Source organism: Streptomyces sp. NPDC028928, from assembly GCF_055564915.1.
The window spans coordinates 347,291-462,633 of the sequence record NZ_JBVHVI010000006.1; the positions used below are offsets into that span (position 1 = coordinate 347,291).

87 protein-coding genes and 4 pseudogenes are annotated in these 115,343 nt (G+C 74.0%); 42 read left to right on the forward strand and 49 right to left on the reverse strand.

The features are described 5' to 3' along the window. Positions 1-96: 96 nt before the first annotated feature. From hypA to ACZ4U1_RS17395, 9 genes and pseudogenes are all read right to left on the reverse strand, one after another. Positions 97-441, reverse strand: a pseudogene (gene hypA / locus ACZ4U1_RS17355) (hydrogenase maturation nickel metallochaperone HypA); the annotation flags it as partial. Between the two features lie 7 nt (positions 442-448). Further along, entirely contained in the window at positions 449-658 is a 210-nt protein-coding gene (locus ACZ4U1_RS17360; RefSeq protein WP_467904036.1) for a hypothetical protein, read from the reverse strand. A 64-nt stretch (positions 659-722) separates the two neighbouring features. After that, positions 723-929, reverse strand: a complete 207-nt coding sequence (locus ACZ4U1_RS17365) for a hypothetical protein (protein ID WP_467904038.1) — start codon at positions 927-929, stop codon at positions 723-725. Between the two features lie 54 nt (positions 930-983). Further along, the gene (locus ACZ4U1_RS17370; RefSeq protein ID WP_467904040.1) at positions 984-1,574 is read right to left on the reverse strand and encodes a DUF5947 family protein; all 591 of its coding nucleotides are present in this window, start codon (positions 1,572-1,574) and stop codon (positions 984-986) included. After that, the gene (locus ACZ4U1_RS17375) at positions 1,571-2,113 is read right to left on the reverse strand and encodes a NifU family protein (protein WP_467904042.1); all 543 of its coding nucleotides are present in this window, start codon (positions 2,111-2,113) and stop codon (positions 1,571-1,573) included. The genes ACZ4U1_RS17370 and ACZ4U1_RS17375 overlap by 4 nt, the downstream gene beginning before the upstream one ends. After that, positions 2,106-3,905 (reverse strand): nickel-dependent hydrogenase large subunit, encoded by a 1,800-nt coding sequence (locus ACZ4U1_RS17380; RefSeq protein ID WP_467904044.1) that lies wholly within the window; start codon positions 3,903-3,905, stop codon positions 2,106-2,108. The genes ACZ4U1_RS17375 and ACZ4U1_RS17380 overlap by 8 nt, the downstream gene beginning before the upstream one ends. Before the next feature lie 51 nt (positions 3,906-3,956). Then, the gene (locus ACZ4U1_RS17385) at positions 3,957-5,048 is read right to left on the reverse strand and encodes an NADH-quinone oxidoreductase subunit B family protein (RefSeq protein ID WP_467904045.1); all 1,092 of its coding nucleotides are present in this window, start codon (positions 5,046-5,048) and stop codon (positions 3,957-3,959) included. Further along, entirely contained in the window at positions 5,045-5,590 is a 546-nt protein-coding gene (locus ACZ4U1_RS17390) for a hemerythrin domain-containing protein (RefSeq protein WP_467904047.1), read from the reverse strand. Before ACZ4U1_RS17390 ends, ACZ4U1_RS17385 begins: the two co-directional genes overlap by 4 nt. Continuing rightward, positions 5,577-7,097 carry a hypothetical protein gene (locus tag ACZ4U1_RS17395; RefSeq protein WP_467904049.1) on the reverse strand — a complete coding sequence of 507 codons (1,521 nt, stop codon included), beginning with the start codon at positions 7,095-7,097 and terminating at the stop codon, positions 5,577-5,579. The genes ACZ4U1_RS17390 and ACZ4U1_RS17395 overlap by 14 nt, the downstream gene beginning before the upstream one ends. A 324-nt stretch (positions 7,098-7,421) precedes the next feature. Here ACZ4U1_RS17395 and ACZ4U1_RS17400 point away from each other — a divergent pair. Next, a pseudogene (locus tag ACZ4U1_RS17400) lies at positions 7,422-8,120 on the forward strand (polysaccharide deacetylase family protein); the annotation flags it as partial. A gap of 27 nt (positions 8,121-8,147) precedes the next feature. Here the strand turns inward: ACZ4U1_RS17400 and ACZ4U1_RS17405 are convergent. After that, positions 8,148-8,972 carry a LysR family transcriptional regulator gene (locus ACZ4U1_RS17405; protein WP_467904211.1) on the reverse strand — a complete coding sequence of 275 codons (825 nt, stop codon included), beginning with the start codon at positions 8,970-8,972 and terminating at the stop codon, positions 8,148-8,150. Positions 8,973-9,029: 57 nt separating this feature from the next. Between ACZ4U1_RS17405 and ACZ4U1_RS17410 the strand changes: the two are divergent. Further along, positions 9,030-9,232, forward strand: a pseudogene (locus ACZ4U1_RS17410) (DoxX family protein); the annotation flags it as partial. On the opposite strand, the gene ACZ4U1_RS17415 reads toward ACZ4U1_RS17410, so the two are convergent. The 3 genes from ACZ4U1_RS17415 to ACZ4U1_RS17425 form a co-directional block, all read right to left on the reverse strand. After that, positions 9,214-9,792: a hypothetical protein gene (locus ACZ4U1_RS17415; RefSeq protein WP_467904051.1), complete on the reverse strand. Its 579-nt coding sequence runs from the start codon at positions 9,790-9,792 to the stop codon at positions 9,214-9,216. The pseudogene ACZ4U1_RS17410 and the gene ACZ4U1_RS17415 sit on opposite strands and share 19 nt — an antisense overlap. 99 nt (positions 9,793-9,891) lie before the next feature. Next, positions 9,892-11,130 carry a PP2C family protein-serine/threonine phosphatase gene (locus ACZ4U1_RS17420; RefSeq protein WP_467904053.1) on the reverse strand — a complete coding sequence of 413 codons (1,239 nt, stop codon included), beginning with the start codon at positions 11,128-11,130 and terminating at the stop codon, positions 9,892-9,894. After that, positions 11,127-12,266: an FUSC family protein gene (locus ACZ4U1_RS17425; protein WP_467904054.1), complete on the reverse strand. Its 1,140-nt coding sequence runs from the start codon at positions 12,264-12,266 to the stop codon at positions 11,127-11,129. Before ACZ4U1_RS17425 ends, ACZ4U1_RS17420 begins: the two co-directional genes overlap by 4 nt. 264 nt (positions 12,267-12,530) lie before the next feature. Between ACZ4U1_RS17425 and ACZ4U1_RS17430 the strand changes: the two genes are divergently transcribed. After that, the gene (locus ACZ4U1_RS17430) at positions 12,531-14,069 is read left to right on the forward strand and encodes a hypothetical protein (RefSeq protein WP_467904213.1); all 1,539 of its coding nucleotides are present in this window, start codon (positions 12,531-12,533) and stop codon (positions 14,067-14,069) included. A 63-nt stretch (positions 14,070-14,132) separates the two neighbouring features. Here the strand turns inward: ACZ4U1_RS17430 and ACZ4U1_RS17435 are convergent, their stop codons facing one another. The 4 genes from ACZ4U1_RS17435 to ACZ4U1_RS17450 all read right to left on the reverse strand — a co-directional run bounded on the left by ACZ4U1_RS17435 (position 14,133) and on the right by ACZ4U1_RS17450 (position 17,042). Further along, entirely contained in the window at positions 14,133-15,254 is a 1,122-nt protein-coding gene (locus ACZ4U1_RS17435) for a class I mannose-6-phosphate isomerase (RefSeq protein ID WP_467904056.1), read from the reverse strand. A gap of 1 nt (position 15,255) precedes the next feature. Continuing rightward, positions 15,256-15,669 (reverse strand): SRPBCC family protein, encoded by a 414-nt coding sequence (locus ACZ4U1_RS17440; protein ID WP_467904057.1) that lies wholly within the window; start codon positions 15,667-15,669, stop codon positions 15,256-15,258. Between the two features lie 130 nt (positions 15,670-15,799). Then, positions 15,800-16,030 (reverse strand): response regulator transcription factor, encoded by a 231-nt coding sequence (locus ACZ4U1_RS17445; RefSeq protein WP_467904059.1) that lies wholly within the window; start codon positions 16,028-16,030, stop codon positions 15,800-15,802. Between the two features lie 196 nt (positions 16,031-16,226). Beyond that, positions 16,227-17,042 (reverse strand): serine hydrolase, encoded by an 816-nt coding sequence (locus ACZ4U1_RS17450; RefSeq protein WP_467904061.1) that lies wholly within the window; start codon positions 17,040-17,042, stop codon positions 16,227-16,229. A gap of 215 nt (positions 17,043-17,257) precedes the next feature. Between ACZ4U1_RS17450 and ACZ4U1_RS17455 the strand changes: the two genes are divergently transcribed. The 4 genes from ACZ4U1_RS17455 to ACZ4U1_RS17470 all read left to right on the forward strand — a co-directional run bounded on the left by ACZ4U1_RS17455 (position 17,258) and on the right by ACZ4U1_RS17470 (position 20,472). After that, complete coding sequence (locus tag ACZ4U1_RS17455; RefSeq protein ID WP_467904063.1) at positions 17,258-18,295, forward strand: permease; 1,038 nt, start codon at positions 17,258-17,260, stop codon at positions 18,293-18,295. Then, positions 18,292-19,047, forward strand: a complete 756-nt coding sequence (locus ACZ4U1_RS17460; protein ID WP_467904065.1) for a TIGR03943 family putative permease subunit — start codon at positions 18,292-18,294, stop codon at positions 19,045-19,047. The genes ACZ4U1_RS17455 and ACZ4U1_RS17460 overlap by 4 nt, the downstream gene beginning before the upstream one ends. 196 nt (positions 19,048-19,243) lie before the next feature. Continuing rightward, positions 19,244-19,846 (forward strand): Rv1733c family protein, encoded by a 603-nt coding sequence (locus tag ACZ4U1_RS17465; protein ID WP_467904066.1) that lies wholly within the window; start codon positions 19,244-19,246, stop codon positions 19,844-19,846. Positions 19,847-20,022: 176 nt separating this feature from the next. Further along, entirely contained in the window at positions 20,023-20,472 is a 450-nt protein-coding gene (locus ACZ4U1_RS17470; protein ID WP_467904068.1) for a peptidoglycan-binding domain-containing protein, read from the forward strand. Between the two features lie 123 nt (positions 20,473-20,595). On the opposite strand, the gene ACZ4U1_RS17475 is transcribed toward ACZ4U1_RS17470, so the two are convergent. Continuing rightward, entirely contained in the window at positions 20,596-20,742 is a 147-nt protein-coding gene (locus ACZ4U1_RS17475) for a hypothetical protein (protein WP_467904070.1), read from the reverse strand. A 229-nt stretch (positions 20,743-20,971) separates the two neighbouring features. On the opposite strand from ACZ4U1_RS17475, the gene ACZ4U1_RS17480 reads away from it, so the two are divergent. Further along, positions 20,972-22,036, forward strand: coding sequence for a YihY/virulence factor BrkB family protein (locus ACZ4U1_RS17480; protein ID WP_467904214.1), 1,065 nt, complete (start codon positions 20,972-20,974; stop codon positions 22,034-22,036). Between the two features lie 22 nt (positions 22,037-22,058). Here the strand turns inward: ACZ4U1_RS17480 and ACZ4U1_RS17485 are convergent, their stop codons facing one another. From ACZ4U1_RS17485 to ACZ4U1_RS17495, 3 genes are all read right to left on the reverse strand, one after another. Further along, positions 22,059-22,808, reverse strand: a complete 750-nt coding sequence (locus tag ACZ4U1_RS17485) for an SDR family oxidoreductase (RefSeq protein ID WP_467904071.1) — start codon at positions 22,806-22,808, stop codon at positions 22,059-22,061. An 84-nt stretch (positions 22,809-22,892) separates the two neighbouring features. After that, entirely contained in the window at positions 22,893-23,552 is a 660-nt protein-coding gene (locus tag ACZ4U1_RS17490) for a response regulator (RefSeq protein ID WP_467904073.1), read from the reverse strand. Then, positions 23,549-25,906, reverse strand: a complete 2,358-nt coding sequence (locus ACZ4U1_RS17495) for a histidine kinase (RefSeq protein ID WP_467904074.1) — start codon at positions 25,904-25,906, stop codon at positions 23,549-23,551. The genes ACZ4U1_RS17490 and ACZ4U1_RS17495 overlap by 4 nt, the downstream gene beginning before the upstream one ends. Before the next feature lie 608 nt (positions 25,907-26,514). Between ACZ4U1_RS17495 and ACZ4U1_RS17500 the strand changes: the two are divergent. Then, positions 26,515-26,718 (forward strand): annotated as a pseudogene (locus ACZ4U1_RS17500) (CPBP family glutamic-type intramembrane protease); the annotation flags it as partial. A 625-nt stretch (positions 26,719-27,343) separates the two neighbouring features. Here the strand turns inward: ACZ4U1_RS17500 and cpt are convergent. Continuing rightward, entirely contained in the window at positions 27,344-27,877 is a 534-nt protein-coding gene (gene cpt / locus ACZ4U1_RS17505) for a chloramphenicol phosphotransferase CPT (RefSeq protein ID WP_467904075.1), read from the reverse strand. A gap of 143 nt (positions 27,878-28,020) precedes the next feature. Between cpt and ACZ4U1_RS17510 the strand changes: the two genes are divergently transcribed. Next, positions 28,021-28,917, forward strand: a complete 897-nt coding sequence (locus tag ACZ4U1_RS17510; RefSeq protein ID WP_467904076.1) for an NAD(P)-dependent oxidoreductase — start codon at positions 28,021-28,023, stop codon at positions 28,915-28,917. Between the two features lie 16 nt (positions 28,918-28,933). Here the strand turns inward: ACZ4U1_RS17510 and ACZ4U1_RS17515 are convergent, their stop codons facing one another. Beyond that, on the reverse strand, positions 28,934-29,599 hold the full coding sequence (locus tag ACZ4U1_RS17515) for a hypothetical protein (protein ID WP_467904078.1): 666 nt from the start codon (positions 29,597-29,599) through the stop codon (positions 28,934-28,936). 73 nt (positions 29,600-29,672) lie between these two features. After that, positions 29,673-29,891, reverse strand: coding sequence for a hypothetical protein (locus ACZ4U1_RS17520; protein WP_467904079.1), 219 nt, complete (start codon positions 29,889-29,891; stop codon positions 29,673-29,675). Positions 29,892-29,927: 36 nt separating this feature from the next. Here ACZ4U1_RS17520 and ACZ4U1_RS17525 point away from each other — a divergent pair, with 36 nt between their 5' ends. Then, a complete protein-coding gene (locus tag ACZ4U1_RS17525) occupies positions 29,928-30,716 on the forward strand; it encodes an FG-GAP repeat domain-containing protein (protein WP_467904081.1) in 789 nt (262 codons plus the stop codon). Between the two features lie 4 nt (positions 30,717-30,720). Here ACZ4U1_RS17525 and ACZ4U1_RS17530 read toward each other — a convergent pair whose 3' ends face one another. The 4 genes from ACZ4U1_RS17530 to ACZ4U1_RS17545 form a co-directional block, all read right to left on the reverse strand. Beyond that, the gene (locus tag ACZ4U1_RS17530; protein WP_467904083.1) at positions 30,721-31,257 is read right to left on the reverse strand and encodes a hypothetical protein; all 537 of its coding nucleotides are present in this window, start codon (positions 31,255-31,257) and stop codon (positions 30,721-30,723) included. Further along, positions 31,254-31,910, reverse strand: a complete 657-nt coding sequence (locus tag ACZ4U1_RS17535; protein WP_467904084.1) for a maleylpyruvate isomerase N-terminal domain-containing protein — start codon at positions 31,908-31,910, stop codon at positions 31,254-31,256. The genes ACZ4U1_RS17530 and ACZ4U1_RS17535 overlap by 4 nt, the downstream gene beginning before the upstream one ends. A gap of 76 nt (positions 31,911-31,986) precedes the next feature. Further along, positions 31,987-32,604, reverse strand: a complete 618-nt coding sequence (locus ACZ4U1_RS17540) for a LysE family translocator (protein WP_467904086.1) — start codon at positions 32,602-32,604, stop codon at positions 31,987-31,989. A gap of 72 nt (positions 32,605-32,676) precedes the next feature. Then, the gene (locus tag ACZ4U1_RS17545; protein ID WP_467904087.1) at positions 32,677-33,786 is read right to left on the reverse strand and encodes a pyridoxal-phosphate dependent enzyme; all 1,110 of its coding nucleotides are present in this window, start codon (positions 33,784-33,786) and stop codon (positions 32,677-32,679) included. Positions 33,787-33,892: 106 nt separating this feature from the next. Between ACZ4U1_RS17545 and ACZ4U1_RS17550 the strand changes: the two genes are divergently transcribed. From ACZ4U1_RS17550 to ACZ4U1_RS17575, 6 genes are all read left to right on the forward strand, one after another. Then, positions 33,893-34,804, forward strand: a complete 912-nt coding sequence (locus ACZ4U1_RS17550) for a LysR family transcriptional regulator (RefSeq protein WP_467904088.1) — start codon at positions 33,893-33,895, stop codon at positions 34,802-34,804. Between the two features lie 189 nt (positions 34,805-34,993). Next, positions 34,994-35,437, forward strand: a complete 444-nt coding sequence (locus tag ACZ4U1_RS17555) for an ester cyclase (RefSeq protein ID WP_467904090.1) — start codon at positions 34,994-34,996, stop codon at positions 35,435-35,437. Positions 35,438-36,067: 630 nt separating this feature from the next. Continuing rightward, on the forward strand, positions 36,068-36,499 hold the full coding sequence (locus tag ACZ4U1_RS17560; protein WP_467904091.1) for a hypothetical protein: 432 nt from the start codon (positions 36,068-36,070) through the stop codon (positions 36,497-36,499). Between the two features lie 176 nt (positions 36,500-36,675). Beyond that, positions 36,676-37,044: a hypothetical protein gene (locus ACZ4U1_RS17565; RefSeq protein ID WP_467904093.1), complete on the forward strand. Its 369-nt coding sequence runs from the start codon at positions 36,676-36,678 to the stop codon at positions 37,042-37,044. Between the two features lie 216 nt (positions 37,045-37,260). Further along, positions 37,261-41,130: an nSTAND1 domain-containing NTPase gene (locus ACZ4U1_RS17570; protein ID WP_467904095.1), complete on the forward strand. Its 3,870-nt coding sequence runs from the start codon at positions 37,261-37,263 to the stop codon at positions 41,128-41,130. 142 nt (positions 41,131-41,272) lie between these two features. Continuing rightward, positions 41,273-42,133, forward strand: coding sequence for a C40 family peptidase (locus ACZ4U1_RS17575; RefSeq protein ID WP_467904097.1), 861 nt, complete (start codon positions 41,273-41,275; stop codon positions 42,131-42,133). Positions 42,134-42,156: 23 nt separating this feature from the next. On the opposite strand, the gene helR is transcribed toward ACZ4U1_RS17575, so the two are convergent. Then, positions 42,157-44,340, reverse strand: a complete 2,184-nt coding sequence (gene helR, locus ACZ4U1_RS17580; RefSeq protein WP_467904099.1) for an RNA polymerase recycling motor ATPase HelR — start codon at positions 44,338-44,340, stop codon at positions 42,157-42,159. A gap of 80 nt (positions 44,341-44,420) precedes the next feature. Continuing rightward, a complete protein-coding gene (locus tag ACZ4U1_RS17585; RefSeq protein WP_467904100.1) occupies positions 44,421-45,584 on the reverse strand; it encodes a glycosyltransferase in 1,164 nt (387 codons plus the stop codon). Positions 45,585-45,816: 232 nt separating this feature from the next. Here ACZ4U1_RS17585 and ACZ4U1_RS17590 point away from each other — a divergent pair, with 232 nt between their 5' ends. Continuing rightward, on the forward strand, positions 45,817-47,964 hold the full coding sequence (locus ACZ4U1_RS17590) for an FUSC family protein (protein WP_467904102.1): 2,148 nt from the start codon (positions 45,817-45,819) through the stop codon (positions 47,962-47,964). 210 nt (positions 47,965-48,174) lie between these two features. Here ACZ4U1_RS17590 and ACZ4U1_RS17595 read toward each other — a convergent pair whose 3' ends face one another. After that, positions 48,175-48,468 (reverse strand): phosphopantetheine-binding protein, encoded by a 294-nt coding sequence (locus ACZ4U1_RS17595; RefSeq protein ID WP_467904105.1) that lies wholly within the window; start codon positions 48,466-48,468, stop codon positions 48,175-48,177. Then, positions 48,465-49,826 carry a condensation domain-containing protein gene (locus ACZ4U1_RS17600; RefSeq protein WP_467904107.1) on the reverse strand — a complete coding sequence of 454 codons (1,362 nt, stop codon included), beginning with the start codon at positions 49,824-49,826 and terminating at the stop codon, positions 48,465-48,467. The genes ACZ4U1_RS17595 and ACZ4U1_RS17600 overlap by 4 nt, the downstream gene beginning before the upstream one ends. A 194-nt stretch (positions 49,827-50,020) precedes the next feature. Here ACZ4U1_RS17600 and ACZ4U1_RS17605 point away from each other — a divergent pair, with 194 nt between their 5' ends. After that, the gene (locus tag ACZ4U1_RS17605) at positions 50,021-52,606 is read left to right on the forward strand and encodes an amino acid adenylation domain-containing protein (RefSeq protein ID WP_467904109.1); all 2,586 of its coding nucleotides are present in this window, start codon (positions 50,021-50,023) and stop codon (positions 52,604-52,606) included. A 29-nt stretch (positions 52,607-52,635) separates the two neighbouring features. On the opposite strand, the gene ACZ4U1_RS17610 is transcribed toward ACZ4U1_RS17605, so the two are convergent. The 4 genes from ACZ4U1_RS17610 to ACZ4U1_RS17625 all read right to left on the reverse strand — a co-directional run bounded on the left by ACZ4U1_RS17610 (position 52,636) and on the right by ACZ4U1_RS17625 (position 59,501). Then, positions 52,636-54,102: a condensation domain-containing protein gene (locus ACZ4U1_RS17610; RefSeq protein ID WP_467904112.1), complete on the reverse strand. Its 1,467-nt coding sequence runs from the start codon at positions 54,100-54,102 to the stop codon at positions 52,636-52,638. Positions 54,103-54,148: 46 nt separating this feature from the next. Then, entirely contained in the window at positions 54,149-55,225 is a 1,077-nt protein-coding gene (gntD, locus tag ACZ4U1_RS17615; RefSeq protein WP_467904114.1) for a guanitoxin biosynthesis L-enduracididine beta-hydroxylase GntD, read from the reverse strand. Positions 55,226-55,278: 53 nt separating this feature from the next. After that, the gene (locus ACZ4U1_RS17620; protein WP_467904116.1) at positions 55,279-56,169 is read right to left on the reverse strand and encodes a GNAT family N-acetyltransferase; all 891 of its coding nucleotides are present in this window, start codon (positions 56,167-56,169) and stop codon (positions 55,279-55,281) included. Positions 56,170-56,261: 92 nt separating this feature from the next. Further along, complete coding sequence (locus ACZ4U1_RS17625; RefSeq protein ID WP_467904118.1) at positions 56,262-59,501, reverse strand: non-ribosomal peptide synthetase; 3,240 nt, start codon at positions 59,499-59,501, stop codon at positions 56,262-56,264. 450 nt (positions 59,502-59,951) lie between these two features. Between ACZ4U1_RS17625 and ACZ4U1_RS17630 the strand changes: the two genes are divergently transcribed. The 11 genes from ACZ4U1_RS17630 to ACZ4U1_RS17680 all read left to right on the forward strand — a co-directional run bounded on the left by ACZ4U1_RS17630 (position 59,952) and on the right by ACZ4U1_RS17680 (position 81,729). Further along, positions 59,952-60,728: a thioesterase II family protein gene (locus tag ACZ4U1_RS17630; protein ID WP_467904120.1), complete on the forward strand. Its 777-nt coding sequence runs from the start codon at positions 59,952-59,954 to the stop codon at positions 60,726-60,728. Continuing rightward, positions 60,721-64,128 (forward strand): amino acid adenylation domain-containing protein, encoded by a 3,408-nt coding sequence (locus tag ACZ4U1_RS17635; protein WP_467904122.1) that lies wholly within the window; start codon positions 60,721-60,723, stop codon positions 64,126-64,128. Before ACZ4U1_RS17630 ends, ACZ4U1_RS17635 begins: the two co-directional genes overlap by 8 nt. Next, positions 64,125-68,702, forward strand: coding sequence for a non-ribosomal peptide synthetase (locus ACZ4U1_RS17640; protein ID WP_467904124.1), 4,578 nt, complete (start codon positions 64,125-64,127; stop codon positions 68,700-68,702). Before ACZ4U1_RS17635 ends, ACZ4U1_RS17640 begins: the two co-directional genes overlap by 4 nt. Continuing rightward, the gene (locus ACZ4U1_RS17645; protein WP_467904126.1) at positions 68,699-73,984 is read left to right on the forward strand and encodes an amino acid adenylation domain-containing protein; all 5,286 of its coding nucleotides are present in this window, start codon (positions 68,699-68,701) and stop codon (positions 73,982-73,984) included. The genes ACZ4U1_RS17640 and ACZ4U1_RS17645 overlap by 4 nt, the downstream gene beginning before the upstream one ends. A 145-nt stretch (positions 73,985-74,129) precedes the next feature. Further along, a complete protein-coding gene (locus tag ACZ4U1_RS17650; RefSeq protein ID WP_467904128.1) occupies positions 74,130-74,330 on the forward strand; it encodes an MbtH family protein in 201 nt (66 codons plus the stop codon). A 78-nt stretch (positions 74,331-74,408) separates the two neighbouring features. Further along, positions 74,409-76,265, forward strand: coding sequence for an amino acid adenylation domain-containing protein (locus ACZ4U1_RS17655; RefSeq protein ID WP_467904130.1), 1,857 nt, complete (start codon positions 74,409-74,411; stop codon positions 76,263-76,265). After that, positions 76,262-77,221, forward strand: coding sequence for a chlorinating enzyme (locus tag ACZ4U1_RS17660; RefSeq protein ID WP_467904132.1), 960 nt, complete (start codon positions 76,262-76,264; stop codon positions 77,219-77,221). The genes ACZ4U1_RS17655 and ACZ4U1_RS17660 overlap by 4 nt, the downstream gene beginning before the upstream one ends. Further along, positions 77,221-78,387, forward strand: coding sequence for an alpha/beta fold hydrolase (locus tag ACZ4U1_RS17665; RefSeq protein WP_467904133.1), 1,167 nt, complete (start codon positions 77,221-77,223; stop codon positions 78,385-78,387). The genes ACZ4U1_RS17660 and ACZ4U1_RS17665 overlap by 1 nt, the downstream gene beginning before the upstream one ends. Beyond that, complete coding sequence (locus tag ACZ4U1_RS17670) at positions 78,384-79,823, forward strand: FkbM family methyltransferase (protein ID WP_467904134.1); 1,440 nt, start codon at positions 78,384-78,386, stop codon at positions 79,821-79,823. The genes ACZ4U1_RS17665 and ACZ4U1_RS17670 overlap by 4 nt, the downstream gene beginning before the upstream one ends. Beyond that, positions 79,820-80,560, forward strand: a complete 741-nt coding sequence (locus ACZ4U1_RS17675; protein ID WP_467904136.1) for a thioesterase II family protein — start codon at positions 79,820-79,822, stop codon at positions 80,558-80,560. The genes ACZ4U1_RS17670 and ACZ4U1_RS17675 overlap by 4 nt, the downstream gene beginning before the upstream one ends. Then, positions 80,557-81,729: an acyl-CoA dehydrogenase family protein gene (locus tag ACZ4U1_RS17680; protein WP_467904138.1), complete on the forward strand. Its 1,173-nt coding sequence runs from the start codon at positions 80,557-80,559 to the stop codon at positions 81,727-81,729. Before ACZ4U1_RS17675 ends, ACZ4U1_RS17680 begins: the two co-directional genes overlap by 4 nt. 49 nt (positions 81,730-81,778) lie before the next feature. Here the strand turns inward: ACZ4U1_RS17680 and ACZ4U1_RS17685 are convergent, their stop codons facing one another. Further along, a complete protein-coding gene (locus ACZ4U1_RS17685; protein WP_467904139.1) occupies positions 81,779-84,199 on the reverse strand; it encodes a helix-turn-helix transcriptional regulator in 2,421 nt (806 codons plus the stop codon). Between the two features lie 517 nt (positions 84,200-84,716). Here ACZ4U1_RS17685 and ACZ4U1_RS17690 point away from each other — a divergent pair. The 6 genes from ACZ4U1_RS17690 to vioD all read left to right on the forward strand — a co-directional run bounded on the left by ACZ4U1_RS17690 (position 84,717) and on the right by vioD (position 91,721). Beyond that, positions 84,717-85,739 (forward strand): C-terminal binding protein, encoded by a 1,023-nt coding sequence (locus ACZ4U1_RS17690; RefSeq protein WP_467904141.1) that lies wholly within the window; start codon positions 84,717-84,719, stop codon positions 85,737-85,739. Positions 85,740-85,792: 53 nt separating this feature from the next. Next, a complete protein-coding gene (locus ACZ4U1_RS17695) occupies positions 85,793-86,974 on the forward strand; it encodes a KamA family radical SAM protein (RefSeq protein ID WP_467904143.1) in 1,182 nt (393 codons plus the stop codon). Between the two features lie 67 nt (positions 86,975-87,041). Next, positions 87,042-88,163, forward strand: a complete 1,122-nt coding sequence (locus ACZ4U1_RS17700) for an iron-containing redox enzyme family protein (RefSeq protein WP_467904145.1) — start codon at positions 87,042-87,044, stop codon at positions 88,161-88,163. Beyond that, positions 88,160-89,221, forward strand: a complete 1,062-nt coding sequence (locus ACZ4U1_RS17705; protein WP_467904147.1) for an aminotransferase class I/II-fold pyridoxal phosphate-dependent enzyme — start codon at positions 88,160-88,162, stop codon at positions 89,219-89,221. The genes ACZ4U1_RS17700 and ACZ4U1_RS17705 overlap by 4 nt, the downstream gene beginning before the upstream one ends. Before the next feature lie 84 nt (positions 89,222-89,305). After that, positions 89,306-90,469, forward strand: coding sequence for a methionine adenosyltransferase (gene metK, locus ACZ4U1_RS17710; protein ID WP_467904149.1), 1,164 nt, complete (start codon positions 89,306-89,308; stop codon positions 90,467-90,469). A 70-nt stretch (positions 90,470-90,539) separates the two neighbouring features. After that, a complete protein-coding gene (gene vioD, locus ACZ4U1_RS17715; RefSeq protein WP_467904151.1) occupies positions 90,540-91,721 on the forward strand; it encodes a capreomycidine synthase in 1,182 nt (393 codons plus the stop codon). Here vioD and ACZ4U1_RS17720 read toward each other — a convergent pair. Then, positions 91,709-93,613, reverse strand: a complete 1,905-nt coding sequence (locus ACZ4U1_RS17720; protein ID WP_467904152.1) for a rhamnogalacturonan lyase — start codon at positions 93,611-93,613, stop codon at positions 91,709-91,711. The genes vioD and ACZ4U1_RS17720 overlap by 13 nt on opposite strands. 228 nt (positions 93,614-93,841) lie before the next feature. On the opposite strand from ACZ4U1_RS17720, the gene ACZ4U1_RS17725 reads away from it, so the two are divergent. After that, entirely contained in the window at positions 93,842-94,651 is an 810-nt protein-coding gene (locus ACZ4U1_RS17725; RefSeq protein ID WP_467904154.1) for an SGNH/GDSL hydrolase family protein, read from the forward strand. A 40-nt stretch (positions 94,652-94,691) separates the two neighbouring features. Here the strand turns inward: ACZ4U1_RS17725 and ACZ4U1_RS17730 are convergent, their stop codons facing one another. Then, positions 94,692-95,267 carry a PadR family transcriptional regulator gene (locus tag ACZ4U1_RS17730; protein WP_467904155.1) on the reverse strand — a complete coding sequence of 192 codons (576 nt, stop codon included), beginning with the start codon at positions 95,265-95,267 and terminating at the stop codon, positions 94,692-94,694. A 143-nt stretch (positions 95,268-95,410) separates the two neighbouring features. On the opposite strand from ACZ4U1_RS17730, the gene ACZ4U1_RS17735 reads away from it, so the two are divergent. Continuing rightward, entirely contained in the window at positions 95,411-95,803 is a 393-nt protein-coding gene (locus ACZ4U1_RS17735; RefSeq protein WP_467904157.1) for a nuclear transport factor 2 family protein, read from the forward strand. A gap of 6 nt (positions 95,804-95,809) precedes the next feature. Here ACZ4U1_RS17735 and ACZ4U1_RS17740 read toward each other — a convergent pair whose 3' ends face one another. After that, on the reverse strand, positions 95,810-96,850 hold the full coding sequence (locus tag ACZ4U1_RS17740) for an esterase/lipase family protein (RefSeq protein ID WP_467904158.1): 1,041 nt from the start codon (positions 96,848-96,850) through the stop codon (positions 95,810-95,812). Between the two features lie 223 nt (positions 96,851-97,073). Between ACZ4U1_RS17740 and ACZ4U1_RS17745 the strand changes: the two genes are divergently transcribed. Then, positions 97,074-98,315: a PucR-like N-terminal domain-containing protein gene (locus tag ACZ4U1_RS17745; protein ID WP_467904160.1), complete on the forward strand. Its 1,242-nt coding sequence runs from the start codon at positions 97,074-97,076 to the stop codon at positions 98,313-98,315. Between the two features lie 29 nt (positions 98,316-98,344). Further along, the gene (locus ACZ4U1_RS17750) at positions 98,345-98,782 is read left to right on the forward strand and encodes a PPOX class F420-dependent oxidoreductase (protein WP_467904162.1); all 438 of its coding nucleotides are present in this window, start codon (positions 98,345-98,347) and stop codon (positions 98,780-98,782) included. Positions 98,783-98,834: 52 nt separating this feature from the next. Here ACZ4U1_RS17750 and ACZ4U1_RS17755 read toward each other — a convergent pair whose 3' ends face one another. The 6 genes from ACZ4U1_RS17755 to ACZ4U1_RS17780 all read right to left on the reverse strand — a co-directional run bounded on the left by ACZ4U1_RS17755 (position 98,835) and on the right by ACZ4U1_RS17780 (position 109,650). Next, positions 98,835-99,920 (reverse strand): lytic polysaccharide monooxygenase, encoded by a 1,086-nt coding sequence (locus ACZ4U1_RS17755; protein ID WP_467904163.1) that lies wholly within the window; start codon positions 99,918-99,920, stop codon positions 98,835-98,837. Positions 99,921-99,942: 22 nt separating this feature from the next. Beyond that, on the reverse strand, positions 99,943-102,156 hold the full coding sequence (locus tag ACZ4U1_RS17760; RefSeq protein WP_467904165.1) for a glycoside hydrolase family 6 protein: 2,214 nt from the start codon (positions 102,154-102,156) through the stop codon (positions 99,943-99,945). Positions 102,157-102,210: 54 nt separating this feature from the next. Beyond that, positions 102,211-104,400, reverse strand: a complete 2,190-nt coding sequence (locus tag ACZ4U1_RS17765; protein ID WP_467904167.1) for a glycoside hydrolase family 3 N-terminal domain-containing protein — start codon at positions 104,398-104,400, stop codon at positions 102,211-102,213. Positions 104,401-104,560: 160 nt separating this feature from the next. Then, positions 104,561-105,679, reverse strand: coding sequence for a glycoside hydrolase family 12 protein (locus ACZ4U1_RS17770; protein WP_467904168.1), 1,119 nt, complete (start codon positions 105,677-105,679; stop codon positions 104,561-104,563). A gap of 218 nt (positions 105,680-105,897) precedes the next feature. Further along, complete coding sequence (locus ACZ4U1_RS17775; RefSeq protein ID WP_467904169.1) at positions 105,898-106,920, reverse strand: LacI family DNA-binding transcriptional regulator; 1,023 nt, start codon at positions 106,918-106,920, stop codon at positions 105,898-105,900. A gap of 114 nt (positions 106,921-107,034) precedes the next feature. Further along, entirely contained in the window at positions 107,035-109,650 is a 2,616-nt protein-coding gene (locus tag ACZ4U1_RS17780) for a SpoIIE family protein phosphatase (protein WP_467904171.1), read from the reverse strand. A gap of 443 nt (positions 109,651-110,093) precedes the next feature. Between ACZ4U1_RS17780 and ACZ4U1_RS17785 the strand changes: the two genes are divergently transcribed. After that, complete coding sequence (locus ACZ4U1_RS17785; RefSeq protein ID WP_467904216.1) at positions 110,094-111,194, forward strand: PP2C family protein-serine/threonine phosphatase; 1,101 nt, start codon at positions 110,094-110,096, stop codon at positions 111,192-111,194. A 13-nt stretch (positions 111,195-111,207) separates the two neighbouring features. Here the strand turns inward: ACZ4U1_RS17785 and ACZ4U1_RS17790 are convergent, their stop codons facing one another. Together ACZ4U1_RS17790 and ACZ4U1_RS17795 are read right to left on the reverse strand one after the other, a co-directional pair. Beyond that, a complete protein-coding gene (locus tag ACZ4U1_RS17790; RefSeq protein ID WP_467904172.1) occupies positions 111,208-112,047 on the reverse strand; it encodes a maleylpyruvate isomerase family mycothiol-dependent enzyme in 840 nt (279 codons plus the stop codon). A 66-nt stretch (positions 112,048-112,113) separates the two neighbouring features. Then, on the reverse strand, positions 112,114-112,893 hold the full coding sequence (locus ACZ4U1_RS17795) for an AraC family transcriptional regulator (RefSeq protein ID WP_467904173.1): 780 nt from the start codon (positions 112,891-112,893) through the stop codon (positions 112,114-112,116). Between the two features lie 101 nt (positions 112,894-112,994). On the opposite strand from ACZ4U1_RS17795, the gene ACZ4U1_RS17800 reads away from it, so the two are divergent. After that, the gene (locus tag ACZ4U1_RS17800) at positions 112,995-113,801 is read left to right on the forward strand and encodes a sulfite exporter TauE/SafE family protein (protein WP_467904174.1); all 807 of its coding nucleotides are present in this window, start codon (positions 112,995-112,997) and stop codon (positions 113,799-113,801) included. A 45-nt stretch (positions 113,802-113,846) separates the two neighbouring features. On the opposite strand, the gene ACZ4U1_RS17805 is transcribed toward ACZ4U1_RS17800, so the two are convergent. Beyond that, positions 113,847-114,995, reverse strand: coding sequence for a carboxylate-amine ligase (locus ACZ4U1_RS17805; RefSeq protein WP_467904175.1), 1,149 nt, complete (start codon positions 114,993-114,995; stop codon positions 113,847-113,849). Positions 114,996-115,343: the final 348 nt, after the last annotated feature.

The following is a 115,343-nucleotide window of genomic DNA, read 5'->3' on the forward strand; positions in this document are numbered from 1 at the left end:
ATGGGCTGCCGCCATCCCCCCCCCTCCCCCCTTCCCCCCCCCCCCCCCCCCCCCCCCCCCCCCCCCCCCCCCCCCCCCCCCCCCCCCCCCCCCCCCCGGGACCGGCTCGACGCCCGTGATCTCCAACTCCCGTCCGCCGCGCAGCTCCTGCGACGGCCTGTCGCAGCGCGGGCACCAGAAGAACGGCGGCATGCCGACCGCGAACTCCTCGGCACACCCCCCGCACCAGGCCCGCGCCGGCACCTCCTCCACGACCAGCCTGGCCGCGGCCAGGGCCGTGCCGTCGCGGGCCACCTCGAACGCGAAGTGCAGCGCGTCCGGGACGACACCGGCCAGCTCACCGACCCGGACCGTCACCGACGACACGCCGTCCGCGCCGTCCGCGCGGGCGATCTCCGCCGCCTGCTCCACGATCGCGGTCGCGATCGACAGCTCGTGCACGGCCGGTCTAGCGCGGGCGCTGGGCGCCGGAGCGCACGTTGATCATGCGCCAGATGCGCACCTCGCGCCGGATCCCCGGGATCTCCCGGACGAACAGCGCGAGCGCCAGGCCGCCCACCACGGCGGCCTCGGCGACCAGCACCCGGCGAGCCGTCCTCCCGGCGCGCATCCGAGCCGCCGCGGCAGCGCCTCTCGCTCCTGCTCGGTACAGCTTCATCCCGGTACCTCTCCGTTTCCGCATCCCGCTCACCCGCTCATCCCGCTCGACACGCTCGACCCGCTCATCCCGGTGAGATGTTCGGCATGGTCTTCATGAGGGCGTTGTGCCGCTTCCAGTGGATCCCGGTGGAACGGCGCGCGTCGGACGTGCCGTCCTTGTGGTGCCCGGTCTGGTGCTTGCCCGGGCCCTTGTTGCCCTGGTGCAGTCCGGGCACATGGCGGGGCGTGTCGGGTTTCACGTGGGGGCGGCCCACTCGGATGGTGCCCATCTCGTTCTCCTCTCAGGTCCGTACGACTCTCAGGTCCGCACGACTGTCAGGTCCTCACGACCGCTCGGTCAGCTCCGCGAAGAACTGTTCGACGGCCGGCCAGACCCGGCCGCCGCCGGCGAGGCCGCGCCACTCCCGGCGGACCAGTGCGACCATGCGGAAGCAGTCGTCCACCGGCACGATCCAGTGGTGGGACAGGCCGCGCACGGTGTTCACCAACAGAGCCTCCACCTCGGGTGCCATGGTCGCCAGCGGTGGACACACGGCGCACATCCGGGCCCAGCGGGCCGCGTCGACCTCCCAGCGCATCGCCCCGGCGGGGCTGGGCCCCTGCGCCGTGACCGTGCCGTCGGCGCGCGGCACGAAGAAGACCAGGCCCACCGGCACCCCGAGCGGCTCGGTGTCCACCGGCTCCAGGCGTACCCGCCGCCGCGGCACCGGCAGATACCGTCCGCCGCCCGCGCCGTCCCCGGTGAACAGCACCGCGCACGCGCCGCACGCGCACAGCAGCTCCTCGCGCTCGGCGGCGTACAGATGGCGGTGTTCCTCCGGCACGGGCTCCGCGCACAGGTCGCACCGCTCGCCGCCGTCCCGGTCGGCGGTGGTCGAGCGGATGACCCGGGCCAGCGCCCCGTCCACGCTCACCGCGCCTCCCGCACCAGCAGGGAGTCGAGCGGTACGAAGGCCGGTGGCGTCGGCGTGGGGAGCTGTTCGACCTCGGTCAGCTCCGGTGCGGCGGCGAGTACCGCCTCCCGCACCGCGTCCGCGACCGTGGGCCCGCCGCCGCAGCCGGCCCCGCAGCCACCGGCCTCGCTCACCCGCACCCGGGCCACCTGTCCCTCGACACCGACCAGCTCCACATCGCCGCCCCGGTCGCGCACCGCCGGGCGGAGCCGGTCGACCGCGCGGGCGGCCCGCCGCTGCGCCGGCTCCGGGTGGAGCTGGTGCAGCACCAGCAGGTGGTCCAGCAGCTCGTCCTCGGCCAGCCGGGCGGCCAGCTGCGGTCCGGCGAGGTCCAGCACCCGGGCCAGCGCCTCGCCGTAGACCTCGGTCAGCACCCGTACCGTCTCGACGGCCGTGGCGCCCATCGGCCCGGGAGCGGTCTCCAGGCGGCCCAGCAGCTCGTCCAGCCGCGCCAGCCGCCCCTCCACGTCAGGGTCCGTGAGCCGCCCGAGGTCAGCCATGGTTCGCCCCGTACGTCGGCGAGTGCACCGTTGTCAGTGTCTTCCCCTTGCCCATGTACATGTGCACCCCGCACGGCAGACAGGGGTCGAAGCTGCGTACGGTCCGCATGATGTCGACGCCCTTGAAGTCGTCGGGCCCGTTCTCCTCGAAGATCGGCTGGCCCTGGACGGCGTCCTCGTACGGGCCGGGGGTGCCGTAGATGTCGCGGGGACTGGCGTTCCACGGGGTGGGCGGGTAGGGGTGGTAGTTGGCGATCTTCTTGTCCCGGATCACCAGGTGGTGGGAGAGGACGCCGCGCACCGCCTCGTGGAAGCCGCAGCCGATCGCCTCCTCCGGTACCTCGAAGTTCTCGAAGACCTTGGTCTCACCCGCGCGCAGCATCCCCATCGCCTCGTCCAGGAACTGCAGCGCCATGGCGGCGGCGTAGGCGACGAAGTACGGGCGGGCGCGGTCCCGTTCGATGGTGTTGCTCCACTTCGGGATGTGCCATTCCAGGGTCGTCTCCGGCAGCGTCTCGCCCCTCGGCAGGGAGATGCGCACGCTGCTGCCGGTGGCCTTGACGTACGGCGTGTCGACCAGGCCGCTCAGCGCGGTCGACCACAGCCGCGCCAGCGGCCCGCCGCCGGTGTCCAGGGCGAGGTGCTGCCCGGTCTCCGGGTGGTACCAGCGCGGGCTCATCACCCAGCTGTAGTTGCCGTCGAAGTTCCGTTTCTGCGGCACCGGGACGGTCGTCTGGTTCCACGGGTGGCGCATGTCGACGGGGTTGCCGAGCGGGTCGTGGGTGACGAACGGCTCCTCGTTGACCCAGTCCTCGTAGTAGGAGCTGCCCAGCATGATGCGCAGACCGAGGTTGATGTCGACCAGGTCGTTGGTGACCAGCTTGCCGTCGACCACGATGCCGGGGGTCACGTACATCGCCCGGCCCCACTCGTTCATCGTCGCGTACCGGTAGTCCACGACGTCCGGGTTCTGGAAGGCGCCCCAGCAGCCGAGCATGATCCGGCGCCTGCCGACCTCCTCGTAGCCGGGCAGCGCCTCGTAGAAGAAGTCGAAGACGTCGTCGTTCATCGCCACCGCCTTCTTGATGAAGTCGATGACGTGGATCAGGCGGCTGAGGTAGTCGGTGAAGGTGTTCGGCTGCGGCATCGTGCCGACACCGCCCGGGTAGAGCGTGGAGGGGTGCACGTGCCGCCCCTCCATCAGGCAGAACATCTCCCGGGTGACCCGGGAGACCTTCAGCGCCTCCTTGTAGACCTCGCCCTCGAAGGGGTTGAAGGCCTTCATGATGTCGGCGATGGTGCGGTAGCCGTGGATGTCGCCGCGGGGCGCGTCCGTGCGCTCGGCGCGGGCCAGCACACCCGGGTTGGTGGCCTTGACCATCGCCTCGCAGAAGTCCACGAACACCAGGTTGTCCTGGAAGATCGTGTGGTCGAACATGTACTCGGCGGCCTCGCCGAGGTTGGTGATGTGCTCGGCCAGCTTCGGCGGTTTGACGCCGTAGGCCATCTGCTGGGCGTAGTTGGAGCACGTGGTGTGGTTGTCGCCGCAGATGCCGCAGATCCGGGACGTGATGAACCCGGCGTCACGCGGGTCCTTGCCCTTCATGAAGACCGAGTAGCCGCGGAAGAGCGAGGAGGTGCTGCGGCAGTCCACCACCTCCTGGTTGGCGAAGTCGATCTTCGTGTAGATGCCGAGGTTGCCGATGATCCGGGTGATCGGGTCCCAGGACATGTCCACGATCTGCGCGGGCTTGCGCCCCGGGGGCCGGCGCCGGTCCTCGGTTGTCGTCATGTTGTTTCCTGCCCCTCGTTCCTTGTACGCACGGGTCTCCGGCGATGCCGTTCAGGCACGCCAGTACGGGTCGTAACCGGTGGTCAGTTCCGGGCCGTTGTGGTGCCACTTGGGTTCGCGGTTGACGGCGACGCTGGTCAGCCCGCGCAGCCGGCGGATGACGGCGCCGTACGGCTTGATCAGCATCGAGGACAGGGCGCCGCCGGTCGGTTCGTCCATGAACGGCATGAACGCGTCCGGGAAGCCGGGCATGGTGCAGCCGATGCAGATGCCGCCGACGTTCGGGCAGCCGCCGATCCCGGCCATCCAGCCCCGCTTGGGGACGTTGCAGTTGACCACCGGCCCCCAGCACCCCGACTTCACCAGGCACTTGGGGGAGTTGTAGTCCTTGGCGAAGTCGGCCTGCTCGTAGTACGCGGCCCGGTCGCAGCCCTCGTGCACGGTCTTGCCGAACAGCCACTGCGGACGCAGCATGTGGTCCAGCGGGGGCGGCGGCGCGGCTCCGGCCGCGTGGTAGAGCACCCAGACCAGGGTCTCCATGAAGTTCTCCGGCTGGATGGGGCAGCCGGGCACGTTCACCACCGGCAGGGCGCCCTGCGACTTGAAGTCCCAGCCGAGGTAGTCGGCGAGGCCCATGCAGCCGGTCGGGTTGCCGGCCATCGCGTGGATGCCGCCGTACGCCGCACAGGTACCGGCGGCCACCACCGCCCAGGCCTTCGGCGCGAGCTGGTCGATCCACCAGTTCAGGGTCTGCGGCTCCCCGGTCTCCGGGTCGTTGCCGAACGACGTCCAGTAGCCGTCGCCCTCGATGATGTTCTGGTTCGGGATGGAGCCCTCGATGACGAGGATGAACGGGGACAACTCGCCGCGCGCGGCCGCCCGGTAGGGGGCCAGGAAGTCCTCGCCGCCCAGGCTCGGGGAGAGCACCTTGTTGACGAGGTTCACCTTCGGCAGGCCCGGGATGAGGCCGAGCACCACGTCCTCGATGGAGGGCTGGCCGGCGGCGGTCAGCGAGACGGTGTCCCCGTCGCAGCTCATGCCTTCCGAGATCCAGAGGATGTAGATCTCCTCCAGCCCCTCTCCGCGCGCCTCCGCACGGCCGGGTTCACGGCTCACCTCGGTGGTACCGCTCTGTGTGGTCATGTCGTGGGCCTCCGCTGCAGTCGGTCTCGGAGTCGGTCGTAGGCCGCGGCCAGCGGGGCCGCCAGCGTCAGGGCGGGGGGCTTCTCGGGGGCGTTCGGGTGCGGACGGGTCGGCGCGCCCTGCTTGGCCCGGGCGATCGTCCGGCCCAGCTCGTCCAGTTCCTGCTGGGAGACGGCCTCGCGCAACCGGGGCATCATGACGCCCTCCTCCTCGCGGATGTGCTCCTCGACCTCCCGGCGCAGCTGGTCCACCAGCTCGTCGGCGCGCGGGTCGCCCTCACCGAGCCGGTCCAGTTCGAGGAGCGTCCTCTTCACCGCCAGGTGCTCGCTCAGATGCTCGTCCACCTCCCGTTCGCCGTCCGGGAGCGCCTTCCTGGCGAGCGGATAGACGAGCATCTCCTCCAGCGCGGCGTGCTTGGACAGCTCACGGACCAGCAGCTCGGCCACGCCGCGGCGCTGCCGGTCGGAGGCCGCCGCGTGATAGTCGCGGAACAGCTGCTCGACCATGCGGTGGTCGTGCGCCAGCACCTCAAGGGCATCCATCGAACCGTCCCTCCTCCGGCCGGTCGGCCGGACGCGCGGGCCGCGGGGACTGCGGCCGGGGTGGTTGGGCCGGACCCGGTGTGCCGGCCCCGCCGAGCGGTGCGACCTCGTCGGGCCGGAAGTAGTGGAACCGGCCGTACCAGCCGTGGAGTTCGGCGGCGGGATCGTCGTCCACGGTGACGGCCAGGTGGACGCCGCCGTCCACGTCGGGGAAGACCGCGGCCACCCGCGCGGTCCGCCCGTCGAGGAACATGTCCTGGGCGTCGGCACCCCGGCCGCGCGGACACAGCCGCACGCGGCTGCCGCCGCCCACGGGCACCCCGTCCACCAGCACGGTGTCCGTCGACGGGGACAGCCCGTCGTCCCCGCCCTCCCGCCACCAGGCGGGCCGCCCGGCGGGGCCCTGGGCCGGGGTCGGGGCTGTGGGGACCGGTGCGGGAGTCAGGGAGCGGATGGCGCCGTGCAGCCGGGCGAAAACCTCCCGGGGCATGGTCTCCACGCGGTCGAGGATCCGCGCGGCCCGTGGATCGGTGGCCCGGGCCTCCGCCTTCTCCTCGTCGGTCAGCAGCATCGTGCGCAGCGTGAGAATCTCGTCGATCTCCGCCGCGTCGTGCAGGTCGCCCGGGCTCTCCGGCGCCACCTGCGGATGGTCCGGGAGGATGATCGGTGCCGAGAGCAGCAGTGGGCCGGTCGCCCCGTCGCCGCTCGCCGGCTCCGGCGGTGCCCCGCCGAGCACGGGGAACGTGAACGCGTTGCGGCACCCGCGCGCCTGCCGCGCGAGCCCGGCGGGCGGATCGATCAGCGACACGAACTCCACTCCGCCGCCTTCGAGGAGCGTGTGCGTGGCGAGCAGCGCCTGCCCCAGCACCGCACTGCGCGGCGCCCCCGGGTCGGCCGCGTCGGCGGTGTTCTCGGTGCGCACCCGCAGCCGGTACAGCTCCGGGCCGAGCGGCTCGGCCACGACCGCGGTCCGCGCCCGCACCTCCCGGCGCCGGCGCACGGTGCGTCCCGCCCCCGAAGGCAGCGGCTCGTACTCCGCGCCGGCCGGCGCCCCCACGGCGGCGGTCCGCCCGCCGCGCAGCAGCTCCTCCAGCGGGACCACCAGCTCGGTCTCGCGGGGCACCGCCTCCTCGAACGACAGCTGGGTGACCCCGTCCGGCGTCCGCAGCGACTCGACCGGGCGATGCCCCCCGTCGGCGTCGGCCGCCTCCACCTGCTTGTGCTGAAGCTGCAGATACCGCACCCGTACCCGTACCGCCGCGTCGGCGCTTGGGGCCCGCACCAGGCACTCGGTCTGCTGGTACCAGGAGTCGGCGGAGCCCGAGACACCGGGCGTGACCGGTCCGTCCCGCTCCACCCAGTTCCGCGGCAGCAACACGCCGAACTGCCAGCGGACCCGGTTCTTCGCCGAGGACCGGCGATAGGGATAGAGCAGATAGCCCTCGTACAGCACGGCGTCCGCCACGGCACTCAGCTGCGCACAGCCCTCGCCGACTCCGTTCGCCATGCCTGCTCCTCGCCACTCGGGAACCCGCGGACCTCTCCCCACGGTCACACCCCTCACGCCGGCGCGCTCCCCCGGCGCACCGTCATTGGGCCGGACAGGTGAGGAGACCTCGCAGGGTTCGAAACATTCGAATGGATCGATCGGGACACTGACTTCGCCGGTCCGAAAGAGGCGCTGGATGCGCGTAAAGGCCATGCACATCCGCACCGAAGGTTTCGAAACATCGACCGAAACTGTTGACAGCACCGGTTCCCGCTTCAACACTCATCGGCGTCAGCGGGCTCTTCAGCGGGTCTCCACCGGCCTCTTCAGAGGGAGGAACCAATGCAGCGGTTCGGACGCAGGCGCACGCCGTTACGTTCGCTCGCCGTCACGGCGGCCGTCGCCGGCCTGGCCATGGCGAGCACACTCACCCTCGGCGCACCCGAGTCCCGCGCCGCCGCCTGCGGCGGGTACGTCGGGCTCACCTTCGACGACGGACCCTCGGGCGACCACACGCCGGCTCTGCTCAACGCCCTGAAGCAGAACGGCCTGCGGGCCACGATGTTCAACGAGGGGCAGTACGCGGCCGCCTACCCCGCCCAGGTACGGGCCGAGGTGAACGCCGGTATGTGGGTCGGCAACCACAGCTACACCCATCCGCACCTCACCCAGTTGGGCCAGGCGCAGATCGACTCCGAGCTGCTGCGCACCCAGCAGGCGATCGCCGCGGCCGGCGGCGGTACGCCGAAGCTGTTCCGGCCGCCGTACGGCGAGACCAGCACCACCGTCCGGACGGTGGCGGCCAAGTACGGCCTGACCCAGATCATCTGGGACGTGGACTCGCAGGACTGGAACGGCGCGAGCACCGACGCGATCGTGCAGGCCGTGTCCCGGCTGACCAACGGCCAGATCATCCTCATGCACGAGTGGCCGGCCAACACCCTCGCCGCCGTTCCGGGCATCGCCCGGACACTGGCGGCCAAGGGCCTGTGCGCGGGCATGATCTCCCCGCAGACCGGCCGTGCCGTCGCGCCCACCGGCTAGCGGGAACCCGCCGTACGACCCGGGTCACGGGGTGCGGGCCAGGTCCACGCGACAGTGGACGAAGTCCCGTACCGGACGGTAGACCACGCCGGGGCGGGCGTAGAACCGCGCGGCGGACGCGGGCGCGAGGGCGATGCCGTACCCGCTGGCGATGGCGCTCAGCCAGTCGTCGGGCTGCTCGGTGACCGCGCCGACACGGACCGGACGGCCCTCGCGCTCATCGGCGGCCAGCCAGTGGTCGCGCCAGGCACCGGTCTCCGGCGGCGCGGCCACGAACGGCTCGTCCCACAGCTCCCGGAAGGCGATCTCCGTGCGCTCCGCGAGCCGGTGCGTACGCGGCAGCGCCACGCATCGCTCCTCGCCGGACAACACGTCGATGCGCAGTGCCCCCTGGCCCGGGAACGGCAGCCGCAGCAGCGCCACGTCCACCTCGCCGTCGGCGAGGCCCGCGCTCGGGTTCGCCCAGGACGCCTGCCGCAGTTCGGCACGCCACCCGGGCCGCCGCCGGGCGAACTCGGCGACGATCTCCGGCGTCGCCTCGTCGGCCGCGCTCGCCACGAACCCCACGCGCAGCACCCGGGCCGTGCGCCGGCCGGCGGCCCGCGCGGCGCGCAGGGCGTCGTCCCAGGCGGCGAGCACGTCCGGGGCGCGGCGGGCGAGTTCCCGGCCGGCGTCCGCCAGCGCCATCCCGGTGCGTGAGCGCTCGAAGCGCCCTACCTCGAGCCGGTGTTCGAGCTGCCGGATCTGCTTGGTCAACGCCGGCTGGGACACGAACCCCCGCTCGGCGGCCCGGACCAGGCTGCCCTCCTCGGCGACCGCCAGGAAGGAACGGAGGAGACGGAAGTCCAGAAGGTCATAGATGCAGGTATTGGACGGCACGGCGACGTCGGTGCGGACCCCCGCCGGCTGCCCCTGCTGGCCCTGCTGAAGGCCGCCGGGGCGGCGGGTCTGCTGCTCGGGCTGCTGGGCGTACGCCCGCTGGGCCTCGCCGCCGGCACCGGACTGGTGCTGTTCTACGCCGGGGCGGTGGCCGCCATGTGCGGGCTCGGGTGTTCCGCACGATCGGCTTCCCGGCGCTGTTCCTCGCAGCTCAGCGCGACAGCAGGTAGCGGGTGACGAGGGACCGGGCCCGGTCGGCGTCGACGCCGAGGGCGCGGCCGAGATTTTCCCACCGCTGCTCGCCGTCCTCCTCGATCAGGCAGGCCGCTTCCCGGCCAGCCCGCCGGGCCAGCCGGTCCAGCGCGGCGACGGCCCGCAGCGCGGCGGCCGGCGCGTCCTCGGCCAGCGCGCACAACTTGTCCTCCAGGGCCTCCAGCAACTGGGCCAGCTCGTCCGGCAGCGGCACCGTCCGCCGCTCGACGGTCCGGATGTGCTCGCTCCAGTCCCGGCGCGGCCCCGAGACGTCCAGCTCCTCCAGACCGTCCCCGCCCAGTTCGTCCCAGGGGACGGGGGTGCTCGGCCCGCGCCAGCCGCAGCTGCACGAGGCCCGCAGCGCCGCCGCCCGCGGCCGGCTCATCCTGCCGTCGTACGCCCACCACTCGCAGGTCCGGTACATCTCGGCGCCGCTGCCGATGTCGAAGTACACGGGCTTCGGCTCACTGCCGTCGGCCAGGACGGCTCCCACGATGCCCTCGTGGGCCTCCCCGAACTCCTCGGTCGTCCATCCCACGGCCGTCTCCCTCCCCTCGCCGGCTGCGTCCCGCCCATCATCGGCGACCCGGTGCCCGGCCGGACGGAGGACGGGAAGAACGGTCCGAAAGGGGACCGTTCAGGGACCGGGGCGCCGGTGGCCGGGGCCCGGTGACCCAGGGGGTTCGGGCAGCCGCTCCAGCGCCACCAGCGCCGCGTCGTCACCGAGGTCGCCGTGCACATGGCGGACGAGGTCCCGGCGCAGACCGGCCACCATCACCTCCAGGGGCCGGCCGGCGTGCGCCTCGACGTGGGCGGTCAGGTCGAGGAACCGGCCCCGCCGGTCCCGGGCCTCGATGAACCCGTCGGTGTACATCAGCAGCCGGTCACCCGCGACGAACGGCACGGTCTGCACGGACGGTTCCGTCTCCAGCAGGTCGCCGAGGCCGAGCGGGGCACCGGGCCGGTCGGGGAGCAGACCGTGCACCTGCCCGGCACGCACCAGGAACGGCTCGGGGTGCCCGCAGTGCACGAGGCGGGCCACGGGCTCGCCGGCCGGGAACTCCACCAGGAGCGCGGTCGCGAACCGCTCGGTGAACAGCGCACCGGACGCGTCCGGCCGTTCCTCGCCGACGAGGGCGTCCACGGCGGCGATCTGCCGCCGGGCCCGCTCGTCCAGCCGCTCGGCGACCCGGATCAACGAGCGCTCCTGGTAGGCGAGTTCGCGGAACGCGCCGAGCAGGGCGGCGGAGGCCCCGACGGCCGGCAGCCCCTTGCCCCGGACGTCGCCGATCAGGATCCGGTTGCCGTACGGCGTCTGCAGGGCCTCGTAGAAGTCGCCGCCGATCCTCGCCTCCGACTCGGCCGGCAGATACACCCCGCGCAACGCCAGCGGGCCGAGCCGGTGGGGGAGGGGGTGCATCAGCGCCCGCTGGGCCGTCTCCGCGACGGAGCGGACCTGCTGCAACTGGCGCTCCCGGCGCCCGCGCAGGGAACAGGCGGCCATCGAGGTCAGTCCGACCACGAACAGGCTGAACAGCACGACGTCGGAGTCCGGATGCCCGCACTGGCCCGCGTCCGCCTGGAGCAGGGTGGTCACGGCCAGCGCGGCGCAGGCGAGGGACGCGGTGGCCCACAGCGGGAGCAGCACCGAGGCCAGCACGGGCACGGCGGCCATCACCGGTGAGACGTGCAGCCAGTCCGGGGTGAGCAGATCGGTCAGGGCGACGACGGCCATCAGCAGCACGGGGGCCGCCGCCGGCAGCGGACGGGCTCCGGCGAGGCGGCCGCGCAGGATCCGGGCCGGGCTCCGGGAGCCGGTGCTCGTGAGGGTGCGGGGCTGAGGGGCGGGGTGCTCGGACGTGGTGTGCTGGGTCATCGTCGCCGTGTGGATCGTCGCCGTGTGGATCGTCGCGGTGCGGGCCGTAGCGGGCTGAATGCCCGGTGGCGGGTGTTGCGGGCGGGCGGGGCGGGGGCCGGGGTCGACAGGCACGACAGGGCCGACTCCAGGTGCCGGAGCAGGCGGCCGGCCTCGGCGCCGGTGACCGGGGGATCGCAGCCGGCGGAGCCGAGCCGGTGCAGGGCCTGCCGGGTGGCAGGGAGGGCGGGGTGCGGCCGGCCGCCCCGGCAGGAGTAGGCGCACAGAGCGGTCGTGCGCAGCAGCCGCGCGTACGGCTGGGCGAACCGGGTTTCGGGAGCGGCGGCGGCGCCGGGGCGCGCGTCGAGGAGCCGGCCCGTGGCGGCCAGCTCGCGCGCCACCTCGGACAGGGTCCGCAGCACCCGGCGGTCCAGGTGCCAGCGGCGGCGCCGGGCGACCGGCCGTACGTTCCACCGCATGCTCTCGTGGGCCTCGTCCACGGCGGTGCGGGCGCGCTCCAGCGCCGTGTCCAGGTCCCGTTCCCAGGCGGGCCCGAGCACGTCCCGGGGGCGTTCCCGGGCCACGACCGTGTCGGCCAGCCCGTCGAGATACCGGGCGACCAGCGCCCGAAGCTCCTCCAGCGCCCGCTCGGCGGACCGTACCCGCACCGCGGGAAACAGCAGCGCGCTGCACGCCAGCCCGAAGGCGATGCCCAGCACGATCTCCGCCAGGTGGGAGAACAGCTCGCCGGAGTGGTGGCCGCGCACCAGGGCGAACGTGATCAGCGCGGTCGTCGGCACATGGATGCCGTGGTGCCCGAGGAACCCGCGCCGGGCCGGCAGCACGGACGCGAAGACGACCAGGGCCAGACCCGCCATGCCGGGCCGGGCGTAGAGGGCGCCGGGTACGGCGATGAGGACGCCGAGCAGACAGCCCGCTCCGTACCGCAGGGCCGCCGAGACCGTGCGCACCACCGTCGTCTCGACGATGAGCAGCGCCGCCACGGCCCCCGCGTACGGGTCGGGCGTGTGCAGCAGCGCCGTACAGGTCTGCCAGGTCAGCCCGGCGGCCACGGTCGCCCGGGCGGCCTCGGCCCAGTCGGTACGGGCGACCCGTCTCATCCGGGCCGGCAGAGCGGACCACCGTGCGCCGCGCATGCCGTCCTCGCCCCCTTCCTCGTCGGGATCCGCGGGCCGCTCGGTCGACCCGGCACGGCCGCCCAGGATAATCGGACAAACGGGGCATGAGGCAAATAAAGGTTGTGTAGGAAAGGGCGGGCTTGCGTACCTCTGTCGGGTCCGCGTCTCCGCCCGTACACTGCCAATCCGCAGACATGTGGGCGCAGTTGACCGGGGGGAGCCATCATGTCCGGAGGTCCGTACGGTCCGAACCAGGCATTCGGCGGGCCGTCGCTGCCGCCCATGCCGCCGAGTCCGCCGCCGAGACCGGCGGGCCCGCCGCCCGCGCCGCCGGACGCCGTGCGGGCCGCCGCGGTCGCCCTGCTCAACCTGAGCGGTCTCGGCCTCGGTTACGCGCTCCTGCGCCGCTGGGTGCTCGCCGCCGTCTGCTGGGCGGCGACCGCCGTGCTGCTGCTCGTCGCGCTCCCCGCCGACGCCGACGGCGTCCCCTCGGCCGCACTCGCCGGCTGTGCCACCTTCCTGCTGGTGACGGCCGTCCACGGTGCGTTCGCCGGACTGCGCGCCCGGTCCCTCCGGCCGGGCCGGGCGCCCCTCGCCCTGCTGCTGGGCGTGCTGCTGCTCGCCGTACCGGCCGGCGGTGCCCTCTGGTACGAGGACGCCCACGACGAGGCCGTGGAGCAGGCGCTCCTCGGCCGCCTGGAGCGCGCCGACGACCTGGTGGCCACGAGCGGCCGGCGGTCGTTCGGCTCCGCCCGAGCGGACTACGGGACCGCACTGGAGGTCTACCGCGACATCGCCGTGCACCACCCCGGTTCCCGCGCGGCACACAGCGTCCCGGCCAGCCTGCGGACCTACTACACGACCGTCGGCGCGGCCTACGGCCACCGCGACTACTGCACCGCCGTGGAGCCGCTGAAGTACCTGCGCACCGTGCCGGACACGATGCCGAAGGAGCAGCTCGGCCCGCTCGCCGGCTGGCCCGACGACCGGCTCGCGAACGCCCTGTACGAGTGCGGCGCCCAGCAGTTGGCCACCGGCCGGGCGGACTGGGTCACCCGCTTCGGCGACCTGCTGGACACCTTCCCGCGGTCCGGGGCGGCGGCCAAGGTGGTGTCCGCCGTCGACTCTGCGGTCAAGAAGGCGGAGCGGGCCGTCGACGGCGAGGAACCCTGCACCGCCGTCGAGCAGTTGCAGGGCCTCGACACCCGGATCGCCGACCTGGCCCGCTCGGCCGGTGACGCGGACGGCCGGCTGGCGAAGGCCGCGAGCAGGGCCGGCCGCAGCGGCGACTCGGGCACGTACGCCTGCGGTGTCGACCAGTACGAGGACGGCGACTTCCAGGCCGCGCAGAAGACCATGGAGCAGTTCGCCGCCGGCCACAAGCACCACAGCAACCGGGCCCGCGCCGAGAAGATCGCCATAGCCGCCGAGATCGCCCGGACCCTCCCCGCGGCCGGCAGGAAGCTGCCCACCACGGCCTCCGGCGGCAGCATCTCCGTCACGGTCAAGAACGACAGCCCGGACGACATCACGGTCCTGTACACCGGCCCGGTCACCGGGAGTCTCACCCTCGAGGGCTGCGGCCGCTGCAAGGCGTACACGCTCGCGGACACCGTCTTCTCGGGCTTCAAGCCCTGCAACGACAGCAGCAAGCACTACCCGCAACGCACCATCAGCCTGCCCGTCGGCACCACGTACTTCGTGCACAAACCGAACGGCGACAGCACGGCGACCCCGGCCTCGGACACCGCGCGGCTCAGGTCCGGTTACATCTACACGGAGTGCGCCTACGCGACCCGGAAGCTGGGGTCCGGGTACTGACCGAAGGCCCTCCGCGCCCTGCACCACGGCGCCGCAGGTGCTCACCAGCGTCCGGGCGCCGGCCTAGAGGCCCTCGCCGAGCGCGGCGAGGGCGGCCGGCCCGTGCCCGGCGGCCGTCAGCGGGGCCCGGATGTCGGCCTCCAGGTCCGGGACGTAGCCGAACAGGACATCGGCGGGCCCGGTCACCCGCACCTCACCGAGCGCCGCGGGCAGCAGCAGGGTGCGTGCCCGGTCGAGCCGGCCGGTCCAGCCGTCGCAGGCGACGGTCACCGGGGCGCCGGCGTTGCTGAGCACCTGCGCCGTGGTGAACGTCCGGGAGACGCGGGCGGCAAGGCCGGCGGTCCAGCGTTCCAGGGCGAAGTACGGCCCCGCGCACAGCACCGTACGCACCACCGAGTCCTCCACCGGGACGCTCAGTCCCGGCTGGAACTCCGGCCGGGGCTCGGGCCGCCACTCGGCCAGCAGCCGCTCGATGTTCGCCTCCCGCTCCCGCTCGTCCAGCGGCGTGCCGTCCTCCATCCGCCAGGGCATGGCGTGCTGCTGGAGGTCGGAGGTCTGCTCGATCTCGTACACCAGGGTGCCGGGCCCGAAGCTGTGCAGGGTCCCGCCGGGCACGTACACCGTCTGCCCGGCGCGTACCGGCAGGCGGCGCAGCACCGCGTCGAAGTCCTGTGCGAACAGTGCCCGGCGCAGCCGCTCCCGGTCCGTCCCGGGCCGCACCCCGACCAGCGCGGTCGCGCCCGGTACGGCGTCCAGGACGTGCCAGGCCTCGGTCTTGCCGTTCGGCTCGCCCTCCAGACGGCGGGCGGTGGCGTCGTCGGGGTGCAGGTGTACGGGCAGGGCGTGGGTGGCGTCGATGAACTTGGTGAGCAGTGGGAAGCGGGGTTCGGGTGGGTGGGGGGAGGGGAGCCCGGGTGGGTGGGGGGAGGGGAGTGCGGGCGGGCGGTCGCCGAGCAGGCCGTCGGGATCCTCCGCCAGCAGCTCCCGCAGGGTCCGCCCGGCCAGCGGGCCCTCGGTGACCGTGGCGCCCTCCCCGTCGACGTCGCTGACCTCCCAGGTCTCGGCGACCGGACCGTCAGGCAACCCCGTCCGGCCCAGCCGGCCGGCTAGGGCCCGGCCGCCGAAGACATGGCTCTTGACCGGCGTCGTCAGGCGCAGCGGGGACCAGCGCACCGGGCGCGGCACCTCAGCCGCCCGCGTTGTCGACCCGCATCCGTACCTGCTCCTCCAGCCGCTGAAGGCTGCCGTCCAGGGCGTCGTACACCGCCTGCTCGCCCGGGTCGTGGCCACCCTCGAAGAAGGACAGGTGCACGGTCACCTCGCTGGCTCCGCTGCCGATGCCCGCCACCTGGAGCCAGCCCGCGTAGCCGCCCTGCTCCCGGGTGCCCCATTCCAGGCGCATCTGGTCCGGCTCGGACCGCAGCAGAGCCGGCATGTCCTCGCCGATACGGTCCTCGTGCACGGTCACCGCCGGCGGGTCCTCGACGTCCACGTGCAGGGCCTCCGGGAGCCAGGCGTCGAGCTGGCCGACATTGGCCGCCTGGTCGAAGACCTGCTCGGGCTGTGCGGGCATCGTGCGGGAACGTTCGTACTCGGCCATCGTGGTACCGCCCCTCCGGTCGGAAGTCGTACCCCGACCGCGTGCCCCGTCCGCGGCGGCCGAAAAGCCCCGGCGGCCGACGCCGGAAACTCCGTCGCCGTGCTCGCGGGAGTCCGGTGGCGTCCTGCGGTCACAGGCCCAGGGCGATGGCCACGCGGGTCATCTCGGCGGTGTTGGTGATGTTGAACTTGGCCCGGATGCGGCGCAGGTAGGCGTCCACGGTGTGGGTGGACAGTCCCATGTGGCGGGCCGTCTGCAGGTAGGTGCGACCGGCGGCGATGTGCCGGAGCGTCTCCCGCTCGCGCGGAGCCAGCGCGGGGGCGGGGGCTTCGGTGGGCGACGGGGCGAGAGTGGCGCTCATGGTGGTTCCTCCGGCGGAACGGCTGGGGGAGTGTCCGATTAGGGCGATTTGCCCTTGTTCCTCCAGACTGCTCGCCGGACTTCATGAGGCTGTCCGCCAACTGTCACGGGCGTGTCACAGGGGCGGGAGGACGGTTTGAGTCGCTAAGAGTCGGCGCACTGACCCGCGGCGCCAGGCGGGGAGGCGCGGTGTCCCGTCACGCCACGGCGGCGCGAGCCGTCCGCTCCACCAGGGACACGCCGTCGCTCATGGACGTACTGCCGTTCGAGAGGACCGCCACGAGATACCGGTGCCCCCGGACGGTGACCTCGCCGACACTGTTGACGTCCCAGAGGCCCGTGGTGTTGCGCTGCAGCCAGCCGTTCTTCAGGGCCTGCCGGGAGCCGGCGGCGCCGGCCGCGGAGACACCCCAGCGCTGTTCCGGTACGACCTGACCCATCAGGGTGCGCACGTACGCGCGGGAGTGCGCGTCGAGCCCGCCGGAGCCCGCGCGCACCGTGCCGCCGGCACCGAAGACGGCCCGCAGCAGCCGTATCTGGTCGCTCGCGGTCGTCCGGGTCAGGCCCCACTTGGTGCCGGGCCCGCCCGTCGTCGACGTCAGACCCAGGCGCTTGTTGGCCGCCGCCAGCCCGGAGGCCCCGCCGATCTGCCGCCACAGGGCGTTGGCCGCCGCGTTGTCACTGCGCCGGATCATCGGCTCGGCCCGCTCCCGCTCACGCGCGGTGAGCTGCCGGTCCGCGTCCTGTGCCTGGAGCAGCAGCGCCGCGAGGATGTCGACCTTGACGATGCTGGCGGTGTCGTACGCCCTGTCCTCGCCGTGGATCACCGGCGTGCGGCCGGTGCCGTCCAGGTCGAGCACGGCCGCGGTGGCGTGCGCCCGGGCGTGCCCGGAGGGTGCGGTGGCGGCCGTCGCCGGGGCCGGGTGCAGCAGGCCGGCGGAGAGCAGGGCCGCGGCCGAGGCCAGCAGGGCGCCGGTCTTGGTCCGCGCGGTGCGGGAGGGGCGGAACGACATGGGTCACGAACGTAGCCACCGCGCGCTCCCGGCGACGTGGCACCGGTCACCTTCGGCCCGGAATCGCCCCGAATGTGAGAAGAGCCACCGAAGAGTCAGCGACGCGCCCCGATGGGTGCATCGTGCCGCCCGGCTCGCCTCCGCGGCGGCGTGTACGCACGGCCGGGCCGCCCTCCTCGCTTATCGTCGGCCAGACGCCGACATCCGGAGCGATGATGGAAAAAACGGATGAACTGGTTGGTGTGGCGGAGGGTGCGGCCGCCGTGGCCCTCGGTCCGCCCGTGCGCCGCGTCCGGCCCTGGCCGCTCGGCGCCGCCCTCCTGCTCACAGCCGGTGCCACGGCCGTGCTCCTCCTGGCCGGCACCCCGTGGCTGCACCATCCGGCCGTCCAGGCCTGGCGCACCGTCTGCCTGGCCATCACCGTCCAGGCGCTGCCGTTCCTGCTCCTCGGCACCGCCCTGTCCGGTGCCATCAACGCGTTCGTGCCGGCCGACCTGTTCACCAGGGTGCTGCCGAAGCGGCCGGCCCTCGCCGTCCCGGTCGCCGGCGCCGCCGGCGCGGTCCTGCCGGGCTGCGAGTGCGCCTCCGTTCCCGTCGCGAGCAGCCTGATCCGCCGGGGCGTCACCCCGGCCGCCGCCTTCGCCTTCCTGCTCTCCGCCCCGGCGATCAACCCCGTCGTCCTCACGGCCACCGCCGTCGCCTTTCCCGGCAGCCCCGCCATGGTCGCCGCCCGGCTGCTCGCCTCCCTCGCCACGGCGGCCCTGATGGGCTGGCTGTGGCTCTGGCTCGGCAAGGAGGAGTGGCTGCGGCCCCTCCTGCGCCACCGGCACACCGGCCACCGGCACGGCCACAGCCGCTGGACCGAGTTCCGGCTCGGCTTCCAGCACGACTTCCTGCACGCCGGCGGCTTCCTCGTGCTCGGAGCCATGGCCGCCGCCACCTTCAACGTCGCCGTCCCGCGCTCCGTCCTCGACACCTTCTCCGGCTCGCCGTGGCTTTCGGTGCTCTTCCTGGCCGCCCTCGCCGTGCTGCTCGCCGTCTGCTCGGAGGCGGACGCGTTCGTCGCGGCCTCCCTCACCGGCTTCTCGCCGACCGCCCGGCTCGCGTTCCTCGTGGTCGGCCCGATGGTCGACCTGAAGCTCATCGCCCTCCAGGCGGGCACCTTCGGCCGTGCCTTCGCCTGGCGCTTCTCCACCGCGACCACCGTCGTGGCGGTCGCCGTCAGCGTCCTGACCGGAGGCGCGCTGCTGTGAGACGCCCCGTCCAGACCCTGCTCCTGGCTCTGACCGGCATCGGCCTGCTGCACACGGCCCTGTTCACCGACACCTACCTGCGCTACGTCAAGGCCGGACTGCGCCCTGCGCTGATCGCGTCCGGGGTGGTCCTGCTGCTGCTCGCCCTGGCGGCGGCGGTCACCCGTCGCCCCGCCCCCGAGGACACCGGGGACGAGCACGGCCACGACCGCACCGGGCACGCCCACGGCCACGACCACACCGGCACCCCGCGCGTCGCCTGGCTGCTGTTCCTCCCCGCGCTCAGCCTGCTCCTGCACGCCCCGCCGGCGCTCGGCGCGTACACCGCGGCCCGTTCGAACGACAAGCCCGTCGCCGTGCAGAAAGGGTTCGCGCCGCTGCCCGCGACCTCGCCCCTGCCGCTGACCCTCACCGACTTCACCAAGCGGGTCCAGCAGGACCGCAGCCGGGCCGTCGAGCACCGCACCATCCGGCTGACGGGCTTCGTCACCCCGGCCGGCGCGGACGGCGGCTGGTACCTGACCCGCATCATCTTCTCCTGCTGCGCGGCGGACTCGCAGACGGTCAAGGTGCGCGTGTACGGCTCCGAGGCACCGCCCGCCGACACCTGGCTGGCGGTGACCGGCACCTGGCACCCGCGAGGCACCCTCGGCACCAGGACCGCGGAGGCGGCACTCGACGTCCGGGACGCCCGGCCCGTCGCCCCGCCGGTGAACGCCTACACCGACGACCTGCCGCTCACGCCCTCCTAGGACCGTCACCCACGCCCTCCCGGGCCTCGCGGACACTCCTTCCGGGACCTTCCGTACAACGGTCACGCCCGGCAGCGGACGTCCGGCGGGGAGAGGTGCAGGATGGTGTCATGCCCCTCGCCCGGGCGACCGGTCCGGGAGACCGCGGGGGCCGCCCCGGCTTCGGGCCGCCGGTGTGCGAGAGGAGGCGGTGACGATGACACGGACACCTCCCACGACGGTCACCCGGGTGCGGCTGTGGCGGTGGCGGCGCAACCCGCTCCGGCGGCACAGCGATGTCGTCGAGGCCTGGATCGTCCTCGCCGGCTGGGTGCTGGCCCTGGTCGCCGGGGTGTTCGCGGGCATGGTGGCGGCCCGGACCTCCGAGGCGGCGTTCGCGGCGCGGCAGGCCCAGCTGCGTCCCGTGTCCGCCGTACTCACCGACGACGCGGCGCGGACCCCGGCCGCGGGCACCGGATACGACGACGGGCGGGTGTGGGCCGTCGTGCGCTGGACGGACACGGACGGCTCGGTGCACAACGACCGGGCGAAGGTCCACCCGGGCGCCCCCGCCGGAACCCACGTCACCGTGTGGACGAACCAGGCGGACCGCGTCGTGCCCGCCCCCGTCACCGGAGCGGCGGCCGATCTGCAGTCGGCGCTCACCGGTGCCCTCGTCGCCCCGGCGGCCGGCGCGCTGGTCTGGGGCGCGGGATGGCTGGTCCGCGGCCGGCTCATCCGGCGGCGCATGGCCGAGTGGGACGAGGAGTGGAAGCAGATCGGACCCCGGTGGGGGAACCTCAGCGGAGGCAGGGGCTGACGGCGCACGGCGGGCGGCACGCGCCCCCCTTGGACCTACCGCGGAGGTTGTACACCGGCCCGGAGCTACCGCGGCCGGTGGAGCCGGGCGTCAACTCCCGGGTTGGCGACGTGCCGTGCCCCGGCACGTAGCTTGTGTGGCGTGCCGTGAGGCACTCGTCAACCAGGGGGAAACACATGCAGACCAACATCTTCAGCAGGACCCTGCTCGCCGCCGCGACCACCGTGGCACTGGCCGCGGGCAGCCTCGCCGCCGCGGGCACCAGCTTCGCCGCGCCCGCGGCAGCCCAGCCGGCGGCGGTCAGCGAGGCCGTCACCCCGCAGGCGGTGAACAACCTGGGCCTGAACGCCACCCAGGCGAAGAAGGTCCAGCGCTGGCTGAAGACGTACTGGAACTACCGGGGCTCCATCGACGGCAAGCTCGGCACCAACAGCTGGAAGGCCTTCCAGCGCTGCCTGAAGAAGTACTGGGGCTACACCGGCCCGATCGACGGCGTCGTCGGCAAGGGCACGGTCAAGGCGCTCCAGCGTCTCCTGAAGGACAGCTACGGCTACCGCGGTCCCATCGACGGGATCGCCGGCGCCGGCACCAAGGCCGCGTTCAAGCGGTTCGCCAACGCCCACTGAGGCGGCGGCACGGCGGCCCGCCCGGAGCACCTTCCGCCCCCGCTGCGGGGCGGAGGGGCCCGGGCGGGCCGTCCCGCACACGGCCCGTCGGCGGCGCGTCGGTCAGATGACGGTGAGCGGGCGTCAGTGGACGGTCAGCGGGGCGGGGCCGGCTCTGGCACGGGCCACGGCGGCTCGGACCAGGCGGGCGAAGAGCGAGGCGGGGCGGGCCGGCCGGGAGCGCGGTCCGGGGTGGGCCTGGGCGCCGAGCAGGCAGGGCGTGGACGTCACGGGGGTGTTCGAGGACCTGGCCCCGCACCAGCGCGCCCGCACCGCCGACGCCCTGCTGCGGGCCGGCCGGCACGCCCACGACCACGGCTGCACCGCTGTGACCGCCATCGCCGCCCTCGGCCTCGCCGGCACCGCGCCGCTCTCGGCCCTGGTGCCGCGCCCCGGCCGGACCGGAGAGTCAACCGCCGGCCGGGGGCGTGAGCCCGCCCGGCGGGGATACCCGGTCGGTATGGCGAAGCTGCACGTACCCCGGCGGCACCACCGGCAGGCCGCCGACGAGACCCCGGCGCCGCACATCCCGGCGCCCGAGGAGGCCGGTCCCGCCCCGGAAGTCGAGCGGCGGGCACCGGCCACCCCCGTGAAACTGCCCCGCCGGGCGTGGCCCGCGGTGTTCCGGGGCGCCCTGCGTGAGTTCCGGGACGACGAGCTGACCGACCGGGCCGCGGCGCTCACCTACTACGCCGTCCTGTCCCTGTTCCCCGCCCTGCTGGTGCTGGTCTCCCTGCTGGCCGTCGCCGGCCGGTCGGCCACGGACCGGGTGCTGGCCAACCTGAAGGGCCTCGCGCCCGGTCCCGCCCGGGACATCATCACCCGGGCCGTGGAACAGCTGCGGAACGGTGCCGGCGTCGGCTCGGTCGTGGCCCTCCTCGGCATCCTGCTCGCCGTCTGGTCGGCGTCCGGCTACGTGGCCGCGTTCATCCGCGCCGCCAACGCCGTCTACGACATGCCCGAGGGCCGCCCGGTGTGGAAGATCCTCCCGGTGCGGGTCGGCGTCACCGTCGTACTGATGGTCCTCGCCGTGGCGAGCGCGCTGATCGTGGTCTTCACCGGCGGCCTGGCCCGCCGCGCCGGGCAGGCCCTCGGGCTCGGCGACACAGCCCTGACCGTCTGGGCGATCGCCAAGTGGCCGGTGCTGGTCCTGCTGGTCACCGTGATGATCGCCATCCTGTACTGGGCGACCCCGAACGCCAAGGTCAAGGGCTTCCGATGGATCACCCCGGGCAGCGTCCTCGCCCTGCTGATCTGGATGGCCGCCTCCGCCGGCTTCGCGTTCTACGTCGCCAACTTCGCCTCGTACAACAAGACCTACGGCACCATGGCCGGCGTCATCGTCTTCCTGGTCTGGCTGTGGATCACCAACCTGGCCATCCTGCTGGGCCTGGAGTTCGACGCGGAGACCGTACGGCAGCGGGCCATCGCCGGCGGCCACCCGCCCCGGGCCGAGCCCTACACCCGGCCCCGCGACACCAGGAAGTGGGACGAGGAGGACGTACGCCGCCTGGAAGAGTCCTGACGCGCACGTCCTCCCCGGCCCGTCACGCTCCGTATCCGCCGTCCACCGAGAACTCCGCGCCCGTCACGTACGCCGCCTCCGGCCCCGCGAGGAACGCCACCATGGACGCCACCTCCTCGGCCGTGCCGTAGCGGCCCAGCGCGGTCATGGACGCCTGATCCGACGCGTACGGGCCGTCCGCGGGGTTCATGTCGGTGTCGGTCGGGCCCGGGTGCACGACGTTCGCCGTGATGCCGCGCCCGGCCAGCTCCCGCGCCAGGGCCTTCGTCAGCCCGACGACGGCCGACTTGCTCATCGCGTACAGCGTGGCGCCCGGCCCCGGCACCCGCGCCGTGACGCAGCTGCCGACGGTGATGATCCGTCCGCCGGATCCCATGAGCGCGGCGGCGGCCTGGGCGGCCAGGAACACGCCGCGCACGTTCACCGCGAGCAGCCGGTCGACGTCGGCGAGGGACAGGCTCTCCAGCGGCCCCATCACCCCCATGGCCGCGTTGCCCACCAGGACGTCCAGTCCGCCCAGTTCCTCCGCCGCGCGCCGTACCGCGCCGGCCGCCTCCGCCGCGTCCGCGGAGTCGGCGCGCAGGGCCACCGCCCGCCGCCCCAGCGCCTCGATGTCCCGTACGACGTCCTCGGCCGCGTCCTTGCCGTGCACATAGGTCAGGGCCACGTCCGCACCCTCGCGTGCCAGCCGCCGTGCCGTCGCCGCACCGATGCCCCGGCTGCCGCCGGTGACCAGTGCCGTCCTGCCCCGCAGATCAGTTCGTGAAGTCATGACCCCATTCCACCCGACGGCCAGGGGGGGACACCGGCGGGCAACGGACATCGACCTCGGCGGCCGGGGCCGGCCGGGACGCGGTCAGCGCCGTGGGACACCGCCGGGGCTGATCAGGCCCGTCTCGTAGGCGAGGATCGTGGCCTGGACCCGGTCCCGCAGGCCCAGTTTGGACAGCAGGGCGTTCACATGGCTCTTGACCGTGCCCGTGGTGACACCGAGTTCGGCGCCGATCTCCGCGTTCGTCAGACCGGAGGCGATCTTCAGCAGGACCTCCCGTTCCCGCTGGGTGAGCCGGCCGAGGGGACCGGCGGCCGTGGGAACGGGCGGGGCGCTGCGGGCGAAGGTGTCGATGAGGCGGCGGGTCACGGCGGGCGCCAGGATGCCGTCGCCGCCCGCGACCACCCGGATCGCGGACAGCAGCTCCTCGGGCCGGGCGTCTTTCAGTAGGAACCCGGACGCCCCGGCGCGCAGCGCCTCGTACACGTACTCGTCCAGGTCGAACGTGGTGAGCACCAGCACCCGCGGTCCGCCGGCCGGCGCGGTGATCAGCCGGGTCGCCGTGAGGCCGTCCATGCCCGGCATCCGGATGTCCATCAGGACCACGTCGGGCTGCTCCTCGGCGGCGAGCGACACCGCCGTCGCCCCGTCGCCGGCCTCTGCGACCACGGTCAGATCGGGCTCGGCGGCCACGATGGCGGCGAATCCGGCCCGGACGACGGCCTGGTCGTCCACGACGATCACACGTACGGCGACGGGGACACCTCCTGGACGGGGGCCGGAACGGCTCCGGCCGGCAACGACACCCGTAGGGTACCGGCTGGTTCGCACAGGATCCGCCCCTCGCCCGCGGCGACCTGCACCCGCAGGCGCTCGGCGACCGGGCCGGCGACCGCGAGCCGTACCCCCGTCACCGTGATCCGAAGGGTGCCGCGGCGGCGCCGCAGGGTCACCCGGGCCGGACCCGGATCGCCCGCGCCGAGCGCCGCTTCGACGATCCGGTACACCGAGACCTGCACGGACGGCGGCAGTTCCCGGGCTGCCTCCGGCAGGCCCCGCACCCGTACATCACGGCCACCCGACCGCAACGCGCCGCACAGCGCGTCCAGATCGGCGACGGTCGGCGACGGAGCGAGCCGGCCGCCGGGCCCCTCGCCCTCGCCCGCGCTGTCACCCAGGCTGTGCAGCATCTCCCGCATCGCCGCCAGCGCCGCCCTGGCCGTCTCCGCCACCTCCGCCAGCTCACCCCGCCGGGCCGCGGCGACCAGCGCCCGCGTGTGCTCCAGCACCGCGTCGCGCAACCTGGCGGCCAGCCGCTGCCGTTCGGCCTCCGCGGCCCGGTCCGCCTGCCACATCGAGGTGGCGAACGCGAAGTCGTCGTACGCCAGGGCACGCAGCCGGCGCCGCCGCACGAACAGGCCGGCGCCCCACACGGCGGTGAACACCGGGGCCAGCAGGACGGACAGCAGGAAGGCCAGCAGGACGGCTTCACCCGGGCCCATCGGCTCGCCCGCCACCGAACCGTCGGCGCGGGACATCGCCGTCACGGCACAGGCCGTCCCGAGCGTCGCCGCCGCGGGCGCCGGCCACGTGCGCCCGGGCCCCTGCCCGTACCCGGCGACCGCGTATACGGCCAGCGTCTCCACCAGCGTCCCCAGGACGAGGAACTCCGCCGCCCGGGGCGGCACGTGCCACGCGGCGACGGCCACCGGCCCCAGCCAGGCCGTGGCGAGTACGGCCCCGAGTACGGTCCACGGAGCCCGTCTGCGCCACAGCAGGGGCAGGGCGTGCAGCACCAGCAGTCCGCAGACGAGCAGCAGCGCGGGCAGCGCGGCGCGCCGGGCGGCGGCCGACCAGTCCTCCGTGAGCGCCAGCGCGAACGAGACGGGCAGGATCATCGCGGCCAGCGCCAGCGCGGGATCGGCGAGCCGCTGCTCACGCAGCACGTCACGCCGCCAGCCCTGCTCGCGCGGCCGCCGCGGCTCGGCGCCGTCGGGCAGCGTCGCGCGCACCCGCCAGCCGCCGTCCCGCGTGGGCCCGGCGGTCAGTTCACCACCGGCCGCGGCGGCCCGCTCCCGCATCCCGGCCAGGCCGCGCCCCGCGCCCAGATCCCCGGCACCCTGCGGCGCGGTGCGCGGCGGCGCGTTCTCCACGGTCAGTTCGAGCACACCGTCCGCCCGCCGGACCAGCACCCGGCAGACGGCCCCCGGGGCGTACCGCAGCGCGTTGGTGAGGGCCTCGCGGACGATGCCGTGGATCGCCTCGGCCGACGGACCGGCCAGGTCGGCGGGGATCCGTGCGGTGACCGGACGGCCCAAGCGGCCGAAACCTGCGACCAGTTCCTCGATCCGCCCGCTCATCGGCCGGTGGTCCGGCCGGTCGGTGTCCCGCAGCAGCCCCACCAGCCGTTGCAGCGCCGTGAGGGTCTCGGTGCCGGTGCGCTCCGCGAACGACAGGGCCTCGGCGGCCAGATCGGGCCTGCTGTCCTGGAGCCGGTGCGCGGCGTCGACGGTCACCACCACCGAGGTGAGGTGGTGGGCGCTCACATCGTGCAGTTCGCGGGCCAGTCGCCGGCGCTCCTGGTCGCCCGCCAGCCGGCGGGTGTGCTCCGCCCCGGCCAGCCGTCGGGCCGCTGTGAGCCGGCCGGCCAGCCACTGGCGCCGTGCCTCACCGAGTCCCGCGCACAGCAGGTACACGCCGAGTGCGATCGCCATGTCGGACAGCAGCGCGACCCGCGGCCCCTCCAGTACGGCGGCCAGCACCCACTCGACGCCCACCCCGGCGGCCACGGCCCGCACCGTCACCGGCACGGGGCAGCGGACCGCGACGGAGTACAGGGCGATCAGCGAGCCGAGGCCCAGATAGCCGTCCGGCCAGGCGAGTCCGCCGAGGACCGCGGCGCCCAGGGTGCAGGCCAGCGCCCGTACCGGGGCGGTCCGGCGCCGTCCCAGCGCGACCGTCTCCAGGGCCAGCGCGGCCGGCACGACGAGCAGGGCCGGGCCGCCGGGTGCGCCGTCGGGGCCCACCCCGGGCCAGAGCAGGGCGCCCTGCCCGGCCGCGAGCAGCAGGGGCAGCAGCCAGTTACGTATCGTCTCCATGTCGCCGACGAGCGTAGGGCCCGCCCCGTGCGGCGGGCACCGTACCCGAGGGGGAGGCCCGTCCCCAACCAGGGATAGAGATGCCGTTCGTGCCACGGGCCGATGGCGGGCCCGTGTGTCTTTGGCAGTCTTGCGGCATGACACAGCCACAGCTCGCCGAGCGGCTCCCGTACCACCGCCTCGCCCGACTCTCCCCCCACTACCGGTGGTGGCGCCCCCTGCTCGGCACCCTGGTCGTGGCGGTGGCCTATGCGATCGCGCTGATCGCCCTCATGCTCTTCTCCGCGGCCCTGGGCTCGGCCCTGGGATACCCGGAAGACGCCGACGGCTGGCCGGAGTTCGGCCCCGTCTCGGGCACCGCTCTCGACCTGCTCTCGATCGCGGTGGGCATACCCGTCCTGCTGCTGACCGTGCGCTGGATCGGCAGGCGCCCGGCCGGCACGGTCTCCTCCGTGACCGGGCGGCTGAGATGGCGCTGGCTGCTGCTGTGCGTGCTGACCGCCGTGCCGATCCTCGGCCTCGCGATGGCCGTCATGTTCCTGCTGCCCGCGGACGGCGAACCGGAGAGCCAGTGGGTGGGCTGGTCGGCCTTCGCGCGGGCCCTGGCCATGCTGGTGCTGCTCGTGCCGGTGCAGGCGGCCGCCGAGGAGTACGTGTTCCGCGGCTGGCTGACACAGACCGCCGGGGCGTTCCTGCGCTCGCCGTGGGCCGCCGTCCTGCCCCAGGCCGTCCTGTTCGCCGCCGCCCACGGCCTGGGCACCGTCTGGGGCTTCGCCGACCTGGTGATGTTCGCACTGGCCGCGGGCTGGCTCACCTGGCGGACGGGCGGACTCGAGGCGTCCATCGCCCTGCACACAGTCAACAACCTCTTCGCCTTCGGCGTCTCGGCCGCCGTCGTCGACGGGCTCGACAGCGACGAGACCGCTGCCGACGCGAGCTGGCAGCTGGTCGCGCTCGACGTGCTGGGCATCGTGCTGTACACGGCGGCCGTGGCGTGGTGGCTGCGCCGCCGCCGACTGGACCGCACGGCCCCGGCCCCGCAGCCCGTGGCGCAGCCCCGGCCTTCGTCATGGCGTACCCGTACGCCGCCGCCACGCCGTCCACGTGGCCGGGCCACCCGGCAACGCCGTCCACGTGGCCGGGCCACCCGACAGCCGGCGCCCCCGTGCCGCCGCCCTGGACCGAGCCGGCGGCCGGCGCCCCCGCGCCGCCGCCCTGGTCCGGTCAGCCGGCGGCCGGTACGGCTGGTGCCGCGCCGTGGGTGGGTCAGGCCGGCTCGGCCTCGGCTGTTCCGGCGCCGGGTACGGTCTTTCCGCCCGCGTCCCCGGCCGCCGGAGGAGACGGCGCGGACCGCAGGTGAGGGCGGCCTCGGCGGTGTGGCTGCCGTGCGGGGCGTCGAGCGTCGCGAAGTCGTGGGTGAGGCCCTGCTTCCGCCGGTCAGCCGACCCGCGCGGCGATGGTCCGCGCACACACCAGGGACTCGGTGCGGGTGGTGTCCACCTCCAGGTCGTACGACACCCCTGCGTGCACCGCGTCCGCCTGGGCCGCCGCCATGCCCCGGGCCCGGTCGCCCCGGGCGATCTCCCGTGCCGCGGCGACCTCCGCGTCACACCGGACGCCGACCCACAGCACGGCCAGCCCGGACAGGGCCTTGCGCCACCGCTCCTGGGAGGCCGTGCCGCCGAGGAAGACGTCGTCCACGACGACCCGGGCGCCCGCGCGGGCCGTCGCCGCGACACCCGCCATCCAGGCTGCCTCCAGCGCCCGGAAGCCCGCCCCGATGCGCACCCCGCCGTCCGGGGCGAACTCGATCCCGCCGTCCGCCCCGCGCAGCGCCGGCGGCAGCGCGTCCACGAACGCGTCGATCCCGAACGCCAGCCAGGGGTCGGGCAGTACGGCCTGCAGACACCGCACGATCCCGGACTTGCCCGCGCTGGAACCGCCGTTGAGAAGGATCACCTGAGTCGTCACCGGGCCACGGTAACGACGGGAACGGCGGAACCGCGACCGGCGGGACGGCACGCCGGAGGGCCGGCTCGGTGTGCCGCACGCCCGGCTGGTGGAAGATCTCCCCAGTGGCCCCCGCAGGCCCCCCACTTCAGGAAGTTGAGGTCATGACCGACAAGCTCACCGTGAGCGTCCTGGGCACCGGCATCATGGGCGCCGCGATGGCCCGCAATCTCGTGCGGGCCGGACACACCGTCCGCGCCTGGAACCGCACCCGTGCCAAGGCCGATCCGCTCGCCGCCGACGGCGCCCGCGTCGCCGGTACGCCCGCCGAGGCCGTCGAGGGCGCCGACGTCGTCCTGACCATGCTCCACGACGGCCCGGTCACCCTGGACGTCATGCGCGAGGCCGCTCCCGCCCTGCGCTCCGGCGCCGCCTGGGCGCAGGCCGGCACCGCCGGTGTCGAGGCCGTCGGTGACCTGGCCGCGTTCGCCCGCGAGCACGGCCTGGTCTTCTTCGACGCGCCGGTGCTGGGCACCCGCGAACCCGCCGAGGCCGGCCGGCTCCTCGTCCTGGCCGCGGGGCCCGGCGAGCACCGGGCCGCCGTGACGCCGGTGTTCGACGCGGTCGGCACCCGTACCGTGTGGACCGGCGAGGACGGCGCGGCCGGTACCGCGACCCGGCTGAAGCTGGTCGCCAACAGCTGGGTCCTCGCGGCCACCGCCGCGACCGGCGAGGTACTGGCCCTGGCCAAGGCGCTCGGCGTGGACCCGCAGGGTTTCTTCGACGCGATCGAGGGCGGCCCGCTGGACATGGGGTACCTGCGGGCCAAGTCGAAGCTCATCCTCGACGGCCGGCTGACCCCCGCCCAGTTCGCGGTGGCCACGGCCGTCAAGGACGCCGGGCTCATCGTCCGGGCGGGCGAGGAGCACGGCGTGCGTCTGGACGTGGCCGCCGCCAGCGCCGCACGCCTGGAGCGCGCCGCCGCACAGGGCCACGCCCAGGAGGACATGGCCGCGGCCTACTTCGCCAGCTTCGACACCGACGACCGGCCGCCGGCCTGAGGGAGGACCCGTACCCTCAGGCGGAGGTGTGCGGGCCTTCCGTCGTCTCCGCCGGCGAGTCCCCTGCCGGTTCCGCTGGCGAGGCCCCTGCCGATTCCCCCGGCACGGTGTAGAAGACGGACGAGCCCTGCTTGGTGCGCTGGGCGCCGTTCCTGGCCACGAGATTCTCCAGAGTGGTGCGTACGACCTTGGTCTGGATGCCGCGTTCGGGATGCGCCCGCACCAGCGCCTCGGTGACCTCGGCGGCGGAGCGCGGTTCCCTCTGCTCCTCCAGGTGCCGGCGGACGAGTTCGACCAGCGTGGGCTGAGCCGGCTCGGAAGTCGCCTTCCTGGCCGTCGCCTTGCCGGCCGTCGGCTTCCTGGCCGCCGCCTTCTTCACCTCTGTCTTTTTCGCCTCTGCCTTCTTCGCCGCCGGCTTCTTGGCGTCGGCGCGCCGCGTACCGCCGCTCTTCTTCCGGGGGGAGGGGACGACCACCCCACCGGCCGGTGCGGTGATGCCGAGTGCCTGCCGCATGCTGAGCAGGATGGCGTGGTCGTGCTGCAGGGTGGTCAACTGCTCCTGCAGCGCGGCGATTTCCGCCGAGATGCGCTCCTGCTCCTTGAGATTGTGTTCGAGGTCGTTGGTCACCTGGCTGACGTACTGAGAGGTCAGCTCGGTGACAGGCCCAGCGCTTTCCGGCATCTTTCCCTCCGCTCCTGACGGTGCGACACCAGGATGATACGGGCGGGTCGACCTGTTTTCACCGTTGTCGCAGTCACCGGCAGGGTGAGTGTGGCCGGCCGATGTAGGCGGCCCGGATGTGGTTGCCGAAGTTCGAGGGCTCGACGGTGACGCCGGTGTTCCGGCCCGCCTCGCGGCCGTCGACGGCGGACGCGTCCGCGGCCGTCCTGCCGGAGGTCTCGTCGAAGCGGTGCCAGGCGGCGAACTCCGGCGGCGGGGACGGGGGTTCAAGGTATCGAAAGCTGTGCGACATGCTGTGCGGAGGTCTACGGTAAAGGACTGGCTTCTGATGTCAATGGCGCAGGGGAGTACGATCCCTGCCCATGGCCGTGCCCGGAACCGGCGGACTCCCCGGTCCGGACGCCTCACCCGCACCGCCTCCCTGACGGCGGCGGGCCTGCTGCTGCTCGCCGGCGGGGAGGACTCGCTGGGCGCACCTCCGCCGCGCCCGACCGCACCGCCGGCCGTCACCGCGTGTCTGACCGGGTCCGGGGCCCTGATCGCCGACGTGAACAACGACGGCCACCCGGACCGGATCACCGACCCGTCCCACCGCGGCGCCCTGCTGGCCGTCACCTTCGGCGTCGGCTCGCCCCGCGAAGCGACCGTCTCCGCCCGGGGGCTGGCCGACCGCCCCGGGCGCCGGCAGGCGTACGTGAGCGCCGCCGTGGCGGACTTCGACCGGGACGGCTGGAGCGATCTGGTCGTCGTGGCGGGCGCGGAACAGGCCGGCGACGACCCGGTCCCGCCCCGCGTGGCCGAGCTGAGGTTCGGCCCCTTCTCCGTCACCGGCCGCAGCCGGCGGACCGTCCACCTCGGCCTGGGCGCCACGAAGGACATCGCCGTGGCCGACTACAACCACGACCGCTATCCCGACCTGGCGGCCTACACCTACTCCGGCGACGGCACCTACGAGACCCAGGCCCGCCTCGGCGCCCCCCGCACCGGCCTCGCACCCGACAACCGCGCCTACACCACGGACGCCCCGGGCACCGGATACGACCCCCCGGCCACCCTCTCCGACTCCGGCCTGACACCGTTCTACCCCGCGTGCGGGGCACGGCGGCCGACCGGATGACACCTCACGTGAGACGGCCGTATCCCGGGGCATCCACGTTCCACGTCCCGGGCAGCTCGCCGCCGCAGAAGACGCAGACGAACTCGCCCTCGCGCACGATGCCGCGCTCCTGGCAGGCGGGGCAGCGCCGGAACACCACCGCGTGGGTGAAGCCGCCCGGATGCGCCAGGCCCGCCCGCTCCAGGGCCTCCGCGACCGCGGGCCACGAGGTGACGTCCGGGCAGTAACCGGTGGAGTGGTTGCTGACGTCGGTCACCGTCCAGCGCCCGGCACAGCGGGCGAACGAGATCTCACCGGCGCTCCGCACCGGGTGTCCACCGGCACAGGCCACATGCTCGCTTCGGCGCGGAGCCAGCCGCAGCGCGCCGTCCGTCCCGACCACGTAGGTGAACGGCTCGTCGAGTTCGGCCGCCGGTCGTGCCGCGGCCCAGACCTCGAAGTCGGCTGCGGACCCGATGCGGCCGACGTCGGGGCCGGGATCCGCGCCGGGTCTCAGCTCGGCCGGTCCCAGGTACCGGTAGACCCGGTGCCGCGCGCTCACCCGAGGACGAGCGGGAGTTTCGCGGCCAGTTCGCCCAGTTCGGCCTGCTCGGTGCTGGTCGGGGACCGGCGGCCGGTGCCGATGCGCAGGGTGTCCTGGTCGGACCAGGAGGCGGGGAAGGAGGCTCCGGCGATCTCCTCCAGCAGGGCGCGGGACCGGGCGAGGCTCTCGGCGGGGGGTTCCGGCGCGCCAGGGAGGTGGGCGATCAGGTCCAGGTGGTGCAGGGTCCACTCCAGGACGTACGCGAAGAGGTAGTCGCCCACGGTGAGGACCATGTCCTGCGTGCTGACCCGCTGCTCCGGGTCGGCCAGTTCCGCCGCGCGCCCGGCGGCGGAACCGACGTCGTCCAGGTGGAACTTCAGCAGCTCCGGGTCCTCGTAGGCGGCGGCCAGCCGGACGGTGAGCGCGTCCAGCGGGTCGTCACCGGACGGCGGTGTGCCGGTGACGTTCCAGTACGTCACCGCGTTGCGCGTCGGCTCCGCCGTGGCCGGCGTCACGAGGGTGATCAGCACGTCCTGGGCGTCGATGACCAGATGGCACACCAGGTCCCGGACCAGCCAGCCGGTACAGCCCGACGGCCGCGCGAAGTCCTCGTCGGGGAGTTCGGCGACCGCCGTACGCAGGGCCGTCCACGAGCGCGAGAAGAGATCCACGGCCGCAAAGTAGCAGCGCCGGGCCGGTCCTTCGAGCGAATTCCCGCCGGCCCGGGGCGGGCCGCCGCGCTCACCGTCAGGAGGCCGCGAGGGCGACGCCGAAGCCGATGAGCACGACACCGGTGGCCCGCCCGAGGGCCCGGCGGACGCGGGGCCGCTCCAGCACCGGGCCGGCCTTGGACAGCAGGAGCACATAGCCGCTCAGCCACACGGCGGTCAGCGTGGCGTGCAGCAGCACGAGGAGCGCCATGGCCCACGCGGCGGGCAGCCGGGCGGGGGCGAGGGCGGGCAGCAGCCCGGTGTAGAAGACGGCGATCTTCGGGTTGAGGAGGTTGCTGACCAGGCCGGTCCGCCAGGGCGCGCCGCCGGCCGGACGGGTCTCGCCGCGGGCGGCCGGTCCCGGCTGGTCGCGGTGCTGCTGCCACAGCGCCTGCCCGCCCAGGAAGACCAGGTAGCCGGCCCCGAGCAGCCGGACGGTCAGGTGCGCCGCGGGCGAAGCGGCCAGTACGGCCGCCAGTCCGGCCACGGCCAGCGCGCCCCACACCAGCAGTCCGGCGGCGATCCCGCCGGCCGTCCGCAGGGCGTCACCGGCTCCGGCCGTGACGGCGCGCCGGGTCACGATCGCCATGTCCGGGCCGGGGGCGATGGTGAGCAGGCCGAGTACGGCGACGGCGGGCGCGAACTCGGTCAGCATGGCGCGGCCACGGAGGCGGGGGAGTAGGTCGGCAACGCGGGTGTCCTCCGAACTGTTCGGTGAGCAGGGTGTTCAGCGGCGTGGTGCGGGGAAGTGCGGGTTGGCGGCGTTGCCCTCGGTGCTCAGCAGGACGACCACCGAGCCGGGCCCGAGCCCCAGCAGTTCGCGGCGCTCCGCGGCGCCTTCGCCGGCGAGTGCGGCGCGGACCCCGGCGAGCGCGGCGGCACCACAGGGCCCCGAGGAGACGCCCAGCCCGGCGAGGTCCGCCGCCGCGCGGCTGCTGTCGGCGTCGGTGACGGCGACCGCCGCGTCCAGCCCGGCGCGCAGCACGGGCCAGGCCGTACGGGACAGCGTCCCGCAGTTCAGCCCGGCCATGACGGTCTCCCCGGTGGTGACACCGACCGGGACGCCCTGGGTGAGGCTCGCCAGGAGGCAGGCGGCGGAGTCCGGTTCGACCGACAGCAGGGCCGTGGCCGGTGTCGTCGTACGGCTGCGGTAGTGGGTGACGACGGCCTGCGCCAGCGACCCGACCCCCACCGGGACGGCCACCAGCCCCGGCGCCGCGGCGCCGGCGGCGGCCAACTGCTCGTCGATCTCGGCGCACAGGGTGGAGTAGCCCTGGACGATCCAGCCCGGGATCGTCTCGTACCCCTCCCACGCGGTGTCCTGGAGCAGCACCGTGTCCGGCGCGCCGGCCGCCTCCTCCGCCCGGCGCACGGCCTCCTCGTACGGGCCCGGGACCCGGGTCACCGCCGCACCCTCGGCGGCGATGGCGGCCACGGCGTCCGGATGGAGCCCGTCCGGGACGAAGACATGCGCGCGCCGGCCGTACAGCCGGGCCAGCCGGGCCACGGCCCGGCCGTGGTTGCCGTCCGTGGCGCAGACCAGGGTGACCTGCCCCCGCGCACGCGCCGCCAGCACCCGGTGCACCGCCCAGGAGGCGCCCAGCACCTTGAAGGCGGGCAGACCCAGGCGCGCCGACTCGTCCTTGACGAAGACGCGGCCCACCTCCAACTCATCGGCGAGCGCGGGAAGTTCCCTCAGCGGAGTGGGGGCGTAGGCGGGCAGGGAGGCGTGGAACCCCCGCACCTCGGCAGGGGCCGGCGCACAGCGCCAGGACCGGGCGGCCGGCCGTACGAACCACGGCGGCGCCCCGGCGGACAACGAAGTCTTCTCTCGCATCCCCTCAGCCTGCCGCTCCCCCTTTCGCTCGGTCCAGCGAATGTCTTCGACCTATATTCGTCAGGAAAGCCGATGAGTGGGGCCCGGCGAGGGGACGTGGACGGCGATGTACGACCTGCACCGACTGCGCCTGCTGCGCGAGCTCAAACACCGCGGCACCCTCGCCGCCGTGGCCGCCGCCCTGTCGTACAGCCCCTCCTCCGTCTCCCAGCAGCTCTCCCAGCTGGAGGCGGAGGTCGGCGTTCCGCTGCTGGAACCGGTCGGCCGGCGGGTACGGCTGACCGCCCAGGCCGAGATCCTCGTCGGACACGCCGAGGCCGTGCTGGAACGGCTGGAACGGGCCGAGGCGGACATCGCGACCTCCCTGACCGAACTGACCGGCACCCTGCGCATCGCCTCGTTCCAGACAGCCGCCCTCGCTCTGGTGCCGCCCGCGCTGAGTCTGCTGCGCGAGCGCCACCCCGGCCTGCGCGTCCACGTCACCCAGATGCCCCCCGAAGCCGCCCTGCCCGCGCTCCAGGCCCGCGACTTCGACCTGGTCATCGCCGAGGAGTACCCCGGCAACCCCAACCCCCGGCCGCCGGGCGTCGAGGAGGAGGACCTGCTGGACGACCCCCTCCGCCTCGCCCTGCCCGGACCGGTCCGCGCGGCGGAGACGGCCGGCCCCACGGCGTCCCTGCGCGCCCTCGCCGGCCACGCCTGGGCCATGGAGCCCGAGGGGACCGCCGCGCGGCACTGGGCCATGACCCTGTGCCGCACCGCCGGCTTCGAGCCGGACGTACGGTTCGAGACCACCGACCTGTTGCTCCAGCTCCGCTTCGTCCAACAGGGCCATGCCGCCGCCCTGTTGCCTGACCTCGTCTGGAACGGGCAGCCTCCGACGGTCGCCCTGCGACCGCTGCCCCGCGGCCGGCACACCCGCCGCGTCTTCACCGCCGTACGCCAGGGCCGCAGCCGGCACCCGGCCGTCCGGGCATGCCGCCAGGCGCTGCACCGCGCCGCGTCCGGGCCGGCCTGAACGGCCGTCATGACCGTCAGCCGTCAAGGCGATGCCATTTGAGCCGCCCGGCGCGCCCGACAGCCCTCCCGGTGTACGGCATGCCCGCAGTCGGCGGCGGCCATGTCACATCCTGGCGCCCCGTCCCGTCGTAGGAGGTGAGGCAGCGACTACGGACCCGATGCCCCACGCCGATCCGAGGAGGAACGCATGGCGACAGCGCAGGCGGAACGCAACAAGGCGACCTTCGGTCGTCTGCACGACGCCGTCAATACCGGCGACCTGGAGACCGTCTCGCAGACGATCGACGAGACGGTCGCGCCGGACGTGCGGTTCCACGCGCCGGTACCGATGGGCATGACGGGCGTGCAGGCGCTCAAACACGTGTGGGAGGTGCTGCTGCGCGCGTTCCCCGACCTGCGCGTCACGACGGAGGACACCGTGGCCGAAGGGGACAAGCTCGTCCTCCGCAACACGGTCACGGGCACCCACCGGGGGGAGTACCGGGGCCTGCCGCCCACCGGGAAGCCCGTCCGGTACGGCGAGATCTTCATCGTCCGCTTCGCTGACGACCGCGTCGCCGAGATCTGGGGTGTCGTGGACGTCCTGGCCCAGCTGCGGCAGCTGGGCGTGGCGCCGGACCTTCAGCCCTGACGCTCTGCTGAGTTCATGATGATGAACTCCGCTCACGTGGGTGTACACGGTCGGAGGAGCTGTGCGAAGCTCAGCCGACTTCTCTTGTCCGAGGCGGAGTTGTAGGGCGACCATGAGCGTTTCCCGGCGTGCGCTGGTGGCCACGGCGGCCGGTGCGGCGGCCGTAGGAGCCTCCGCGGTGCCGGCCGCGGGGGCCGCGGACCGGCAGGCATCGGGGACGACCCTGCGGACGCTCGGGGCGGCGGCGGACCACGCCGTCGAGAAGGGGACTGGGTGGGCGGGTTCTGGCCCGGAACCTCGCCCCCCGTCAGTACGACACGACCACCCACGACCTCGGATTCCTCTTCACCCCCTCGTGGGTCACCGCCTGGCGGCTGACCGGCGACGACATGTGGCGGACCGGCGCGGTACGGGCGGCCGACTCCCTGATCCGGCGGTACAACCCCCGCGGCAGGTTGAACACGCGAAGACCGCGCAGCGCGTCTTTCCCCGCCCGGACGGATCCACCGCGCACGTCTTCGACTTCGACCCGGACACCGGCGCACCCATCGGCCCGAACACGGTGCAGGGCTACAGCCCGGCCTCCTGCTGGTCGCGCGGACAGGCCTGGGGGATCTACGGCTTCACACCATGTACCGGCGCACCGGGAACACGGAGTTCCGGGACACCGCGCGCAAACTGGCCGACTTCGCCATCGGGGCGCTGGGCCCGGACCACGTCCCGGTGTGGGACTACCGCGCGCCGCAGCAGCCGTACGACATCAAGGACGCCTCCGCCGGCGCCATCATGGCCTGCGGTCTGCTCGACCTGCACGCGGCGACGGGCGGACACACCTACCGCGAGGTGGCGCTGCGCCTGCTCACCGCGCTCGCGGACACCTGCCTGACGAGGAACTCGGCCCGCGTCGACGCGGCCGTGGCCCGCTGCACCCGCAACCGCCCGGCCGAGGACGGGATCGAGATCTCGCTGCCCTACGCCGACTACTACCTGCTCGAAGGCATCCTGCGCGTGCTCCGTCCGGAGGACGTCGACCGGGCCATCGACCTGTCACAGCCGACCTGACGCCGCACACCGTTGCCCACTGCTGCCCTTCCCACTGGTCACGGGCGGTTTCCCGGGGGCGGAGGCGACGGGCGACGGGAAACCCGTCGACTCCGGGCCGCCGCGGCGGCACCGTGAAGTCGTCAACACCAGGCACGACCTGCGATGACCACGCAGGAGAACCGCAAGGGGGAACCATGCGCAAGATGATTCGCGGTGCCGCCGCGTTCGCGACCGCCACCGCGGCGGTGCTGGCGATGAGCGGCGCGGCCCACGCCGCGCCGGCGGCCGACCCCTGGGCCGGCTGCCCGGACGGCGCGGTCTGCGTGTACCCGCAGAACCAGGACCCGGCCCAGTCGCCGAGCCTGGTCTTCTACAGCTACGGCCCGCACAACCTCCGCAACCAGGTCGGCCGGCACTGGGTCCTCAACAACCAGTACGGCGGCGCCACGGCGAGCCTGTGCACGGGCTACAACGGCACCGGCTGCGGGGCGCCCATCGCCGAGGGGACGGGCGTGTACGCCGACCTGACGCCGATCAACTCCATCACCCTCAACCGGCCGTAGCCGAAAGGCCGGAGGGGTCCACAGACCCCCGGCCCGCCGTACCCCACCACGGCCGGCCGAGGGGGCATCACGGGGGAAGCTTCCGGAACCGCGACCGCGGTTCCGGAAGCTTGTTTTCGGCCACTGTGCACGCATGGCTGGGCCACCTGTCCCACCCCGGCAGTAACCTGGGCTCCCGCCGTCTCACGGCCTGGGCACGCTTGCCATGGGGGACCCTTGGGGGAGCCGCGACAGGGAGCCGGCAACGGCAACCGGAACGAGAACGACGGGGACCGGGCGGTGCCGACCACACCGTCCTTCCCCGCACACCTACGACGACTGAGGCAGCAGCGCGGTCTGTCACTCGCCGACCTGGCCCGGCAGACCCACTACAGCAAGGGGTATCTGAGCAAGATCGAGACCGGCGCGAAGCGCCCGACCGTCGACGTGGCCCGCCGCTGCGACCGGATCCTGCGCGCGGACGGCGAGTTGCTGGCCCTGGTCGCACCACCGCGCCCGGCACGGCCCGCCGACGGCAACGATGTCACCGGGTCCGCCTGTCCCTACCCGGGCCTGTCGGCGTTCACCACCGAGGACGCCGGCCGCTTCTTCGGCCGGGAGCGGGCCACGGCCGCCCTCGTGGAACGGGTCTTCGGCAGAGTCGGCAAGGGACCGCTGCTGCTCGTCGCCCCCTCCGGCGCGGGCAAGTCGTCCCTGCTCAACGCCGGTCTGGTGCCCGCCCTGCGGCGCCCCGGCGGCTTCCCGATGGCCGGTGCCGACCGCTGGCCCGTCGTCACCCTCACCCCCACCGCGCACCCGCTGGAGGAGCTGCTGGAACGCGCCGCCAAGGTGCTCGGCGGCGACCTGGACCTCACCGCCGCCCGGCTGGCCGAGCGGCCCGAGGCACTCCTGCGCGCCGTACGGACCCGCGCGGACACACCCCCGGCCGGGCGCCGGCCACCACCACCGCCCCGGCTCGTCCTGCTGGTCGACCAGTTCGAGGAACTGTTCACCCTCTGCGCCGACGACAGCGAACGGCGCACCTTCGCCCGCGTGCTGTGCGCGCTGGCCGCACCCGCACCGTCAGCGGCCCACGATCCCGCGGTGGTCGTCCTCGGCGTACGCGCCGACTTCTCCGGCCGCTGCCTCGACCTGCCCGAACTCGCCCCGGTCTTCACCGACGGCCTCCACGTCCTGCCCCCGATGACCACGGCGGAGCTGATCGAGTCCATCACCCGCCCCGCCGAACTCGCCGGCGTCACCCTCGAACCCGGCCTCGTCCCACTGCTGTTGCGGGACGCCGGACTGACCGGCGAACCCGGTGAAGCCGGTGAACCCGGCAGGCGGGGCGTGCCCTCCGGTGCGCTGCCCCTGGTCTCCCACGCGCTGCTGGCCACCTGGCGCCACCGCGAGGCGGACACGCTCACCGTCGCCGGGTACGAGACCACCGGCGGCATCCAGGGCGCCGTGGCACGCACCGCCGAGGACGCCTTCGCCCAGCTGTATCCCGCCGAGCAGCAGACCATCCGGCGCATCCTGTCCCGGCTCGTGCAGGTCTCCGACGGCGCCGGCGCCACCCGGCGCCGGGTCCGCCGTACCGACCTCATGGCCCGGCCGTCCGACGCGGCGGGCGCCGACACCGCGCTCGACGTGTTCGTCCGCGCGCGGCTCATCACCGTCGACAGCGACAGCGTGGAGATCACGCACGAGGCCCTGCTGCACAGCTGGCCCCGGCTGCGGGACTGGATCAGCGCCGACCGGGCCGGCCTGCTCGTCCGCCAGCAGCTCGGCCACGCCGCGGCAGCGTGGGAACGCGAGGGCCGCGACCCGTCGGCGCTCTACCGCGGCACCCGGCTGGACACCGTACGCTCCTGCGCGGCGGACACGGACGGACTCGGCCCGCTGGGCCCCGTGGAGGAGGCGTTCCTGCGCGCCAGCCAGGCGGAGGAGGAGGCCCGGCAGCGTCAGATCCGGCGTCAGACCCGGCTGCGGCAGGCGATGACGGCCACCCTCGTCGTCCTGCTCGGCTGCGCCCTGGCCGCCGGCGGCCTCGCGTACCGGCAGCGCGCCGACGCGCTCGCCCAGGAGCGCCTCGCCCGCTCCCAGGCCCTCGCCGTCCGCTCCACCCTGCTGGCCGGGGGCCGCCCGGAGGCCTCGATGCTGCTCGCCGCCGAGGCCTACCGCACCCAGCCCACCGCCACGACCCGCGGCGCCCTGCTGAGCACCCAGGCCGAGCCCTTCGCGGCCCGGCTCGGCGGCCACCGCGGACCGGTCAACGCGGTCGCCTTCGCCCCCGGCGGCCACCTGCTGGCCACCGCCGGCTCGGACGGCACCGTCCGGCTGCGGCGCCTGACCGACCACCGGACGACCGCGACGCTCACCGTCCCCGGCCGGATCCGTGCCCTCGCCTTCAGCCCGGACGGCCGTACCCTCGCGGTCACGTCGACCGACGGACCGGTACGGCTGTGGTCCCCGGCCCGCCCGTCCCGCACCACCCTCGTGCCGGACACCGGAGCGGCCCGCGCGGTCGCCTTCGCCCCGCGCGGGCACACCCTCGCCGTCGCCGCCGCCGACGGAACCGTCCAGCTCTGGGACACCGCCCGCGTCCCCCGGCGGGTGGCCCGCCTCAGCGGCCACTCCGGCGAGGTCGACGCGCTCGCGTTCGCCCCGGACGGCCGCACGCTCGCCTCCGCCGGCACGGACCGGACCGTACGGCTGTGGGACCCCGGCCGGGCCCGGCAACTGGCCGTCCTGCGCGGTCACACCGACGCGGTGCTCGGCCTGGCGTTCGCCCCCGACGGCCACGGCCTGGCCAGCGGGGGAGTGGACCGGACCGTACGGCTGTGGGACGTCGGCCGCCGCCGGGTCACCGCGACCCTCACCGGACACAGCGACGACGTCAACGCCGTCGCCTACACCCGCGACGGCACCACCGTGATCAGCGCGAGCGGGGACGGCACGACCCGGCTGTGGGACGTCCGCGGCGGACGGCTCGTCACCACCCTCAGCGGCCACACCGACTATGTGATGTCCGTGGCGGTCGACACCACCGGCACGCTGCTCGCCACCGGCGGGTTCGACCAGTCCGTGGTCCTGTGGGACCTGCGCGGACGGACACTCGCCGCCCGCCCGTTCACGGAGGTCTCCGCCGTCGCCTACCGGCCCGACGGACGGCAGCTGGCCACCGCGGACGCCGACCACACCGTACGGCTGTGGGACCCCGACCCGGCCCGGCGGCGCGGCACCCCCACGACCCTGGCCGGACAGCGCGGCAGCGTCACCACCGTGGCCTTCGCCCCGGACGGGCACACGCTCGCCGCGGCCGGATCCGACGGCACGGTGGTGCTCTGGGACACCGCGGCCCGCCGCCCGCGCACCGTGCTGCACGGCCACCGCGGAGCCGTGTTCGCCGTGGCGTTCGCGCCCGACGGCCGCACCCTCGCCTCCGCGGGCGCCGACCGCACCGTCCGCCTCTGGGACGTCCCCGGCCGCCGCCCGCTCGCCGTCCTCACCGGCCACACCGACTACGTCAACGGCGTCGCCTTCAGCCCCGACGGGCGGCAACTCGCCAGCGTCGGCGACGACCTGACGGTCCGCCTGTGGGACGCCCGAACCCACCGTCCGCTGGCCACGCTGACCGGCCACACCGGTGCCGTGCGGGGCGTCGCCTTCAGCCCCGACGGCCGCACCCTGGCCAGTTCGGGCAACGACGGCACCGTACGGCTGTGGGACGCGGCCCGGCACCGGCTCCTCGGCTCGCTGACCGGCCACACCGGCTCGGTGCGCGGCCTGGCGTTCTCCCCGGACGGCCGGCTGCTCGCCAGCAGCGGCAACGACCGTACGGTACGGCTGTGGGACGTGCCCGGACGGCGGCTGTGGGCCACGCTCTCCGGGCACGTCAACGCGGTGTGGGGCGTGGCCTTCGCCCCCGACGGGCGGACGGTGGCGAGCAGCAGCAACGACGGCACCGTACGGCTGTGGAACCTGGACACCGGGACCCGGCTGGCGGAGATCTGCCGCCTGGACCGGGACACGGACCCGGCGACCCGCCGAGCCCTGCTGCCCGGCGAGCCCGCCCCCGGCCCCTCCGCGTGCCCGCGGCACTGACCGACCACCCTGCTCGGACGGGGGTTTCCCGAACGTTTCCCGTTGCCCGTCGAAGAAGGCCCGCACATCGCTGTCGACCGGCCCGCCGTACGCGGGAAAGCTGTGCACCGACCACACCAGAGAAGGAAACGGGGGTCCCGGCATGCTCCGGCGGACCGGCGCCATCGGCGCGCTCATCGCCCTGCTGACAGCAGTCTTCCTCACCCGGCCGGCGCTCGCCGCCGACCGGCTCCCCGGGCCGGCGGACGACGCCTGCCGTGTCCTCGCCCCGGGCGCCACGGCCGCGGCCGAACGGGCCGTCGACACCGCCTGCGCACAGGTCGCTGCGGGCGTCTGGTACACCTGGGGCGGCGGCCACGGCGCCCAGCCCGGCCCCACCTACGGCACGGTGGACCCGACCGACCCGGCCAGCGAACACGACCCCGAACGCCGCGGTTTCGACTGCTCGGGCCTCGTCCGCTACGCCTACGCCCAGGCCACCGGCGCCGACATCCTCAACGGGGACGCGAGCGCCCAGTACTACACCCACCGCACCGCCGCCCGCTTCACCGCGGCCGAGGGCCTCGCCCCGCTGCGCCCCGGGGACCTGCTCGCCTACGGCACCTCGGCGGACCTGCACCACATCGCGCTCTACCTCGGCGCCGGCAAGATGGTGGAGGCCCGGCAGTCCGGCACCAGGCTGATGGTCAGTGACGTCCGCCTCGGCGGCGACTACTTCGGTGCCGTCCGCGTCAACACCGGCACCGTCGAGGGCCCCGTCTTCCGCACCTGGGGCACCGGTGTGTGGACCAAGGCCCAGCCCTCCACCCGGGCCGCCCGCGTCTACGCCTTCCCCGGCCCCACGACGATCCGCGTCGCCTGCCAGAAGCACGCCGAACCCGTCACCGCCGAGGGCTACACCAACGACGCCTGGTCCTACCTGCCCGACTACCGTGCCTGGGTCACCAACATCTACATCCAGGGCCCGGCCTGGCTGGACGGCGTACCGACCTGCACCACCTGAGCGGCCGGGCCCCGCGGAGGGGTTCAGGTGCTCGTGAGGACGACGAGCTGCCGGGTCGCCCGGGTCATCGCGACATAGCGGTCCACCGCTCCCTCCACGCCCTCGCCGAACCCCTGCGGATCGACCAGGACGACCAGGTCGAATTCCAGGCCCTTCGCCAGCTCCGGGGTCAGCGAGCGCACCCGGGACGTCGACCGGAACGCGGGGTCGCCGATGACACAGGCGATCCCGTCGGCGTGTGCGGCGAGCCAGGTGTCGAGGAACGGGCGCAGGTCCGACACGGGCCCGTGGACGACGGGGACGCCGCCGCTGCGGATGGACACCGGCACGTTGGCGTCCGGGAGCACCGCCCGGATGACCGGCTCGGCCTCCGCCATGATCTCCTCCGGCGTCCGGTAGTTGATGCTCAGGGAGGCCAGTTCGATCCGGTCGAAGCCGACCCGTTCGAGCCGTTCCCGCCAGGACTCGGCGAAGCCGTGCCTGGCCTGGGCGCGGTCCCCGACGATGGTGAAGCTCCGGGACGGGCAGCGCAGCAGCAGCATCTGCCACTCCGCGTCGGTCAGTTCCTGTGCCTCGTCCACGACGACGTGCGCGAACGGGCCGGCCAGCCGGTCCGGGTCTACGGCGGCCAGTTCCGACTCGTCCACCAGGCTGACCTCGGCGTCCTCACCGCGCAACATCCTCACCAGGCCCTCGCCGTCGTCACCGTCGGCACCGGAGGAGGCCACCGCCTCGATCAGGTTGTCGACCACCTGCGCCATGCGCTCGCGCTGCGCGGCGAGGACGGCCTCCTGCCGACGCCTGCGCCGGGCCGTCTCCGGATCGCCGAGCCGCTGCCGCGCCGCGTCCAGCAGGGGCAGGTCGGACACCGTCCAGGCCTGGGCGTCCGCGCGCTGCAGCCGCCGGACCTCCTCGCGGCTCAGCCAGGGAGCGCACATCCGCAGGTAGGCGGGCACCGACCACAGGTCCGCGACGAGATCGGCCGCCTCCAGCAGCGGCCACGCCCGGTCGAACGCGGTGCGCAGTTCCCGGTTCTGCCGCAGCGACCTGCGCAGCAGCTCGGGCGAGGCGCCGCCGTCGACGTCGCCGTCCTGCTTGTCCACCAGGATCGTCAGCAGCTCCTCCCAGACCTGGTCGCGGGCCTCGTTGTGCGCGGTGCCGGGCTCCGCCGCGTCGAACGCCACGGCCCAGTCGCCGGGGCTCAGCCAGACGTCGGACCAGTGGGTGCTGACCGTCATGCCCTCGGCCGGCGGCTCCTCGTAGAACCGCACGGCCTTCTCGATCGCCTTCACCATGTCCGCCGACGACTTCAGACGGGCCACCTCCGGATCGCTCTCGGCCACCGCACCCGCTCCCTCCGCGACGAGGTCCCGCAGGGTGCAGGTCTGCACGCCCTCCTCGCCGAGGCTGGGCAGGACGTCGGAGACGTAGGCCAGGTACGGCCGGTGCGGGCCGACGAACAGGACGCCGCCCCGGCGGTGACCCACCCGGGGGTCGGAGTGGAGGAGATAGGCGGAGCGGTGCAGGGCGACGACCGTCTTTCCCGTGCCCGGGCCGCCGTCGACCACGAGGGCGCCGCGGGAGCCCGCCCGGATGACGGCGTCCTGGTCGGCCTGGATGGTGCCGAGCACGTCCCGCATCCGCGGCGAGCGGGTGCCGCCCAGGCTGGCGATGAAGGCGGACTGGTCGTCCAGCGCGGCATGTCCGGCCAGCCCGTCCGGTGTGAACACCTCGTCCCAGTAGTCGCTGATCCGGCCGTCGGTCCAGCGGTACCTGCGGCGGCTCACCAGCCCCATCGGGTTGGCGTGGGTGGCCCCGAAGAACGGTTCGGCCGCGGGGGAGCGCCAGTCCACCAGGAGCCGGCGGCCCGCGCTGTCCGTGAGGCCGAGCCGTCCGACGTACACGGGTGCGGAGCCGTCCGCGCCGACCATCCGGCCGAGGCACAGGTCCAGGCCGAACCGGCGCAGGGTGCGCAGGCGGGCGGTCAGGCGGTGGATCTCCGCGTCCCGGTCCATCGCGTGCCGGCCCAGGCCACCGGGCGCCCTGCGCTCGGCGTCCAGGCGTTCGGTGAGTTCGGCGATCGTCTGCTCGAGGCACTCCGCGACGGCCGCGAAGTGCTTCTCGTCGCCGGCGATCAGGGCCGGGTCGGCCTTGGCGGCGAGGCGCTCGGGAAGGTCGAAGGCGCCGGTGGTCAGGGGCTGTGTCATATCAGGGGGCTCCGTGGTGAGGCCGCTTGCGACCATGCGCGCGGCAAGGCGTCCGGACGGCTGCGACGAACGTGGCGGTCTCAGCTGTGCGCGTCGAGCAGCAGCCGCGCCGCCACCGCCGCTCCGTCGGTGCGGACCCGGCCCGCCAGGGCGCCGGCCCGGGCGCGGGTCTCGGGGGCGAGGGCCGTTCCGAGTGCGGCGGACAGGGAGTCGAAGGCCGGCGTGGGACCGTCGTGCGCCGCGCCGATCCCCAGCTCGGCCACCCGGCCGGCCCAGTACGGCTGGTCCGCCAGCTGGGGGACCACCACCTGGGGCGCGCCGGCCCGGGCGGCCGTCGTCGTGGTGCCCGCGCCGCCGTGGTGCACGACGGCGGCCACCCGGCGGAACAGCGCCTGCTGGTTGACCTCGCCGATGACGCAGCAGTCGTCCTGGCCGTCGACCGGCGACAGGTCGGCCCAGCCGCGGGCCAGGACCACCCGCCGGCCCTGCGCGCGGACCGCCTCGACGGCGACCTGGGCGACATCCGGTGACGCGTGCAGGGGCATGCTGCCGAAACCCACGTACACCGGCGGCGCGCCGGCGTCCAGGAACGCCGACAGCTCGGCGGGCAGCGGGCGTGCGTCGGGCAGGATCCACGCGCCGGTCTGGACGACGTCGAGGTCCGGCCGCGGGTACAGCGGGTCCAGGACGGGGTCCGTCGCCACCCACGGCCGGTCGCCGACGACGTAGTCACGGACGTCGTCCACCGGCGGCAGGCCGAGCGCCGCCCGGTTCGTGTCGAGCGCCTCGCCGAACAGGGCGTTGACGTGCTGGGCGTCCAGGTCCCACAGCACCTGGTGGTCCGTCACCTCCGGCGGCAGCGGCCGGCCCGGATAGGCCAGCGGCCGGTGGTGCGGCGACGGCACGGTGAGCTGCTGGAAGGTCACGGACACGGCGCGGACGCCGAGCCTCTCGGCCACCGACAGCGCCCCGGCCGCGGCGGGCAGCGGACCGGTCGCCACCAGCACGTCGCAGCCCTCGGCCGCCGCGGGGAGCGCCTCCAGCTGACCGGCGATCAGGTGTGCCGCGCGCTGCGGCAGGGACGAGGGCGCCGGTGCGGCCTTCGTCAGAGCGCGCGCCGACGGGCCGACCGGTATCAGCGGCACACCGGCATCGGCCAGCCGCCGCGCGAAGTCCTCGTCCGGCGGCGCGCACACCCGCACCTCCGCGCCGCGTTCCCGCAACCGCGCCGCGAGTCCGGCCATCGGCTCGACGTCCCCGCGCGAACCATACGTCGACAAAAGCACACGCACTGAGTGAATCTCCCATTTCTGCAGCTTCCTGGCCTGGGCCGGCAATTCTGCGGTACGACGGGGGCCTTGCCGCAAGCCCCCCAGTGCGCTATAAGTTGAGAGTGGCAAGGAGTGGGTGACTCCTTGCCTTTGTTCTTGTCGCCTCTGAGGTGCCGGACCCTCGGTCGTCGGCGATTCTGTAAAGGTGCGGGGTGTCCCAGGGGTCAGGCTGCCGGCGGCCTACGCCGTCTCCGGCCGGCGTGCGCTGCGCGTGACGCTGGTCGCGGCGGCCGGCTTCTACGCCTTCCGCTACGGCCTCGACCGCCCCGTGGCGGCGACGTACGCCCTGTTCACCGTGGTGGCCCTGGGCGGACTGTCCAGGATCCCCGGCACCGGCCGGCAGCGCGCCGCGTTCATGGCGCGCCTGCTGCCGGTGTGCTGGGCACTGGTGGTCGTCGGCACGTGTCTGTCGGTGCGGACGTGGAGCGCCGTCCTCGGCATGCTGGTGGTCGGCTTCACACTGGCCTTCTCCGCCGTGGGCGGACCCCGTCCGGCGGGGGCGGCGCCGGGCCTGCAGCTCCTCTACATCCTGCCGTCCTTCCCGCCGTACGATCCCGGCTCGCTCGGTGACCGGCTGCTCGGTACGACCACGGGTGTGGCCCTGTTCGTCGCGGCCGAGGCGCTGCTCTTCCCCGAGCCCGCACCGCTGTCGTACCGGGAGCGGGCCGCCCGCGCGGCCCTGGTCGCCGAGGGCTGCGCGGCGCGGCTCGCCGCGACCCGCGGCGCCCTGACCGGCACGGACGTCCGGGCGGCCCAGGAGGCCGGCCAGGCGCTGCGCCCGCTCGGCGTGCCGGAGGCGGAGCGCCCCGCGGGGCCCGGGGTGCGTGAGCGCGCCCTCACCCACACCGGGCTGGCCGTCCGCACCCTGCTCGGCAGACTCGCCCAGCTGCCCGCCGCACGGGACGACGAGACGGCGTCCGAGGTGACCGCCGTCCTGCGCACGGTGGCCCGGCTCGCCGCGGCCACCGCGGCCTGTCTGCGCGCGGGGACGTTCCCCGTCGCCGTGCAGCAGGAGCTGATCACGGCACGCGCCCACCTGTCCGCCGTGTCCGCCGGCCCTCCGTCCGCCGGCGCCCGCCCCCCGCCCGACGTCCTGCGCCGCCACGCCGCCGTGCTGGAGATCGCCGACGCGGCGCTGGCGATGGGCGCGGCGGCCGATCTGGCGGTGCGCGGCCGGCACGCCTCGGTGCCGCTGCCGCCCGGCCGCTTCTGGTACGCCACGACCCCGGCACCGCTGCTGTGGTGGCACCGGGCGCGCGGCCACGCCGGACGCCGGTCGGTGTTCTTCCAGAACGCGGTGCGCATGGCCCTGGCCCTGACGGCCGTCCGGTTGGTGGCCGGGGTGGACACGCTGCCGCACGGGTTCTGGGCGATGCTGGCGACGCTCACCCTCACCCGGACCACCCTGGGCGAGACCTGGAGCACCATCCGCCTGGCGCTCGCGGGCACCCTGGCCGGGGCGCTGGTCAGCGCCGGAGTGCTGATCCTGGTGGGGTCCGACACCGCCGTGTACGCCGTCCTGCTGCCGGTGTGGATGCTGTGCGCCTTCACGGTGGGCCCGGTCCGGGGCGTCGGCTGGGCGCAGGGTCTGTTCACCGTGCTCGTCGCGCTGGTCTTCGCGCAGCTGGCGCAGCCGACGTGGCGGCTGGCGGAGGTCAGGGTGCTGGACGTGCTGGTCGGCAGCGCGATCGGCGCCGTCTTCGGGGTGCTGGCCTGGCCCCGGGGCGCCCATGACGAACTACGTCACGCGGCGGCGGAACTCCTGCGCCGGGCCGCGGAGATCGTCGTGGCGACCAGCGCCTCGGTCGCGGGCGGCGCGACACCGGCCGCGCCGTCGGGGGTGCCCGGCCACCGGTCCCTGCAGCGGGCCGTCGTCCTCGCGGAGTCCGCGTACGCGCAGGTGCAGAGCGAACCGACGCCCTTCGGGGGCGGCGGGCGCGGGGCGGACCCGCGCGCGGTGGACTGGCAGGCGACGCTCATCGCCGGTCACCACACCCTGTGGGGCTCGGCCCGGCTGCTGGAGCCGCCGCTCACCGCGCTGAGTCCGGCGGCGGCCGAGTCGGCCGGCGCGCTGGGGGAGCGGGTGGCGGGACGGATGCTGCTGGTCTCGGCGGCACTGGACCCGGCGGACGACGCCCCGGCCGCGACGACACCCCTGACCGGCCCGGTCCTCGCCGGTTTCACCGCCGAGCCGCCCGGCGCCCCGCGGCGCTACTACGCGACCGTGGCCTGGCTGAACTCGCTCATGACCGACCTGACCCGGATCGCGCACGGCGCGTCGAGGAAACCATGACACCTACGTCGGCTTCCGCGCCCACGGACGGGCGGCCACGCGAGGCGTGGCCGCCCGTCACCACAGAACACGCTCTGGACATTACAGAGAGAACGCGCGCAGGCGCAGAGCGTGACGGGGCGCGCGTCCCGGGCGCGTGAAGCCCGGTGGTGTCGCCGTTCAGCTCGTGATCGCCCTTGACAGGGAGGCCAGTTGGTCCGTCCGCCGGGTTCATGTGCCGGGGCCCTGGTCCAGGAGCTTTCTGACCAGGAGGGCCTGGGCTTCGATCGTGGTGTTCTCGAACAGGTCCGGTACGGGGATCACGATGCCGAACTCCTGCTGCAGGCGCAGGCCGAGGCGCATGAGGCCGAGCGAGTAGCCGCCCAGGGTGAAGAAGCTGACGTTGGCCGGCGGGTCCGGGACCCTGAGGAAGGCGGACCAGAGTGCGGCGATCTTCTCCTCCTCGTGGCCCCTCGGCGCCCTGGGCGGGGGGCCCGGTTCGGGGGCCTCGGCTTCGGCCGTCATGCTGTGCCTCCTCGGAAGGCCGCGACGGGCAGTTCGTCCAGCGGTACCGCACCGCCGGTGGCGGCGATGGTCAGGACGTCGGTGAAGGAGCCGGCGAGGAGGTTCACCGTGTCCGGGCGGAAGACGCCGGCCTGTCCGGCGAGGTAACCGCGCAGACCCTGACCGGGCGTCTCGGCGAGTTCGGTCAGCAGGTCCATCTCCCCTGCCGACGGCGGCGGTTCGAGCACCTCGACGGTGGCACCGCCGGGAAGCCGCTGCGGGGCGAGCAACGGGACGCGCAGGGCGAACATGGCGGGCCCGAGACGGGTGTGGTCCCGGTCGCGCCGCCACGCCGCGCCGCGCACCATCCGCTCGTAGGGCAGGTCCTGGTGGTCGTACGCCTCCAGACAGGTCAGGCGTACTCGACGGAGCAGTTCGGGCAGCGTGGGGTTGCCGGACGCGTCGACGCGGATCGGCAGCGTGTTCACGAAGAAACCGACGGTCCGGGTGAGTTCCTCACGGGAACGGCCGGCCACCGGAACCGTGAGGACGAAGTCCTGCTGCCCGGTGAAGCGGGCCAGGGTGGCGGCGTACCCGGTGAGCAACAGCATGAACAGGCTGGCGCCGTGCCGGCGGGCGGTCTCGGTGAGCGCGACGGTGGTGGCCGGGCCGAGCCGCACGGCCGCCGACGGCGCGGAGGGGACACCGGGCGGGACGGAGTCCGGGACGGGATCGGGAGGCAGCCGCAGCGGGGACGCGCCGTCCAACTGCCGGCACCAGTAGGCGAGGTGCTCCTGGGCCGGTGCGGAGGTCAGCCACTCACGGTGCCAGACGGCGAAGTCCGCGTACTGCAGAGGAGGTTCGGGCAGCTCGGGGACGCGGCCGGCGGCCAGCTGGAGGTACAGCTCGGTGAGTTCCGACGTCATCAGGCGCATCGACCAGCCGTCGCTGACGATGTGGTGGACGGCCAGACCGAGCACGTGGTCCCCCGGCCCGATCCGGGTGACGGACGCCCGCAGCAAGGGCCCCTGCGACAGGTCGAACGGGCGGGCGGCGAACCGCTGGAAGTCCGCCCGGATCCGGTCGGCCGCCGTGCCCGCGCCGCCGCCGAGGTCGTACGCGGCGAGGTCGACCGGTTCCGCCTGCCGGATCACCTGGCTCAGCTCGCCCGAGGGGTCCATGCGGAACACCGTCCGCAACGCTTCGTGCCGCTCGACCAGCAGGTCCAGGGAACGGCGGAGGGCATCGGGATCGACGTGTCCCCGGATGCGGACCATACCGGCGATGACGTACGGCGAGGCGTCCCGGAGCATGTGATGGATCAGCCACATCCACTCCTGGCCGGGCGAGGCAGGCAGGACGTACAGATCTCGGGGCATCCGGTTCCTCTGCACTGGGGTACGGCGACTCCTCCCCCATTGTGATCAGCCGACGGCGCTCTCCCAGTCGGGAACCTCCCCGACAGCCGTACGGCGATCGGTGTTCTCCCGACTCGTCGCCCCCGGCGGCCGGGCCGGATCATGCCGGTGACCGGATCCTGTCTGCCGACCCTTCGTGACGAGCAGAGGCCCGCATGCCAGACCGCCACTATGTGGAGTGGGAGTTCGACGCGTTCGACGTCGCGGCGTTCCGGCGCGCGTGGAGCGCGGTCCTGCGACGCCACCGCGTGCTCAGTGGCGCCCCCGGTGCCGACGGCGCCGCCCACCAGGGCGTGCGGGTCCTGGACCTGCGCGCCGCGCAGCCTGCCCGGGCGCGGCGGGCGGTGGAGGAGGAACGCGCGCGCATGGCCGGGCGGTTGCCGCGAGGATCCCTGCCCTGGGACGTGCTCGTCACCCTGCTGCCGGACGGTCGCAGCCGCCTTCACCTCGCCGTCGACCCGGCCGTGGTCGACCGGTGGACCCTCGCGCACGTCCTGCTGCCCGACCTGGCACGGCTCACCGCGGACAGCGACGGCGCGGCCGGGGAAGCGCCCCCCGCTCGGTCGGGCGTCCGGTCCACGGGCGAGCCCGCCCCGCCGCCCGCCCTCCCCGTCGTCACGGCCCGGAACCCGGCGAAGCCGCCCACCTGGTGCCGTGCGTACCGCCCGACAGCCCCGGGCGTGGCAGACGGACTGGCCGAGGCCGCCCGGTCGTACGGCGTCACGGCCGAAGAGGCGGTCGTGGCCGCCTTCGCCGAGGTGCTCCGCACCTGGAGCACCACGCAGCGCTTCGGCTTCACCCACGTGTCCGTCGGCGCCCGTGACGTCAGGGCCGCACAGTGCGAGAGGGACGCCGACGGCCGTGCGTTCGCCGAGCGGGCCCGGCGGTCCAGGGTGAGCGCGCCGGTACCGTCGTCCCCCGTGGTTCTCGCCACGGCGCTGCACCGCTCACCGCCGGTGGGCTTCGGCCCGCCGGCCGTGGCGCTCTCCCCGCCGCCCGAGGGACTGCTGAGCGTGGACGTCACCCGCGACGAGCGCGGTGCCGTCGCGGCGGTGTGGCAGTGGCCGGCCGACCGCTGCCCCCCGGGCATGGCCGAGGCGATGGCGGACGCGTTCCGGCTGCTGCTGGAGCGGCTGAGCGGGAACGGCCCGGAGTGGACGGCGGAGCACCTGCGGCTCGTACCGGAGGAACAACTCGCCCTGCGGGCACGGATCAACGCCACACACACCCCGCTGCCCGGCGGTCTGCTGCACACCCCCGTCATCGAGCAGGCCCGGCTGCGTCCGCACGCCCCCGCCGTGATCACCGCGCACCGCACGCTCGGCTACGGCGAGTTGCACCGCCGTATGAACCAGGTGGGGCGGCACCTGCGGGAACTGGGCGCCCGGCCCGGTCGCCTGGTGGCCGTCGTCATGGACAAGGGCTGGGAGCAGATCGTCGCCCTGCACGGCGTCCTCGCCTCCGGCGCCGCCTATGTGCCGGTCGACCCTGCCGTGCCGGCCGAGCGGCTGCGCCGGCTGCTCGACCAGGCGCAGGCCGAGCTGGTGCTGACCGAGAGCCGGACCGACGCACGCGTCACCTGGCCGGACGGCGTCCGGCGGCTGCGCGTCGACACCGACTTCGACGCGGTCGACGACAGCCCGCTGGAGCCGGTGCAGCGGCAGACCGACCTGGCCTACGTCATCCTCACCTCCGGTTCGACCGGCACCCCCAAGGGAGTCATGGTCGACCACCGGGGCGCGCTCAACGCCCTCCACGACGTCAACCGGCGCGTGGGGATGGGGCCCGACGACCGGTGCCTGGCCCTGTCGGGCATCTGGTTCGACCTGTCGGTGTACGACACGTTCGGCGTGACCGCCGTCGGCGGGGCGGTGGTGGTGCCGGATCCGTCGCCCTACCCCGACCCCGGTCACTGGGCGCGGCTGATGGACGCGACGGGTGTGACGTTCGTCCTGGCCGTGGCCGCGCTGCTGGAGATGCTGGCCGGGCACCTGGAGAGCGGGGGTGAGCGGGAGCGGATCGCCCGGCTGCGTACGGTGATCCAGGCCGGGGACATGCTCCCCGTCACGCTGCCCGGCCGGCTGCGCGCCCTGAACCCCCGGGTGCGGGTGTTCAACGGGGGCGGCCCCGCCGAGAGTTGTGTGCTGTCGGTGATCCACGCCGTCGGCCGGGTCGAGCCCGCCGCCACGAGCATCCCGCTCGGCCGGCCCATGGCCAACCAGCGCTACCACGTCCTGGACGAACGGCTCCAGCCGTGCCCCGTCTGGGTCCCGGGAGAGATCCACATCGCCTCGGAGGTGGGACTGGCCCAGGGCTACTGGCGGGACGAGGAACGGACCGCCGCGCACTTCCGTGCCGTACCCGGCCTCGGTCAACGCGTCTACGCCTCCGGGGACATTGCCCGATACCTGCCCGACGGTCACCTGGAGATCCTGGGCCGCAAGGACTTCCAGGTGAAGATCCAGGGGGTGCGCATCGAACTCGGCGAGATCGAGGCGGCGCTGGCCGAACACCCCGCGGTGGCCTCGGCCGTGGTCGTGGCCGACCGCACGGTGCCCGACCTCCCCCTGCTGCGGGCCTTCGTCGTGGCCGCGGGGCAGGAGCGGCCCGAACTGCGCGCCTTCCTCGCCCGGAAGCTTCCCTCGGCCATGCTGCCCGCCGACGTCACCTGGCTGGAGCGGCTGCCGTTGAACGCCAACGGCAAGGTCGACCGGCTCGCCCTTGCCGGCCTGGACCGGTGAGGACGTACGGATCGGCGGCCGGGCGGCGGCTAGGTGTCGAGGCGGCCGTCCGGGTCGGCGGGCAGGGTCGACAGCAGGCCCAGGTAGCGGCCGAGGAGGCCCTCGGCGGTCGCCGGGTCGAACAGGTCCGCGTCGTAGACGAGGTCGACGCGTGCCGTGTCCCCCTGGTCGACGGCGACCAGCGTGAGGTCGCGCTTGGCCCGCGCGCCGCGGTGGGCCGCGGGCGCCTGCAGCGGCGTCATGCGCAGCCCGGCGAACTCGACGGGGCGTCCCGCGCCCTCCCGCTCGAAGATCAGCATCGTCTGCAGGAGGGGGTGCCGGTTCTCCGCCCGGCCCCCGGTGACCGCGTCCACCACCTGGGCGAAGGGCACGTCCCGGTCGTCGTACGCCTCCAGGCACCCGGTGCGGACCTGCCGGAGCAGGGTACGGAAGCCGCGCGTGCCCGACAGGTCGCAGCGCACGGCGACGGTGTTGAAGAAGCAGCCGAGCATGCCGTCCAGGTCCGGATGGCCGCGGCCGGCCTCCGGCAGCGTGACGGTGATGTCGTCCTGCCCGGATTCCTGCCGCAGGAGCACCTGGAAGACGGCCAGCAGGACCATCACCTCCGTGGCCTGCTCCTGGCGGGCGAGTTCGCGCAGCCGGTGCCACGGCTCCGGGCCGACGGTCGCACCGACGGCACCGCCCCGGCCGGTCGGCCGCGGCGGCCTGGGCCGGTCGGCCGGCAGCCTGATCTCGGCGGGCATGCCGGCCAGCCGGCGCACGCAGCGTCGCAGGCCGGCCGTGGCGGTGTCGCCGGCCGGCCCGGACCGCTGCCACACGGCGTAGTCCGCGTACTGCAGGCGGGGGGCGGCGGCGGGCGGACGGCCGTTCAGGCGCCGGTCGTAGGCCTCCACGAACCGGGCGAGGAGCAGGCCGGTGGACTGTTCGTCGGTCAGGATGTGGTGCAGGACGAGGCTCAGGATGTGCACCTCGTCCGCCGTCCGCAGCAGTAGCGCCCGGAACAGCGGCCCCTCGGCCAGGTCGTACGGGCGGGCCGCCTCCGCGGCGAGGCGGGCGGCGACCTCGGCCCCGGTGTCCTCGGCGCCCCGGAGATCGGTGAACTCCACCTCCACGCCGGGATCGTCCCGCACGAGCTGGTACGGGACCCCGTCGCGCTCGCCGTAGACGGTCCGCAGGATCTCGTGCCGCGCGACGAGGTCCCGGAACGCGGCGCGCAGCACCTCGATACGCAGGTCGCCTTCGAGCCGTACCTTCAGCGGGACGGCGTAGGCGGCGCCGCTGGGATCGGCCCGGTGCCGGTGCCACATGTGTTCCTGCGACCAGGACAGCGGCAGCGGGTCCGTGCCGGCGGCACGCGGCGGGATGCGGGCGGTGTGCCCTGGCGCCGGTGTCCGCGCCCGTTCGGCGAGCCGGCGCTCCAGCTCGGCACGCTGGTCCCGCGAGAGTCCCGCCAGCCGCTGGGCGAGTGCCGTACGGCGGGTCATGTCCGCTGTCACCGCGACCTCCGAAGTCCGTCGTGTGCCGAGAGGCGGGCCGCCGGGGTCAGCCGATCGTCCGGGAGGAGGCCGAGGCCCGCCCCGGCCGGGTCCTGCGCAGGTCGCGCACGATGTTCACGCGCTTGAGCCAGCGGTCCGTGCCGTTGTAGCGCGGGTGGAAGGGCCGCCGTCCGTGGACGGCGTTGCGGTTGTCGACGAAGGCGATGTCGCCCGGCGCCAGCGGGAGTTCGCGCAGGTTCGCGTCCAGGTGGGCGATCAGCCAGTCCAGGGCGCGGGCCGCCTCGTCGTCACCGGGGGCCACCGAGGTGAAGTCCCGGTCGACGCGCACCACGGGCGCCTCCGGGGGCCCGCTGACCAGGGCGACCGGCGGCGGACTGCGCCGGGCCAGCGCCACACCGGTCAGCGCGTCGGTGACGTCCGCGATGTCCGTGCCGTCGGCGGGAACGTCGACGTGCGCGGTGTCCGGCACCACGAAGAACCGTCGCCGGCGCAGCACGTCCACCGCCCCCTCGGGTGCCGCGCCCAGATCGGGGACGGCCAGGGTCGTCGGGGTCAGCTCGGCGTTGCGCAGGCACAACAGCCCGACCCAGTCGGCCCGGTACGGGGAGAAGGCGTCCTCCGTGTGCCAGCTGAGTTCGCTGTGGCTGCTGGCACTGATCAGGCTGTGCTCCATCCCCTCGGTCGGCACGACGTCACCGACCATCCGTCCCTCCTGCTGGGTCCGCCAGGTGATCGTCTCCCCCAGCAGGGCGCTGAACAGCATGAGCAGGAACGCGTACGGCAGGCTGGACGGGGTGTCCGCCGCCTGCCACCCGGCCGGGGTGGGTCCCAGGGCCTCGGAGTCGACGTGGTTGCCGGCGATCACCGTGGCCGCCCGGTCGCTGTCCTGGCAGGCGGCGTGCAGGGCCTGCCGGGCCCGCTGGGGCAGCGTGTGGGCCAGCACGCCGGCCTCGGCGAGGAAGCGGGGATCATCCACCCGGCCGTACTCCTGGAGGCACTGATGCGCCAGGTCCAGGGCCTGCTTGGCCTCGGTGTCGGTCAGGACGCACCGGTGGACGAAGCCGTCCGCGGCCGGGTCGGTCGCCGGGGGCCCGGGGTGCGGACTGGCGTGGGGGATCGGCATCAGAGGTCTCCACAGGAGGGTGGGGCCGGCCGGGTGCGGGTGCGGCGGGCCGTTCAGCTGTCGGCGGGGGCGGCGAGCACGGTCCGGGAGGCGAAGTTGCGGTAGCCGGCGCGGTCGAACGCGGCTGCCATGGGGCGGTTGACCAGGTCGGTGTCGGCCGTGATCCGGCGGGCGCCCGCGTCGAGCAGGATGCGGGTGGTCTCCGCCAGCAGCTCGTCCACGTATCCCCGGCCGCGCAGGGACGGCACCACGCCGAGGTAACCGACCACGAAGTTCTGGTCGTTGCGGGACGGGACGAGGAGACCGGCGAGGGTTCCGTCCGGAGTGTGGGCCAGACGCCACCAGTCCCGGTCGCCGGGCATCCCCCGGTAGCCCTCCAGGTCGTCCCGGGCCGCCTTCTCCACGCCGTGCTCGGCGACCGCGCGCCGGGTCGTGGTGTCGAGGCTTCCCTCGGCCACCTCGCGGAAGGCGCCGAGGAACACCTCGTCGTCCGGTTCGGGCCGGAACACCAGCCGCTCGGGGGCGGGCGGCGGTGTCCCGTCGGCCGTCCACTCGTAGCGCAGCCTGCGCAGCACATCGGTGAGGCCGGCCGCCGCGGCGGCCCCGATCCGCCAGTCGAGCGCGGCCTCGGCCTGAGCCGGGGGCGCGTCGTTGCGGGAGAAGAGGTGGAACTCCGGCAGCCGGGTCATGCCCTGGGAGCGGAACCGCCGGTGTGCCGAGGTGATCAGGTGGGCGGCGAGCGCCTGGCGGTCGCCGACCGACTCGTGCACGTACAGGCAGTCCAGTGCCAGGGGGTGGGCGCCGTCCGGCAGTCCCCACCACACCGCGCGGGCGAGGAGCTTCCCGCCGTCCTCCGCGATCCAGGTCCACTCCGGCCGGTAGTGGCCGGTCTTCAGCCCGTCTCCGAGCTGGTCGGGGCCGACCCAGTCGATCGGTTCGCTCACGGTGCAGTCGAGAGCACGTGCCGCTTCGCTCGCGGAAAGGGCGCGTACCAGCATGCTGTTCTCCAGGGCGGTGCTAGTCGGGGCAGTACGGGTCATTCGTCGGTCAGTTCGGCCAGCAGGGAGTCGAGTTCGGCCTCGTCCAGGGCGGCGGCCTGCAGGGTGAGGATCTGCTCCGCCAGCCGGGCGACGGTGGGCGCCTCGAAGAAGGCGCGCAGCGAGACGTCCACCGCGAACTCCGTCCGCACCCGCGTGACGAGCTGCGTGGCCAGCAGGGAGTGCCCGCCGAGCGCGAAGAAGTCGTCGTCCACGGCGATGTCGTCGCGGTCCAGCAACTCGGCGCAGAGCGCGGCGAGCCGGGCCTCCATCGGGGTGCGCGGGGGCTGCGCCGGGGAAGCCGGGATGTCCCGGCCCGGCGGGGGGAGCGCGGCGCGGTCCACCTTGCCGTTGGCGGTCAGGGGCAGTGCGTCGAGGACGACGACGGCGGAGGGGACCATGTAGGCGGGCAGCCGGTCCCGGACGAGGGAGCGCAAGGCCGCCGGGTCGGCCGGGTCGCCTCCGGGGTGCGCGGCACGCGCGGCGTAGCCGACGAGCCGCCTGTCGCCCGGCCGGTCCTCGCGGACGACGGCCACGGCGGCGGACACCCCGGGGTGCTCGGCCAACGCGGCCTCCACCTCGCCGAGTTCGATGCGGAAGCCCCGCAGCTTCACCTGGTTGTCGACGCGGCCCAGGAAGTCGAGGCTGCCGTCGGGCCGGTGGCGGGCGAGGTCACCGGTGCGGTACATCCGCGCCCCGGGCACCGGGCCGAACGGGTCGGGGACGAAGCGTGCGGCGGTGCGCGCCGGCTGGCGCAGATAGCCGCGGGCGAGCCCGGCGCCGCCCAGGTACAGCTCCCCGGGCACCCCCACCGGCACAGGACGCAGATGACGGTCGAGGAGGTAGACCCGGGTGTTGTCCAGGGGCTTGCCGATCGGCAGACCGGAGCCGCCCGCCGTGTCCCCGGGGTCCCGGCCCCGCACGAGGTGCACGGTGGACGTGCAGGTCACCTCGGTCAGGCCGTAGACGTGCAGCAGGGGAACACCGAGGCCGCGCCAGGCCGCCAGCCGGTCCGCCAGCACCCGCTCGCCCCCCATGACGACCAGCCGCAGCGAGGCCGGCAGGCTCCGGCGGCGCGCGGTGAGGTCGTCCACCCATGTGTGCCAGTAGGCGGTGGTGAGTTCCAGGCAGGTGATGCCGTGGGACTCCACGTGGTCCGTCAGGTCCGTCCCGGCCGCGAGGAGGGGGTGGCCGGGCAGCACCACGGTCGCGCCCGCCGCCAGGGCCGGGAACACCTCTTCCAGCAGGACGTCGAAGCCGATCGAGGCCAGTTGCAGGAAGCGGTCGTCACGGGTCAGCTGTAACCGTTCGACCATGGCCCGAGTGTAGTTGGCCAGTGCACCGTGCGTGACGGCGACCCCTTTGGGGGTCCCGGTGCTGCCGGACGTGTAGAACACACAGGCCAGGCTCTGCGCGTGGGCCGAGTCCGGCAGAGCGCGGGGCGGCGCGGGCCGGTCGGCCGGCCACTCGCCCAGGACGCGCAGCAAGGCGCCGGGCACCACACCGTCGAGCGCGCGGGCCGAGGCGGCGTCGGCGAGGACCAGCCGGGGCCGCGCGTGACCGAGGACGCCGCGGAGCCGGGCGGGCGGATACCCGGGATCCAGGGGCAGGAAGGCCCCGCCCGCCTTCAGGACGGCCAGCATCGCGACCACCAGCTCCGCGGTGGGCGCGGTGACGAGGGCCACGACGGACTCCGGACCGACCCCCTCGGCGGCGAGCCGCAGCGCCAACTCCTCGGCCCGCGCGTCGAGTTCGGCGTAGCCGAGCCGCCGCGTCCCATCCTCGACCGCGACGAGCGCGGGAGCACGGCGGGCCCGCTCGGCGATCTGCTCGTGCACGGCGGAGGAGGGGAGCGGGCGGTCGGTGTCGTTCCACTCGGCCAGCACGCGCGCTCGCTCGGCGTCGTCCAGCAGCTCGACGCCGGACAGCGGCCGGAGCGGATCCGCGCTCACCTGCTCCAGGACCCGGCGGTAGCACCTGGCGAAGCCGGCCACGGTGGACTCCTCGAACAGGTCCGCGTCGAACTCGAAGCAGGCCGACAGCCGGTCCCCGTCCTCGGTCAGGGTGCAGACGACATCGGTGAGCGGGGCCACGCCCCGGTCGGTGACCAGCGGCGCGATCCGCAGGCCGCCCAGGTCGAGCGTGGGCACGGCTGCGTCCTGGAAGGTGAACATGGCCTGGAACACCGGCGTACGGGTCAGGTCCCGCTCGCCGGCCACCGCCTCCACCACCCGCTCGAACGGCACGTCCTGATGGCCGAGCGCGCCCAGCACCTCGGCCCGTACCGCCCCGAGCAGCTCGGCGAACGAGGGGTCACCCGACAGGTCGGCGCGGACGGCGAGCGTGTTGACGAAGCAGCCCACCAGCTCTTCCAGTTCGATCCGCGAGCGGCCGGCGACGGGCGTGCCGACGACCACGTCGTCCTGGCCGGCCAGCTTGCCCAGCGTGAGGTGGAAAGCGGCGAGGGCGACGGTGAACAGGGTGACGTCCCGTTCCGCCGCCAGCTTGCGCAGGGCCGTGGTGAGCGGGGCGTCCAGCACGGTGGTGAACCGGCCGCCCCGCGGCGGACCGCCGGCGCCGCGCGGACGGTCGGCCGGCAGGTCGAGGGTCGTCAGGTCCGCCAGACGCGCACGCCAGTAGTCCAGTTGTCCGTCGAACGCGCCCGCCTCCCACTGGGCGTGCTGCCAGGCGGCGTAGTCGGCGTACCGCAGCGGCAGGGCGGGCGGTTCGCGCAGGGCCGACGCCGGGGTGGCGTAGTACGCGGCGAGTTCGCTCAGCAGCAGGCCGACGGACCAGCCGTCGACGGCGATGTGGTGCAGCGTCGCCACCAGGGCATGGTCCTCGTCACCGAGGCGGACCAGCAGCCAGCGCGCCGGTACGTCCCGCGCCAGGTCGAAGACGCGCTCCGACTCGGTGTCCACGAGGTCCCGCAGCGCCTGTTCCCGGGCCGCTTCGCCGGGCAGCTCCGACAGGTCCGCCACGGGCAGGTCCGCCCGCGTCGTCCCGCACACCCGGGGAACCGGCCGGTCCCCGTCCGGCGGGTACACCGTCCGCAGCACCTCGTGGCGCAGCATCACCCGGGTGACGGCCCGCCGCAGGGCCTCCTGGTCGAGGGGGCCGGACAGCCGGACGGAGACGGGGACGTTGTAGACGGGCCGGTCCGGAGCCATCTGCTCGGCGAACCACATGCGCTGCTGGGCGAAGGACAGCACCGGTGCCGACCCGTTGCGGGCGGGCACGATCACCCCCGGATCGCTTTTCGCCCCCGGATCGCGTTTCGCCCCTGGATCGCGTTTCGCCCCTGCAAGGTGGGACTCCGGCCGGTGCGTCATGACGCGGACCCGCCCGTCACGGCGGCCGGCCGCGCCGCCCCCGCTCCCCGCCGCACCGGCCGCGGTGATTCCGCCGGTGCCGGGAGGCTTCCGCGCATGCCGCACGCCACAGTCCGCAAGGTCATGGACCGACTCTGGCAGGGTGCCACCGGCCCGCCAATCGGGAGTTCTCCCGACTGGCCCGTCCCCCACCCGGAACCGAAGCTGCTCGGTGGACCGCACCGGCCGCCGCCCCTGCCACCCCCCGTCCGTGCGGACCCCGCGCCAGGACCACCGCGGCGCGCACGGGCTCCCGGCGTGGAGGTAAGGGAATGTCCCGACTGTCGCCCCGCCCGGGCGCGCCAAGAACCTGGCCCCATGAACTCGTTGCGGCTCTGGTACAGGAGCGAGGAGGTCCGGATGTGGCTGCTGTGCGTGCCGCCCGGAGGCGGCGGCGCGCACCAGTTCCGGAGCTGGTCCGACCGGCTTCCGCCGGCCCTGGGCGTCGCCGCCGTGGAACTGCCCGGACACGGTGCCCGGTCCGCCGAGCCGCCGCTCACCGATCTCGACGCGCTGTGCGCCGAACTCGCCGCCGACCTCCTGCCGTTGCTGGGCCGGCCCGTGCTGCTGTACGGCCACAGCATGGGAGCGGTCATCGCCCACGACCTCGCCCAGCTGCTGCGCGCCGAGCGCGGCTGGCGGCCCGCCGCCCTCGTCGCCGCCGCCGGTGACCCGCCGGACCGGCCGCTGCCCGCCGGACTCGACACCCTGTCCGACGCGGACCTGACCGGCCTGCTGCGGGCCTGGGGCGGCGCCACCGCCGAACTCCTCGACGACCCGCGGTACCTCGCCGAGACGCTCCCCCTGGTGCGCGCCGACCTCGCCCTGGTGGGCGGACGGGCCGCGCGCGACCTGCCGCCGCTCGACTGCCCCGTCCACGTCTACCTCGGCGCGCGGGACACCACCGTCGACGCCCGCCTGGCCGCCGACGGCTGGGCAGCCCGCACCACGGCGGCCCACACCGTGCGGACCTTCCCCGGCGGCCACTTCTTTCCCCAGCAGTCGCAGGACGAGATGCTCACCGCCCTGGTCGAGGACGCCGACGCCGCCGTGGGCGGCCGGTTGCTCGCGGCAGAAGGAGTCGCACATGGCTGACCCCCGCAGCACCGCCGAAGACCCCAGGGAACGCGCGGACGCCCTCCCGGCCGAACGCCGCGCCCTGCTCACCCTGGAACTGGCCCGGCGCCGGGCCGCGACGAACCGCCCGGTACGCCGCCCCCGGCCGGGACCCGAACCACGGTTCCCGCTCTCCTACGCCCAGGAACGGCTGTGGTTCCTCGACCAGGCCGACCCCGGCACCACCGCCTACGTCATGCCGGGCGGGATGCGGCTGCGCGGCCCGCTGGACCAGGAGGCGCTGGGCCGGGCGCTCACCGAGATCGTGCGCCGCCACGAGGCCCTGCGGACCACGTTCCCGGCCGAGGGCGGAAAGCCCGAGCAGCGCGTCGGACGGCCCCGCCCCGTGCCCCTGCCCGTCACCGACCTCGGCACGGCCGCCCCCGAGGACCAGGAGGCCGCCGTGGCCGAGCGCTGCCGTGCCGAGGCGGCCCGGCCCTTCGACCTCACCCGCGACCTGATGCTGCGCGCCCGGCTGCTGCGCCTGGCCGACGACGACCACGTGCTGCTGCTGAGCCTGCACCACATCGCCGCCGACGGCTGGACCCTGGACGTGCTCAAGCACGAGATCGGGCTGCTGTACAACGCCTACCGCCACGGCACGGAGCACGGCCTGCCTGAACTGGACGTGCAGTACGCCGACTACGCGGTCTGGCAGCGCGCCTGGCTCGACCAGGGGCTGCTGGAGGAACAGCTCGCCTACTGGCGGGAACGGCTCAGGGACACCCCCGTGCTGGAGCTGCCCGCCGACTTCCCGGGCGCCGCCGAGCGGACCTGGCGGGGAGCCTCGGTGCCGTTCACCGTGTCCGCGCGGCTGTGGCGGGAGACGGGCGCGCTGGCCGAACGGTCGGGTGTCACCCCGTACATGGTCCTCGTCGCCGCGTTCGCCGTCGTACTGTCCCGGTGGAGCGGACAGCCGGACCTGGTGATCGGTTCGCCGGTGGCCGGCCGCAGCCACCCCGAACTGGAGCGGCTCGCCGGGTTCTTCGTCAACACCCTGCCCCTGCGGGTGGACCTCTACGGCGCCCCGTCGTTCGCCACGCTCCTCGAACAGGTGCGGGTGACCTGCACCGACGCCTACGCCCACCAGGAAGTGCCGTTCGGTCACCTGGTGCAGGCGCTCGCCCCGGACCGCTCCCAGGGGCCGGTCCCGCTGGTCCAGGTGATGCTCGCGCTGTGCGACTCGCCGGCCGAGGACCTCGCGCTCGACGGCGTGCGGGCGGAGGAACTGGACGTGGTGCTCACCGGCCGCTCCAGCAAGTTCGACCTGGTCCTCGACCTCGTCGCGGCCAGGGACGGACGGCTGCGCGGCCGGGTGGAGTTCAGCACCGACCTGTTCGCGGACACCACGGCCGAGGCCATCGGGCAGGCGTTCGTGCACGTGCTCACGGCGGCCACCGGGAACCCGGAGCTGCCGGTGGACCGGCTGCCCCTGCTCTCCCCGGAGGAACGCGACCGCGTCCTGTACGACCTGTCGGGCGACGGTGACGCGAGCGCCGCCGACACCGCCGGCTGCCTGCACCCCCTGATCGACCGCACGGCCGGGAAGCACCCGGACGCCCCCGCGGTGACCTGCGGCGAGGTCACCCTCACCTACCGGGAACTCGTGGAACGCGCCAACGCGCTCGCCCACGAACTGCGCGGCCTCGGCGCCGGCCCCGAACACCTGGTGGGCGTCTGCCTGCCGAAGTCCGCGGACATGGTGGTCGCCCTGCTCGCCATCCTGAAGGCGGGAGCGGGGTACATGCCGCTCGACCCCCGCTATCCGCAGCAACGGGTCCGGTTGATGGTCCGCGACTCCCGGGTGCCCGTCGTCATCACCGACGCCTCCGTCGCGGCCGGAGGCCTCCTGGCGCCGCCCGCCGACGGCACCGGACCCCGGCTGGTCCTGATCGAGGAGTCCACCCGGCGGCGGCCCGATCCGCCGGCCGACCTCGCCGCCGAACGCACCCTCGCCTACGTCATCTACACCTCGGGCTCCACGGGCGTGCCCAAGGGCTCGGCCAATGAGCACGGCGGCGTCGTCAACACCCTCCTCGGCCTGAACCGCTGCCTGGGCCTGGACGCGTCCGACCGCATGCTCGCGATCTCCTCACTGAACTACGACATGTCCGTGTACGAGATCTTCGGCCCGCTCCTGGCCGGCGGCTGTGTGGTCGTACCCCGGGACGAGGACGTCACCGACCCCGAACGCCTGCGCCGGCTGCTCGTGGACGCGGGCGTCACCGCGTGGAGCAGCGCGCCCGCCCTGCTGGAGATGCTGGTGGCCCACGCGCGCGGACACGGCGGCCTGCCGGGCGGCGCCCTGCGGCTGGCCGTGCTCGGCGGCGACCGGCCCGCGCCGACCCTGGCCGACCGGCTGGCCGGGCTGGTCCCCGGCGTCCGCCTGTACAACCTGGCGGGCATGACCGAGACGTCGTACTGCACGCTCCACCACCTGGTGCGCCGTCCCGAACCCGTCCCGGGCAGCATCCCGTGGGGCAGGCCGCTGCCCAACCAGCGGGTGTACGTCCTCGACCGGCACGGCGAACCGGTGCCCGTCGGCGTGCGCGGTGAACTGTTCGTCGGCGGCGCGGCCGTACGCCGTGGCTACTGGCGCCGACCGGGCCTGACCGCCCAGCGGTTCGTGCCCGACCCCTTCGGCGCCGTACCGGGAGGGCGCCTCTACCGCACGGGCGACGCGGCCCGCTGGCGCTCCACCGGCGAGCTGGAGTTCCTCGGCCGCCTCGACCACCAGGTGAAGCTGCGCGGCCTGCGCATCGAGCCCGGGGAGATCGAGGTCGCCCTCGCGGCGCACCCGGACGTGGAGCGCGGAGTGGTGCTGATGCGCGGGGAGGGACTGGACCAGCGGCTGGTCGCCTACCTCACCGCCTCCGGCCCGCTGCCGCCCAGCTCCGGGGAGCTGCGCCGGTTCCTGCGGGAGCGGCTGCCCGAGCACATGGTCCCGTCGGCCTTCGTCCTGCTCGACCGGCTGCCGCTGCTGCCCAGCGGCAAGCTCGACCGCTCCGCGCTCCCGGACGCCACCCCCGTACGCCCCGAGGCCGTCGCCCACGTCGCACCGGCCGGACCTCTGGAAAGGGTCCTGGCCGGCATCTGGGCCGAGGTGCTGAAGGTGGACCGGGTCGGGGCGGGTGACGACTTCTTCGAACTCGGCGGCCACTCGCTGCTGGTGACCCAGGCGGTCTCCCGGATCCGCGACCTGTTCCGGGTGGACGTGTCCGTCCGGGGCTTCCTCGCCGCCGGCACCCTGCCGGCCCTCGCCGCCCACCTGCGGGCGACGGCGGACGCCCAGGGCGTGGACGCCGACCGCGTCGCCCGCCTGGTGCTCCAGGTGGGCGCCATGTCCGAGGAACAGGTGAAAAGGAGCCTGGCCGAATGAGCGCCCGCCTCACCGCCGACCAGCGCAGGCTGCTGGACCGGCTGCTCGACGAGCAGGCCGAGCACGCCGAACAGCCGCGCCGGGCGGCGCTCGTGCCGGGCGCCGCCGACCGGGCACGGTCCGAACTGTCCTTCGCCCAGCAGCGGATCTGGTTCTTCGACCGGGTCCGGCCCCACTCCTCCCTCTACACCATCACCGGCGTCGCACAGCTGCGCGGAGCGCTCGACACCCGCGTGCTGCGCCGCGCCCTGGACGAGGTGCTGCGCCGGCACGAGTCGCTGCGCACCACCTTCCCCGGCGAGCACGAGCCCTGGGCGCGCGTGGAGGAGGCGGGCCCCGTCGACCTGCGCGAGACGGACCTGTCCGGGCTGCCCGGACAACGGCGCGCACAGGCCGTACAGGAGCACCTCGCCGCAGAAGCCGCGCGCCCGTTCGACCTGGCCCGCGACCGGATGCTGCGCTGCGCGCTGCTGCGGCTCGCCCCGGACGAACACCTCCTGCAGCTGTCCATGCACCACATCGCCGCCGACGGCTGGTCCCTCGGTGTCCTCATCGGCGAACTCGGCACCCTGTACGAGGCGTTCCAGCGGGGCCGCCCCTCGCCGCTGCCGGAACTGGGCGTGCAGTACGCCGACTTCGCCCGCTGGCAGCGGCAGCTGACCGAGGAACCCCGCCACGCCGAGCTGCTGGAGAAGTGGACCGACCGGCTCGCCGGGGCCGCCCCGCTCGACCTGGTGACCGACCGGCCCCGGCGCACGGAGGAGTCGTACGCGGGCGGCTGGGTCGATCTGGAGCTGCCCCCGGACCTGGTGGCCCGGATCAAGCGGTTCGCCGACCGGGAACGGGCCACGCCCTTCATGGTGCTCTCGGCGGCGTTCGCCGCGCTGCTGGCGCGCTGGGCCGGACGGGCCGAGGACGTCCTGCTGGGCTGCGCGGTGGCCGGGCGCGACCGCACCGAGATCGAGCCGCTCATCGGGTTCTTCGTCAACACCCTGCCGCTGCGGCTGGACCTGAGCGCGGACCCGTCGTTGCGGACCCTGGTGGGACGGGCCCGGGACGCCTGCACCGACCTGTACGCCTGGCAGGAGGTGCCGTTCGAGCGGATCGTGCAGGCACTGCGGCCCGAACGGGACCCGGGAGCACGCGTCCCGCTGGTGCGGCACATGCTGGTCCTGCACAACACCCCGCGCCCCCGCCTGGACCTGCCGGGCCTCGAGGTGGCCGTGCTGCCGGTGCAGACCGGCACCTCCAAGTTCGAGCTGGAGGTGGAGCTGGCGCCCACGCCGGACGGCGGACTCACCGGCTGGATCGAGTACGCGCGGGAACTGTTCGCCCCGTCCACCGTCACCCGGCTCGCCCACGGGCTGCGGCTGCTGCTGGCCGACGGCGTGGACAGGCCGGACACCCCGGTCTGGGACCTGAACGTCCTCGGCGACGACGACCGTGACCTCGTGACCCGGTACGCGCACGGCACACCGGCGCGCGACGCGGCCGGGCAGAGCCTGCCCGGGCTGTTCGAGCGCACGGCGGACGAGCGGGCCTCGGCCCCCGCCGTGGTGCACGACGGCGAGGAGGTCGCTTATGCCGAGCTGGACCGCCGTGCGAACCGGGTCGCCCACTGCCTGCGCGGGCGGGGCGTGGGCCCCGAGGACGTGGTCGGGATCGCCGTGCCCAGGTCGGCGGAGGCGATCGCCGCGATGCTCGGAGTGCTCAAGGCGGGGGCGGCCTGGCTGCCCCTGGACCCCGCGCTGCCCCCGCGGCGCCTGGCCCGCCTCGCCGCCGACGCCGCGGTCCACTCGGTGCTCGCCGACTCCGGCACGACGGCCCGCCGGCTGGCGGCCGCCGCACGGGAGGACGGGCAGCCGGCGCCGCCGCCCGTCCTGAGCCTGACGGACGAGGAGATCCGGCTCGCCCCCGACACCCGTCCCGGTGTCACCGTCCTGCCCGGCACCAGCGCCTACGTGCTGTACACCTCCGGCTCGACGGGACGCCCGAAGGGCGCCGTGAACGAGCACGCGGCGGTCGTCAACCGGATCCAGTGGATGCAGGCGCGCTACCGGCTCGGCCCCGGCGAGGCGGTGCTGCACAAGACCCCGCTCGGTTTCGACGTCTCGGTCTGGGAATGGCTCTGGCCGCTCACGGTGGGGGCCCGGGTCGTGGTGGCCGACGGGGACGGGCGCCGCGACCCCGCCGCCCTCGCGGGGCTGATCCGCGAACACGCCGTGACCACCTGCCACTTCGTCCCCTCGATGCTGCGCACCTTCCTCGACGACCCCGCGGCGGCCGGCTGCGCCGGACCACTGCGCCGGATCGTGTGCAGCGGAGAGGCCCTGCCGCCCGGACTCGCGGCCCGGGTCCAGCAGGTGCTGCCCGGGGTGGCGCTGCACAACCTGTACGGCCCGACCGAGGCGGCCATCGACGTCACCGCCTGGACCGTACCCGAGGGCCTCGATGCCGAGGCGTGGGCCCGGCTGCCGATCGGCACGCCGATCGCGGGCGCGCGGACGTACGTCCTGGACGAGCGGCTGCGTCCCGTACCGCCCGGCCTGCCCGGAGAACTCTTCCTCGGCGGACTCCCGGTGGGCCGCGGCTACCGCCGACGCCCCGCCCTCACCGCGGAGCGCTTCCTGCCCGACCCCTTCGCACCCGGACGGCGCCTGTACCGCACCGGAGACCGGGTCCGCTGGCTGCCGGACGGCACCCTCGACTTCCTCGGCCGGCTCGACTCCCAGCTCAAGATCCGCGGCCAGCGCATCGAGCCCGGCGAGATCGAGACCGTGCTCGGCGCCCATCCGGCCGTCGAGCGGGCGGTGGTCGAGCCGTACCGGGACGCGGCGGGCGACCCGCAGCTCGCGGCCTACGTCGGCCTGCGCGCGGAGGCGGCCGGTCCGCGCGAGGACCGGTCAGGCGAGCACGCCGACCACGTCGACCGGTGGCGCGCCGTCTTCGACGAGACCTACCGGCACTCCCGCCCCGAGGACCCCAGGTTCGACACCGTGGGCTGGGTGGACTCCGCCACCGGCGCCCCCATCCCCGACACCGAGATGCGGGCCTGGGTCGAGGAGACCGTGGCACGGATCGGTGCCCTGCGCCCGCGCAGGGTGCTGGAGATCGGCTGCGGCACCGGCCTGCTGCTGTTCCGGATCGCCCCCGACTGCGCGCTCTACCACGGCACCGACGTCTCCGCCGAGGTCATCGAACGGCTGCGCCCCCACACCGAGCGGCTCGACGGCCCACGCGTGGAACTCTCGCAGCGGGCCGCCGACGACTTCTCCGGCCTGCCCGCGGGCGGCTTCGACACGGTGATCCTCAACTCGGTCGTCCAGTACTTCCCCGACGCGGAGTACCTGGTGCGCGTGGTGCGCGGGGCGCTGTCCCTGCTCGCCCCGGGCGGCCACCTGTTCCTCGGCGACGTACGCAACCTGCTCCTGCTCGACGCGCTGCACACCTCGGTCCTGCTGCACCGGCTCCCGCCCGCCACCCCCGTGCGCACCCTGCGCCGGCTGGTGGCACGGCAGGCGGCACGCGAGGAGGAACTCCTCGTGCACCCCGCCCTGTTCGAGGCGGTGGCCGGCACCGACGCCGACGTCACCGTCCTGGCCAAGACCTCGCCGTACCGCAACGAACTGACCCGGTTCCGCTACGACGTGATCCTCACCGCCCGGCCGGCCGGGGCGCCCCCCGTCCCGGCAGCCGACTGGCGGGCCTGGCCCGGACCGGCCGCGCTGCCCGGCGACGGCGAGCCGGGCCCCTTCGGCTGGCGCGCCGTACCCGACGCCCGCCTTGCCGCGGACCTGCACGCCGTCCGCGCGCTGCACACGGCCGGCGACGACCAGACCCTCGACGACCTGCGCCGCACGCCGGCCGCCGGCCCCGACACCCCCGCCGCCGACCCGGCCGCCCTCGCCGAGCACGCCCGTGCGGCCGGTCTCGCGACGGTGCCCCGCCTGGGAGCCCGACCGGGCACACTGGACCTGGAGTTCCATCCCCCCGGCTCGACGCCGGGCGCCCCCGCCCCGCTGCCCGGACCCGACGGGGACACCGGCACCTGGGCCGCGTACACCAACGACCCGCAGCGCGCGGCACGCGAACGCCTCGTGGTCGCCGGCCTGCGCGAGCACCTGGCCCGGACGCTGCCCGACTTCATGGTCCCGGCCTCGCTGGTCGTCCTGGAGGAGTGGCCGCTCGGCCGCACCGGCAAGCTGGACCGTACCGCCCTGCCCGCGCCCGACGGGCTGCGCCCCGCCCTCGGCACCGGCTTCGTGGCGCCGCGCACCGCGACCGAACGAGCGGTGACACGGGTGTGGTGCGAGGTCCTCGGCGTGGACCGCATCGGTGTCCACGACGACTTCTTCGCGCTGGGCGGCCACTCCCTCCTGGCCGTCCGACTGGTCGGCAGACTGCGGTCCCTGCCCGGCGGCGAACTGTCCGTCGGCGCCCTGCTGCGCGCCCCCACCGTCGCCGCCGTCGCAGCCCTGCTGGACCAGGCCGCGGACACGGCGGCGAAACCCGTGCCCATCCAGCGCGCCGCACGTCACCTGATCAGCGAGGACGAGCCGGAGGAGGGCCGATGAGCGGCGGCTTCGTGGAACTGCTGCGCGAGCGGGCCGCGACGGCGCCGCACCGCCTCGCCCTGGAGTTCGCGCTGGGCGAGGACGCCCGTCTGCGCCTGGACCACGCCGCACTCGACCGGCGTGCCCGCGCCGTCGCCGCACTCGTCCAGGAGCACGTCACCCCGGGCGGGCGTGTCCTGATCGTCCATCAGCCCGGGCCCGACTACGTCAGTGCCTTCCTCGGCTGCCTGTACGCCGGAGCGGTGGCCGTGCCCGTCTATCCGCCGACCGGAGCGCGCGGCCGGGAACGGCTGGCCGCCGTGATCGCCGACGCCGGAGCCGAACTCGCCCTCACCGATGAGGAGTTCCTGTCCGGTCCGGACGGCGCACCCGACGGACTCGGCACGGACGGCACGGTGCGCTGGACGGCCGGCGACGCCCTCGACCCGGCCCGGGCCGAGGACTGGACCGAACACCGCCCCGCCCTGGACGACCTCGCGTTCCTCCAGTACACCTCGGGCTCCACCGGCCGCCCCAAGGGCGTGATGGTCAGCCACGGCAACCTGGTGCACAACTCCGCCGTCATCGCGCGCGCCCTCGGGCTCACCGAGGACAGCCGGGGAGTCAGCTGGCTGCCGCCGTACCACGACATGGGGCTGATCGGCGGCATCCTGCAACCGCTGCACACCGGGTTCCCGTGCACCCTGCTGTCCCCGCTGGCCTTCATGTACCGTCCGGCACGCTGGCTGGACGAACTGACCCGCACCCGCGCCACGATCACCGCCGCCCCCGACTTCGCCTACGGTGAGGCGGTCCGGCGGGTCACCCCCGAGGACCGCCGCGCCCTGGACCTCTCCGCGCTGCGGCACGCCCTGGTCGGCGCGGAACCGGTGCGCGGCGCCACCCTCGACCGGTTCGCCGGGACCTTCGCGAGCACCGGCTTCCGCCGGTCGGCCTTCGTCCCCTGCTACGGCCTCGCCGAGGCCACGCTGTTCGTCTCCGGCAAGGCCCGCGGCACGGGCGAGCCGGCCCGGCTGCGGGTGGAGCGCGCCGCGCTGGACGCGGGCCGGGCCGTCGTCGCGCCCGACGGCCCGCGGACCCGCGAACTGGTCGGCTGCGGCTGGGCCGCCGACGAGGACCTCCTGCTGGTGGCCGACCCCGCGACCGGCCGCCCGCTGCCCGAGGGCGAGGTGGGCGAGGTGTGGGTCAGCGGGCCGACGGTGGCGCTCGGCTACTGGCAACGGCCCGGGCAGACCCGCGACACCTTCGCCGCCCGCGCCGCCGGCCACCCCGGACGCGCCTTCCTGCGCACCGGGGACCTGGGCTTCCGGCACGGCGGAGACCTCTTCCTCACCGGCCGCGACGACGATCTGCTGATCGTCCGGGGGCGCAACCACTACGCTCCCGACCTCCAGCAGACGGCGGAGGCCGCGCACCCGGCGCTCCAGCCCGCGCGGAGCGCCGCGTTCACCGTGGACGACGAGGCCGGCAGCCGGATCGTCCTGGTCCACGAGGTGCGCGGACGGCTGGACGCCGACGACGTCGCCGGGATCACCGCCGCGGTACGCGAGAGCGTGGCCGACGGCCACGGGGTGAGCGTCGACGAGGTCGTCCTGGTGCGGCTCGGGGCGATCCCGCGGACCAGCAGCGGCAAGATCCGCCGGGCGGAGTGCCGTACCCGCTGGCTGGCCGGCGACCTCGCACCGGCGGCCGTGTCCCCGCCCGCCCCGCCCGCCGCCGCGCGAGGCTCCGAGGCGCTGCCCTCGGAGCTCCTCCGGCTCGTCACGGCCGAGCTGGGTACGTCACCGGCCGCCCTCGACCCGGACGTGCCGCTGGTCGCGCAGGGCCTGGACTCACTGCGCGCCGTGCGGCTGCTGGCCGCGCTGCGGGAGGAGCACAAGGTCACCGTGTCCCTGGCCGACCTGCTCGGCGGACGCACCCCTCGCGAACTCGCCGGTCTCCCGCAGGAGGAGCCGGACGCACCCGCGGCCGACGCTCCCCCGGGGCTGACGGCCGCTCAGGAACGGATGTGGCTGCTGGACCAGATGGGAGCGGGCGGCGCCTACCACATCGCGGGCGGACTGCACCTCACCGGCCCGCTGGACAGCGACGTGTTCCAGGAGTGCCTCGCCCGGCTCCTCGACACGACACCCGTGCTGCGCTCGGTGTTCCCCGCGGGTCCCGACGGTCTGCCCACCGTGGAGGTCGGGCCGGCCGACGACAGCCATCGGCCCACCGTGGTGGAACTGCCCGGCGCCGAGGACGACGCCGGCCGTGCGGCGCGCGCCCGGGAACTCCTCGCGCGGCTGGCGGCCGAGCCCTTCGACCTCGCCGCCGGTCCGCTCGTACGGATGCTGCTGATCCGGCTGGGGCCCGCGCGGTGGATGCTCGGCATCGCCGCCCACCACATCGTGCTGGACGGCTGGTCCCTGGGCCTGCTGCTGCGCCGGCTCGCCCGCGGCTACCGGCAGATGACGGAGGGCGGGGCCCCGCCACCCCCGGACGCCCACCGGCCCCCGGCCCCCCACCCCGCGTTCAGCGAGGCCGACGCCGAGTTCTGGCGGGCACAGATCGGTACGGCACAGCCGGTCGCCCTGCCCACCGACCGCCCGGCGCCCGCCCTGCCGACCTGGCGCGGGGGAGCGGTACCGGTCCGGGTCGACGCCGGACTCGCCGGGCGGCTGCGCGCCCGGGCGGCGGAGCACGCGGCCACCCCGTTCATGGTGCTGATGGCGGCCTTCGGGGTGCTGCTCGGCCGGTGGAGCGGCCAGGACGACATGGTGGTCGGTACGGTCGTGTCCGGCCGGGGGCGGGCCGAGGACACCGCGTACGTCGGTCTGCTGGCCGACACCGTGCCGATCCGCGTCAGCCTGCGGCCGTGCGACGACGGCACGGCGCCCGCCCCGGTGGACTTCGCGACCGTTCTCGACCGGGTGCGCGCCGCCTGTCTGGCCGTCCACGGGCACCCGGGAAACGCGTTCCACGACATCGTCCGCGCCCTCGGCGGGCAGCCCGACGGCAGCCGGGCCCCCGTCGTACGCACGCTGCTGGTGCTGCAGAACCTTCCCGTCGAACCCTGGGAGGCGGCGGGCGTCCGGGCCGAGCCGTTCGAACTCCCCTCACCCGGCGCCCAGTTCGAACTGTCGGTGCATCTGAGCGAGCGCCCGGACGGCTCGCTCGCGGGCCACGCGGTGTACGCCGCCGACCTCTTCGACGAGGCGACCGTGGCCGGCCTCATGGACCGCCTGCCGGTCCTGCTGGCCGCGCTGCTCGCCCGGCCCGGCACCCCCGTCGCCGACCTGCCGCTGCTCACGGACGAAGAGGCCGGACAACGGGTGCGCACCGTCTGCGGCGGCCCTCCCGCCGCCCTCGACCAGGGCATCGTGCACGACCTCCTCCAGCGGGCCGCCCATGACCACCCGGACGTCCGGGCGGTCGTCTGGGACGAGGGAACCCTCACCTACCGCGAGCTGATGACACGCGTACGGCGCCTGGCCGCCCGGCTGAACGCGCTCGGCGTCGGCCCCGACCAGCCGGTCGCCGTGTGCCTGCCCCGCTCCCCGGACCTCGTCGTCGCGGTCTGCGCGGTGCTCCTCGCCGGCGGCGCCTACGTGCCGCTCGACCCCTCGCACCCGCCGGCCCGGCTCGCCCGGCAGCTGACCGGCACCTCCACCCGGGTACTGATCGCCACGCGGGAGACGGCGCACCGCGCGCTGTCCGCACTCGGCGACACCGCCCCCGCACCGGCCGTGCTGGGCCCGCTTTCCGGGGAGGAGCCTTTCACTCCCGGGGAACCGGCGCCGCGGGTACGCCCCGGACACCTGGCCAACATCCTGCACACCTCGGGCTCCACCGGCGAACCCAAGGCCGTCATGACCACGCACGCCGCACTCGCCAACCGGCTGGTGTGGATGCACCAGGAGTACGGGCTGCGCCCCGGCGAGGCCGTGCTGCACAAGACACCGGTCAGCTTCGACGTCGCCGGCTGGGAACTCCTCGCCCCGCTGACGACCGGCGCCACCGTGGTCCTGGCCCGGCCCGAGGGCCACCGCGACCCCTACTACCTCGCCCGCCTGATCACCCGGCACGCGGTCACCACCTGCCACTTCGTGCCGTCCATGCTCGACGCCTTCCTGGAGGAACCCCGGGTGGCGACCTGCGCGTCCGTGCTGCGCCGCGTGGTGTGCAGCGGTGAGGAACTGCCGCCCGCCCTCGCCGAGCGCTTCGCCCGGGACCTGCCCGGAGTGGAGCTGCACAACCTGTACGGGCCCGCCGAGACCGCCATCGAGGTCACCGCCCAGCCGGTCGCCGCGGCCCCGGCCGGCAGCACCCGCCTGCCGATCGGGCGGCCGATCGCCGGCACCGAGGTGTACGTCCTGGACGCCGCCGGACACCTCGCCCCGCCCATGGCACCGGGCGAGCTGTACATCGGCGGGCTCGCACCGGCCCGCGGCTACCTCGGGCAGCCCGCGCTCACGGCGGAGAAGTTCGTCCCCCACCCCTTCGTCCCCGGTGCCCGGCTCTACCGCACCGGTGACCGCGGGCGCCACCTGCCCGACGGGAGGCTGGAGTTCCTCGGCCGGGCCGACCGGCAGTACAAGATCCGCGGACAGCGCGTGGAGGCCGCGGAGATCGAGACCGTCCTCGGCCGCCATCCGGCGGTCCGCGCCGCCGTGGTGGCGGCCCGCCCCGGGCCCGACGGCCGGCCGCGCCTGCTGGCCTGGGCGGTCGCCGGGACGGCCCCGGCACCGGACCCCGGCGAACTGCGCGCCTTCCTCGCCGAGCGGCTGCCCCCCGGCCTGCTGCCCGACGCCGTGTGCCTGCTGGACCGGCTCCCGGTCGGCCCGCACGGGAAACTGGACCTGGCCGCGCTGCCCGAACCCGCCGCGCGCGAGACGGCCGGCCGCCCCGCACCACCGGCCCGGACCGCCCCCCGCGACGCCGTGGAACGCTCGCTCGCCGGTATCTGGAGCGAGGTGCTGGGCATCGAGCGGCCCTCCGTCACCGACGACTTCTTCGCCCTCGGCGGCCACTCGCTGCTCGCCACCCGGCTCGCCGTGCGCATCCGCGCCGTCTTCGGACTGGAGCTGCCGGCCGGGGAGCTGCTGAGCGGCGGCCCGCTGACCATCGAGCGCCTGGCCGCCCTGGTCCAGACCCGCCAGCTGGCCCAGACCGACGGCGAGGAACTGGACGAAGTACTGGACTGGCTGGCCGAGTTGTCCGACGAGCAGGTGGCGGAGCTGCTGGCCGGCGAGGGGCAAGCCCGGCAACTCCCCGACACCACACCGGACACCAGGCCATGACGGCGGTGAGGGAGCTTCCCGACTCTCGCCCCGCCGCCCCGTCCGCCACGCTGCCGTCAAGATCACCCGACCTGTGCGGGAGGGGCGCCCGGCGCCCGCCGCACGCCGTACACACCGAACCGGAACCGACCCCCAGGGAGCGGAGATGACCGACGCCGTGACCGAGCAGTACGTCGTCGTCGTGAACGACGAGGAGCAGTACTCCATCTGGCCGGCCGGCCGCGAGATCCCGGCCGGCTGGCGGGCGGTCGGCCAGGCAGCGACCAAGGACGAGTGCCTGGCCGACATCGAGACCCGGTGGACCGACATGCGGCCGCTGAGCCTGCGCCGGGCCATGGGGTCCTGACCGCCGCCGGCCGGTCGGGTCCCGTCCGGGAGCACGCCGACGTCTCGCAGGAACCGAGCCGACACACAAGGAGGGCGGATGCCCCAGGCAGCCCGAACGATCCCCCAGGCGTTCCGGGGTGCGGTCGCGCAATTCCCGGACAGGACAGCGGTCACCGCGCCGGACGGTGACCTCACCTACCGCCAACTGGACGCGCGCTCGGACGCGCTCGCCGAGGAACTCGTCCGGGCGGGCGCGCGCCGGGGCACGCTGGTGACCCTGCTGACACCGCGCCGCACGGACCTCGTCGTGGGAATGCTCGGCATCCTCAAGGCGGGCGCCGCCTACCTGCCGATCGACCCGGAGTACCCGCCGGCCCGCATCGCCTGGACGGTCCGCGACAGCGGCTCGGGACTGGCCGTCGTCACCACCGCCACCGCACACCTGCTGACGGGCGCCCGGCAGCCCCCCGAGGTGCGCCTCGTCACCCTCGACCACCTGCCCGCCGAGCCGGCCGGAACCACCGCCCCGGACACCGCAGGGGACGGCGCCGACCTCGCCTACGTCATCTACACCTCCGGCTCCACCGGCGACCCCAAGGGCGTCCTCGTGGAACAGCACAGTGTGCTGCGCCTGTTCGACGCCGTGCGGGAGCAGCTCGCCTTCGACGAGCACGACGTGTGGTCGATGTTCCACTCCGCCGCGTTCGACTTCTCCGTGTGGGAGATCTGGGGCCCGCTGCTCTCGGGCGGGCGCCTGCTGGTCGTCCCCCGCGAGGCCGCCCGGGCGCCGGAGCGCTTCCGCGCTCTGCTGCGCACCGAGGGCGTCACCGTGCTCAGCCAGACACCGTCGGCGTTCCACGGGCTCATGGCGGCCGACCTGCGGGCCGCGGCCGGCCCGGGCGCGCTGCGGCTGGTCGTCCTCGGCGGCGAGGCACTGGACGTCGCGACGCTGCGCCCCTGGACGGACCGCTACGGCACCGACCGCCCCCGACTGGTCAACATGTACGGCATCACGGAGGCGACGGTCCACGCCTCCTGCCGGCCGCTGGACCGCGCCGACCTGGACCGGCGCGGACCCAGCCCCATCGGCACCCCGCTCGCCGACCTCGCCTTCCACCTGCTCGGCGACGACGGCAGGCCCCCCGCCGACGGCGAGCCCGGCGAACTGTTCATCGAGGGACCCGGCCTGGCCCGCGGCTATCTCGGCCGCCCGGAACTGGAGGCGGAGCGGTTCGTCGTCCACGTCGGGGCCGACGGCGCACGGCACCGCCTGCTGCGCACCGGAGACCGGGTCGTCGCCCTGCCCGAGGGCGGCTACGGCTATCTGGGCCGCGTCGACGACCAGCTCAAGATCCGGGGCCACCGCGTCGAACCGGGCGAGATCGAGGCGGCGCTGGCCGGTCACGACGAGGTCCGGCGGGCCGTCGTCGTCCCCCGCGACCACGGCGACGGCGACGTCCGGCTCATCGCGTACGTGCAGTCCGCCGCGGCCCCGGAACCCCTCGCCGCCGAACTGGCCAAGCGCGCCGAGGAACTGCTGCCCGCGTACATGTGCCCGTCCCGGTACGTCGCGCTGACCGAACTGCCGCTCACCGGCAACGGCAAGGTGGACAAGGCCCGGCTGCCCGCACCGCCGGGCGCGGCCGCACCCGCCGGCCCAGCGGCCTGCGCCACCCCCGGCACCACCCCCGGTACCGCCCCCGGCACCGCGGAACGGATCGCCGCGATCTGGCGGTCCGTGCTGGACGTGCCGCACGTGGGAGACGACGAGGACTTCTTCTCCCTGGGCGGCACGTCCCTGACCCTCGTGCGGATGTTCACCCGGGTCAACGAGGAATTCCAGACCGATCTCGACATCACCGTCCTGATCGGCGGGGCGACGGTGGGCGCGCTCACCCCGCACGTCGACGCCGCGCTGGCACAGCGGGCCGGACACCTTACGGAGACACCATGACGGCGCAGACCACCGACTTCTCCCTCACCCCCGAGGAACTGGCGGCCTTCCACCGCGACGGCTTCGCGGGACCCTTCACCCTCTACGAACCCGAGGAGATCGCCGAGGAGTGGGGCCGGACCCGGCTGGAACTGCTCGACCGCAGCCACGCCGTCTACCGTGACGAGGCCGCCGTCTCGGGCGGCAACAACATCGCCAACTACGACCGCCACCTCGACCACCGGTTCCTGGCCCGGCACATCACCCGCCCGGAGATCGTGGACCGCGTCGCCGGCATCCTCGGCCCCGACGTGCTGTGCTGGCGCACCGAGTTCTTCCCCAAGAACCCGGGCGACGAGGGCACCGACTGGCACCAGGCCGACACCTTCGCCAACGCCTCGGGCGCCCCGCAGATCCAGTGGCCCGGCGACTCCCGGTTCGGCGGCACCATCACCGTGTGGTGCGCCTTCAGCGAGGCCACCGTCGACATGGGCTGCCTGCAGTTCATCCCCGGCACCCACGAGTCCATGAACTACGACGAGACCAAGCGCATGCACTACGCCCCCGAACGCAACGCGTCGGTGGTGAAGGACGGCGTGCGGCGCGGCTTCTTCGGATACGACTACCGGGAACTGCAGATCGACCCGGACTTCAAGCCCGACGAGTCGAAGGCCGTGTCCATGGAGATGCGCGCCGGGCAGTTCATCGTCTTCTGGTCGACCCTCATGCACGCCTCCCACCCCCACGCCGGCACGAGCAAGCAGATGAGGATGGGCTACGCCGCCCGGTACGTCCCGGCATCGGTGCGGATCTACCCGGACACCCAGGTCATCGAGGAGTACGGCGGCACGGTGAGCCTGGACCGCTACGGCGCGGTGCTGGTCAGCGGCGAGGACCGGTACGGCCACAACACGCTCGCCGAACGCACCACCCGCGGCGTCCCGTTCCAGCGCCGGTCCCGGCCGGCGGCGCGGTGATGGACGCGTCGGGGCGCCGGCTTCCGGGGGTCGCGGAGGCACTCCTCGACGCGGACGCCCTCGTCCGCGCCGTGCCGGGCCTGCGGATCGCCTCGACGGGCCGCGCCCCGCTGTCCCAGGAGCGGCTGGACGCCGTCACCGGCCCCCTGGGGCTGCCCCGGCTGGAGGTGGTCACGGATCCCGCCGGCCTCTGGTCCGTGGAACTGGCACTGAGCCGGCACCTGGCGCGGGCGAGCGTCGGGGAGGGCACGGGCGCCGGGCCCGACGGGGTGGGTGCCGGGCCGGACGGGGGGCCACCGGCACGCCCCGCGGCGGCACGGTGGGGCGAGGGCCCGGTACCGGTCCGGGCCGGCGACGGCACCGCGCTGCGCTGCTGGTCGGCCGGGCCCCCGGGCGCCCCCGCCGTCGTCCTGGTGACGGCGTGCGGCATGCCGGCGGGGCTCGCCGCGGGATGGATGCGGGCGCTGGCCGGACCGTTCCGGGTGGTGACCTGGGAGAGCCGCGGCATGTTCGCCGCACCGGGCGGGCACACCCCCGCCCCGCTCGCCGGGTACGACGTCGCCTCCCAGGCCGGCGACCTGACCGCCGTACTCGACGCGCTGGACATCCCCAGCGCCCATGTCATGGGGCTGTGCGGCGGAGCGGTCGTCGCCCTGGCCGCGGCGGCCACCGCCGGCCCACGGGTCGGCTCGCTGAGCCTGTGGCACGGCGACTACGACCTCGGCGACGCGGCCCCCCGGACCGAACACCAGCGGGACATGCAGGCCATGATGGCGATGACCGCCCGCAGCGAGGAGAAGGCGACGGGCGTGCACCGGCTGATGCGCCGGCCGGCGGCGCTGGACTCGATGCGCCCCGACATCGCCCACCACCTCGTCTACCCCTACGCGACACCGCTGTTGCTCCACCGCTACGGCCTGCTCAACGGAGCCATCATGTCCCACGACTCCCGCCCGTACCTGTCGGCCGCCCAGCCCGCCCTCGTGGTGACCAGCCGGGACGACGTCACCGCCCACCCCGCCGGATCGCGGTACGTCGCCGCCCGTCTGCCCCGGGCCCGGCTGGTCACCCGGCCGTCCGGCGACCACCTCACCGCGTTCGACGCGAGCCCCGAGGTGGTCCGCATCGCCGAGCGGTTCCTGAACGACGTCCTGGAGGACGCATGAGGCAGTTCGAGGACCCCGACCGGAGCGGCCGGCTCGTGGCGGTGCTGTGCGAGCACGACGCCGTGGCCGACGCCGCCGTGGAGATACCGGACGGCGGCGGGGCGAGCGTCGTCCGCCTGGTCCCCGACCCCGAGCGGGCGCCGCTGCTGTACCGCTCGGCGGCCGTGGAGGCGGCCGGCCGCCTCGGCAGCCTCAGCTGGCACGAACCCGCCGCCGACCTGCGGGTGGCCGGAGTCAACCGCGGCGAGAGCGACTTCCTGCACCGCGAGATCTTCGTGGACGACGTCTACTTCCGGCACGGCGTCGAGCTGCCCCCCGGCGCCGTCGTCGTCGACGTCGGGGCCAACATCGGCATGTTCACCCTGTGCGCGGCCCGCCGCAGCCCCGGAGCGCGCATCATCGCCTGCGAACCGCTCGCCGAACTCGCCGCCGCGGTGGCCGTCAACGCCGAGCTGCACGCGGCGGACGTCACCGTCGTCGGCAAGGCCGTCGGGGCCGCGGAGGGGGAGACGGACTTCACCTTCTACCCGCACAACAGCGTGATGTCCGGGGTGTTCGCCGACGCCGACGACGACCGGCGGACCCTGCGCGGCTATCTGCTCACCGGGGCCGACAGCGAGGGCGTGGAACCGAAGGACCGGTTCATGGCCGACCGGCTCGCCGCCGACCTGCTGGCCACCGAGCGGCGGCGGGTCGCCGTCACCACGCTCGCGCGGATCGCCGCCGACCACGCGCTGACCCGGATCGACCTGCTCAAGATCGATGTGGAGAAGGCCGAGGAGGACGTGCTGCGGGGCATCGCCCCCGGGCAGTGGGCGGGCATCCGGCAGATCGTGATGGAGGTCCACGACACCGGGGGACGCCTGGCGTCCGTCACCAAGACCCTGGAGCACCGGGGTTTCACCGTCGTCCACGAACAGGACCCCCGGCTGGCCGACACCGCCTGCGTCAACGTCTACGCCCGGCGTCCCGGCACACCCGCACCCACCGGTACCGCCTCGCCCGCGACCGCGCACCACCCGGACCTCGGGCCGGTGATGTGGCGGCTGGAGGCGGAACTCCTGGACCTGCTGGCGCGCAGGCTCCCCGGCAGCCCGGCCCCGGGCCGCTTCGAACTCACCACGGACCTCGGCTCGGCTCCGGCCCGGCCGGAAGCGGTGGCCCCGGTCACCGTCCCCCGCACGGCCCGCGTCGAGGTCTTCACCCGGATCTGGGCGGGCATCTTCGGCGCGGAGGCGGTCCGTCCGGACGCGGACTTCTTCGACCTCGGCGGCGACTCGCTGATCGCGATGCGTCTGCTGTCCCGGCTGGAGGAACAGCTCGGCGAGGACGTGCTGGAACCGGACATGATCTTCACCGAGAGCACCTTCGGCGCGCTGGCCGCCGCCGTCCAGGCCTCCGCCGAGCCCCCTTCCGGACCGGCCCGGTCCCGATGACGTCCGCCGGCCGGTGGTTCCACCGCCCCCTCGCCCGGCCCGCCGCCCGGATCCGGCTGGTGGGCCTGCCGTACGCGGGCGGTGGCGCCGCAGTCTTCCGGCACTGGACGAAGGCGCTGTCCCCCGACGTGGAGCCGGTGTGGGTACGGCTGCCCGGCCGGGAGAGCCGGCTGCGGGAGACGCCGCCAGCCGACTGGGACGCGCTGGTCGGCGCGTTCGGCCGCGCACTGATGCGGCACGTGCCCTCCCCGTACGTCCTCTTCGGGCACAGCATGGGCGGCATGCTGGCGTACGAGACGGCGACCGCCGCGCTGAGCCGTCCGCCGGAGCGTGTCGTCATCTCCGCCTGCCGGGCCCCGGACGTCGCCCGGGCGCTGCCGGCCATCCACCACCTGCCCGGACCGGAGTTCGCCGCCGGCCTGCGGGACCTCGGCGGCGCACCGGAGGAAGTCCTGGCCGATGCCGGCCTGTTCCGGCTGCTCGAACCCGCCCTGCGCGCCGATGTACGGCTGGCCGAGACCTGGCCGGCGCACCCGCCGCGTCCCGTCCCCGTCCCGGTCACCGTGCTGTGGGGCGACGCCGACCGGGTCGCCCCGCGCGGCGCCGTACAAGCGTGGCGGCGTCTGGCGTCCGCCGGATTCCGGGGCCACGAGGTGAGCGGGGGCCACTTCTTCCTGTCCGACCCGTCCGCCGGTGTGGTGGACCTGCTCAATCTCGAACTCGGAGCCGCCGGATGACACGATCCGTCTATCTCACCGAACGGCACGAGGAGTTCCGCACCCGGGTCCGCGCGGTGCTGGACGCGCTCGTCCCGCCGGCCGCGGAGTCCTGGGAACGGGACGGCGCACTCCCGCGTACGGCGTGGAAGACCCTCGGCGACGAGGGCCTGCTGGGACTGCTGCACCCGCGGCGGGTGGGCGGAACCGAGCAGGACCTGTTCACGTCCGTGGTGTTCCTGGAGGAACTCGGGCGCACCGGGTTCGGCGGCTTCCGCGCGGCGGTCTCGGTGCACGCCTACATGGCCACGCACTATCTGGCGCAGGCCCGCGACCTGGGCCTGGACCGCGACTACCTCGCGCCCGCGGTCCGCGGCGAACGCGTGGCCGCGCTGGCGATCACCGAGCCCGGCGCGGGCGCGGACCTGTCCGGGATCGTCACCACGGCGGAGGCGGACGGGGACCACTACGTGGTGCGCGGGGTGAAGTCCATGGTCAGCAACGGCACGACCGCCGACTTCCACGTGGCCGCCGTCCGCACCTCGCCCCCCGCGGACTCCGGGCCGCGCGGTACGACGGGACTCTCGCTCCTGCTGGTCGACGCCCGGCTGCCCGGCATCACCACCGAGCCGGTCGCGACGCTCGGCTGGCGCTGTGCCGGGACGGCCACGGTGACCTACGACGGGGTACGGGTACCGGCCGGCTGCCTGCTCGGGCGGCCCGGCAGCGGGTTCTACCAACTCATGCGGGGGCTGCAGCTGGAGCGTCTCGTGGCGGCAGCGGCGGCGCTGGGCGGCATGGACCGCTGTCTGGAGGACACCCGGCGGTTCCTGACCGGACGCCGCGCCTTCGGCGGGCACTTGGCCGACCTGCAGGCCCCCGCCCACCGCATCGCCGACCTCGCGACCGACCTCGCGGCGGCCCGCCAGCTCGTCCATCACGCCGCCTGGCTCTACGAGCGGGGCGAGATTCCGGCCACCGAGTGCTCGATGGCCAAGCTGCACACGACGGAACTGGCGTGCCGGCTGGCCGAGACCGCCCTCCAACTCCAGGGCTCGGCAGGCTATCTGGACTCCTCGACGGTCTCCCGGATCCACCGCGACGCCCGCGCGGCGACCATCGCCGCCGGCCCGAGCGAGGTGATGCGCGACCTCATCGCACGGTCGGTGCTGCGGCCTCCGGCGTCCTGAGGACCGGCGCGCTGCTCAGCCTCCGGCGTCCTGAGGACCGGAGCCTCGCTCAGCCGGCCAGACCCGCCTCCATCCCCACGAGCGCGGCCAGCTGGGCCCGTGAGCACAGCGCGAGCTTCTTGAACACCCGGGCGAGATACGTCTCCACCGTCTTGGGACTCAGTGCCAGCGCCCGCGCGATCTGCTGGTTGGTCCGGCCCTTGCTGACCAGCACGGAGATCTCCCGCTCCCGTTCGCTGAGCCGGCCGAGTCCGGTCGAGGGGTCGGCGGGACGGCTCTGGGGCACCGGCTGCGGAGCCTGGCCGGTGCCGTCCTTCGGCCCGGGCCCGGCGGAGTCCTGCGCGGCGGGGGCGGGCGGCGGGCAGAGGGGACCGGCCCGGTCGATGCGCGCGCGGAGCCGGCCGGCCGCGTCGGCCTGGAAGCCGCTCCGGATGCGCTCGGCGGCCCCTTTCGCGTGGTCGGCATGGAGCAGGGCGGCGGCCGTGTCCCCCCGCGCGAGCAGGATGCGGCCCGCTTCGGTGGCCAGCTGGGGGACGACGTAGCGCAGCCGGTGCCGCAGCGCGAGGTCGAGCGCGCGCTCCAGACGCCCGAGTGCCGCGGTGTCCCTGCCCAGGGCGCTCTCCGCCCGGGCCACCCAGTAGAGGGTGTCCAGGGAGCGGCGGGCCGGCTCGTCGCCCAGCCCGTCCGCCAGGCGCGCCGCCCGCTGGACCAGCTCGGCCGGCCCGCCGCCCGCGGTGCCGTCGACTCCGGACGCCAGCGAGCGCAGCGCCAGCAGCAGGGCCTGGAGTGCCTGGTCGGCCTCCGTGACGGCGCCGGCGTCCTCGACCAGGGCCGCACGGGGTCGTTCACCCGCCTCCAGACAGGTCGCCAGCAGCGCCCCCGCCGTACGCGCCCGCACCTCGCAGGCGTCCGGCGCCAGGTTGGCGGCCGTCTTCTCCAGCAGGTCCGCCGCGTCGCCGTGCCGCCCGAGCAGGCACAGCACCCGGGCCCGCCACAGCTCGGCGTCCGGATGCGCCACCGAGCCCTTGGCCAGCGTGCCGTCGAACAGGGCCAGACTCTCGGTCAGTTCTCCGCTCAGCGCCAGCGCGGTCGCGAGCCGCAGCCGCTGTCGTGGATCGCCGGTCCCGGAGCGCGGCGCGAGCGTCGCCCGGAGCCAGCCGGCCGCCCGGTCGGGGCGCTGCCACAGGACGGTGTGCGCCGCCTCCTGGAGGATGCGGACGCCGTCACCGTCCTGACCGGTGGGGGCGCCGTGGCCGAGGTGCCAGGCGATGCGTGCCGGGGAGGCCGCACGGTCGCGCAGTGCCGCGGCGGCGCGCGCGTGCGCGCCGAGCTGCCAGGCGGCGCCCGCCGTGTCGTGGGCGGTACGGCGGACCAGCGGATCGCGGAACCGGAAGGTGCCCCTGAGGGTGGCGGGGCGCAGGATGTCCCGCCGGACCAGCTCGTCCACGCCGGCCCGGGCCTCGTCCTCCCCGGCCTGCGCGGCCCGCGCCAGGAGCCCGGTGTCGAAGGGCTCCTGGAGCACCGCCGCCGCGTGCGCCACCGTCCGTCCCAGCGGGGACAGTCCGCGGAACTCGCGCAGCAGCGGCATCGAGGGGTCGGCGGGGGAGTGGGGTGCGTCCGGCGCGTGCTCGGGCCAGGGGGCGCTCAGGGCGAGGGCGCGGAGCAGTCCCGGGCGGCCCTGCGAGGCGTGGAGCAGGCTGCGCAGCCGGGCGGGCGGCAGGGGCCGGGGCAGGACACCCCGCATGTCCTCGTCGGGCAGCGGCGGCAGTTCCAGCCGGGCGGACCGGCCGGCCGCCGCGGCCTCGCCGAGCAGGATGCGCAGGCTCTGCTGGTTCTGCCGGGGGCGGTGCGCCAGGGCCAGCGCCACCCGCGGGGCGGGATGCCGCAGCAGGTGCTGCAGGAGCAGGACCGACGCCTCGTCGGCCAGGTGCATGTCGTCGAGGACCAGCAGCAGGCGGTTGCGGGAGCCGAGGCGGCCGAGCAGGCCGCGGACCGCGTGCAGGACATGGTGACGTTCCGTCGGGTTGGCGGGGAGCGCGACGGCCGGGGCGTGCCAGGACAGGGCCGGGAAGATGCCGGCGAGCCAGGACAGGTGGTGCGGGCAGAGCCAGGACACGCTCTGTTCGCCGACGGACGACAGCAACTCGTCCAGGGCGTCGGCGAAGACGCCGAAAGGAAGCCCCTCGGGGACCGATCCGCCCGCGGCGGCGGCCACCGTCCACCCCTGCTCCCGGGCGCGTTCGCCCAGGGCGTCCAGGAGCGCCGACTTGCCCATCCACGGGTCGCCCCGCACCTCGATGAGCGGCACGCCGGGGTCGTCCTGGTCGAGGATCCTTTCCAGCGCGGTCAGTTCCCGCGCTCTGCCGTGCGGGGCGCGCGCGGGCCCGTCGGCCGGCGTCGGCCGGCTGCCGGAGGGGCCCCGGGGGGCTGCTGTGTGGTCGGCTTGCCGAGTGTCCTCACGGGTGGGCACGTAAGCGCACCTCTTTCATCTGAGCACGGGTGGGTGAGCCCGAGGAAGCCGGAGAAATACCGGGAGGCCGGTGACGCTCGTCAACGCGTGGCTTTTGCCCGCGGCACGATCCCAGAGTAACGAGTTGACGGCCGGATTCGGTAGTGCGGTGAAACCGCGCACCGAACCCGCCTTGCCGAATCGCGATGCCGGTGCGCGTGATGAAAAGAATTTAAAAAGGTTCGGTATCCGGCCACCGCGAACGGACATCAACCGGATGGTAACCGCCTCTTCCGGTCAACCATGGCCGGAAAGGGTCAGAACAACGCGCTAAATAAGGTGCAACAGGGGTATTTCGCGCCCGTACGAATCCCGTCGCCCGCATGTCCGATTCTCACTCTGGCTGCCCGGGCGAGGCGCGGCGAGGATTGGAGTCGCATCCCTTCTCAGCCTTTTCCGGGCAGCCTCTCTTTTTCTTCGGCCAGAAGAACGAAACGAACCCGAACCATTTTCATCCGCACCTATTCAAAGGGGAGCGATGGTTCAGCTGGCGCCTGACGTGCCCAAGGACACCGGAGACGGCCACGACAAGACCCCCGTCGTATGGGTGGTGGACGCTCCAGGCGGTGGATACGTCGAGAGCCCTGACATCGAAGGACGCGTCGTCGGCCCGCACGGCACCGTACGCCTGGTCATCGTGCCGGACGACGAACGCGACCGGCTGCTGCGGGCCGAGTGCGACTACATGATCCTCTGGCACCGGGTCTCGCTCGACGCCGCCTACTTCGCACACAACACCCGGTGCCGCGCCGTCATCTGCGCCAGCACGGGATACGACCACGTCGCCGTCGAGGCCGCGCGCGCCGCCGGCACCAGCGTGTTCCACATCCCGCACTACGGGACCGAGGAGGTCGCCGACCACACGCTCGCCCTTTTCCTCGCCCAGGTCCGCAGGCTCCCCGACCTCCGCGAGCACGTACGCGACGGAGGCTGGGACTGGCGCGCCATCACCGACGCCCCGCGCGTGCGCGGCATGACCTGGGGGATCGTCGGACTGGGCCGCATAGGCACGGCCGTCGCCCAGCGGGCCCGCGCCTTCGGCATACGGGTCCGCTTCTACGACCCCTGCAACCACCCCGGTATCGAGAAGTCCCTCGGTATCGAGCGCAGGCACTCCCTGGAGGAACTGCTGGCGGACGCCGACGTGGTGAGCGTGCACGTCCCGCTCGACTCCGCCACCCACCACCTGCTGGGCGCGGCCGAACTGGACCGGATGAAGCCCGGCTCCCTGCTGATCAACACGGCACGCGGCGCCGTCGTCGACGTCTCCGCGCTGCCCAAGGCGCTGGCCGCGGGCCGCCCCGGACGCGTCGCCCTCGACGTCGTCGAGGGCGAACCCGAGCTGCCGCACTGGCTGCGCGATCACCCCCGGGTGCTGCTCACCCCGCACGCCGCCTTCTACTCCGTGGAATCGCTGACCGAACTGCGCACCCGGGCCGCCGAGGCGGTCCGGCAGCTGATCGTCGCGGCACCGGTCACCTCGGCCGTACGCGTGACCTGAACGTGCCGGCACCGACTCCCTGACCTCACCGCCTCTGAACCCGAAGGATCGGAATGGCTGTGGAAACCCTGTCCCCCGACGCCGCGAGGCAAGCGTGGACGGACTGGAAGTGGCAGCAGCGCAACGCCGTGCGCACCGCCGCCCAGTTGAAAGGTCACTTCCCCAACTGCGACCAGCGCCTGCTGGAGAGAATCGACCGGCACAACCAGACGAAGCGGTTCCAGGCGACGCCCTACTTCCTCAGCCTTGTCGAGACGGACCCCGACACGGGCAACCCGCTGACCGACGACCCGCTGTGGAAGCAGGTCGTCCCGCTCGACACCGACGAGACGGGCGACGGGGAGGACCCCTACACGTACGACGGGAAGACCGAGAACTGGGAGCTGCCCAGCGAGATGGTCACCCCGATCGCCCAGCACAAGTACGACAACCGCGTGATCGTCCGCTACGCCAACGTGTGCCACGCCTACTGTCAGTTCTGTTACGAGGCGCTGCGCACCCTGGACCGGGACTCCACCAAGGTCTCCTTCGACCGCGGCCACTGGCAGGCCACGCTCGACTTCCTGCGCGCCAACCCGCAGGTGGAGGAGATGATCCTCAGCGGCGGCGAACCGCTCATGCACAGCAACGACCAGATCGACCAGGTGCTGACGGAGGCCCGCGACGCCCGGCCCGACCTGATCGTGCGCATACACACCCGGTCGCTGACGTTCAACCCGTACCGCGTCGACCCCGGTCTCGTCTCCGTGCTGGCCCGGCACCAGGTCACCGCGGTGGGCCTGCACATCACCCACCCCCGCGAACTCAGCCCGGACTTCGACGCGGCGCTGCGCCGGCTGCAGAGCGCGGTCCCCATCCTGTTCGCCAACGTGCCGCTCCTCGGCGGCGTCAACGACGACACCGCCACCATGCGGGACCTGTGCATGGGCCTGTACCGGCGCGGCGTCCACGCCGGCTATCTGTACCACTTCATGCCGCACAGCCCCGAGGCCGGCGCCTTCCGCGTGCCCGTCCGCCGCGGGGTGGAGATCGTACGAGCCCTCAAGCGGCACATCTCCAACCCCGCCGTGCCCGAGTACGTCCTGCCGCACGCCACGGGCAAGTACACCGTCCCGCTGATCGACTCGCCGGACGCGTATCCGCGGCACGCCGTCGACGCCAACGGCGTCCGCGTCCTGCGCGCCCTCAACTGGCAGCAGGAGCCCATCGAATACCCCGACCCGGAGATCGCGTGAGAAGCCGGACCCGGCTTTCCCGCACAGCGCGTCATCACACGCAACGACAGCGACGGAGGACAGGCGAGTGAGCAGGGATCTGAGCCTGGAGCGGATGCCGGCTCGGGGCGGAGTGCTGCGCAGCACGGACGAGACCCCGGCGGAATCGGTGGAACGCAGGCTGAACCAGTGCCTCCTCGGCCCCGAGACGACGATGGAGCACCTCCCGCTCCACGACGATCTGCTGACCGCGCTCGACCGAAGGCTGGAGGAGGGACTGGCCGGGGACGGCGACGCCCTGCTCGACGTCCACCGCAGCGCCTACACCGTCTACGAGACACTGCTGGGACACCCGCTGAGCCCGGCCGCCCGCCACGAACGCAGCGCCTGGTTCAACGCGTTCCGCGCCCGGTACGAGGAGAGCGTCCTCGCCGCGGACGTCAAGGAGATCGCCGACCGGCTGCCGTCCGAGGCCGACGCCCGGCGCCCCGGGTTCGTCCGCGCGTGGTTCCTGGCGGCGGCGAAGGAACGCAACGACCTCGACCGCGCGGTGGAGACCTACCTGGCCGAGAAGGCCACGATCGAGCAGCTCGCCGCCTTCATCCAGGCGGACGGCTACCTCAACTACCGGTTCTACGACGCGCTCGTGCTGGCCCAGCCCCACTTCCTCGAGGGCGTGAAGCACGAGATCAGCAAGCACATGTGGGACGAGTGCGGGGAAGGCCGGGCCGACTCCGCGCACACCCTGCAGTTCACCCGCAGCCTGCGCCGGCTCGGCCTCGAACTGCCCGCCGTTCCGCCCTGGGAGGATTGGCGCCCGTACGCCGGGCACAACCTGTACTTCCTGCTGGCCTGCAACCGGCGCCACTACTTCAAGGCGCTGGGCAGCCTGGCCATGCCCGAGCTGTTCGACGTGGACCGCGACGCGGCGGTGGTCAAGGGCCTGGAACGCAACGGCTTCACCGCCCAGCAGGACTTCGAGTTCTTCTTCAACCACATGGAGGGCGACGCCGAACACGGCCCCGAGTGGCTGGACGGAGTGGTGCTGCCCGTCGTCGAGGCCGAGCCGGACGCCAGCATGGAACTGATCACCGGCGGCGTGCTGCGGATGCTCGCGATGCGGCGGTACAACGAGTACCTCGCCGAACGCCTCGGCCTCGCCGACGTGCCGGACCGGGACACCGCCCGCCCGATGGAGGGCAGCTGGTGACCGGCGGGGAGGACAACCCGTTCCCCTCCCTGGAGATGACCGAACGCGCCACCGGCCTGCGGGCGCGTGAACGGCTGAGCACCAACGAGAACGAGTTCGGACCGGCCCCCGAGGTCGTGCACGCCATCGGCGTCGCGGCCCGGGAGTGCCACCGCTACCCCGACTGCGACCACCACGAGCTGCGCCGGCGGCTCGGACACACGCTCGGTGTCCCCCGGGACAGCGTGCACATCGGCTCCGGCATCGACGGACTGCTCGGCGTGATCGCCCGCGCCTTCCTCGGACCGGGGCGCACCGCCGTGACCAGCGACGCCACCTACCCGACCTTCGCCTACTTCGCCCGCGCCCGCGGAGCGACCGTCCACCTCGTGCCGTACCGGGACACAGCCGCCGACACCGAGGCACTCGTACGGGGGGCCGCCGACTCCGGCGCGGACGTCGTCTACCTCGCCGACCCCGACAACCCCACGGGCGGTTCGCTCGGCGGCCCGGCCCTGCTGCGGCTGGCGGACCGGCTGCCGGAGCGCACCCTGCTGGTGGTCGACGGCGCCTACACCGAATACCAGCCGTCCGCCGACCGGTTGCGGGCCGGTGAGGTCACCGTCCGGCGCATGCTCTGGCTGCGCACCTTCTCCAAGGCCCACGCCCTGGCCGGTCTGCGGATCGGCTACGCGGTCGGTGCGCCCGGACTCCTGTCCGCACTGCGCCGGGGCGGCGAACACTACGTCGTCGGCCGGGTCGCCGAGGCGGCCGCGCTCGCCGCGCTCGACGCCACCGGACACCTCACCGACACCGTCCGGCGCACCGCCGAGGGCAGGGCGCACTACGGCCGGCGGCTGACCGAACTGGGCTACACCGTGCTGGAGGGGACGACGAACTTCGTGACCTTCCGGTGCGCCGACCCCGAGACCGCCGGGGCCGTCGCCAAACGACTCGCGCAGTCAGGGGTGTTCGTGCGGCACCTGGCCGCGCCCGGCCTGACCGACTGCCTCCGGATGAGCATCGGTCCCACGGCCCAGCGCGAAGCGGTCCTCACCGAACTGTCCAGGACGGCGTGAGCCGTCCGCCGCCCCGCGGACGCCGCACGAGCACGACCCCCTCCTCGCACTGAGCCTCCCCCTGCATCGAGACAAGGAGCCCTCATGGCCGTACCGCTGAGCTTCCGGTCCGGATCGCAGATCGCCGAATCGGTGTGTGCCGGACACCCCGACAAGGTCGCGGACCGGATCTCGGACGCCGTGCTCGACGCCTTCCTGACGATCGACCCCTACGCCCGGGTCAACTGCGAGACCCTGGTCACCCGGGACACCGTGGTCACCACCGGTCAGATCACCGCCGACGCCGAGGTGGACGTCGACGCGACGGTCCGCTCCGTGCTGCGCGAGATCGGCTACCACGACGTGGAGCGGCACGGCCTGAGCGCCGACACCTCGACCGTACGGGTGCTCCTCGACCGCCAGTCCCGGGAGATCGCCGACGGAGTCGACCGGGGCGGCGCCGGCGACTCCGGCATCGTCTACGGATTCGCCTGCGACGAGACCCCGGAACGGCTCCCGCTGAGCTGTGTACTCGCCCACGACATCGCCCGCCGGGTCGGCGCCACGGGCGCCGACAGCCTGCCGGCACTCGGGCCGGACGGCAAGGTCCAGGTGGACCTGGCCCGCGAGGACGGCGCCGACCGCGCGATCGTCGTCGTCTCCGCCCAGCACCCGGCCGACCTGTCACTGGACGAACTGGCCGACCTGGTGGCCGGGAAGATCGTGACCCCGGCGCTGGAGGACCGCGGTGTCGTACCCACCGACATCCACGTCAACCCCGCGGGCACCTTCGTCGTGGGCGGCACCTCCGCCGACGCCGGCCTCACCGGACGCAAGCTCATGGTCGACGCCTACGGCGGCCTGGTCCGGCACGGCGGCGGCTGCTGCTCCGGCAAGGACGCCACGAAGGTGGACCGGTCCGGCGCCTACGTCGCCCGCTACCTGGCCGCCAACGTCGTGGCCGCCGGACTCGCCGGACGCTGCCGCGTCGGCCTGGGCTACGCCATCGGCCGCCCGCTGCCGGTCTGGCTCGATGTGGAGTGCTTCGGCACGGCCACGGCCGCCCCCGAACGCATCGCCGCCGCCCTGACGGACCTGGTGGACCTGCGGGTGGAGGCCGTGATCGAACGCCTCTCGCTGCGCACCGCCGCCTACCAGCCGACGGCCGCCTACGGCCACTTCGGCCGCCCCGAGTTCTCCTGGGAACGGCTCGACCTGGCCGACGACCTGCGCACCCGGCTCGGCGACGGGAAGACCGCCTCCGCGTGACCGGGCACGAGCACCCCGGAGCCTCCTGACGCGCCCCCTCCTGACGAGAAGAGAGCGAGCCCCCGAAGCCATGGCCCCCGCGCACATCCGGCAGGAAGACCCCCCGGTCCTGGAAGAGTGGTACCGCAGGCACCTGGCCGCCTGCCGGTACGACATCAGCTCCAGCGGAGTCCACCCCTACACCTTCGCGGAGGTCAGGGAGTTGTGCGGCCTGCGCGTCGAGGACCTGGACGGGGTCGTCATGGACGACAGCGTCTCCGAGGGAGGGGCCGGCATCCGCCGGGCGATCGCGGACCGGTACTGCGCCGGTGACGCCGACCGGGTCCTGGTCACGCACGGTTCCAGCGAGGCGATCGCCCTCACCCTCGACGCCCTGCTGCGGCCCGGTGACCGGGTGGTGGTGCAGGAGAGCATCTACCACTCACTGGGGTACTTCCCGCGTCGGACGGGATGCCAGGTGGTGACCCTGCCGGCCGACCGCGTCCGGGACGGCGCCATCGACCCGGACACCCTGGCCGGCCTGGTCACCCCGGACACGGCGGCCGTCATCGTCAACTTCCCGCACAACCCGAGCGGCAGGACCCTGAGCCCGCGGGGCCTGGACGCCCTGCTCGCCCGGGTGGAGGCCGTCGGCGCCGTCCTCGTCTGGGACGGGGCGACGGCGGAGATCGCCCACCGGTGGGAGCCGCTGCCCGACCCCGCGACCCGCTACGAGCGGACCGTGACCTACGGCACCTTCTCCAAGACCTTCGGCCTGCCCGGCCTGCGCGTCGGCTGGGCGATCACCTCCCCCGAACTGCTGCGGGCCACCTTCCCGTCGCGCGACCGCACCACCCTGTTCCTGTCACCCCTGGTCGAACTCGTCGCCGAGCACGCCATGCGCCACGCCGGCCGGCTCATCGACCGGCGTGCCGCGGAAGCCCGGCGCAACCTCGGCCACCTCACCGAGTGGGCGGCCCGGCACCGCGAACTCGTCGACTGGACCCCGCCCGAAGGCGGGGTCTGCTGCCTGCTGGGGATCCGCGAACCGGCCATCGCGCCGGACGGCACCGACGGCACCGCGGTCGAGGACTTCTGCCGCGACCTGCTCGCGGAACACAAGACCCTCCTCGTACCCGGCACCGCCTTCGACGCCCCCCGGGCGGTGCGGCTCGGCTTCGGCGGCCCCGAAGCCGACTTCCGCGCCGGTCTGGAACACCTCTCGCGGTTCCTGAGGTCACGTTCGGCGCGTGCCGGCGCTCAGGGTGTGTAGACGCTGGGCCGGGGCGGGGTGGGCATGCCGTCCCCGAGGAAGAAGCCGGGGTGCGGAGGCTGGTTGTAGCCGGTGTTCTGCCAGGCCAGCGCGGTGCGGTACTGGGGGTCCTGGAGCAGCGTGGTGATGCGTGTGCCCGTCTGGTGGGGCGTGCTGTAGATCCGCAGGGCACGGTTGTCGCTCGTCGGCCATACGACCTCCTCGCGCCAGTCGCCGAGGATGTCCCCGGAGAGCGAGGGCGTCGCCTTCGTGCTGTTGTTGGAGTGGACTCCGGCCCCGGTCAGCAGCCGGGTGTCGCCGCCGGTGCCGTACTTGTCGATGTGGGTGCCGTCCAGCAGTTCGCGGACGGTGTCCCCGTCCCACCACGACAGGAAGTTGACGGAGGAGGGCTTGCGGCCGATGTTCCGCCCCCGGACGTCGTACAGGCCGCTCACACCGGCGGACCACGACTCGGCGCCCGGGCTGCCGGCGTAGATGTCGGCGGCGGCCCCGCGGCCGTTGTCACAGGCGCAGTCGGGCTGGCGCCACAGGATCTGGCCGGTGCGGGCGTCGGCGAACCAGGCGGAGTACTTGCTGGTGCTCTCGTCCACCTTGAACTCCTCCAGGCCCGGCCGGGAGGGGGCCAGGTCGCCGACGTGCATGGCGTCCCCGTGGCCCTGGCCGGTGTTCCACAGCCGGGCTCCGTTGTCGTCCACGGCCATGGCGCCGTAGACGATCTCGTCCCGGCCGTCACCGTCCACGTCGGCTACCGACAACTGGTGGTTGCCCTGGCCCGCGTAGGCGCTGTTGCCGGAGTCGTCGGTGTCGAAGCGCCAGCGCTCGGTGAGGGTGCCGCCCCGCCAGTCCCAGGCGGTGATGACCGTACGGGTGTAGTAACCGCGCGCCATGATCAGGGACGGCCGCTGGCCGTCGAGATAGGCGGTGGCGGCCAGGAAGCGGTCCACCCGGTTGCCGTAGGAGTCACCCCACGAGGAGACGGTGCCGCGCGGCGGATCGTAGCCGGCGGTCTTCAGGGCGGCGCCGGTCGGCCCGCTGAAGACGGTCAGGTACTCCGGCCCCGACAGCACGTAACCCGACGAGTTCCGGTGATCGGCACTCGCGCTGCCGATGACCTTCCCGACGCCGTCCACCGCCCCGTCGGCGGTCTTGACCGCCACCTCGGCCCTGCCGTCACCGTCGTAGTCGTACACCTGGAACTGCGTGTAGTGCGCGCCGGACCGGATGTTCCGGCCCAGATCGATGCGCCACAGCCGGGTGCCGTCCAGCCGGATGCCGTCCAGGTAGGTGTCGCCGGTGTACCCGGACTGCGAGTTGTCCTTGGCGTTGGTCGGCTGCCATTTGAGCACCAGATCCGGTTGCCCGTCGCCGTCGAGGTCCCCGACGGAGGCGTCGTTCGCCTCGTACGTGTACGACACCCCGTCCGGAGTGGTGCCGCCGCCGGGCGGAGTGAGGGGAACGTCCTTGTACCCGGCGCGGAACTGGATCGCATGCCCGGACGCAGCCTGCTCGACGCCGCCCACGACCGCGCGCACCGTGTAGTCGGCCGAGTCCGGAGCGCCGGAGTCGAAGAAGTTGGTCGAGCCGGTGATCGGCGAGGAGTTGAGCCTGCCGCTGCCCCGGTAGACGTTGAACGCCACATCGGACGGATCCCCGGCCAGCCACCGCCACGACACGAGGTTCCCGCTGCTGGTGTGCACGCTCGTCAGCCCACGATCGAGCCTCTCCACCTGCCGCGCGCTCGCGGCGTACGCCGTCTGCGGCAACGCGGTCGACACGGAGAACGCCAGCGCGGCGGCCCCCACGACCCCGCCTATCGCCCGGCCGACGGCGGGCCGTGGGGTGAGTCGCCGTGGGGGAGGTGCCGTACGCGGACGCCGGTGCGAGTCGGTCACGATGACCTCCGGTGTGGGGGGTGTGGGAACGCTCCCATGCCGGTGCGAGGGTAGGAACGCCGCTGACGCCTCGTCAAGGATTCTGTCGGAATCGGTGTTGGAGCTTGTTGGGATCCGAGGGCCTGGTCTTTCTTGCTGGAGTCGAGTTCGCAGGTCTTGTGCTCGCGACTCTTACTATTCAACAATGCACCTAGGTGGTGAGGTGCGCAGTCGAGAGGCGGTCGGTCGGTGTCGGGTGGGGATTGTCTGCGCTATGTCGCCCTGGGGGACAGTCAGACCGAGGGGCTCGGGGACGGCGACGACGCGCAGGGGCTGCGTGGCTGGGCGGACCGGCTCGCCGAGCGGATCGCCCTGCACAGTCCCGGTCTGCTCTACGCCAACCTCGCCGTGCGCGGTCGCCGGGCCGGTGAGGTGCACGGCGAGCAGCTCGCTCCGGCTCTCGCCCTGCGGCCCGACCTCGCCACCGTGGTCGCGGGGGTGAACGACCTGCTGCGCCCCGGCTTCGACGCGGACGACGTGGCCGGCCACCTGGAGGCGATGTTCGCCGCCCTCACCGCCCAGGGTGCCACCGTCGCCACCCTCACGTTCCCCGACGTCGGCCGCATCACACCGCTCGCCCGTCCGATCGCCCCCCGGGTCCACGCGCTCAACGAGCGCATCAGGGAGGCGGCCGCGCGGCACGGCGTGGTGGTGGCGGAGACGTCCGCGCACCCGGTGGTGACGGACCCGTGGTTGTGGAGCACCGACCGGTTGCACGCCAGTCCGCTCGGGCACGCCCGTATCGCGGCCGCCGTCGCCCACGCCCTCGGCCTGCCCGGCAGCGACGACAGCTGGACCCGGCCCCTGCCGGCGGACGGCGCCAAAACCTCCTGGCCGCGCACCGTCGCCACCGAACTGCGCTGGGCCGGCACCTTCCTGGGGCCCTGGATCCTGCGCCGCCTGCGGGGCCGATCCTCCGGTGACGGCCGCCGGGCCAAGCGCCCCGCCCTCCTTCCGGTGACCCCGCTCGCCGCGGACACCTCCTCGCCGGTGGCGTGAACCCGGCCGCGCCGGCGTGGGCCGTAGGCCGGCGGCCGAGTCAGCCGGCGGCGCGGAGAGCCGCGATGCGCTGGTCGAGCCGGCGCAGCGCCATGTCGCCCCACTGGAGGTTCTCCCGCTCGAACGCCATCCCGCGCATCAAGGTGAGGTACGGGCCGATGCGCTCGGCCTCCGCGAAGAACGCCTCCTCCGAGCGCCCGTCGAGCAGCCGCTGCCGGATCCGTTCGTAGCGGTCCAGCTTGGCCATGGCCCAGTCCATGCGTTCGGCGATGGCCGCCCGTACCGCCTCGATGTCGCCGGCGTCCAGGGACTGCACCTTGACCATCAGCTCGTCCCGGATCACCGAAGGCCGGCCCGCAGGCTCGGCCGTGTAGGCGCGTACGGCCTCCCGTCCGGCGTCGGTCAGCGAGAACAGCCGCTTGTTGGGGCGGCGCTCCTGCTGGACGACGCGCGCCGAGACCAGCCCCTCGGCCTCCATGCGCTCCAGCTCCCGGTAGAGCTGCTGGGGCGTCGTCATCCAGAAGTTGGCGACCGTCGCGTCGAAGCCCTTCGCGAGGTCGTAGCCGGATGCGTCGCCCTCCAGAAGGGCGGCCATCACCGCGTTCCGCAAAGCCATGGGCCACAAGCTAGCACCGTGGTGACTAGTCAACGGAGTGATGGTCTGGCGATCCAGCCCGCTCCACCCGTGGACATTCCCTTCACCGCCGACGTAGCCTGCCATCCTTACCTAGGCAATTTGTTGAGTATCCGAGGTGGCGCATGCATTCCTTCCGCGAGGCCGTCGAGAGCGGCGACATGGACGCCGCCGCCGGCCTGCTGGCCGACGACGTCGTCTTCACCAGTCCGGTCGCCTTCAAGCCGTACGCGGGCAAGGCGATCACCGCGGCGATCCTGCGCGGTGTGTCCCGTGTCTTCGAGGACTTCACCTACGTCCGTGAGATCGCGAACCCCGACGGCCGTGACCACGCCCTCGTCTTCACCGCCACCGTCGCCGGCAAGCAGCTCCAGGGCTGCGACTTCCTGCACCTGGACGAGAACGGCAAGATCGACGAGTTCACGGTCATGGTGCGTCCGCTGTCCGCCGCGCAGGCGCTGGCCGAGGCCATGGGCGCCGAGTTCGAGCGGATCGCGCGGGAGGCAGCCGGGCAGTGACGCGGCTCAGCAGGCCGGGCGCGTGCTCTGTGCCGGGTCCAGGGCGTTGAGGACCAGACGGGCCGCGACCGGGTCGTAGCTGATGTCGATGTGGTCGCTGGTGTTGCTGAGGCAGTACGTCTGCACGGTCCGATTGCTGACGTTGGCGGCCGGCCCGAGGTAGGACGAGGTGAAGGGCGTGACCACCTGGTCGTGGACCGTGGTGATGACGGCGTAGTCGACGTCCGGGGCCACGCCGCCACCGGAGTTGAGGTCCTTGAGGAAGTCCGAGCCCACGACCTGCTGCTCGCAGGAGGTACAGGAGCCTTCGAGGAGCGCGCCGGCCCCGGGCATCGCGCGGGCCATGAGGCCCAGGCCCTGGAAGGTGGTGCCGTGGTTGGGCGGGGTCAGTGCGACAAGCTTGGCCACCTTGGCCGCGCCGCCGAGTCTGTCGACGTAGTAGCGGGGCATCATCCCGCCCTGGGAGTGGCCCACCAGGTCCACTTTGGCCGCGCCGGTCGCCGTACGCACCCGGTCCACGAAGGTGGCGAGCTGTCCGGCGGAGGCGGCGATGTCGCCCGTGCCCTTCAGCGGGGCGAGGTCCGGGGCGCCGTAGTTGAGCGCGTAGACGCAGTACCCGGCGCGCTTCAGGCGGGGCGCGAGCGCGGCCCAGTTGGCGTAGCGGTTCTCGAAGGTGCCGTGCACCAGGACGACCGGGTTCGGATGGGCCTGGCCGGGACGGCAGGACCAGTCGTTCACGCCGGCGGGCGCGGCCGTGGGGTGGGCGAGGGAGTAACCGAACGCGGAGGTGAAGTCGCTCTGTTCGGGGCCCTGCGCGTCGGTGGCGGTGGACGTCGTGCCGGTGGTCTGGGCGTACGTGCCCGCGGTGTGGCGCGCGCCGCCCGCGTCCGCCGGGTCCTGCGCGGCCTCGGCGTGGCCGCGGGCCAGGGAGGTCAGGCCCAGGCCGAGGGCGACCGCGAGGCCCGTGGCACCCGCGGTCAGTCCGCGTCGGCGCCGTGCGCGCCGGCGGTCGCGCGGACGGAGGGGTGTGGTCCCGTTGCCGTTCATGCTGGATCTCCTTGTCCCAGGGCGCCGGTGCGGCCCGCGGTACGACGGGGCCACGGGAGTTACCGGCGCGTAGCATCGGGATCACGCTGGACTCAGGGCCTCGGCCGGCACCAGCGATGCGGCGCGGACCACGGAAAAGATGTCATTCGCATGACACTTCTGCGTGACGGCGGCGCAACACGGCGACACCGCCGGGCACGCTGGCGGGCGGGGAAAGGAGGCGATGTCGATGCAGGTGCCGGACGAGGTGTTCACCCGTCGCCCCTGGCACGAACTTCCGCCGGGGCTCGCCGTGGTGCTGCGGCCGAGGATGGACGCGATCGCCACGGACATGATCGACGTCATCAGGGACGAGGTGCCCGCCTACCGGAGGCCGCTCGACTCCGCGCTCGGACGGGACCTGGCCGGTTCCGTACGCCGGGCGATCGGTCAGTTCGTGGAGCTGACGGCGGAACCGCACAGCCGGCAGGAGCACCACGTACGGCACTTCCGCACGCTGGGCCGGCTGGAGTTCCTCAACGGGCGCACCACCGACGCCCTCCAGGCCGCCTTCCGGGTGGGCGCGCGCGTCGGCGCCCGGCTCTACGCCGAGACCGCGCAGTCCGCCTCGCTGCCGCTGGAGGTGGTGATGCCGCTGCACGAGGCGGTGCTGACCCATATCAACGTCCTGTCGAACGAGTCGGTGAAGGGCTACGCCGCCGCCCAGGCCATGGCGGAGGGCGGGCTCCAGCGCAGCCGCCGGACGCTGGCCGCGTGCCTGCTGGACCAGCAGCGCGCGACCCGGCGGGACGTGGTGGAGAGCCTCGCCCGGCAGGCGCGGTGGCCCGTGCCGGACGCGGTCGCCTGCCTGCTGGTGCGCGAAGGCGCCGGCGGAGGGCGGCTGTCCGGGCTGGGACAGGAGCGCGGCGCGGACGTCCTCGCGCTGACCCACGGCGCCGATCTGGTACTGATCGTCCCCGACCCGGAGAGCGACGGCACGGTGGAGCGGCTGCGGACGGCCGTACGCGGGCGCACGGCGGCGCTGGGCCCGTCGGTGCCGCCCCGGGACGCATGGGTGTCCCTGCACTGCGCCCGCCTGATGCTGGCCGGCCACGCCTCCACCGCGACCAAGGACGCGGCGGCCGACGGCGGCGCGTTCGTCAGGGCGGGCGACGGGCTGGCGGAGGCACATCTGCGCCACGGCGTCCACATCGGGCGGCTGCTCGGCGACCGGACGCTCGGCGTGCTGCGCGACCTCCCGCCCGGGCGGGCCGCACGGCTGGCGGAGACCCTCGACGCCCTGCTGATGTCGTGGAGCCGTACGGCCCCGGAGGTGGCACGGGCGCTGGACATCCACCCGCAGACGGCACGCAAGCGGCTGCGGCGGCTGGAGGAACTGTTCGGGGACCGGCTGAGCGACCCCGCCTTCCGTTTCGAGGCGCTGCTGGCGCTGCGCACACGGGCGTTGACCGCACCCCGTGCTTGACCGGTGTCACGGCAGGGCAGGAGGGCCCCATGACTGTCCTCCCCAAGGAGATCCGCGAACGGATCGAAGCCCCGGAGATCTGGTACGTCGCCACGGTGGACGCCGACGGGGCGCCGCATGTCAGCCCGATGTGGGTCGGGCTCGACGGCGACCTCGTCTTCTTCAACACCGCGGTCGGGCGCGTCAAGGAGCGCAACCTCCGCCGTGACCCGCGGGTCTGCCTGTCCCACGCCGACCGCGCCGACCCGTACGACCGTGTCCAGATACGCGGACGTGTGGTCCGGTTCGTGGAGGGCCCGGAGGCGGACCGGAACATGGACCGGCTGGCGGCCACCTACGTCGGCACCGAGCGGTTCGAGTGGGGGATCCCGGGCGAACGCCGTGTCGTCGCCTACGTCGAGCCGACGAGGGTACGGCACGTGGTCGGCGTCGAACCCATGCCGCCGGGTGCACCCGGAGCCGTGTGACGCTCACCGCCTCACCCGGAACGGACCGGTGAGGCGGTGAGTCCGGCACACCTCAGGTGGTGCAGCCGATCGAACCGGCGGGGACGTTGTTGCCGGTCGAGGTGGCGGTGAAGCCGAAGGTGACGCTGCCGTCGGCGGGTACGACCCGGTTGTGGTCCGCGTTGCGGACCGTGACCGTGCCGTCGGCGGCGGTGGACTGCGTGCCGTTCCACAGGCTGCTGATCCTGGTGCCCGCTCCCGGCTGCCAGGACACGGCCCAGCCGTCGAGCGGCTCCGTGCCGTGGTTCATGACCTCGACGGATGCCTGGAAGCCACCGTTCCAGGAGTTCACCACGGAGTAGACGGCCATGCAGGACCCGGTGTGCGGATCCGAAGGCGTCGGCGTCGGGGTCGGGGTGGGCGTGGGCGTCGGTGTGCCGCCGGAGCCGCGGATGCCCGTGACCTCACCGTGGCCGCCGTCGAAGACGATGTCCGAGCAGGAGAAGAAGTTCTCCTGGCTGTCCGAGCGGACCCACTGGATGAAGACCAGGGCGTCACCGGAGCGGCCGGCGGGGAGCTTCAGGTCCCAGTAGTAGTGGCCGCCGTCGGTGCCCGGCGACCCCTGCTGCGGCGGGTTGCTGACCGTCTGGATCAGTTCCAGGTCGGCCCAGCGCAGGGCGGAGGTGGGTGACCAGCCCTGTTTGGTGACGTAGACCCGGAAGTCCCCCGGATGCGCCGCCCAGTTGCTGTACTGGGCCTGGATCGTGGCCCCGCTGGTCAGATGGGTCCGCGGCCAGTCCGAGCGGGCCGCGTTGTAGGCGCGGAAGTCGTACGGGGACCGGTCGCCCGCACTGCACAGCGTGCCGTCCGGGACGTAACCGGCGCCCCGGCCCCCGGCGTTCGAGTCGAGCACGGCGAACCAGTTGTACAGCGCCGTCGCACCGCTCTTGGCCAGCGCGTCCTTGCACGCCGGGTTGGTCGGGTCCAGCCCGCCCGTCGTCGTGTGCGCGTCCAGGTAGCACAGGTAGGTGCGGGACCCGGGCAGCATCGCCACCCCGTGCGCCTGCGCGCTGGTCTGCCCCAGCAGGGTCAGGGCGAGCGCCGCCAGCAGCGTCGACAGGGCCGCTGCCGCCGACATGAGCTTGTTGCGTCGAGCCACGTTCTGCTCCTCTCGGTTCGGATCAGGCGGGCGGTGCGCCCCAGGCGGTCGTCGTACCGAGGTACGCGGGGATCGCCGGGGCGTCGGTGTACGTCGTGGCGGTGCCGTGACTGTGGTCGTCGGTCTCGTCGAAGGCCGACCAGTCGGACTTGGCCAGCCGCAGTTGCAGGTCTCCCGTGCTCTGGGCGGCGGCGAGGGTGCCGCTCGCGAAGCCCACTTCGAGGTAGGCGTCGGCGCCCGCGACCGGCGTGGTGAGGGGGACGACCTTCAGCTTCACGGTGCCGCAGCCGACGGCCGCGTAGTCGCACCAGGCGTTGACGGTGGAGGAGCCGCCGTCGCGGGTGAAGTAGTAGCGGGCCGTGACCTTGGTCAGGTCGACGGAGGAGGTACCGGTGTTCACGATCCGGAGGCCGGGCCGGATCGCGTTGTCGGTGGCCGAGGAGTCGTTGTTCTTGTAGCGGACCTTGAGCCCGCCCGACGGGGCGGGCGTGCCACCGGAGGTGGTGACGCTCAGCGCGGCCGAGGACGCGGAGACGTTCCCGGCGGCGTCGCGGGCGCGCACGGTGTAGCTGTACGACGTCCCGGCGCTGAGCCCGGTGTCCGTGAAGGCGGTGCCGGTCACGGCCGTGACCTTCGTGCCGTCGCGGTAGACGTCGTACCCGCTCACACCGGTGTCGTCGGTGGACGCGGTCCAGGACAGGGAGACGCTGGTCGCGGTCGTGGTGGTGGCCTTCAGACCGGTCGGCGCGGTGGGCGCGGTGGTGTCACCGCCCGGGGTGCCGCCGTCGTCCGCGGGCACGGCAGGGTAGGCGTTGCGCACGAGCATCGCGAACTGCTCGGGGAACCAGTGCCCGGCCAGCGGGGCGCCGGGCAGCGCGCCGGTCTTGTTGTTGCCCGCGTTGGGTGCCGTGTACGTCGGGTCGCACATGGGGTCCAGGCGCTTGCCCTCGTCGTTGGGGATGTCGGTGCTCGCACCGTCCGACTCGCCCGGCGGCTTGACCCACAGGAACGCGTCGAGGTGGGAGTCCGGGTGACCGGCGGGCGCCGCCTGCGGGGGCTGCCCCAGTCCGGCACCGCTGACGTTGCACCACAGGCCCCGGTGGACCCGGCGGTCGACGCGGGACTCGGTGACATAGGTGTCGAGGGTGGTGCTGGTGCTCTCCGCCGTCGGACGCCCGGCGCCGCCCCACCCGTTGCGGGAGGTGTCGATCACCATGCCGGTCGACGCGGGCCAGCCGGCCGCGACGAGCGCCCGGTGGACGTTCCTGGTGAAGTCCGACTCGTCGAAATTCGGGTTCCACTCGTAGAACTTCCCGGACTTGACCATGTTCCCGCCGACCGTCTTGTCGGGGTCGGTCAGGAAGGGCTCCTCCAGCGGGGTGTAGTTGGAGACGTTGGTGACCAGCCCGTCGACGCTGGACAGCCCGGCGGCGGTGCCCTTGGCGACGTCCGTGTACAACTGCACGGTCTGGGTCAGGTTGGTGTCCCAGCCGAGCCAGCCGGAGTGCGCGAAGTCCAGGTAGGTGTAGACGTTGGGGAGCGCGTGCAGCCGGTCCAGGGCGTACTGGATGCCCTGGACGTAGATCCCGCTGCTCTTGGCCTGGGCGCACTCGGGGTCGGCGGTGTTCGTCACCAGGTTGGGCAGGCCGTCCGGCTCGATCACCGTCGTGATGCGGATGTCCTGGTACTTCGGGTTCTTGAAGACGTTCGCGATGGCGTCGATGTACTCGCTCTTGTAGCGGGCGAGACCGGCCTGGGTGAGCGGGAGTTCGCCGTTGGAGGCGAGGGCCGCGCAGTCCCGGCCGGGCAGGTCGTACACCACGAACGTCGCGGTGATCGGCTGTCCGGGTTTCTTCTGGGCCAGCGCCAGGTCGAGGTGGTCGGCGAGGCTCTTGCGGCCGGCGTTGGCGTCCCCGCCGCCGATGGCGGCGATCCGGTCCAGCCACACGGCGGTGGGATAGCCGCCCACCTTCCGCATCCTCGCCTTGAGCGTGGCGTCGGAGGTCTGTGCCGCCGAGGTGCCGACGAGATCGGTGTAGTCGGGGTTGACGTAGAACGAGGCGCCGGCGAACGGGTTGTCGACGTGGGTCTCCGCGGCGGCCGCGGGGTGTGCGGTGAACTGGCCGGTCAGGCCCAGGGCCAGGGCGGCGAGCGCCGCGCCCAGCGAGGCCGCCCGGCGCCGTCGGCGCCCTGGTCCGGGCCGGTGTGCCGGCGGTTCGTGGGTGGCGGGTGTCATGTGTCCTCCTCGTGGGTGCGGGTGGTACGAGGCGGTGCTGCCGGTGGCGCGCGCTCAGCTGCCGGCGCAGTGGAGGCCGGGGGTGCCGGCGGTGCCGTCCGCGGTGAAGCCGAACGAGGTGGTGCCGCCCGGCTGCAGGGAGCCGTTGAACGCGGCGTTGCGGACGGTGGCCCGGCCGCCGGCCGTGGTCAGCGAACCGTTCCAGAGGCTGGTGACGCGGGAGCCGCCCAGGTCCCAGTCCACCGACCAGCCCGTCAGCGCGGCGGAGCCGGTGTTCTCGACGGTGACCTCCGCCTGGTAGCCGCCCTGCCAGGACGACGTGGTGCGGAACCGCGCGGTGCACGCCCCCGGCGCCGGCGTGGGCGTTGGCGTGGGGTCGGCACCGGAGTAGGTCAGCCCGTACCCGTACGGGAACAGCGGGTCCTTGCCGTCGCCGTCGTTGACGGGCTCCTGGGCGGACGTCCGCGGCCAGCTCACCGGCAGCTTCCCGGTGGGGGCGTGGTCGCCGAAGAGGACGTCGGACACACCGGCGCCCTCCGTCCCGGGCAGCCAGGCGGCCAGCAGCGCCTTCCAGTCGGGCAGTTGGGCGGAGACGTCCAGCGGACGGCCGGAGACCAGGACCACGACGACCGGCACCCCGCTCGCCCTCAGCCGGGCGAGGGTCCCCAGGTCCTCCTGGTCCAGCCCGAGGCCGCCCGGCCGGTCGCCCCGGCCCTCGGCGTACGGGGTCTCGCCGACCACGGCGACGGCGGCCCGGTAACTGGAGTCGATGCCGTTGCCGTACCGGTCGTAGGTGACCCGGGACGGGTCGGTGACGGCGGCCCGGATACCCTGCAGGACCGTGGTGCCGTCGGTGACGGGACCGCTGCGGCCCTGCCAGCCGACGGTCCAGCCCCCGCTCTGGTTGCCGATCTCGTCGGCGGACTTGCCGGCGACGAACAGCTTGGCCGACTTCGGCAGGGGCAGCACACCGCCCTCGTTCTTCAGCAGCACCTGCGAGGCGCGCACCGCCTGCCGGGCCAGCTCCCGGTGCGCGGCCGAGCCGACCGTGGCGGTGTACGAGCGGTCGGTGAACGGCCGCTCGAACAAGCCGAGTTGGAACTTCTTGGTGAGGATGCGCCGGTTGGCGTCGTCGATCCGGGACTGCGGGACGCGGCCCGCGGTGACCTCGCCGCGCAGCAGGGTGAGGAACTTCTTGTAGTCGTGCGGGACCATCACCATGTCGACGCCCGCGTTGACGGCCGTGGTGATCTCGGCGCCGGTGAAGCCGCTCTGCCCGTCGAGCTGGTCGACCGCGGCCCAGTCGGACACGACGAACCCGCTGAAGGCGAGTTCGCCCTTCAGTACGTCGGTCACCAGGTACGTGTTGGCGTGTGACCGCACCCCGTTCCAGCTGCTGTACGACAGCATCACCGCGCCCACCCCGCGGCGCACCGCCTCCTTGAACGGCGGAAGGTGGACGGCGCGCAGCTCGGCCTCGGACAGCCTGGTGTCGCCCTGGTCCACGCCGCCCGCGGTGCCGCCGTCGCCGAGGTAGTGCTTGGCGGTGGCGAGCACGGGCGCCGGCCCCGCGCCGAGGGTGTCGCCCTGCAGGCCGGTGATGAACGTGGTGAGGGCGGCGGGCAGTTCGGGCGTCTCGCCGTACGACTCGTAGGTACGGCCCCAGCGGTCGTCGCGGGCCACGCACAGGCACGGTGCGAAGTCCCAGTCGATGCCGGTGCCCGACACCTCCTCGGCCACCGCCCGCCCGATCCGCTGGACGAGCGCGGGATCGCGGGTGGCGCCGAGGCCGATGTTGTGCGGGAACAGGGTGGCCCCGCGGACCGCGTTGTGGCCGTGCACGGCGTCGATCCCGTAGATCATCGGGATGCCGAGCGGTGTGGTCAGTGCGGTGCGCTGCAGTGAGTCGTAGGTGTCGGCCCAGGTCTGGGCGTTGTTGGGGCTGACGGTCGAGTCGCCGCCGGACAGGACGGATCCGATGCGGTAGGCGGCGAGGTCGGACTGCGGGACGAGGGCGTCCTTCTCGATCTGCGTCATCTGGCCGAGCTTGTCGTCCAGGGTCATGCGCGACAGCAGGTCGGTGACGCGGTCCGGCACGGGTAAGGACGCGTCCTGGTAGGGGAGGACCGCGGCCGGTGCGGTCACGGGCTCCGGTGCGGCCGCGGCCGGCGCGGTGAGGGCCAGGGCCGCGGCACACGCGGCCAGGGCCGTCAGCGGGCGGCGGGGGGCGGGCAGGCGGCTCATGGGGGTGGGCCTTTCCTGGAAGGGGCCGGGAGCGGGGCGCCTGTGGAACCGGGACCCGCCCGATCGGCGGGGCGGGACGAGCGGGTCCCGGGGCTGGTGGGGTGCGCGGTGCGGTGCCGGTACGGTGCGCCGCGCTGGGCGGCGCGGTGGGTGCGGCGGGTCACCCGGTGGCGCAGGCGGTCCCGTTCAGGCTGAACCCGGAGGGCTTGGCGAAGCTGCCGGCGTAGCTGCCCTGGAACCCGAAGGACACCTGGCCGCCGGGTGCGATCTGCGCGTTGTAGGCGAGGGCGCTCGCCGTGACCGCGCCCGAGGACGGCGTCACTCCGGCCCCCCAGGCGCTGGTGATCCGCTGCCCCGAGGGCAGGGTGAAGGCCAGCTTCCAGCCGCTGACGGGGGAGGAGCCGGTGTTGGTGATGGTGACGTCGGCGGTGAAACCGCCCTGCCAGACGTTCGTCGCGTACGCCACCTTGCAGGCCGCCGGACTGCCGGAGCCGCCGCTGCCGGTCTCGACCGTGGAGGAGAACGAGTTCACGGCGAGGCCGGCGCCGTTCTGCCAGGGTTCGAAGCCCGCCTGCACACTGGTCAGATACCAGCTGTCCTGCGCCAGCCCCCGGGAGACGGCCTGCCGGACGAAGTCCATGACGTCGAAGCTCCAGCTGGTGATCGCCGACGGCGCGACGAAGGACAGGACGTCGTTGGAGCCGTTGTTGCCGGACCACACCTGCCATGAGCGCCCGGCGACGGTGGCGGTGCCGACCTGCGAGCCCACCGGCTGGATGGAGCCGACCTTGTTGAACCACACCATGATCTCGGTCTTGTTGACGCCGTCGGTGCGGGGCGTGGGGTCGAGCCAGATGTCGTAGGCGGCGTCGTACACCGCGTTGCTCACGTAGCTGTACGAGATGCTGGTGGGCGCGCCGGCGATGGTGTCGAGCCGCGCCGGGAGCTTGGTTCCGGGCGAGCAGTTGGTGTAGTGGCAGCCGTTGAAGACGGACGGGTACGACTTCGGGGCGCCGTTCGTCGGGACCGAGCCGTCGGCCTGGGTGACGCGGAATCCGGAGTCGGTGACGGTGATGCACTGGGCGTCGCTGGTGCCCCAGCGGTTGTTCTGGACGACGTAGCGGTCCTGGATCGTCGCCGACCCGAACTGTTCGCAGATCGTGGTGTCGGCCTGGGCCGCCGGGGCGACGGTGAGCAGCGCCGCGACGGCTGCCAGGGCGGTGAGGAGCGCGCCGAACAGGCCGCGCGTTCCACGGACATGGTGCTTGGACGGTCGCATGCGGGTCCTCTCCATGACGGTGGGGAGGTTGCGGGAGCGCTCCCAGGGGCGTATGGATGGGAGCGCTCCCATTTCCTCCGTTGGGCAGGGACTGTAGGGAGAGTTCATGTCCCTGACAAGACTCGACGCGGAGGGAGTGTCGAAGAACTTTCGAAGCCGCAGCTCAGGCGGTGGGCGTGCGGCGGGCGGGAGCGTTTTGGGAGCGCTCCCGATGCCGGTCAGGCCGAGTCGCGCACCACCAGCTCGGTACGGAGGACCACGTGCCGCCATGCCACGGACGACTCCTCCAGCTCCTCCAGGAGCAGCCGCACCATGGCCCGCCCGATCTCCTCCAGCGGCTGCCGTACGGTGGTCAGCCGCGGCTCGGTCCGCTCGGCCAGCGGGAAGTCGTCGAAGCCGATGACGGCGACGTCCTCCGGGACCCTCCGGCCCGCCGCGCGCAGCGCCTCCAGGGCACCGGCGGCCGTGGTGTCGGAGGCGGCGAGGACGCCGTCGATCTCCGGGTGCCGCTCGATCAGCCGGGCCATGGCGCGCCGGCCGCTCTCCTCGGTGAAATCGCCCTCGGCGGCCCAGGACGGCCGCGCCTCGAGACCGGCCTGGGCCAGGGCCTCGCGGTAGCCGCGCAGCCGGCACTGGGTGACGTACATGTCGAGCGGCCCGGTGATCGTCGCGATCCTCCGCCGGCCCGACTCCAGCAGATGGGCGACCGCGCTGCGGGCGCCGCCGACGTTGTCCGCGTCGACGTAGCTGACATGCTCGTCGGCCGAGCGGCGGCCCAGCAGGACGGTGGGCAGCCGGGCCTCGGCGAGCATGTCGGGCAGCGGATCGTCGGCGTGCACGGACATCAGCAGCACCCCGTCGACCCGGCCGCCGCGGGCGAACTCCAGGAAACGCCGCCGCTCGGTGTCCGAGCGGACCAGTGTCAGCAGCAGCTGCATGCCGGTGTCCGTCAGGGCGTCGCCGATCGAGGTGACGATCTCGGAGAAGAAGGGCTCCGCGAAGTTCCGCCAGTCCGGCTCCGTCATGACGAGCGCGACCGCGTCGGCGCGTCGGCCGGCGAGCGAACGGGCCGCGAGATTCGGCACGTAACCCAGTTCCGCGATGGCCTGCTGTACGGCCCGGCGTGTCGACTCCTTCACGCCCGCTTCGTTGTTGACGACGCGGGAGACGGTGCCCCGGCCCACTCCGGCGTGAGCGGCCACCTCCTCCAGCGTCGGCGTGCCAGGGCGCCGCTTGCCCATGACCACCTCCCCCCACGAGATCACCGATATTACGGCTCCCGCGGCGGCGGGCCCACAGCGTGTCCCCCGCGGGGGACGCGGGCGGGACGCCACACCCGTACGGACCGGCCGGCGTCAGATGTCCAGGGCGTCGAGCAGGGCCGACGGGTCCGGTTCCGTGGTGCTGTCCAGGGTCTGTTCGGCCCAGATGACCTTGCCGCGCGCCGCGTAGCGGGTACCCCAGATGTCCGCGAACTGGGAGACCAGGAACAGACCGCGGCCGCCCTCGTCGGTGGTGGCCGCGCGGCGCAGCCGGGGAGAGGTGTTGCTGCCGTCCGACACCTCGCAGACCAGGGTCCGGCCCAGCAGCAGCCTGACCCGTACGGGCGGGGCGCCGTACCGGATCGCGTTGGTGAGGAGTTCGCTGAGGATCAGCTCCGTGGCGAACGCCGTCCCCTCCAGCTCCCAGTCGGCGAGCCGCCGGCTCACCTCCCTGCGCACCCGGGGCACGGCCTCGACATCGAACGGTACGTCCCAGGTCGCCACGCACGAGGGGGCGAGCCGCCGGGTCCGGGCGACCAGCAGCGCCACGTCGTCACTGGGGTGCGCGGGCAGCATCGTCTCCACGAGGGCGCGGCAGGTGTCCTCCGGTGCGAGGTCCGGACGGGCGATGGCCGAGGAGAGCAGCTCCAGGCCCTCGTCGATGTCCCGTCCCCGGTTCTCGATCAGTCCGTCGGTGAACAGGACGAGACGACTGCCCTCGGGCAGGTCCAGCTCCCCGGCCTCGAAGGGATGCCCGCCCACTCCCAGGGGCGGCGACAGGGGGAGGTCGGGGAAGGTCACCCTGCCCTGGGGATCCACCACGGCGGGCGCGAGGTGTCCGGCGCGGGACAGGGTGCAGTGGCCGCCGACCGGGTCGTAGATGACGTAGAGGCAAGTGGCCCCGGTCAGGGGTACCCGGTCGTCGTCGGCGGCGGTCGCGCCCTGCGCGTCCAGCCGGGTCACCATCTCGTCCAGGTGGCCGAGCAGTTCGTCCGGGGCCAGGTCCAGCGAGGAGAAGTTCAGTACGGCCGTGCGCAGCCGCCCCATGGTCACCGCGGCCTGCAGCCCGTGCCCCACGATGTCACCGACGACCAGCGCCACGCGGAAGCCGGGCAGCGGGATGACGTCGAACCAGTCACCGCCCACGCCGGACCGCGCCGGCAGATAGCGCGAGGCGATCTCCAGCGCGTCCTGGTCCGGCAGGCCCAGCGGCAGCAGATTGCGCTGCAGCGTCACCGCCAGCTCGTGTTCGCGGGAGTACCGGCGCGCGTTGTCGATCGCGACGGCGGCCCGGGCCACCAGCTCCTCGGCCACGGCGACGTCCTCGTCCTCGAACCGGGGAGAGCCCGCGCCCCGCCAGAAGTTGACCATGCCGAGGACCACCCCGCGCGCCCGCAGCGGCACCGTGATCAGCGAGCTGATGCCGTAGTCCAGCGCCCGCTGGGCCCCCTCGGGATCCTGCGCCCGCCAGTCCTGGGCGGTGTGCAGGTCGGACACCAGGACGGCCTTCCCCCGGCGCAGCGCCGCCACCATCGGCGTGTCGGCCATCACGAACCGGATCACATCACCCACCGGCTGCAGGGGGTGCCCGGTCTGCGAGGCCCGCAGCGCGGTACGGCGCATCTCGTGGACCGCGCTGGTGGGCTCCTGGCCGCGCAGCACGGAATCGAGGAGTTCCACGGTGACGAAGTCGGCCATACGGGGGACCGCCACCTCCGACAGCTCCTCCGCCGTACGCCGTACGTCGAGGGTGGTGCCGATCCGCACGCCCGCCTCGTACAGGAACGACAGCCGGCCCCGCGCGACCTCCGCCTGGCCGGAAAGGGCCCTCAGCTCCGTGGTGTCACGGAAGGTGGCCACCAGTCCTTGAGCGCCGCCGTACGGGGCGGTGGGCCGGACGTTCACCGCCAGCAGCCGGTCCCCGGCCGGGATGACCTCGTCGGTCGCGGTCGCCTCCGACTCCAGCAACCGGGTGAGACGCGGCCCCAGGCCCAGCTCCCGCACCTGCCGCTGGTCGGCTTTCCCGGGCAGGCCCAGCAGCCGGTGCGCCTCGTCGTTGGCGAGCAGGACACGGCCGTCGCCGTCGAGGATCAGCACCCCCTCGCGCACCGCGTGGAGCACGGCGTCGTGGTGTTCGTACATCCGGGTCATCTCGGCCGGGCCGAGTCCGTGGGTCTGGCGCAGCAGGCGGCGGCTGACCAGGGCCGCGCCGCCGGTCGCCAGGAGGAGCGCCCCCGCGGCCGCGCCGAGCAGCATCGGCAGCTGCTGGTTCAGCACCTCGCTGACGTTGGCGTACTCGATCCCGGCGGTGACCATGCCGACGACGCGCCTGCTGGCGTCCGTCACGGGGACGACCGCGCGGACGGCGTCGGTGGGCCGGCCGTGGAACGTCTCGGTGAACGTCTCGCCCGCGATGGCCCGGCCGACGCCCTGGGCCTTGGTACCGATGAGAGAGGTGTCGGGGTCGGTGAGCCGGACCCCGTGCCTGTCCAGGACGGTGATGAAGTCGACGCCGGAGCCCTTGCGGGCCTGCTCCGCCGCCGGTTGCAGCCGGTCCGTGGGATCGGGCGACCGCAGCGCGAGGGCCGTTCCGGGTGCGTGCGCGAAGGCCTCCGCCGCGGCCAGGGAGCGTTCCTCGGCGGTGCGCTGGGCGTCGTACCGGCCCTGCACCACCAGAGCGGCGGCGGCCACCGTGACCAGCACCAGCATGATCAGCGCCTGGAGCAGGAAGACCTGCGCGGCGAGCGTGCGGACGCTCAGGGACGACGAGAGGCGGCGTCCGCGTGACGGCCAGGGCCCTCGTCCACGGGACGGATCGGATGACCCACGTGTGCCGGGCGGCGGCGCCGCGCTTGCCGATGGCCAGCGGGAACGTCCGCTCATCTCCCTTTTCTAGCACTGGAACTCCGTGGGCGGCGACCGGTGTACCCACCGATGGCGCACGCCCACGGCAGATGGGCGACGCGCTCGACCGGGGGGGTCCTGGACGGGACGTACCGGGGGCGGAACGAACATGCCGTGGAGTGGAGCAATCACCGGCGCGCCGTGAGCCCGCGGACCAGGCTGGGCGTATGCCGAAGCCTGGACATACCGGTCGGGAGCCGGAGGACGGTGCCGGTGCGCGGACGCGGTTGCCGGCGCCCCCGGCATGGATGCGGTGGCTGCCGGTCCTGTACGTCGTGGCCCTTCTGCTGCTGGAGCCCGCGACCCCCGTGCAGTGGCCGGTGAGCTTCGTACTGATCGCCCTTCCCCTCGTGGCCGCCTTCGCCCACGGCCCGCTCGTCGTCGCCGGCGCCACGGTGTTCGCCATCGTCCTGGAGGGCGTCCTGGCCGGCACCCCGTGCTGTGCGGGCCGCTCGGTCGGCTATCTGTGGGACCGTCACTACGTCGCCGCCTACATCTGCACCGCCCTGGTCGGCGTCCTCGGCACGATCCTGGCCGCGCACCGCACGCGCCGGGAGCGCACCCTGGCCGACGTCCGGTTCGTGGCCGACATCGCCCAACGGGTCCTGCTCCGACCGGTTCCGCACCGGATCGGCACGCTCCAGCTGGAGAGCCTCTACCTGTCGGCCGCGGCGGAGGCCCGCATCGGCGGCGATCTCTACGAGGCCGTCCCCACCCGGTACGGGGTCCGGCTGCTCATCGGTGACGTCCGGGGCAAGGGCCTGCTCGCGGTGGAGACGGCCGCCGCGCTGCTCGGCGCGTTCCGCGAGGCGGCGTTCGACGAACCCGCTCTGCCCGCGCTGGCCGACCGGGTGGAGACGAGCATGAACCGCAGGGCGATGCTGCTGGGCGGGAGCGAGGTGGGCGAACGGTTCGTCACCGCCGTCTTCGCCGAGATTCCCCCGAAGGACCCGCTGATCCGCGTCGTCAACTGCGGCCACCCGCCCCCGGTCCTCCTGCGGGCCGGGGAGGTACGGGAACTGGACAGCGGCCGCTCGGCCCCGCCGCTCAACCTCGGCATGCTGGTCGGGGAGCCGTACCACGTCGACGACTACCCCCTGCGGCCCGGCGACCAGCTGCTGCTGTACACGGACGGCATCACGGAGACCCGCGACGCGGCCGGCTCCTTCTACCCCCTGCTGCGGCGCCTCGCTTCCTGGTGCTCCCTTCCGCCCCGGGAACTGCTGGAACGGCTCCACCACGATCTGCTGGACTACAGCGGCGACCGGCTGCAGGACGACATCGCGGCGCTCGCCGTCTGCCTCTGCGCCGACGCGCCGTCCGTACCGCCGCCGTCCTCGGCCGGCTGAGCGGAGCCGTGGCTCAGAAGGCCGTGTGGGCGAACCAGCGGTCGAGGACCGTGATGTCCCCCGAGACGTCGAAGGCGGGCTCCTGGTACGACCGCCGGCCGTAGAGCAGCAGCAGAAGGTCCTCCGCCCGCCCCTGCACCGCCACGGTGTGCGGCGCGGACGCCGTGTCGCCGCCGGTGCGCGGCAGCAACCGGAATCCGTCCGGGTCCAGGCGCACCCGCCACTCCTCGCCGGACGCGCCGTCGTCGCCCGCGCACCGGAACACGAGGGTCTCGCCGTCGCCGCGCAGCTTCGTCACACCGGGAGCGAAGATCCCCGCGTACGGCAGGTTGGCCAGGAACTCGTCCACCCCGTCCGCGGCGAGCACGGGATCCACGGCCGGTGCGTGGCCGACGGCACGCTCCGCGTCCACCCGGTGCACCAGCGTCTCGTAGAGCATCCGGCGGGCCCAGAACCGCGCGTGCCGGTCCTCGCCCCACGCCCACATCGCCGCACCGGGATCCGTGTCCCGCAGCACGGCCGCCACCTCGGGCACCCCCGCCGCCACCCAGTCGGCCAGCTCCCGCACGTCCTCGGGCATCCCCAGCTCCACGTCCCGGCTGCGCGGCGGCTCCTGCACCCGCCGGGTCAGCAGTGAGCAGAACCAGCGCTGCAGCGCCCCCACGTGCCGGGTGAGGTCGGCCAGCGCCCAGTCCGGGCAGGCGGGCACGGCGCTCGCGGGGTCGGCGTCCCGCACCACCCCGACGAACCGTCGCGTCTCCCGCTCGATCGCCTCACGGTAGGTGTCGTACGGCAGAGGATGCCCCGCCCCGCTCGTCGTCGCCATCTGCTGCCGCCGTTCCGTCCTGGGCATCGCTGCCCGCCTTCTCGTGACGACCAGTGTGGCCGCTGGAGTCCACTCGAAGGCAAGTCGGCCCGGCTAGGCACCGGTGACACCGGGGCTGCGGTACGCCGTCGGCGGCCGGCCGAGGAGTTTCCCGAAGGCCGCCGTGTACGCGGCGGGGTTGTCGTAGCCCAGCATGGCCGCGACGCGCGTGACGGGCGTGCCCGCTGCGAGGTGCGGCAGGGAGTGCAGGACGCAGGCGCGTTGCCGCCACTGCGAGAAGCTCAGGCCGGTGCCGCGCCGGAACAGACGGGCGAGGGTGCGTTCGCTGATGTTGAGGGCGGCGCACCACCGCGCGGGCGGGTCGTGGACGTCCGGCTGCCGCAGGAACGCCTCGCACAGGGCCCGCAGCCTCGGATCGGCCGGCAGCGGCACATCGAGCGGCAGCGGGGTGAGGCTCCTGAGCTCGTGCAGGATCAGCGCGGCGACCGCCGCGTCCCGGCTGTGCTCGGGGTAGCGCGGCTCCATCTCGACGGCCTCCAGGATCAGCGCCCGGAGCAGGGCGGAGACGTCGACGGCCTGGCAGCGGGCGGGAAACCACGGCACGGCGGCGGGTTCGATGTAGAGGCTGCGCGTGCTGACCCCCGTCATCGTGACCTGATGGCTGGTCCTGGGCGGGATCAGCACGGCACGGGCGGTGGGAATCGTCCAGCTGCCGTCCGCCGTCTCGACCCGCATGACACCGGTGGCCGCGTACAGGACCTGGGCGCGGCGGTGTTCGTGCCAGACGAGCAGGTGGTCAGAGGGGTAGTCGGTGCCGATGGCCAGCACGGCACGGTCGAGGTCGTCCACGTCCGCGACCGGGATGTTGCGCATGCCGTGAGATTACGTGCCACGGCCCGCCGTGTCTGCTCCGCGTAGGAACTCGGCACATCATCGATTGCCCGCCAGGCCGGCCGGTCCCTAGCGTCTCACCCGTGCTGACCTCGTTCCTCACCCTCCTGTTCTTCGGCTGCCTGACCGGCGTCACGACCGTGCTCTTCGGCTTCGGCGGCGGCTTCATCACGGTCCCCGTCGTGTACGGCGTCCTGACCGCCACGGCACGGCCGGCGGCGGACGCCATGCACATCGCGGTGGCCACCTCGGCGGCGGTCATGCTCGTGAACGCCGCGGCCGCGACGCTCGGCCAGTGGCGTCAGGGCCGGCTGCGCCGCGCGTACGTCTGGCCGCTGGCGGCGTACATCACGGTCGGCGCCGCAGCCGGGTCCTTCGCCGCCACCCTGGCCGGCGGTACGGCGCTGCGCCTGCTGTTCGCCGCCTATCTCCTGGTGACGATCGCCGACAGCCTGCTGCGGAAGGGCTTCCTCGCCCCGGCGCACCGGACGTGCCCCAGGCCCCTGGGCCGGGGCACCACCACCGTCGGCGGCATGGGCATCGGCCTGGTGGCCGCGGCCCTGGGAGTGGGCGGCAGTGTCATGACGGTTCCGCTGCTGCGCCGCAGGGGCCTGCCCATGGCCGACGCCGCCGCCATGGCCAACCCGCTGAGCGTCCCCGTCGCCGTGACCGGCACCCTGGTCTACGCCGTCGCCCCCACCGCCTCCGCCGGCCTCGGCCAGCTCGGCTACGTCGACCTCACCGCAGGCGCCGCCCTGCTCACCGGATCGCTCCCCACCATCGCCGTGGCCGGACGGCTCACCACGCGCGTCCCGGACCGCGTTCACTCCGTCGCGTACGTCGTGCTGCTCCTGGTCGTCCTGATCGTGATGGTGGCCGTGGGAGCCTGAGGGGCGGGCGCCTGCCGGCGTGAACGCCCGAGCTGTGCCGGGGTGTCATCCCGGGGCGACGGCGAGTTCGTCCACGACGGCCTGGAGACGGCCGCCGTGACGGTCCGCGATCCGCCGTTGGCGCGCCGAGCCGGTGCCCTGGCGCTGGACGTCGCTCAGCCAGTCGCCGACCCACCGGTCGTCGCCGTAGCGGCTGAGATGCGGCTCGACCCGTTTCCACAGTTCGTCCACCAGCCGGCCCACGGACGTGGGGGTGCAGTCGGGGGTGTGGGTGGCGGGCAGGGTGCCCTGTGTGCCGTGCCGGGCGGCCTGCCAGCACGCCGCCCTGAGCAGCAGGTCGGGGACGGCGGGTGCGGGTTCACCGGCGCGTACGGAGTCCACGGCGCAGCCGACGAGGGCGCGGACGAGGAGCGCGTAGGCCGTGGTGGCCGCGGGCTCCGGCAGCACGTCGGCGACGCGCACCTCCACGGTGGGAAGGTGCGGTGAGGGCCGGACGTGCCAGTAGACCATCGCCGGGTCCATCGCCGCCCCGGAGGCGACGAGCTGGCCGACGACCCGTTCGTGGTGGGCCGCGCTGTGCAGGAACGGCGGCGGGCCGGCCACGGGCCACCGGCCCCAGACCATGGAGCGCCAGCTGGCGTATCCGGTGTCCGTCCCGTCGCTGAACGGGGAGTTGCAGGTGACGGCCAGCAACAGGGGCATCCAGCCCCGGAGGTGGTTGACCGCTCCTACGGCCTCCTCCCGGTCGTCCACCCCGACATGCACGTGGCAGGCGTTCACCCCCTGATCGTGGGCCAGCGGCCCGAAGCGGCGGGCGAACGCGCGGTAGCGGGCCTTGTCCACGACGGGCGGCGGACCGGGCCTGCCGAGCACCGCGGTGCCGCTGGGCACCAGGAGGCAGTCGTACTCGGCCGCCGCCATGGCCGCGCCGCCGCGCAGCCGGACGATCTCCGCCGCCAGGTCCTCGGCGGTGCGGCACACCGCGCTGACCGTCTCCACCTGGGCCTGCGAGACCTCAGCCGTGGCATGCGGCGCGCCGAGGCGACCGCGCGCGGCACCCACCACGGCAGGGGCTCTGTGCACAGCCGCCCTGCTGTGCCGTCCGGCCAGGACGAACTCCTCCTCCACACCGACCGTCGGCGGCGCGGTCAGCCCCGCCGGGGACACGGGCGTACCGGCGGCGGCAGGGGTCACGGCATCAAGCGGCTCTGGCACGACCAGCCCTTCCGGGAGACACGGGGCACCGACGTCCGCACGGCGCTGGCTCTGCGCGGTCCTCGATCACTGCTGTCACGCTCGGAGACACGGGCCACTCCCTGTTCGAACAGCGGGTGGGCCCCTCATGGTCGCCCGGCCCCGAGGGCACGACAAGCGGCTACCCAGTCACCGTCAGGGCGCCCGCACCGCCCGCCCCCCGGGCCTGGCCGTGGACCGTGCCCCCCGGAGAAGGCGCAGGTCCGGCAGCGGTTCCCGTGCGGTGCGCCCCGGCGGACCGGTGCGCCGCGCTGCTCCACCGCGACGCACGCGCCCTGAGGGTCCTCC

Coding starts and splice junctions, on each gene's coding strand:
- ACZ4U1_RS17360 (WP_467904036.1), bottom strand. CDS start 658: ATGAAGCTGTACCGAGCAGGAGCGAGAGGCGCTGCCGCGGCGGCTCGG.
- ACZ4U1_RS17365 (WP_467904038.1), bottom strand. CDS start 929: ATGGGCACCATCCGAGTGGGCCGCCCCCACGTGAAACCCGACACGCCC.
- ACZ4U1_RS17375 (WP_467904042.1), bottom strand. CDS start 2,113: ATGGCTGACCTCGGGCGGCTCACGGACCCTGACGTGGAGGGGCGGCTG.
- ACZ4U1_RS17380 (WP_467904044.1), bottom strand. CDS start 3,905: ATGACGACAACCGAGGACCGGCGCCGGCCCCCGGGGCGCAAGCCCGCG.
- ACZ4U1_RS17385 (WP_467904045.1), bottom strand. CDS start 5,048: ATGACCACACAGAGCGGTACCACCGAGGTGAGCCGTGAACCCGGCCGT.
- ACZ4U1_RS17390 (WP_467904047.1), bottom strand. CDS start 5,590: ATGGATGCCCTTGAGGTGCTGGCGCACGACCACCGCATGGTCGAGCAG.
- ACZ4U1_RS17395 (WP_467904049.1), bottom strand. CDS start 7,097: ATGGCGAACGGAGTCGGCGAGGGCTGTGCGCAGCTGAGTGCCGTGGCG.
- ACZ4U1_RS17420 (WP_467904053.1), bottom strand. CDS start 11,130: ATGACCCAGCACACCACGTCCGAGCACCCCGCCCCTCAGCCCCGCACC.
- ACZ4U1_RS17425 (WP_467904054.1), bottom strand. CDS start 12,266: ATGCGCGGCGCACGGTGGTCCGCTCTGCCGGCCCGGATGAGACGGGTC.
- ACZ4U1_RS17430 (WP_467904213.1), top strand. CDS start 12,531: ATGCCGCCGAGTCCGCCGCCGAGACCGGCGGGCCCGCCGCCCGCGCCG.
- ACZ4U1_RS17440 (WP_467904057.1), bottom strand. CDS start 15,669: ATGGCCGAGTACGAACGTTCCCGCACGATGCCCGCACAGCCCGAGCAG.
- ACZ4U1_RS17445 (WP_467904059.1), bottom strand. CDS start 16,030: ATGAGCGCCACTCTCGCCCCGTCGCCCACCGAAGCCCCCGCCCCCGCG.
- ACZ4U1_RS17450 (WP_467904061.1), bottom strand. CDS start 17,042: ATGTCGTTCCGCCCCTCCCGCACCGCGCGGACCAAGACCGGCGCCCTG.
- ACZ4U1_RS17455 (WP_467904063.1), top strand. CDS start 17,258: ATGGAAAAAACGGATGAACTGGTTGGTGTGGCGGAGGGTGCGGCCGCC.
- ACZ4U1_RS17465 (WP_467904066.1), top strand. CDS start 19,244: ATGACACGGACACCTCCCACGACGGTCACCCGGGTGCGGCTGTGGCGG.
- ACZ4U1_RS17470 (WP_467904068.1), top strand. CDS start 20,023: ATGCAGACCAACATCTTCAGCAGGACCCTGCTCGCCGCCGCGACCACC.
- ACZ4U1_RS17480 (WP_467904214.1), top strand. CDS start 20,972: ATGGCGAAGCTGCACGTACCCCGGCGGCACCACCGGCAGGCCGCCGAC.
- ACZ4U1_RS17485 (WP_467904071.1), bottom strand. CDS start 22,808: ATGACTTCACGAACTGATCTGCGGGGCAGGACGGCACTGGTCACCGGC.
- ACZ4U1_RS17495 (WP_467904074.1), bottom strand. CDS start 25,906: ATGGAGACGATACGTAACTGGCTGCTGCCCCTGCTGCTCGCGGCCGGG.
- ACZ4U1_RS17510 (WP_467904076.1), top strand. CDS start 28,021: ATGACCGACAAGCTCACCGTGAGCGTCCTGGGCACCGGCATCATGGGC.
- ACZ4U1_RS17515 (WP_467904078.1), bottom strand. CDS start 29,599: ATGCCGGAAAGCGCTGGGCCTGTCACCGAGCTGACCTCTCAGTACGTC.
- ACZ4U1_RS17520 (WP_467904079.1), bottom strand. CDS start 29,891: ATGTCGCACAGCTTTCGATACCTTGAACCCCCGTCCCCGCCGCCGGAG.
- ACZ4U1_RS17525 (WP_467904081.1), top strand. CDS start 29,928: ATGTCAATGGCGCAGGGGAGTACGATCCCTGCCCATGGCCGTGCCCGG.
- ACZ4U1_RS17540 (WP_467904086.1), bottom strand. CDS start 32,604: ATGCTGACCGAGTTCGCGCCCGCCGTCGCCGTACTCGGCCTGCTCACC.
- ACZ4U1_RS17545 (WP_467904087.1), bottom strand. CDS start 33,786: ATGCGAGAGAAGACTTCGTTGTCCGCCGGGGCGCCGCCGTGGTTCGTA.
- ACZ4U1_RS17550 (WP_467904088.1), top strand. CDS start 33,893: ATGTACGACCTGCACCGACTGCGCCTGCTGCGCGAGCTCAAACACCGC.
- ACZ4U1_RS17555 (WP_467904090.1), top strand. CDS start 34,994: ATGGCGACAGCGCAGGCGGAACGCAACAAGGCGACCTTCGGTCGTCTG.
- ACZ4U1_RS17560 (WP_467904091.1), top strand. CDS start 36,068: ATGTACCGGCGCACCGGGAACACGGAGTTCCGGGACACCGCGCGCAAA.
- ACZ4U1_RS17565 (WP_467904093.1), top strand. CDS start 36,676: ATGCGCAAGATGATTCGCGGTGCCGCCGCGTTCGCGACCGCCACCGCG.
- ACZ4U1_RS17575 (WP_467904097.1), top strand. CDS start 41,273: ATGCTCCGGCGGACCGGCGCCATCGGCGCGCTCATCGCCCTGCTGACA.
- helR (WP_467904099.1), bottom strand. CDS start 44,340: ATGACACAGCCCCTGACCACCGGCGCCTTCGACCTTCCCGAGCGCCTC.
- ACZ4U1_RS17585 (WP_467904100.1), bottom strand. CDS start 45,584: ATGGCCGGACTCGCGGCGCGGTTGCGGGAACGCGGCGCGGAGGTGCGG.
- ACZ4U1_RS17595 (WP_467904105.1), bottom strand. CDS start 48,468: ATGACGGCCGAAGCCGAGGCCCCCGAACCGGGCCCCCCGCCCAGGGCG.
- ACZ4U1_RS17600 (WP_467904107.1), bottom strand. CDS start 49,826: ATGCCCCGAGATCTGTACGTCCTGCCTGCCTCGCCCGGCCAGGAGTGG.
- ACZ4U1_RS17605 (WP_467904109.1), top strand. CDS start 50,021: ATGCCAGACCGCCACTATGTGGAGTGGGAGTTCGACGCGTTCGACGTC.
- gntD (WP_467904114.1), bottom strand. CDS start 55,225: ATGCCGATCCCCCACGCCAGTCCGCACCCCGGGCCCCCGGCGACCGAC.
- ACZ4U1_RS17630 (WP_467904120.1), top strand. CDS start 59,952: ATGAACTCGTTGCGGCTCTGGTACAGGAGCGAGGAGGTCCGGATGTGG.
- ACZ4U1_RS17635 (WP_467904122.1), top strand. CDS start 60,721: ATGGCTGACCCCCGCAGCACCGCCGAAGACCCCAGGGAACGCGCGGAC.
- ACZ4U1_RS17640 (WP_467904124.1), top strand. CDS start 64,125: ATGAGCGCCCGCCTCACCGCCGACCAGCGCAGGCTGCTGGACCGGCTG.
- ACZ4U1_RS17645 (WP_467904126.1), top strand. CDS start 68,699: ATGAGCGGCGGCTTCGTGGAACTGCTGCGCGAGCGGGCCGCGACGGCG.
- ACZ4U1_RS17650 (WP_467904128.1), top strand. CDS start 74,130: ATGACCGACGCCGTGACCGAGCAGTACGTCGTCGTCGTGAACGACGAG.
- ACZ4U1_RS17655 (WP_467904130.1), top strand. CDS start 74,409: ATGCCCCAGGCAGCCCGAACGATCCCCCAGGCGTTCCGGGGTGCGGTC.
- ACZ4U1_RS17660 (WP_467904132.1), top strand. CDS start 76,262: ATGACGGCGCAGACCACCGACTTCTCCCTCACCCCCGAGGAACTGGCG.
- ACZ4U1_RS17665 (WP_467904133.1), top strand. CDS start 77,221: ATGGACGCGTCGGGGCGCCGGCTTCCGGGGGTCGCGGAGGCACTCCTC.
- ACZ4U1_RS17670 (WP_467904134.1), top strand. CDS start 78,384: ATGAGGCAGTTCGAGGACCCCGACCGGAGCGGCCGGCTCGTGGCGGTG.
- ACZ4U1_RS17675 (WP_467904136.1), top strand. CDS start 79,820: ATGACGTCCGCCGGCCGGTGGTTCCACCGCCCCCTCGCCCGGCCCGCC.
- ACZ4U1_RS17680 (WP_467904138.1), top strand. CDS start 80,557: ATGACACGATCCGTCTATCTCACCGAACGGCACGAGGAGTTCCGCACC.
- ACZ4U1_RS17690 (WP_467904141.1), top strand. CDS start 84,717: ATGGTTCAGCTGGCGCCTGACGTGCCCAAGGACACCGGAGACGGCCAC.
- ACZ4U1_RS17695 (WP_467904143.1), top strand. CDS start 85,793: ATGGCTGTGGAAACCCTGTCCCCCGACGCCGCGAGGCAAGCGTGGACG.
- metK (WP_467904149.1), top strand. CDS start 89,306: ATGGCCGTACCGCTGAGCTTCCGGTCCGGATCGCAGATCGCCGAATCG.
- vioD (WP_467904151.1), top strand. CDS start 90,540: ATGGCCCCCGCGCACATCCGGCAGGAAGACCCCCCGGTCCTGGAAGAG.
- ACZ4U1_RS17730 (WP_467904155.1), bottom strand. CDS start 95,267: ATGGCTTTGCGGAACGCGGTGATGGCCGCCCTTCTGGAGGGCGACGCA.
- ACZ4U1_RS17735 (WP_467904157.1), top strand. CDS start 95,411: ATGCATTCCTTCCGCGAGGCCGTCGAGAGCGGCGACATGGACGCCGCC.
- ACZ4U1_RS17740 (WP_467904158.1), bottom strand. CDS start 96,850: ATGAACGGCAACGGGACCACACCCCTCCGTCCGCGCGACCGCCGGCGC.
- ACZ4U1_RS17745 (WP_467904160.1), top strand. CDS start 97,074: ATGTCGATGCAGGTGCCGGACGAGGTGTTCACCCGTCGCCCCTGGCAC.
- ACZ4U1_RS17750 (WP_467904162.1), top strand. CDS start 98,345: ATGACTGTCCTCCCCAAGGAGATCCGCGAACGGATCGAAGCCCCGGAG.
- ACZ4U1_RS17760 (WP_467904165.1), bottom strand. CDS start 102,156: ATGACACCCGCCACCCACGAACCGCCGGCACACCGGCCCGGACCAGGG.
- ACZ4U1_RS17765 (WP_467904167.1), bottom strand. CDS start 104,400: ATGAGCCGCCTGCCCGCCCCCCGCCGCCCGCTGACGGCCCTGGCCGCG.
- ACZ4U1_RS17770 (WP_467904168.1), bottom strand. CDS start 105,679: ATGCGACCGTCCAAGCACCATGTCCGTGGAACGCGCGGCCTGTTCGGC.
- ACZ4U1_RS17775 (WP_467904169.1), bottom strand. CDS start 106,920: ATGGGCAAGCGGCGCCCTGGCACGCCGACGCTGGAGGAGGTGGCCGCT.
- ACZ4U1_RS17780 (WP_467904171.1), bottom strand. CDS start 109,650: ATGCTGGTGCTGGTCACGGTGGCCGCCGCCGCTCTGGTGGTGCAGGGC.
- ACZ4U1_RS17785 (WP_467904216.1), top strand. CDS start 110,094: ATGCGGTGGCTGCCGGTCCTGTACGTCGTGGCCCTTCTGCTGCTGGAG.
- ACZ4U1_RS17790 (WP_467904172.1), bottom strand. CDS start 112,047: ATGCCCAGGACGGAACGGCGGCAGCAGATGGCGACGACGAGCGGGGCG.
- ACZ4U1_RS17795 (WP_467904173.1), bottom strand. CDS start 112,893: ATGCGCAACATCCCGGTCGCGGACGTGGACGACCTCGACCGTGCCGTG.